The organism is Leuconostoc gasicomitatum LMG 18811, assembly GCF_000196855.1.
Classification (GTDB): domain Bacteria; phylum Bacillota; class Bacilli; order Lactobacillales; family Lactobacillaceae; genus Leuconostoc; species Leuconostoc gasicomitatum.
Window position 1 is genome coordinate 1,555,875 of record NC_014319.1, and the last position, 114,529, is coordinate 1,670,403.

Here is a 114,529-nt window from a genome sequence, read left to right on the forward strand (position 1 = left end):
TCAAACTTGGTAATAGGTTTAATACCCATTTTTTCATTAAAAATACCATTCAAAAATGTTTCTGTATCATTACCAAGCGGTGTAACCGCACCAAGACCTGTAATTACTACTCGTGACATGTGTTTCTCCTTTAATTAAATATATAGCCCGCCATCAATACTGAGCGTCTGTCCTGTAATATAAGTGCTGCCAGCCAAGAATAATGCTGCCTCAGCAATTTCATTAGCTTCACCAAATCGAGATAATGGGATGTTTTCTAAAATCTTTGCCTGTGTCTCTTCTGATAATACACTGGTCATATCTGACACAATCATACCAGGCGCAATAGCGTTAACACGAATGCCTCGACGAGCACCTTCTTTAGCCAGACTCTTAGTCAAACCAATAATACCAGCTTTTGAAGCTGCATAATTAATCTGTCCCATATTTCCCATTAATCCAACAACTGAGCTTAAGTTAATAATTGCGCCATGCTTTTGGCGAATCATTTTTTTGAATATTGGCTGTGTCACATTAAAAGTACCATTCAAATTAACATTGACAACTTCTGCAAAATCATTAGGTGCCATAGCCATGGCCAACTGATCTTTCGTAATGCCAGCATTGTTAACTAACACATCAACACCAGCGAAATCATCTTGCTTGTAAAGTGCCTTCAAACTTGCTTCTGCTGCTTCTGAATCTGCAATATCAAATTGTAGAATTTGAGGCTTTTGTTTAAAATCCGCGTAAATATTTGGTTTTATTTCTGAACGTGCATGTAAAATGACATGCGCACCGGCTGCATCAAACGCTTTAGCAATCGCTAAACCAATACCACGCGAAGAACCAGTTATTAATACAGTTTGGTTTGTAAAGTCCATCATCATTAAACATTTTCTCCTTCTGCTACCAACATCTCTTTGACTGCATTAAAGCTTTCTAAATCAGTAATCGCATATCGCTTCACATCTTTTGGTGCGATTTTCTTAGCAAATTTGATCAAGGTATCAGATGGTCCTACTTCTAAGAATGTGTCAACGCCCAGGTCTAACATATTTTGCATAGCTTGCGCAAAATATGTTGGTGAAATAATTTGTTTAGTTAAAGTATTAAATAACATTTCTTTGGTAAATTGTTTCCCTGTTGTATTTGAATACACGGGATATTGCATATCTCTGAACGTTTCACCAGACAAACGTTCTGTCAATTGTGTTGCTGCATCAGTCAACAATGGCGTATGGAATGCACCAGATACTGGTAACTCTACCATTCGCTGTATCCCTGCTTCCGATAATGCAGTCATTGCAACATCAACATCTCTTGGTACGCCACCAATAACCAATTGAGCAAAGGTATTATAATTAGCTGGATAGACATGTTTGCCATCAGCTTGTAACGTTGTTAGAACATCGGCAACAAGTTTTTGGTTATCTCCCATGACAGCAACCATTTTGCCAGGATTTGCATCACCAACAGTTTGCATATACATACCACGGTCTTTAATAATAGCAACGGCTTGATCAAAATCTAACGCACCGCTAGCTGACAGCGCAGAATACTCACCCAAGCTTAAGCCAAGTCCGGCTACTGGCGTTGGTAATGCGTCACCTAATGCATTGATTATTGCATTACTCATTGTTAAAATAGCAGGTTGTGCATATGCTGTTTGTTTAATTTTTGCGTCATCATTTGCTACTTCTTGTAAATCATAACCTAAAATACTAGACGCTTGATCAACTGTTGCTTGATATGCAGGTATGTTTTGATATAAATCAAGACCCATACCAGCTTTTTGTGCCCCTTGACCACTAAATAAAATTCCCAGTTTCATACTACTAAACCTCACATATTATCGAATTGTAATCAACCATCAATCATTGGTTGACATTACAATGTTGTATTGTCAATCCCCATCAAATCAGTTGCTTGTGCCCAAATATCTGACAAAATATCTGCTGCTGGCTTTTCATCTTTAATCAATCCTGATATTTGACCAGCCATAAATGCCCCACCATCTTTGTCACCTTCTTGAACTGCACGACGTAATGTACCAGACTCAAGTTTTTCCATTGCGGCTGCATCAGGTTTTTCTTTTTGTAACTCGTTCACTTCATTTTTAACGAAATTTTTCGCCATTTTATTTTTCAAAACTCGGGCACGATTTCCAAGGATATTACCAGTCACAATCGTATCAATATCTTTTGCCTTGATAATTTTAGCTTTAAAGTTTGGGTGGATTTCAGATTCAGTAGCTGTTAGGAATCGCGTTCCCATTTGCGCACCAGCTGCACCCAACATGAAGGCTGCGGCAACGCCACGGCCATCACCAATACCACCAGCAGCAATAACTGGAATGTTCACAGCATCAACAACTTGTGGAACCAATGTCATCGTAGTTAACATGCCAATGTGTCCACCAGACTCCATACCCTCAGCAATGACAGCATCAACCCCTTTTTTCTCCATCATTTGTGCTAATGACACCGAAGGTACAACGGGCATAACAATAATTCCCGCTGCGTGTAATTCTGCCAAAAAGGGTGAGGGATCACCAGCACCAGTTGCAACAACAGCAACGCCTTCTTCAATAATAACATCAAAAACTTCGCGAATATGACGACTCAAAAGCATCACATTTACACCAAAAGGTTTGTCTGTTAATGATTTAACACGTTTGATTTCTCGACGAACATCTTCACCATGCCAGTAACCTGTACCAATGAATCCTAAACCGCCAGCCTCGGAAATTGCCGCTGCTAAAGCGCCAGTTCCTGCCCATGTCATACCGCCTTCAACGATTGGATATTTCATCCCTAATTTTTTAAAAAGTGGGTTATTTACAATTACTGCCATTATATTTTCCTTTAAATTAACTATGTACGTGACCATTGACTGATCACTTGTAACATTTATGCTGCTAATTGCGCCTTAACCTTGTCAACCAAATCCTGTGTTGTCTTTATATCTTCGGCAACAGCCAACTTAATATCAAAGTCGTCTTCAACGCGGTTCAAAACTTCAAATAAGTCCAATGAATCAGCGTCAATATCGTTTGTCAAGTCTGTTGTCAAACTCACTTCATTTTCTTCTAAATCAAATTGATCTACTAATATTTCCTTAACTTTGTCAAAAATCTCTGTGTCTGTCATAATTCTATTCTCCTGATATCTGTCTTATGTATTTTCGTTAGATTTTTACGGTGCAGCCGTCTACACCGATTTATTTAAATTTTCCAAATTTGAGCGCCAACGGTTAGACCACCACCAAAACCAACAAAGGCAATTGTCTGACCAGCATGAACCTTGCCAGATACAACTAGTTCATTCAACAATAAGCCGATACTTGCTGCACTGGTATTACCATTTTGGGCCATGTTGGTGGGAAACTTATCCGTAGGTTGTCCAAAGCGTTTAGCAATTGATGTGACAATTCTTGCATTAGCTTGATGCAATAAATAATAATCCACATCATCAGCTGAAACTTCTGCCTCTTCCAAAGCAGCTTGTAATACCTCAGGTACTTCACGAGTAGCAAAGTTGTAGACTTCACGACCATTTTGATGAAAATATGGATCGACTGGACTAATTTCACCAGCAAAAGGATTTTTATTAGCAAATTGCCCTGCTAATAAATTATCTCCTTTGTTTCCATACGTACGCAACTGTTCGCCAAGTAATCCAATATTTTCTGTCGTTGTCTCAACAAGAACACCGGCTGCGCCATCACCAAACAGCACTGCTGTTGTACGATCTTGCCAATCTACTAACTTTGATAACACTTCTGACCCAATAACAAGCCCGCGTCGATACCGTGTTGACAATAGACTAGTAGCAACACTTAAACCATAGACAAACCCTGAGCATGCAGCACTTAGATCAAAAGCAAAAGCAGAAGTAGCGCCAATTGCCCCTTGAACTATTGCTGCAGTACTGGGTGACAAACTGTCAGGTGACATTGTGCTAACAATAATAAAATCTAAACTATCTGCTGTCATACCTGACTTGTCTAATAATTGTTTAGCCACCGATGTAGCCAAATCACTCGTATTTTCTGTTGTCACAATGTGACGTTGGTGAATACCTGTTCGACTAAATATCCAGTCATCGTTCGTATCCATAATGTGACTTAATTCTTGATTGGTTACTTGGTGTTCTGGCAGTTGCTGTGCTGAGGCTACAATCTTTAAATGTTCCATGGCTCCCCTTTAATGTTTCGTACGTTTCTGAGATAACTCACCAAATTATGAATGGCACGCCTCACCGTTTCGACTTCACTCCCTGGCATATCTTTTAATAAGTTATGCGTTAAGTCCCGATGAAACTCTTGATGGGCACGATAAACAACACGGCCTTTGTGTGTCAAACCTAAACGCACAACGCGTCGATCCTTATCTGAACGTCTTCTCTCAATGTATCCCTTATCGACAAGCCTATCAATAGCGGTTGTCATTGCGCTAGGCGTTAAATGAATCATTTTAGCAACTTGTGATGCACTTTTTTCGGAATACATCGAAATGGCGTCAATTGTATGCATATCTTTTAATGTAATATCAGAAAAATAACTCTGCTTTAAAGCAGCTTCTTCAATCCACATCACATTATTAAACACGACAACAAGCTCATCATTTAACTCTTCAAAATACGGTGTTGGTGTGTCATTCATCTGTTTTATCTGGAGAAACGACAAACATCAACTCAGCGGATGTCGCTGTCTTTCCATCAACTTTAGCTTCAACAATTACGCTCCCCATATTTGCACGTAATTTACCAAAGGTAACATGTAACTTCAATACATCACCAGGGACAACCATTTTTTTGAATTTAGCATCATCAATGCCAGTCATATAGGCTGTTTTACCTTTAAATTGTGGTGATGATAGAATTAAGATTGAAGCTGCCTGTGCCAATGATTCAATAATCAAAACACCAGGCATCACAGGATTCCCTGGAAAATGACCTTGAAAGAATTGTTCGTTGATTGTTACATTTTTTACCGCGACGATTGATTCATCGGGAACCATCTCTTCAACATAGTCCATGTAAAGAATGGGATAACGATTTGGGATAAGATCCATAATTTCTGTTGTTGTTAGAACTGGCATGATTTGTAAGCGTGAGTTAGTGATTTTATCATGAGATAATTATAAATCACAACACACATTTCCTTTCGTCTAATACTTCGACTATCGAAATATATAATAACAAAATTATCTCATGATTTATTTCGATAGTCAAACTAAATATTGTAAAATAAAAAGATACTGTCGCCAGTATCTTAAAAATCCAATAGAATAAGATGATTTTGCCACTCTGTTATAAAATCATCACTACGCCACTCATGCACGCGTGCTGTGTTATAACCCACTGCAGCATTGTAATATATGTTGTTGCCAACTTTTAATGGCGCAGGGTGTAAGTGTAGATGTCCAGTAATTGTCGCAATAGTATAAGAATTATCTAAAATTTCACCGACTTTGTTACTACCTAACAGTGCATTAGCCATATCCAGACGTGATGCACCATTTGGAAACCGCTTAATATAATCATTACGTGGGACAAAGTGTGACACAACCACAGTTTGCTTATGATCAGCCACGTCTAATTGGTGTTGTAGCTGTGACATATTACGATTAAAACGTTCTTTATCTGAAATAGGTTGCTTAATTCGTCGATCATACCAAAATGAATTTTTAAACTGCTGAATTTGTTTTTCAGTATAATCGTTACCAACAAAGTCGTAGTTATACCAACCATTATTACCAATCAATCTCACGGTAGGCGTTAAATCAATAAATTTGTTATGAAAATAAAGTGGATCAATATCGCTTTCTAACTCATCATAGGTCACACCATTACCCATGTCATGATTGCCAGCAATAAATCGAATTAATATTTTATCACCCAATGCGTCCTGCATATCACGTGCAAATGACAATGTTCTTTGAAAATCATTAAATAAATCACCAGCAATAACATAAACATCAACAGATTGGTTCAATAAATAAAGCGCCTGTACATGCATGGCACGCTTAACATCAATCTTATTTAAGTCAAAATGATTATCTGATGAAAACGCAACTTTCACTGTTGAAACCTCTTTCGTATAGCTGAATAAAGTATAGCATATTTTGTTAAAAAAGGGTTCCACTAAAAAAACCTGCTTTGGCAGGTTTTTTTAGTATTGCTTTATATTTTTTATAATGTAGCGAAGTGCAACAATGTACGGATCATGTTTGAAGTGAAACCGTATTCGTTGTCATACCAAGCAGAGATTTTAACCAATTGAGAACCGTTACCAGTAGTGATTTCAGTTTGTGTTGGATCAAATACTGTACCATGTGTGTCACCAATGATGTCAACTGATACTAGACCATCACCATTGTAACCAAATGACTCTGATTCGTACTTCTTCATTGCTGCATTAACTTCATCAACAGTTACTTCTTTTTCCAAAGTAGCTGTCAATTCAGTTACTGAACCATCGATAACAGGTACACGGAATGCATGTCCTTGCAAACGACCATCCAATTCAGGGATAACCAAGCCAATAGCCTTAGCAGCACCTGATGAATGTGGCAAAGTTGTGTTTGCAGCAGCACGGTTTTGTTGGCGCTTAGCAAAGCCTGACTTAGGTGCATCTTGCAAAGCTTGAGAAGCTGTGTAAGCATGAACTGTTGTCATTGTTCCGGCCTTAACACCGAATTCTTTGTTCAATGCATTAGCCATTGGTGCTAATGATTGCGTTGTGCATGAACCAGCAGAAACAATTGTGTCATTGGCAGTCAAGATGTCTTGGTTAACACCGTAGACAACTGTAGGAACAGCACCAGCTGGAGCTGAGACCAATACTTTTTTAGCACCAGCATCCAAATGGGCTTGTGACTTTTCGGCTGATGTGTAGAAACCAGTTGCTTCCAATACATAGTCAACACCATCGTTAGCAACCCATTTCAAGTCAGCAGCATTACGTTCTGCATAAACTGAGTAGTGCTTACCATTAACGATAATACCAGTATCATCTGATGAAACTTCAGCGTTCAAAGTACCGTGAATTGAGTCATACTTCAACAAGTATGCCAACATATCAGGGCTAGTCAAATCGTTGATTGCAACAACTTCAATATCTGAAGCCTTGTCTGATAATTCAAGAATACGACGGAAGGCCAAACGGCCAATACGTCCAAATCCGTTAATACCAATCTTAACAGTCATGTGTATAGATCCTCCAAAGATTTTGTTTTTGACTTTTGTCAACAACCATATTATAGCACAAAGTTAATGCTTGAGCGAACGCAAGTGATTGCTTTTTTTCAAAAATGCACTTGACAATTTACAGTAAACACGCCTAATCAATCAGCGTTTTTGTTACATACTAATCATTGAAGAACCTATATGACGCTACGAAAATAAAATCATCCTTGTGATGGTTTTAACATCATTTTGTGGCCTTTTCATACCACATATTGTCGTCCTCAAAAGTTACATAGATTTATTCAATACCTGACCCAGGCACAATTGAATCCGGTAAAATAGTCACTGTTACAATATCATTTTTTTCAGCTGATAAAATCATGCCCTCTGATAGTTCACCAGCCATTTTACGTGGTTTCATGTTTGCGACAATAGCTACCGTCTTGCCAACTAAGACAGCAGGATCAGCATACCATTTACGAATACCTGACAAAATTTGTCGTGACTTACCTGAACCATCATCAAGAGTGAACTTAAGCAACTTTTCTGATTTTTCAACAATTTCACCTGCTATGATTTTAGCAGCTAAAATCTCAACTTTAGCAAAATCATCATACGTAATGAGTTCACGTGTTGGTTCATCTGTAACAGCAGTTTTCTTAGCTTCTTCTTTAACTGCACGACCTTTACCCTTTGTATCTTTTGACACGAGACTCGAAATAAAACGCACTTCTTCTTCAACGTCTTGGCGTGGAAAAATAGGTTCACCTTTCTTAACGACTGTCCCACCAGTTGGCAACTTACCAAATGTTAGCCCAGCAATACGCACACCATTTTCTGGATACTCAAAACCAAGCTGTTCGTAAATTTTCTTAGGTGCTTTAGTCAAAACAGGTTGCAATAGGACAGCGACCACACGTAATGCACCAGCCAAATGTGCCATGACATTTGATAACACTGCTTTTTGCGTGTCATCTTTGGCCAAAACCCATGGTTGCGTTTCATCGATATATTTATTGGCGCGTCGAATAATTGTCCATATATTTTCCAATGCATCTGCGGTTCGCATATCTTGAAAATTTTTATGATAATCAGTAATAGCGTCCTCAGAGGTGCGAACTAAAGCTTCATCAAAATCAGTCTTGCCAGTCCGCAATTCAGGGATCACACCGTTTTCATATTTATTAATCATGGCCACTGTACGGTTCAGTAAATTACCCAGATCGTTAGCTAAATCAAAATTAACTCGTGCTACAAAGTCTTCGGGTGTAAATACCCCATCATTGCCAAATGGCATGGCTCTTAATAAGTAGTATCTTACGGCGTCTAACCCATAACGTTCCTCAAGTACTTCAGGATAAATAACATTGCCCTTAGACTTTGACATTTTGCCATCTTTCATCACTAGCCAACCATGGCCAATAACTGATTTTGGTAATTCAATGCCCAGCGCATGTAACATGATAGGCCAATAAATTGTGTGAAAGCGTACAATTTCCTTACCAACTAATTGGACATTGGCTGGCCAAAACTTTTCAAACAAATCTGTATTTTCGGAATCATAACCTAACGCGGTAATATAATTAGATAATGCATCAATCCAAACATAGATAACATGTTTTTCGTCTCCAGGAACTGAGATTCCCCAATCTACAGCTGTACGCGTAACTGCCAAATCTTCCAATCCAGGCGCAATAAAGTTATTAATCATTTCATTCATGCGTGCTTCAGGTTGAATAAATTCTGGATGGGTTTTGTAATAATCAAGCAGCCAGTCTGCATATTTACTCATTTTGAAGAAGTACGCTTCTTCTTTAACTAACTCGACATCATGCCCAGAAGGCGCCTTACCGCCAATCATTTTATCATCTGCATCGCGATAAACTTCTGCCAACTGTGATTCAGTAAAATACTCTTCATCTGAAACAGAATACCAACCTTCATATTCTCCCTTATAAATATCACCATTTTCAAGTAATGTCGTGAATATTTTTTGAACAGCCTTTTCATGACGTTCTTCAGTTGTACGAATAAAGTCATCGTATGAAATATCCATCAGTTGCCAGAGATCTTTAATGCCTTTCGCCATACCATCCAAGTAATTGATTTCAGGTATGCCCTCAGCTTTTGCTTTTTGTTGAATTTTAAGTCCATGCTCGTCAGTTCCAGTCAAAAAATAAACATCTTCCCCTAACAAACGGTGATAGCGCGCAGCCGCATCAGCAAGCACCGTTGTATAGGTATTACCAAGCTGCAACTTTCCTGAAGGATAATAAATGGGTGTTGTAATATAGAAAGTTTTATCCTTCTGAACAGAAAACTGTTGTTCTGATTTTGAAAACTTATCGTAGATAACCGCTGAATCAGTGAGATTAGCAGTATTAAAAAGGACATTATTTGGTTCTGACATATGAGTCTCTCTTTCTGTCACGTGCTGAAATCACAACACATGTTCTTTGCCATATGAGGCGTGCTTTATAAGATAATTATAACGAATTTTAAACTATTTTCATAGTTTTTCTAAAGATATTAAAAATGTCACAAGCTGTTTTAGATACGATTAATCCTTTCACAACGACCTCAAAACTGATACAGTTAATCATGCATCTATAAATAATCAAAGGAGATTAATGACATGACACAACTCACAGAAATCACTAATTACATGCAACATGTACTCGCTAAAGACAACACGGGCCATAGTGTTGATCATATTAATCGTGTCGTTGCATTAGCCAATCAAATCTTGATTCACGAACCAAGTGCTAATCCATTTATTGTTCGTGCCGCTGCACTGTTGCACGATGTCTATGATGACAAGCTATTTACCACTGAAGCAGAAGCGTTAGCAGCAAAAAAAAACTTAATAACTTTTTTGCAAGCTATTCAAGTTTCGCATGTAGAAATTACGGCAATAATTCAAATTATTGATAATATGTCATGGTCTAAATCAATTGAAGGAAATGCCGAACCACTCGATGTTAACGGTCAAATCGTGCAAGATGCCGACCGTTTGGAAGCCATGGGTGCCATTGCCATGACACGAGCGATTACTTATGGTGCGGTAAAAAATCGTGTCCTCTATGATCCCACTATTATGCCACGTACACCCAAAAGCAAAGCACAATACCGACAAGATGACAGTACGACCATTAATCATTTTTATGAAAAACTACTATTAATAAAAGATCATCTAAATACTGAAACCGCACGTCAAATTGCAATAAGTCGACACCAGTTCATGTTAGACTTTTTGGCACAGTTCAAAGCAGAATGGGACTTATTGAAGTAATGTCATTAACCAAGTTAGTAGGCGTGAATTCATGCATACTTGTTTTTATTTTTCGTTAAAAATGGTATGATTTTAAAAGATTTTAATGGAGAATAATATGGCAAGCAAACGTACTTACAAACGCAAAAAACAACCACAAAATAAAATTTTATCTTTGTTAATCTTAGTTGCTGTATTTGGTTTTTATTTTTGGCAAAGTCAACAAAATCAGCAAAAAAAATCTGAACCAACTTCAAAATATACCCAAGCAATCGCTGCTGATAATCAAGCGCTTTTAGATTTAAAATGGGATGGGACACTTAATGGCGATATTGTACATATCAACAATAATCAAGCTACTTTCACCGAATCTGAATTAAAGCAAACTTTCCCATCGCAAGCTTCAAAATGGCGGCCAGTTGATGGCCTCAGTTTGTCACCTTTAGATAACCAAGGACGATCACAGCAGGGTAATTTTATTGCTAGCAAAGCTAGTATTGACAAAGTGACTACCCGTCCTGATCGTATATCATACGATGTGCGCCCCTCTGGTTGGTTTATCAACGATAGATTCGATGGCACAAAATGGGTTGGTGGTTATCATGACAACCCCAATGTCAAATTAGGTAATGGCAAACAAGCACTTTGGAATAAATCTCATATTGTTGGTTATCAATTTTTCGGTATGCCAACCATGGTGACCGAAAACATGACAACTGGCACACGCGTACAAAATGCGTACCCTGGCCAGCTGGTGCCAGAAGATGATATTCGAAACGCGATCAGTAAACATCCAAACATTTCAATCAGAGGTCAAGTCACACCTCTTTATATTGACGATGATCGTCTCTCACGCGGTGTACATTATATGGCAAAATCTATTCAAGACAACGGGAAAACATTAAATCTAAACTATTGGATTTTCAACGTCCAACCAGGCATTCAAATTGACTATAAAACAGCAAAATTCAAAGTGTTAAATTCGGCTAAATAAAAATCTGACTGAAACTAATGTGTCCCCCGAAAGTTAAAGTAACTTTCGGACACATCAAGCATATCAGTCAGATTTTTTTATTGTTTAAAAGTCGTTGAACTTTATTTATTGATTATTCTTGAACTCATTTCTTTCAAACAAACAAATTGTACTTTAAAACGCGCTAGCTACACCAGCAATTAAAGTTACCAATATGATTAGTAGAATGAAGTCTAAGAAAGAAATAATTAAACCAGCGATCGCTGTTCCCTTAGGATTACGGAATAAGCCACCAATAGAAAGTGCTAAACCGACAAGCCAAACAATCCATCCCAATACAGGAATCCATGACAAGAAAAAGCCAACAATGGCGACGATTAAGCCAGCTAAACCAATACTATTTTTTTCCACGACAACATTATTAATCACAACATGACTTGCACCATTTTGATTATTTTCAGACATTTTTATACACTCTCTTTTCATTATTACTTAACATTATTATCTTCTGATATTTTCTTTTGATCGGAATCAATTGACTCAACCTGCCATGCTTTATTGCGTTTGTCATAAACCATATGTGCAGTTAGTTCAAACGTTTGCGTTAAATCACCATATGAGTCGTTATCCTCATCAGTCGTATAGCGAAAATCAGTTTTTACTTGATAAACAGCATCTGCTGTTGTCAAACTTGTTTGTTTAACTGACTTAACATTTGGTGATTTAAACGAAACAGACTCTGCATTACGTTTGGCATCATGAAGATTGTGACGTATCATTTTTTTATAGTCTTGGTAAGCATTGTTATTAGCACCATTTTTAAACATAGCCAAGTTATCTGGATCCTGTTCTTGTGAAGCATATGACCCCAAAGCATCATACATTGAAGAAATTGTACTGTTGGCATCATCTTCTGTCAATAAATCATCTGCATTTAAATTGATACTTTCGCCATCATATAAATCCTTCAAACTTGTTTTACTTGTTCTAATGGTTTGGTCTCCAAAATTAGCTTGTACATAGGCTTTGGCACCTTTACTAACTGGCATATTTTTCACTGACAACAAGCCATCTTTTAGTGTGCCAACCTTTGTCTCGCCAATGTACAAATCACCTGAACTTAAATTTGAATTGACATCAAAACTAATCATTTCAATTGCCAAGTTAACATCTGTTGAACTATCAATTTTCCTTTCGTCACTGGTTGCGACATCTTGACCACTGATTTTACCAGTCGCATTAAATTGATATAATCCGCTAACTTGGTGCTTAAATGCCTTAGAATAACGATTAGAATTTGATTTTCCAATCGTTGTGCCATTCATTTTGAGCGTCATGCCTTTATTATTCGTTGACACATTAAAATCAACTGGCTTGACAGTTAATTGATATTTAGGGAAGACTAGGAAAGCATTCCCCGTACGTTTGAAAATAAAACCATCATCATTTTGTCCTGATAACATGAGGTTATAAATGTCTTTTTCTCGTTGATTGGACCATTTAGCACTGGCTATATTGTTAACAAAAGGAGATAAGGCGTCTTGATCGATTTTCTTCTTTGTATCTGACCAGACAAAATTCTTTGCGTATTGTGCTGCACTTTCAGACTTTAGCACTTTCAAAGTACGTTGCGCCGTTGCTGCTTTAGCATAATACTTAGTTCCCCAAGTCACCAAGGCAATTCCAATAGCAATAACCACTACACCAGTTGTTATTGCTATTTTTTTACCTTGAGACATTTTTTGTCTTGGGACTCTAGGAACAGGATTTGGTTCATTTTCGGTCTGCTTTATTGCTAATGGTGTGACACTGTTAAAGCCAGCACTTTTAGCTTGACGAACCTCTTCGAGGTTAGGTAAGCGACCATTAACTAATTCAAACTTATCACGCCATTTTTCCGCCAACGTGATTACAGGTTTTGCTGTTACTCGTTCTTCTTCACTCTGGTTAAATACTGAACTGCCTACCAAGACGAATCCATTCTTACTAGCTTCAGTAACTTCTTCTATTGTCGGGTTACGGTGATTTTTTGCTTTGAAATCAGCTAACCATTCTTTTTTCTGATCCATAATATACGCCTCACCAATTTCCTAAGGATTGCGTTAGATTTTGAAGTAGTGGCACGACAACAACACGTAATTCAATGAAAATCATAACGACACTTATAAACCACTGGAGCAAAAGTACCCATGCGGCATCAAACTTTCCTTGATTCAAATGCACTTCTGAGATTAAAAACTGTTGCGCTGCAACTAGTAAGGCCGCCCCAAAAATCAAAATAAAGCCAATGACAGTAAAAGAAGTAAAAAAAGTATTAAAAATCGCGGATACGTTTTCCAACGATGAAGCTGATATAGAAGGAATTGGCACAACAAATGATAATATAGCACCAATAATATTAATCAAAGATAATGGTGCAAACCACTTTAAATACTTACATACCATTTGATTCATAGTAAAGTAGCGACGGTTAAGCAACAGCAAACCAGGTAATGCTGCTAGATAAAATACGGCAAAAATGATAGCAACGTAGAAAAATAGTTGCCAATTTAAAACACTTAACTGACTACGAATCTTGGTCAAATCTGTGCCATACGACGAATAACTATTTAGTGCAGCATTCATACCACGACGAATAACGTTTGAAAATGAAAATGCTCCAGTTAATGATGCGATAGCAAACGATACCCACAGAAATATATTACCAGATACATCATTTAACCGACTTGGCTGTGCAATAATTGGCTTAACCCAAGTCCAATAATTTCCAGCGTGTTGCTTGGCATTTGTGTAGACACGATTAGCATCTTCGGTAATAGCTACCTTAGATGTGTTATGTTCTTGTTTCTCTAATGTCACTTCTCCATTTTCAATTGCTGCCAATACCTCATCTGCTGTTGGTTGACGATCATTGATTAGTGCAAAATATTCTTGCCACTCTTTCTTTGTAGCCATGCATACTCTCCCTATTATATTTTTTCAGTAAAAATCCACTAATTTAAAAATTATAATATAAAAACAGTCTTTTTACTTAAATGTCCCTATGTCGGGGTACTTTTGATTAATAATTAAAAAGGACTTCAAAAATGCATATTTTGAAGTCCTTTGTTAATTTTTTTATATTATGCATTAAACCGTTTATTTCTCAAATGTTTTGGTACATACAGCGACATACCTAGTAAACTAAATAAACTGATTAATAGTGCTTGATTGTTATGTTGCTGATTCTTTGCAGTTTGTGGCAGTAAACTAGCCTGTGTAGTAATGACTGGGTTAACTTGTTTTACTGGTACAAGTGTATTAATCTTGGGATGAAATGTAACATTCGTATATTGATTTTCAAATGACACACGATTCAATGCCTGTGTATTCGCATCATAAATGAAGTTATCATCGTGAGATGAGACGTTAGTCTTTTGAGATGTTGCATTACTATTAGAATTAGTAACGTGAGAGCTGTTTTTAGCTGTTTGAGATGAGTCCGTCCCTGTTGGTGTGTTATGACCAGTTTGATGACTTGGGGCTGAAGGCTTACCTGTATTGCCAGAATTAGGCTTTGAATGGTCTGGTGTTGATGGCTTAGCGTTGGCTGGGTTAATGGCATTTAAGTAAGCTTGACTGTCAGCTTGAGCCTTGGCATAGCTTTTAACGTTTGACGTCTTCAAATTGGCTAAAGCTTTGGCATTGGCTGAAACTAATTGGTTGTAAGCGTCAGTATTTTGAATCTCTAGTTGCTTGAGATTCTTGGCACCTTGGGCAGTCTTTGTTGCTAAATCAGCATCTAATTGCGCCTTTAAGTTTGCTAAAGCTGTATCCAAGTTTGTTGCAAAAGTTTTTGCATCTTGTGCCTGTTGTGCCTCAAAAGTAGCTAATTCAGTTGCTTGAACTTTGTCAAAGGCTGCCTTTTCAGTAGCTTTCTTATTCGCTAATTCTTCAGGTGACATATCCTTGATGCTTGAAATCTTGGCATCGTAGTTGTCTTTCAAATTAGCTAAGGTTTCAGCTAATTTTGTTGCGTTGGTATCATGCTTTGCTGTGGCGTCAGCCTTGATTTGAGCAATGGTATTCCCATAAATGGTTGCATTTTGAGAAATAGTTTTATCATGAGTTGATTTGATTTGAACAATAGCATCAGCAAAAGCTTGATTAATGCTGTCAATCGCTTTTTGATTCTTTGATTGTAAGTTTGATAATTGGGTTGCATTGTCAAACTTAACTTGGCTCAAGTTAGCTTGAGCGTCGGCTAGGGCTTGTTTGTTAGCCTGTGTATTACCGCCACGAGCAGCTTCAATTGTTTGTGTTGAAGTCGTTGCCATATCTGTTAATGGACCGGCATTGCCTGTCATGGATGCATTTTGGAAAATAACGACATATGGCCAATCACCAGTATTATCTTTTTGCATAGCAAAGCCCATGATTTGGTCATCCATCATGAAGTTCTGTAAATGACCGTTGCCGTGAGCGCCATCTTGATAAATCATAGCTGTAATGACATTCAAGATATTAACTTTGGCTGATAACATTGTTAAGTCTGAGAATGCAGATACGCCAATATTTTCTCCGGCAAACCATAATCCTTGAGCAGCATAGGCATTATCTGTTTTTGTTGTAACGTCACTACCTAAATAGGCAGTATGCTTGAAGCCAGCATTGGCTTCTTCACGAGCCTTGGCTGAAGCAATAACGGCTTTTTGGTTTTGTTCGGTCCAACGAACAGGAGGCATACCATGAGTAGTACGATATGAATTAACAAGAGTGACTGCATAATCAGCTAATTCAGTTTGTTGGGCATCTGTTGGTGCTCCCTTGATTTGAGCAGTGTTGTCATTTTCACCAAAATAATTATAGTAATCATAGTATCCAGCATCGTTAACATGACTGGCTGGAATCTTTGGGTCAGAAATTGAGGTTGGTAAATTGCCGACACTATTAATACTAGATGGTGCTTGAGAATTGTCTCGGTCATAGTTAGTATCATATGGATTGGCCGGAGTTGCAGCCTTGGCTGATGATTTATTAACATTAGCTTGTGCTGTATCAACATTCTTTTGAGCAGAAGCTTCTGTTGAAGCATTAGCTTGTTTTTGAGCTGATTCAGTCTTTGTATTGTCAGCTGTTTGTTTGGTAGAAGCTGAAGTTTGTTGTGTCTTAGCATCAGTTGTGCTTTGAGCCTGAATAGCATCGACAGTTTGATTGGCTGTTGTTTGGTCAGTCGTAGCCTTATCCGTTGCTTTTTGAGCATCCGAATCAATGGCTTTGTCTGCTGTGGCCGCATCATCTTGTGTTGCTTTGGTATCAGAATTATATTGATTTGTCGCAGTATCACGTTGTGCTTGGGCAGAACCAGATTCTTGAGCTTGTTGATTGGCGAAATCAGTTGCTGCTTGCTGTTGCTTGGCAACTTCAGCATCGTGAGCGACTTGAGTCGCTTGTGCTTGTTGTGCCTTGGCTGATTCATCAGCAGCTTGTTGGTCAGCTAACTTTTGAGCTGCAGCTTGCGCATCAGCTTGGTCTTTTGCAACTTGAGCAGCTTGAGCGTCAGCTAAAGCCTTGGCATTTGCTTGTTCAGTAGCAGCCTGTGCATCCGCATTAGCTTGAGCCTTGGCTTGTTCATCAGCTTTTTGTTGTGCTTGTAAATCAGCTAATTTTTGAGTTTCAGAATCCTTGGCCTTGTCAAAATCTGATTTTGGCGCTGTAACACCAGATTGAGATACAACGTCCGGTTGCTGATTGTCCTTAATTTCATCGGCACTAGCATTGATAGTAACTGATGAAATTGTTGCCGTAACTATTGTTGCTGTTGTTAAAGCAACTATCTGCTTATGTGATTTAACAGCATATCGCTCACTACGCGTTGTTGCACCATTATTATATTGACTCATTTAAATACTCTCCCTGTAGTATGTTACTTTTAGATATAACCATTCTTAAATCTCTAAATGTGCTACCTTGCTTTAGTAATACTTGACTGAACACCAATACTCTTTAAATATTTAACAACTTCTCTTGCTGTGTCATTATCCAATTCTTTAATATACACAACAGGTGTAGCTGTCACATACTTTAATGTTTGATCCTTCGTCATATTAAATAATTCACTAGAGACACTGACTAATTCTTCTTCAGATGTTTCTGGTACATATTCCAATTTGACACCAAATATATTCTGTGCATTCTCACGCTTTTTAATCTGATTAATTCTAATTAAATCACGAGCAAAACCGCTAGAATCAGCTAAATTTTGAATTGTTTGATGCTTAACATAATTACCAAAAAACTTAAATATTCCCATTGATATACGACCTTTTATCGATTTTTAATTGCATTAATATCACTGCCAATGGATGTAGTAGTTTTATTAATATTGTCAATTTGTGCAATTTGCGTAGCAATCATCGCATTTTGCGCTCCAATAGAGGTAGTTACTCTATTAAGTAAAATATTATTTTGCTCAGCATTCATCATTTGTTGCTTTTGATTATTAATGATTTCTTGTTGATTCTGTTCTTGGCGGAATCTATGTATTTCCGTATCATATTTGTTAATAGCTTCTTTCCAATTATCAGCTCGGCCACTATTTAGAATGTTATATAAAGCTGCTACAGCATATATATCTTTCATTTCAGGTAATAAAAAATCAAGACTGTCTATAAATGCATCACTTGATTGATAAATTTCTAATTCATTTTTCGCTTTAGATGCCAATTGACGATACTGTGCTACCTTCTCTTTAGCCAATGCTTTATCTTTTTTACCTGAACTATAATTGTAGGCATAATACGCCGCAAACCCACCACTGATAATACCCACGCCAATACCTAAAACAGAATATACTATGACATGAACTATCAAAAAGGCAGCAGCAGGTATTCCCCATTTCAAAACACCTTGAAATCCAACCGGCTTATTTAGCGTTTGATGCACACGACGATTAATTGTTGCTATTTGATCTTCTCGTTCTTTTTTATCCGACAACACTTGATAAGCTTGTGCTAGTAAGCCCATCAAATCAGTTTTAGAAAGTTCTGAATATTCCATAGGATATTTCTCCATTATTATAGTTTTGCTAGTCAAATTCTCTTACTCTAAAAATAATCAAGTAGAATAAGATACCTTTGTCATTATATTATTTAAATCGCGTTCATTCACAAAAGTCCCAAATTCGGGGCTTTTTTTCTAACACAATATACTAAAATGAATATTAAATATATCATTAAAAACTAGGGATTAGTAAATGACCAAATCAAATCAAGCCAAGCCAAGCCAAGCCAAGCCAAGCCAAGCCAAGCCAAGCCAAGCCAAGCCAAGCCAAGCCAAGCCAAGCCAAGCCAAGCCAAGCCAAGCCAAGCCAAGCCAATTGGATACCATTTAAATGAAATACGCAAGAACAAGGGGATTAAATTATCATTACTTTTAGATTACATAAATACTTCTAATTCATCTTGGTATCGATATGTTAAGGGAGAAACGGACATTACAACGTTGCAGTTTCTTCATACAGTGCGTTACTTACGTACAACATTTTCTGAAGTTTCTCACATGAAAAGTATGGCGGATGATCATCTAAAGCTTTACGATACCCCATCATATTTGCCTGCCAAAATTAATTATCAAATACCTCTGCGCGAGTTCTATATAACGTATAATATTGAACGCCTAAAAATGGCTGTCAAACTCTATCGCCTAACATCGTCTTCATCATTTAATAACGATTTACCATTGGATTTAAAAAAAGCCCTCAAAAGTGTGCTACTTGAGGGTGAGTATGGCTTAGAAGAAATTAATTTACTAGTACTATTAAAGTTAGAATTTAATAATGTCCTATTTCACGAATATGAATTCATTAATATTTTGCACAATCCCATCGCTACAATCAAGCGCAGTATTGATATCACAACATCAATTGGTGATTTATCTGCCGCGCAACAAAATGTCATTTTCTTTAACCAATCACTTGGCTTACGTTTTGCTTTTAGCGCCTTGACCAGTATTACTTCAGAACATAAAGCATCACAATATGCACCTCTATTATTTCAAGTGATTCAACTCAATGATCAAGTAGAATATCCATCATGGTCTCTATATAATTTTGCTTCGAAAAAACTCCTTGCGATTAGTGAACTCTATCTACTTGATAAACCAACCTATTCATCTGAAATTAATGCTTTTCGGCAAGCGCTCATAACACTTTATCCTAGCAAAACACATGCCGACTTGGAGAGTGTAAATTATGATCTATTGAAAAATAATATTTTTGAAACGACCGTTTCTACCGAAATGAAAAAAGCTTATCAACAGTATGTTGATAAGCTTGAAAATTAATTTTAGTTTTTAATTAGCTTAGATGACCATTTTTTATAATCATAGAACTAGAATGACCTGGGCCACCACGTTTAGAATCAAATAAATTAACTGCGGCATTAATAGCAGTTGGTGCTTCTCCTAAGCCAACTGCTATTAAATCTGCTTTCCCAATGTAGTGACTCGCATCCCCAATTGCAAATACACCATCAATACTCGTTTGCAGTTGCTGATTGACTGCAAAAACCTGATTATCTTGTACTGGTTTAATGTCCCAAGACGCAACGGTTTGGTTCTTTGATATGAAACCATAATTAATAATTAAATCATCAACAGAAATGACAGTTTCATCATACGGATCCTTAACCGGCGCCAAAGTAACAGCCAATTTACCATTCTTTTGTTTATTAATTGCCACAATTTTTTTTGGTGTTTCCTTAATAACTGTACTGCTATTTAATGCGTTAACGCTTTGCTCCATCGCTCTAAACGTGTCCCGTCGATGAATAATTCGAGTTGATGCTGTCACGTCGTTCAACATCGTGGCCATATCAACAGCCGAATCACCACCACCAGCTATAGCAACATCATGATGCATAAAGTCTTGCTTGTTGGTCACAAAATAATGAACCCCCTGACCGACAAGTGAATCAGCACCATCTACTTGTATTTTGCGTGGTTCAAAAGATCCTTTCCCAGTTGTAAAAATCACCGTTTTAGCTTGAAAAGACGTACCATTGTCCGTCGTAATTGTGAATAACTCATTTTGTTTTTGCACGTTAGTCACAGTTGTATTCGTTTTAATCTCGACTGGAAATAACTGCAATTGTTGATATAATGAATCAATTAATTCTGAACCCTTAATACCCACAAATCCTGCAACATCTAGGATTACCTTTTCAGGATACAAGGCAGTCACTTGACCACCTAATGTGGGCAAACTTTCCACTAACACAGCTTTTGTATCACGTAGACCAGCATAAAAGGCAGCAAACATGCCTACCGGTCCGCCACCAATAATGGCTATATCATATAATTCCATAATGTTGTTGTATCAATGTCCAGTCCTCATCAGATGGGCACCTATACGTTTCCTTTCAGTCATAATTTTTTTACTTTAATTATTATACCTTTTTAACCCTAAGTATGTTGCTAATCGGTATAATAGAATTATCATACTTAATGGAGGAAACGTGTTGTTCAGCGCTAAAGTTTACAAAGTGATAGCGCGCTACACACTGATTTGAATAATATGGCTCAGAAAAAAATGATTCTTGACCTAGACACCGGTATTGATGATGCACTTGCACTTGCCTATGCTGTCGGGGATCCAAATGTTGACCTCATTGGAATTATATCAAGTTATGGCAACACATTGATTGAAACAGCAGCTCAAAACTCATTGAATTTGTTGCACTTGCTTGGTGCTAACAACGTGCCAGTTTTTATTGGTGAAAGTCATTCATCAACCACCGATCATTTTGATGTCATGCCTATTTCACAACTCATTCATGGCAAAAATGGTATTGGTGAAGTCGTATTAGAAACTGCACCACGTCATGTTGAAACACAATCTGGTGTTGATTTTCTGATTGCCGCTGCTCATCAATACGCAGATGATTTAATCTTTATTCCTACCGGCCCACTCACTAATTTGGCAACTGCCATCAAAAAAGATCCTGCAGTCGCAACACTAATTGGCAACACAACCTTGATGGGCGGTGCACTGACAGTTCCTGGCAACGTGACACCATTCACCGAAGCTAATATTCACCAAGACCCAGAAGACGCTGACTACGCCTTTACACGTCAAAAAAACTTAACGATGGTTGGTTTAGATGTCACATTGCGCACACTTTTAACTAAAAAAGAAACAGCAGCTTGGCGTGCCTTAAATACAACAGCTGCTACTAAATTTGCTGAATTAATGGATTTCTACATTGATGCTTATGCCAATCTTGGTATTGATAAAAAAGGCGCTGCATTACACGATCCTCTAGCCGTTGCTGTGGGTATCGACGCCAGTTACGTTACCACTTTACCTCTAGCGATGCATGTCACATATGACCAAAAAAGCGGTGATTATGGTCGCACAATCGGTGACAAAGACAAGCTACTTGTACCAACGACAACACAAGTAGCCGTCTTAGTGGATACCGACCGTTTTGTCTCTGATTTTCAAACAATGATGCTCTCTGTTTTGAATAATTGATTAATAAGTACCAGCAAAAATGCAGCCAAACGTAGTATTTCAATACGTTTGGCTGCATTTTATGATTGTTCTTCAAAAAATTGTTGTCACGTCATTAAAATTATCAACACTAAAACTACCATCTTTATCAAGGTTAAATACTGCTACTGCACCATTTTTTGGTCGATTAGCTGTTTTTAAATGGCCATATTGTTGTGCCAAATTCCAAATTAATTGTCCATGTGTGACTAATAGAACAGTCGCATTCTCATCATAATTTTGTTGTAAATTTGCCAAGGATTGTCGCATTCTCTGCCAAAAATCAGTTGCATTTTCGCCAAGATGATCCGGATCAACAGCATAAATTGTATCCATAATTTTAGTCATATCAGCCTGACGTGCCAGGTCATCTGGTGTTTGTGAGTCAATACCCAACGCATTAGACGCTGCGCCCCACATGACTGTATTTTCTCCACCTTCAAAACTACCAAAAAAGAATTCACGCCAATCCGGAGTATAAGTCAACTGTGGTCTTTTGTGATTGTTTTCAGCCAAAATAAACTCCGCAGTATGGATTGCCCGTGATGTGTCTGATGATAGCGCGACATCAAAAGGAATATTTTTTAAACGTTTCCCAGCTGCCACACCGTCTTGTTCCCCTTTTTTAGTTAACGGGGTATCTGCCCAACCTTGAACCTTATCAAGCATATTAAAAATTGTTTGTCCGTGACGAACTGCATAAATTTTCATGGCTTCTTCTCCCATATTTTAAACAATTGTAACACAATCTGATCATAATTTTTTAAACTTGCAAAACTTCGACTAACTACCTAGTGCATGATGCGATTGCTTTCAATACAGTGACTTCACTCGTAAAATCACCTTTTTGCAATGTGTCATATAGTCCAATGTTCATGAGTTCATCACCATAAAAGACATCACCAGTTGCGACATCCTCATATTTTTTTTCTGGATCTAAATTAGCCAACTGTGTCGTCGTAAATTCAGGTTGTGCTTCTGCTAGGCCGGCATACCGAAATAACATGACATCATTTTTATCTGCTGAGGTAAACTGCCACGCTGTTAAGTTACCTTCATACGGGCTCTTCAACCGTGTGAAATCACCATATTGTAGCAATTGACGATGTGCTTTATAAAATTTAATTTGATCAGACACGATTGCTTTTTCGTTATCGGTCATTTCAGTTAAGTTCAACTCATAACCGAACACACCAGCCATGGCAACATCGCCACGCATTTTCAAGCTCGTTGAACGACCAGTTTGATGATTAGGTGCTGCAGAAACATGCGCTGTCATACTTGAAATTGGAAATGCCAAACTTGTGCCATATTGAATCTTCAATCGTGCATAAGCATCTGTGTTATCAGAGGTCCATGATTGTGGCATATAGTACAAAATACCAGCATCAAATCGACCACCACCACCTGAACAACCTTCAAATAAAATTTCTGGATAGCGCATTGTCAAACGATTCATTAAATTATATAATCCCAAAATATAACGATGCGAAATTTCACCTTGCTGGGCAGCTGGATAAGCAGCTGAATAAATTTCGGTCATATTACGATTCATGTCCCATTTGATATAGTCCACATCAACTTTATCTAAAATCCTCACCATTTGATCGTAAACATTATCGACTATTTCTTCACGACTAAAGTCGAGTACAAATTGATTTCGTGATGGTGTCTTGCCACGGTTTGGTACTTGCAACGCATAATCAGGATGTTGACGATACAAATCTGAATCTTCTGAGATCATTTCCGGTTCAAACCACAAACCAAATTGCATCTTATTATTATGCACACGATTAGCCAAATCATGTAGCCCGCCTTTTAGCTTATTAGCATATTCAAACCAATCACCTAGACTTGAATTATCATCGTCTCGATGACCAAACCAACCATCATCAAGAACAAACATTTCTACGCCAAGTGGTGCTGCACTATCAATAATTGTTTGAATTTTATTTTCATCAAATTCGAAATATGTTGCCTCCCAATTGTTAATCACAATTGGCCGTTGTGAATATTGATGTTGACCACGCGCAACACGTTCGCGTAATAATTTCGCAAATGTTTCAGACATACCGTTCAAACCATTACTTGAATAAACCATCAAAACTTCTGGTGTTTCAAAAGCTTTTTGTGGCTGTAACTGCCAATCGAAATTATACTCATTAATGCCGATAACCACACGTGTTTGATCTTGATAATCACGTTCCAGTGTAAATTGGTGATTACCAGAATAAACCAATTGTAAGCCAATTGCATTACCCTGAAACTCTGTCGTGTGCTTATTAACTAAAGCAATAAACGGATTCATAAAATGTGAACTTGAACCACGGCGACTTTCAAATTGTGTTACACCATGTGCGACGTTTTGACGCTCAATTTGACGTTCACGAACATGAGCTCCTGGTAAACTAATCACTTCAAGATCTTGTTTCGGTAGATCCATTTGCATAGAGGCTAACTTTTCGATATTAAAAATGGTTTCTGAGCGATTCACAATACGTGAATGACGAGCAATAACCGAACGGTCTCTATAAATTGTATATGATAATTCAATTTCAGCATTGAGTGTTTCATCAGCCAACGTAATAATTAATGTTTGTGATTCATCATCATCTAATACATACGCATGTGGAAAATTGTCATCTGCGGGTTTGCCCGCAACAATTTTATAATCCACATATCGAAAATCTGTTGTGCGTGCACCATTTTCAGATTTCAGGATAACTGCTGGCACACGGTAATCACCTGTGTTATTCCCAGAAAATTCTTGTGGCAGCGTATCTTTAGAGTACTCACGATCCAACGACCCAGGTAAATTACCTGAAAAACCACGATCTAAACGAGGATATTTAAAATAACCAGTATAATTTTTTACTCGCTTACCAAAATACACATGACTTAAGATTTTACCCTCTTCAATTGCCAAAACATATGATATGTCCTTGTTTTTCAGATGAAATGACTGTGTGGTTTCATCAAATGTAATGAGCTTCTCTGCCATGATTTCTCCTCTAGTAAAATAATATAAGTAAACTATAAATTAAGTTTACTTTTTTATTTTAAAAATTGCAAGCGCTTTCATTAATAGACGACATCGTTGTTATGTGTCATATGTCGTGATACTGACATAAAAAGTCAATCCCGGCATAACCTACCGATAATTGACTATTTTTGGTTCCTGTTATTTAAATTTACAACTCACTCAATCAAATTTTGCCTTACTTAACAAACGTCTCTCTGTAAACAATATAGCTAGGGATAACTAACCATGTTGGCCAATTTCGTGTATTTGTTGAACGTTCTACAGCTTGTACTAACGCTGTTTGTCCGATTTCTTCTGCTGGAATGTGAACGGTTGTCAGAGATGGTGTCAAGTATTTCCCAATTTCAACATCATTAAAACTAGCAACCGCAATGTGATGCTCATTTTCTGACAATACTTTCAATACACCAACAGCTAAAGGATCACTGGCAACCAAAATAGAATCTATCTTTTCTTTTGAGTTTAACAATTCATTAGTTGCAGTAACCGCATCTGCTGTCTGCCACCCTGCCAAAACAGCACGTGGCACTAAATGCTTAGATTGCATCCAACTCTTATAAGCCGCATAACGTGTGTCGTCATCAACTGATACATAATGACCACTCAAATCCATCGATTCACGTTTGCCACCGACAAATGCGATGTCCCGATAGCCCGATGTCCAAAAAGCATTTAATAATTCAAACACTTTTTCTTTTAAATCAGTGGTTACGGCATCCACACCGTCAACATGAACAAGTCGATCATCAATTAAAACTAAGTTTGGATTTTTTAAGTAGAGTTCATGGATAGCATATTTTTCGATTGCACCAACAAAAATAACAGCCGCAAATTTAGAGACATCCAACGGTTCAGACAAATTTTGTAATCGAAAAATGTGACTTACTTTGACACCCTTTTTTTCAGATGCTTCATAAATACCACGCCAAATTTTACGATAATACTCGTCTACTTGCTCTTGTTCTGCCGATAACGTGGTTACTACTGCAATTGACTTTGTCCACTTGCGATTGGTTTGCAATTTTTCGGCGTTATATGCTAATTCATCAGCAATTTGCACAACACGTTGTCGAGTGGTAACTGCTACAGATAGTGTATTATCCTCATTCAATATGCGGGAAACTGTGCCCGCTGAAACACCAGCTTTTTGGGCAATTTCTCTAATAGTCGTCATATCTCATCTCCCAATTTTATATTAAAAACTGGCACCCTGATATCTGTGTTTTAATGTACCTGTCAAGATTATCATGATCTGATTTGACCGTCACCAAAAACTTCATACTTAATGGTAGTCAACGCTGGTAATCCCATTGGTCCACGTGCATGTAATTTTTGTGTTGAAATACCAATTTCAGCCCCAAATCCAAATTCAAAACCATCTGTAAAACGACTAGATGCATTTTGATATACAACCGCCGCATCAACGTCATTCATAAATTTAACAACATTTTCAGTTGTCTCACTAATAATTGTCTCAGAATGATGTGTGGTATGCGTATTAATCCAATCAATTGCCGCGTCAGTATCTGCAACTATTTTGATACTCATGATGAGATCATTATATTCTGTATCCCAATCCAGATCTTCAGCTGGTAAAATACGTGATTCAATTTGACGACTGGCCTCATCACCACGCAGTTCAACATGAGAAGCCATTAATTTTGCTCCAATTTTGGGTAAAAATTCTACAGCAATACTTTCATGGATCAGTAGTTTTTCAGCTGAGTTACATACTGAAGGTTTTTGCGTCTTCGCATTATGAATAATACGGATAGCTTCCTCTTGATCAGCAGATGCATCAACAAAAATATGTGTATTTCCTGCACCAGTTTCAATCACTGGTACTGTCGCGTTAGCCACAACAAAATCAATAAATTTAGCTGAACCACGTGGAATCAAAACATCAATAAACGCTCTCATGTGCAACAACGTATTAACTGATTCATGGGAAGTATCCGTTATCAGTTGAATAATATCAGGATTGAGCTGATTATTAGTTAAAACTTGTCGTAAAATTTTTGCCAAAATGGCATTACTATGACTTGCTTCTTTGCCACCACGTAAAATAACCGCATTACCTGATTTTAATGTCAGTGCTGCCGCATCAACTGTCACATTTGGACGCGCTTCAAATACCATTGCTACAACACCAAGTGGTACAATTTTTTTAATAATTTTCAAATCTACATGCGTACGCCACTCATCATAAGGTCCAGCTAGTGGATCAGGCAGTTCAGCTACCGCCCGCAAGGAGTTTGCAATTTCTTGAATGGCAGCTGCATTCAATTTTAAACGTTTTTGCATTGGACCACTCAACGTTTGTTCATGTTCTGACAAATCCTTTTGATTAGCTATTATAATATCTTTTTGTTGGTTCAATAATGCCTGTGCCATTTCTTGCAATAGTGCATTACGCTTTTCAAGTGATAGCATTGCCACTTGATTCGTGACGTTTTTTGCGCGTTGACCCATTTCTTGTACACTTAATACCATATTACACTCCTTTAAATAAAGTACCCATTTTTTTGCCAGCTACAACATCTAAAATCGTAGCAGGATTTTTACCATTAATTAATATCATTTGGCGTTGCTTTGAAATCAAATATTCAGCAGCATAAAGTTTTGTCGCCATGCCACCGGTTCCTAAATCTGATGAGCCACTAGCACTAGCCATTAATTCTGGCGTTACTTGCGTGACAAGTGGTATTTTTTTAGCAGTTGGATTGACATAAGGGTTGTCAGTATATAACGCGTCGATATCACTTAATACAATGAGACCATCAGCGTTTGTTTCATGTGTGACAATAGCTGCTAAGCGATCATTATCACCAAATGAATGTTGATGATCTAACTCGTCAACGGCAATAACATCATTTTCGTTAATAATTGGAATCACATGTTGTGCTAGCATAGCTTCAATCGCGTCAATTGTATGCTGTAGCATCTGCTTATTATTAAAAACATCATAAGTTAATAATACTTGTCCAACATGCTGTTGATAGAAAGCAAAACTTTGATTATAGATAGCCATCAAATAACTTTGACCAATAGCTGCCAATGCTTGTTGCGCCGGTATATCTGTTGGTCTTTTCACCATTTTCATCTGTTGCAACGCGACACCAATCGCCCCTGAAGTAACAAGAATAATGTCATATCCTGATTTTTGTAATTGTGTCAGTGTTTGTGACAAACGATTAATCACTGGATATTTAATCTCACCTGATGCATCAACAATCGTGCTAGTACCGACCTTAATCACTATACGGCGCCAATCATTGGCAGCACTACTTTTTTCTGACACTACCTGCATAATTTTTTCTTCCAAATTCTCTATGACATTAATGTCAATTCATTATTAAAAAAACGTGACATAAACTGGTGTTTAATGATTCCCTCATTTAATATCCATTATTATATCATGAAAAGTACGCCTATAAACAAGAGACAATTTCATTTAAATCATTCCTTTTATTACAATTATTTATCATATTGGTTCAAAAAAGATTGGATTTTATAACGGTATTCAATGGGGTGATCGTGGAAAGTTTGCACATGTTCTGATCCCGCACCAATCCATAACTGTTTTGGTGCGTTTAGGGCATGATATAAAGAATAGACCATTTTAGTCGGCACGAAAGTATCCGCACTACCATGTATAAAAAATGTTGGTCGCGAACTTTTAGCCACTTGTTTTAACGGACTTGCTTCCCCATAAAAATAGCCTGCACGGACTTTTGAAATGCCTGAAGTAATATTAACAAGTGGGAACCAAGGTAAATTATACATATTACCCGCTTCATGTTTTGTTTCTTCTAATAGACTTGTATATGACGAGTCAGCAATAATTGCCTTAACTTGTGACGGCAAATCTGATTCCCCCGAAACTGATAAGACAGTCGCAGCACCCATGCTCATACCATACATGATAATATCTGAATTTTTGCCATTAGTCTCAATAATTTGGTTTAACCATTGACTATAATCACGTCGATCAAGCCAACCATAACCGATGATGTTTCCTTGTGAATCACCATGTGCACGATTATCTGGGATGAGAACATTATAGCCAAGATCATGAAAAAGTTCACCATAAATAGCCATAGTTGTTTTATTATTATGCCAACCATGTGCCAAAATGGCCGTTTTATTTGTTTTTTTGTCTGCGGCCACATACCATGCGTCTAACTTTAACCCATCTTTGGTTGTTTCATGCCATGTTTGTTTGTCTCGTGCTAAAAATTTATGCTCATATTGGTAGAGCGGATTAGTTTTTGTGCGCAAGACGTCTGGTTGATTGGCTTTTGGATCACGTACTTGAGCAACATGAAAAAAATACATGCCTGCCACAAGTAAAATCATAGCAATGATTATAATAACGCAAATCACCCATTTGACTAAGTTGTGCATATTCGTTTACCCCTTAAAATAATAATTTTACACCACCTCAAGAATTGTAGCAACAAAACCGACTGCCGACTATCATTATAAAAATTTCATTTCATTGCAATTGTCAAACCATAAATAATGGTATACTTAAAAGAAAAATAAAAAAGGATAACTTATGACTTATTCACAAAACTGGGATTTGGATAGTATTTACCCTGGCGGTATCAATTCACCTCAACTAGCACAAAAATATCAATTGGTTGGCGACCAGATTAAAAATTTTGACCAACAAGTTATGTCATCTGAACCAACATCAGAAAAAATTGCTGATCTGGCTGATTTAGCACAAACTATTGGCTCAGGTTTAGGTACTATCAGTATTTTTATCAACGGTTTAGCATCTGTCGACTATGGTAACAGCGTCTATGGCCCACAGTTTAATAAACTCGGTAAACTATTTGTTGACTTCTCAGTACCCTTGAATAAATTTCAAAAATTACTCTTATCCTTAGATGAGTCGTCATTCGCACAAGCGCTCACATCACCTCGTCTTGAACAAATTGCTTTTTACCTCACAGAATTACGAACTGATGCCAAACGACTACTCGATGATGCAACTGAAGCTTTAATTAATCAATTTGACTTAGACGGTCAACAAGCTTGGTCACAGCATTACGATACTATTTCTGCCTCTCTATCAATGAACTACACTGATTCTGAAGACAGTAAAACCCGTCATATTTCCGCTGGACAAGCCCTAAACATGTTGGATGGTGAACCCAATAACGACACGCGTGCTAATATCATGAGCAACTATGAAAAAATGTGGGGAAATGCTGAAAATTTAACGGCCGACACACTCAATCATTTAGCTGGTTTTCGTTTAACAAATCAAAATGCCCATGGTCGGCAATCCCATTTGGAACAACCGCTTGAAATGAATCGTATGTCTCAAGCCACTTTAGACACAATGTGGCGTGTTGTTGACGCTAACAAATCTATGTTTAAACCTTACTTTGACCGTAAGAAACAGTTACTTGGTTTAAAAGAAATGGGTTGGCAAGATCAGGTTGCTCCGTTAACACATATTGGTGATTATCAGCCAAAAGAAGTATCATACGATGATGCTGCAGCCTTCATCATTGAACAATTTGGCAAGTTTTCACCAAAAATGGCCAAATTTGCTAGAAAGGCCTTTGAAAATAACTGGATTGAATCAGAAAATCGACCAGGTAAGCAGCCTGGAGGCTATATGGAATCTGTCCCTGATTTACATGAATCTCGTATTTTCTTAACTTACACAGGTTCTGTTAATGATGCTGCGACTATTGCTCATGAACTTGGTCATGCTTTCCATTCAGCACAATTAACTGATTTACCGTTATGGCGAGACGCTTATGCAATGAACGTTGCGGAAACTGCTTCAACGTTTGCTGAACTCATTGTCAATGATGCTAATGTTTCCGGTGCTAAATCTGACGCCGAAAAATTAGTATTACTTGATGCCAAAATGACAAATCCGATTGCCATGTTTTTAAATATACACGCACGTTTTTTGTTTGAAGATGCTTTTTACACTGAACGCAAAAATGGTGTTGTAACACCACAACGATTGAACGAACTCATGAACGAAGCACAAAAAAATGCGTTTGATGGTATTCTTGATGTGCGCCATCCACATTTTTGGTCCTCTAAACTTCACTTTTTCATTGATTCTGTGCCTTTTTATAACTTTCCATACACATTTGGTTATTTATTTTCAGCGGGCATATATGCCCAAGCACAAAAAGATGGTGCTGGCTTTGAAGATAAATATATTGCTTTGCTTCGTGATACAGCAAATATGACATCTGAGGCACTGGCTCAAAAGCATCTCAATGTTGACCTCACGCAACCTGACTTTTGGCAGGCCGGTGCTGATCTCATTCAATCAGATATTAATGAATTTTTAAGCTTATCCGAACAATTTATTTAATTTTCAAACCGTAACCTAAAACGAGCTGCACAGGACACAATCACTATATTGTGTGTTGCACAGCTCGTTTTTTAAAGGTTATTTTTTATTTATACTTTTGTTCTAAATGACTCATCCAATAACCTAACCATACACCAATTGCAAACAAAAAAGTACTAATCAGCATACTCACAACTGTAAAACCTGAATAGTCAGCCACTGGTGGGATAACAATCAATAGTGTTGACACAACAACAATACCGAGAATAAAATGGTAAACTTTCGCATGAAAATTTTGTAGTAAATAATGCATAATTTTTGAAAAAAGCACGAGCGTTATTAAGCCACCTATCGCCATTGATATAAAAACACTAAGATCAACACTTTTAAATCCTTTAATCATCGGATCAAATAATCCCAGATAAAGTAATAAATTCGATGGACTCAACCCAGGCACGATAATACCTAACGCAATTAAGCCACCCGCCAATAACCACGAGAAAAAATTCACTGGCATCTCACCAAAAATTGCTGTCATATTATACAAAAATAAACCACCAAAAACTATCGTACCAACAAAAATGTACCAATCGGATCGTTGACGCCCTTCTTTAGCACTCTCTCTAAATAATGACGGTAATGTACCGACAATTGCACCTGCAAATCCCCACAAAATAATCGCTTTATAGGTTGTTAATAGATATTCTAATGGATTACTTAATAAAATAATACCTACAATGCCGCCTAGTCCTACTGGTACGAAATACCAGAAGTCGCGTTTAAAATTTTGACGCATATGTGCCATAAAATCAAGCATACGTTCATAAAGACCAAGTATGGCCGCCAAAACACCACCAGATACACCGGGTAAAATAAATCCTAAAGCAATAAAAATACCCTTGATAAAGCGTGTTAACCAATTTTTAATACTATCATTTTTCATAATTTCCTACATTCCAATTAGTTCAGGAACCCAACAGAATTTCTATATAATTAGAAATTAATTCTAGCCAAGTTCCAAAATTTTAATGCTTAAGCTACTTTTATGCATCCTTAACTGTTGTCCGCGCTTAAGGTTTAGTCACCGATAACTTTTAATTTTTTGATTATAACAGATAGTCATTTCGATATTATTTAATTTTAATATCGCCATTTTGATTCTGAATAGCCAGAGCAATATCTTCCCGTTGTTTCCTTGTTAAATTCGATGATATTTCAACATCACCATTATTATTGTGCGTCAAAAATGTGGGTAACTCTGTTGTTTCTATGACAATATCACCATTTTGATTGCGTATGTGCCCGCCAGTTTCAATTTTGCTATGTTCAACATCTACATCGCCATTTTTCAAATCAGCTTCAAGTATTTTCACCGAACTACCAGTCAACTTGAAATCATCATTATTTGACTGGACCCTTAACTTGTTAATGGTTACATTGTGTAGATTAGCCGCTGCATTTTTCACGTCAACCATTGCGTTTTGTGCTGTCACGCGAACGAGATTCACATCATCATTATTTGACCTGACATTAATTGTATTAGCATTAACATCCGACACTGTCACCTCAGAGTTTTCTTGTGTAATGCCAATTGCATTAAGATGTACATGACTGGGTACGGTAATCGTCAATCTTGGCGAATTGTCATGATACAATTCACGCCAGTCAAAGTTGAAAATAGAATGATCACCTGTTGGCTTTTCTATTTTCAACTCACCATTTGAAAAACTAATTTTTGCTTTATTTTCACTTTCAGCTTGCGTCTCTGTTACCGAAAACGTTTCTCCTCGCTGAACATAGATGTCCGTATCTGTAGCGTCTATCGCAATTTTTTGAATATCTTGTGTATTTCTAGGTAACTGCTGAGATAAATCATAATCTTTAACAGATTCTCTTTTTTGATAAGAGAATCCATTATGCCAAATAACCCTTCCCGGTTTTTCAATCAACATTGTTGAAGTTGCCATGGCAACCCCAACTACCAATAAGGACCAACCAATAATCGTTTTACGCTTCATAATTTGCTCCTTTTTTTATAAATCGCCGACCAATGGCTTTAATTAAGTTGATTAGGCCATTAAAGCACGCACGCATAAATGATACCATCAGTGGTCCAATTAATAATAGAACCCCAATTGCAGCGATTCCGACACCAATGAAGAAAATACCACCACTCAGTGAGTTAAACACAATTGCAACACCGGTAATAATACTAACTATCGCTGTTATGAGTATTGCCACGACAATTGAAATTATCGTCAATACCATACCAAATACAGTGGCTAATGCTGAAACTAATAATGCTACCATTATCAAGGCGACCGGTAATATAACTGGTGATGCCAACAACCCCAAAATAACCACCCAAATCATACGCAATTGTTGTTTTGGCTTAATCTCTGATTCATCATCAGCATCCATATAAAAATCAGCAATTAAACGACGTGCAAATTGTTTTGGTGTCCCAAATTGTTTACGTGCAGCTGAATTACTTAAATTAGCCTCAGTAAAGTATTCATCATAGTATGCCATCGTTTCGTCACGTTCATCACGTGGCAATGCATGTAAGTGCGCCTCTAATTCATTTAAGTAACTCATATTTATTCTCCTAAAATTGCGTTAATACCTGCGGAAAAATCTTGCCAAGCATTTTTAATTTCTCTCAAATGTTCACGACCATTATCAGTTAATTGATAATATTTTCGCGTGCGTCCTTCAAAAGGTTCACTGTAGGTGGTTAGCTCGCCACCCTTTTCCAACCGACGTAAAACAGGATACATCGTTGATTCTGAAACAATCACATGTTGTTTTACTTTTTTAGTCAGTGCATAACCGTATAAGTCTTGCTTATCTAAAATAGCCAAAACCGTGCCATCAAGTAACACTGTTGGTGTTTGTATCATCATATTATAACCTCTTGTATACTATTTTCAATATAGTATATATTATACGCAAAATAGTATTGTTTTTCAACAAAAAAAACAGCAATTATAATTGCTGCCAATACTTTAATACATTCTCAATATTCGAACTGTCACTAATCATACTAATCACTGCAGCACCATCAACATCTGTTGCTAACACTGTCGCTAAATTATCCTGACTAATACCACCAATCGCAACCGTTGGCCAGCGACTTTGTTCGACTAATCTCTCAAGCGCTATCAAACCAATTGCTGGTTTAGCATCTGCTTTACTTTTAGTTTCAAATACTGGTCCAATACCAATATTATCAATACCAGAAAGTAATGAAATACGTTCATACTCTGCTTGAGTAGATACTGACACACCAACAAACATGCCATGACTTGCTACAATGTTAGCCGCAATATTACCATCTCCCTGCCCAAAGTGCACCCCATCTGCGTGCACAATATGCGCTAAAACAATATCATCATCTATAACAAAGGGCACGTGATAGGCTGAGGTAAGCTCTCGCACTCGTTGTGCTACACGTAATTTATTAGCGCCAACCAAGGACCCAAAACCTTTTTCACGGTATTGAAACAAGGTAATACCGTTGCTCAACGCCTCCTCCAGTACTTTGTAAAACATGCGTTCATCTGTCACATTTTGCGTGCCTAGTATAAAGTATCGTGCTAACATTGCGCGATTAAATATCATTTATAACCTCCGGTTGATTTTCTGTTGTAATAACTGCCAGATGATTTAATGGGCCATGGCCATGGCCCACTTGTATCCCATCTCGAATAGTTGCATCAACATAAGCTTTGCTTTTTATAACAGCAGTTTTCATATCCAATCCGAGCGTCAATTGTGCTGTGATAGCAGCCGAAAGTGTGTCACCTGTTCCATGGGTTCTTTCAGTGTCAACTCGCTGACTTTTCAACCAAAAATGACGCCCATCAGCAAGTAACACAAAATCATACACCGCTAGTTCACTACCATGACCACCCTTGAGTAGGACATTTTTAGCACCCAATAATTGTAATTTATATGCTGCTATTTTGACATCTTCATGTGTTTGAATTGTCATTTCTGTTAGCACTTCAGCCTCTGGTATATTTGGTGTCACCATAGTCGCAAGTGGTAATAATTGCGTTTTTAATGCCAAAATTGCCTCATCACGCAATAGCTTTGCTCCGCCTTTGGCGACCATAACAGGATCTAAAATATAGCTGCCAAAATTATAGGTTTGTAGCGCTTTTGCAACAGTGTTCACAGTTTGAGCGTCACCTAACATACCCGTTTTGACTGCAGAAATAGACAAATCATCAGCAATTGACTGTATCTGTTGTGTAATGACTGTAGGTGGTATCATTTGAACTTCTTGAACACCACGCGTATTCTGTGCAGTAACGGATACAATGACATTACCGCCATAGACACCTTGTGCCATAAATGTTTTCAAATCAGCCGAAACGCCAGCACCACCGCTAGAATCCGTCCCAGCAATTGTCAAAGCTTGCGGTGTGTCATTAATCATGAATCCCACCACCATTAATAAATGCATCAAGTTCGTTTTCTGATAACAAGTAGAGTTCATCTAATAACTGATTAACAAAATAACCAGGTGTTTTTACTTTTTTACTTGCTTTTACGCCAGCTAATTTCATTGTTGCCATCGCTCTCATTGTATTCTCAATTGAGATACCATCACCATTATAGGTACCAATTAAAGCAGAAAGTGCATCACCTGTCCCAACATTTGTTGCCAAAAGGGGCACATCAACGTCAATCGTTAGCGTTGTGTGGCCATCACTAATAACATCTTGTTTACCACTTAAAGCAATAATTGCACCTGTCTTTTCGGCTGCCAATAATGCAATTTTTCTAACATCCCCATTACCAGTTGCATCAATCCCTTGACTGGAAAAATCAACACCAGCAAACCAAGCAATTTCAGCTGCATTGCCGCGAATAATATCAATTTGTGCATCTGCCATAAGTGCTACCACTGGCAAGCTTCGTGAGGGTATACCCACTGCCACTGGATCCAAAACGACAACTTTACCGGCTTGATTTGCTAATTGCGCTAGCTTAATGGTTTCAAGTAATTCCGAACGCCGCCATGTACCGCTGTTGATAACCACAGCATCACTTGCAGCAACTAAATCTGGAAATTCCTCTAACTCACGTGCCATAATAGGTGATCCACCAATGACATTGACAACATTAGCAACAAATTGTGGTGTCACATAGTTTGCATAATTGAATACGAGCGGCTTTTTATCTTTTATTTCTGATAACTTCATAAATTTTCTCCCTGTCATGTCTGGTTTTACAATATTAAGGCAATAGAAAAACCGTTGCTTGAATTCACAAAAGGAAATCAATCAACGGCTACAAAAATAGGCACAAAATGCTTAAAATTAGTATTCGAAAATGTATCTCCCTTCGCACGCATTACCGTGATCAGGTTCAATGGGTGTTTCTCAGCCAAATGGCACCCCAGACATATCTATTTAGTTTATGAGTTCATTGTAGCTTAGAATAACCAATTATGCAAGATACGAGTTATCCCCACCATGTTTTGTCATCAAAATCACGCATTTGATGTGTCAATGATAACTGTTGCGCAGAGTTAACATGAATATAACTGGTTGTGTAAGGATTTTTCATGAGTTTTTTCATTTGATTAAATTTATCACTATTTAAAAAAGATCCTAACGCCTTGTGATCAGGCCAAAAACTCCACAACATATAGTCTGATTTGCCATTACTGTTTTGTGCAAGAATGGCATTTTCAGGTACAAGTTGTGCGATTAGTTCATCATTTCTATCCTTAGTTTGAAATGCAATTTGATGAATAACATCACCACTTAAATGACCGACTGTCACTATGCTATTAAATAACATCGGCCGTTTAAAATGGTTCACCATGTCAGGCGCACCAATAATTAATACATTCGTCCCTGCTAATTGTGATTCTTTACCCAAATAGAAGAATTTATCTGGATTTAAAGTCTGTAATGCTAACAATTCTGCAGGTGCTTGTTCAGGTGCTAATATTAAATTAATTTTCATAAGAAAGGCTCCTCTAATAATTTCACAACATCCGGTGATAACCGAGATGAATTATTTCTAATAAATTTTTTGACACCGGCAAACGTTACCAAATCAATCGTTGTTGGTACCGCTTTTACTTGATTTAAGTGTCTTGCAAAAGTAATGTCGGATAACGTCATCATGTTGACACCCCAACCTTCAGGTAATAATAATGATTCCCATTCATCCTTAAGCACTGCTTCTGCACGTTTGAAACGCATATCTTTATTAATAAAACTACGTAGATCATTTGGTTGTAATTTATCATTCATAGCAAAATTAATTAACGTACTCCTTTCTAAAGCACTATACAACCACAACCTTACCAAATGGTTGGCTAATACTCAATTTTTTACCTTGTGGTAACAACCAATAAACTTGTTTAAATGCCGTTTGTACCTCATCTTCTTCCCCATCACCATCTGTTAAAATGACCACAATTGTTTGTTTTGGATTAAATTTTTGATCAATTAATGCACTGAAAATACTTTTAAAAGTTGTTCCACCACCAGTATGACGCACCCAATCTTTGATTTTTTTTATAGCATACACTTGTGTATCAAAAGAAAAAACATGCACCTCAGCATCAAACTGTCTCGTTAACGCTATAACATTTGCCACCATCAGACCAGCTTGTTGATCAGAAATTGATGCTGAATTATCAATAAAAACAACCAGTTGCGCATTAAAAACACTTATTTCGCCAGTTAGGTCTAATCGATAGGCCTGTCTTCGGTTAAACCTAGCACGTGATTCACGTCTTTTATTTGGCTGTTGGCTTAATCCAGTGCGTATAATCGCACGCCAATTTCGATGGGGCGCGATGACTTCATCAATATGCTTACGAACTGCAAGTGATAGTTGTCCGCGACCTGAATGCTTGGCATCCTCAGTTGCTTTTTTAAGAATCATATCAAGCGCTGCTTTAGCTTCATCTAAAGCCCCGTTAACACTAGACCAACCACTATGACTGTCCAACTGATTATCGCCACGCGACGGCACTTGATCTAAAAATTCTGCCAAGCGCGCAATGTACACTGCTGAATCCTCTTGATCTGGTAACATTTTGCCATACATCTCAAAAATTGTTTGCAACGTCATGGCACCAGGTAATTCACCTAACTGATCTGGCAAATACTGATTGACAGCAAGGTCTGTTCCTAAATCAATCAGTGGCTCATGTTGTTTGGCATAACGTAATGGATGTTGCCAAATGACATGGAGAGCTTCATGCGCCAAAGCCAACGCAATTTGATTATGATTAGTAAACAGATGCGTTAATATATTTGGGTTGATCACTAAAAACCAGCGGTGGTTGTGCCACTTAAGTGCCAAAGCATGGTCTAAGTTCAGGTCCTTTTCACGATCTAAATTCATCACAATGCTGCCATATAATGGTGATTCATCCAACAACGTCTTAATCCCATCAACAATTAAATTGTTTTTTTCATTGTCATTCATCGTGTAGCAATGTCCATAATTTGTTGATACAAAACATTAGCATAATGCGCATCAGAAACGTATAAATCATCTAAAATGGGTGCGCTAGTCATTTGCTTTACAAGCGCATACTGACCATCTGGTGCCAGCAAATTTAATAACTGACTAAATCGACTAGCATGATTATCCAAGACAATATCAGCCGTTAAAAGTAAAGTTTTCATCACCGTTAATTTTTGAATTTCAGGCATGTCTTGAAATTTTTGGCGGATTTCATTTGGTAATCTTGGCCCATCAGGATGTGTTTCAAACACATCGACTGCTGTCAAACTCGCCGTTTGTTGCTGCACGTAACTCATGAATTGTGTCGCAACCAGTTGTCCTAAATCACCAGCCACTAGGTCAAATAGCAAGTCATTTTGATCCTTAACCGGTAATAACTCCAATTCAAATAAATTATCTGATACGCGTTGCCAAGCACGAGGGGTGGGATTCAAGTCTGCCCCGCGCGTGTCTGGATAGAGTAATTCAGCATTTTCAGCAATAAACTGACGTACTATTGTGTGAATATTTTGACGTTTATTATCACTTTGACCCGCCCATGTTAACCAACCACTGACTGATACAGACATCACTAAGCGTGTGGTACGATCTTTGATTGCCGCATCCGATGTTTGCACAGCATAATCTGAATTCTCAAATCCAGACATCGAATCATCTGGATTTTCGGCTAAAATAAGATTCACATTATCTGGTAAAGTTAAATCATTAATTTGACGCTGCAACACTAAATTCATGAGTTCGCCTTGAACTGCTTGTGAGCCCCGATTAAATTCATCTAAAAACCAAATAATCGGTTGTTTCGGTGCTAATTCTGCTTGTTGAATAATTTGAATCAATGTATGTGTATAACCAAACTTCACATCGGCTAATCGACCATAATTTTTCGTCATCAAAAAAGCTGATTCTGTTAGAGGTGGTATTGGAATAGCCAAATCACCCTTTTCTGACAAAGATACCACCGTTGTAAATAACTTGGCATGTAATTTTTTTGCAACATCACATACCAAAGCTGATTTTCCTATGCCTGCTTCACCAACAATAGTTGGTACATTTCCGCCACGTAAAACTAATGGTACGGCAGTTAATAATTGTTGATATGATAATGACATTTATACCCTCTCTTTTTCTTATATCAATTTTACCGCTTCTCAGCGTTTCATGCTAAAATAAAAGTATGACAAAACTACTAATTCTCGGTGCTAACGGTCAGATCGCAAAACTTGTTGTCCCTATGCTAGCTAATACCGATACAGAAATTAAATTAACTTCACTTCATGCGCGTCCCGAAAAAGGCATTAAGGGTCTTGATGCCGTTGACGAAGACGCCATGATTGCAGCACTTAAAGACGTCGATATTGTTTACGCAAATATTGGTGCGGAGGGTCGTCAAAAAGCAGCGGCCAATAGTGTTGTCAACGCTATGCATCATGTGGGTGTAAAACGATTAATCTGGGTTGCTACCATTGGCGTTCACAATGAGCTACCTGCTGATAAACGCAGTTTATGGGTCAATATTCTTGGCACAATCGACAATGAAAATACGTATATGGGCGACCAAGCTGCCGCCGTTAAACGTATTGAACAATCCGCACTAGATTATACTATTGTGCGTCCTAATGAATTAATTGATGATAATGTCATGCAATCACTCCAGATTCAAATAGCACGTGATGCAGAAATTATTGGTAGACCAATTACACGAACAAGTGTCGCAGCGTTCATAACACAAATTATTTTACATCCAGAATCCTACATTGGTGACTCTGTTGCCATTTCAGAAAAATTGACTCAATAAAAAAATTCAAACAGTCGTTTGAATTTTTTTATTTTGAATTCGGTTTTGCTTCCACATATTGCCAATAAGCATCAATAATTTTAGCAGATATTTTCCCATTGGTGCCATCTAAATAGTTATTCATACCTGGTATAGCCATGGCTATCGCAAATGGTTGACCAGGTGTATAAGCAACCATTGATTCTGTATACGTTTGGTTCCCATTAGTAACAGTTTCTGCAGTTCCTGTCTTAGCGTGCACTTTTGGTATGAGCTTGTGCATATCTGCGCCACCCGTGTTCCAAGCATCAGATCCATTAGCGACACGATTCATACCATTCTCAATGGTATCCCACTCACCAGCATCTAATTTAACTTGTCCTTGTACCTTTGGTGTTGCAGTCCAAACAGTTTTTTGTTTATCACTATTAGGCTGCCCTTGTGTCAGCGCGCCAACAATATGAGGTGCTACAAGATAGCCACCATTAGCAATTACCGATACATAGCGTGCTAATTGCAACGTCGTATATGAATCATATTGTCCAAAAGTTTCATATAGATACTTACCTTGTGCTTCACCAGTTGTTGCACCCCGGTAACCAGCTGTTTCACCATCAATATCAACACCAGTTTTTGTACCTAAGCCAAATTGACCTAATCCGTTTCGTAAGGTCTGGAAAGCATCCGGACGTAACCCTAATGCCGATCCAGGACTATAAGTTTGTCCACCAATCTTCATACCTAATTGTACAAAGTACGTGTTTGACGATCGTTCCAACGCTGTTTCCGCGTCGATTGGTGTTGGTGTGCCAGCTTGGTTCCAATAAGATGTAATTGCTGGCGTACCCTGAATTTTGATTGCCTGATCATTTAACACTGTATTATTTTGTGAAATAACACCTTTTTGAAAACCGGTTGCCAATACCGCCGGCTTGATAACTGATCCCATAACAATGGCATGGTTAATGTTACCTAATGGATCAGCAGTCTTTTGTCCAGTTTCATGATTACGATCGACACCAGCCATCGCATAAATACCGCCCGTGTACGGATTAATGACAGTAGCGTATGCTCCCTCAACATCGCCGCCTGGCAAATTATCTTCAAGTATCTTTTGAACAGCACTTTGAAAACGCGCGTTGATCGTTAACTTAACATTATCCCCAGCCTGTCCATTATATTTAATTTGAGAAGATTTAATTTGACCGCCACTGCCTGTTGTAACAAGTGTTTGCGAAGCTGATCCTTTCAAAATGGATTCATAATCTTTTTCCAGACTTGAATTACCAACCGGCTCATTTTGTGAATAACCTTGCGCAAGCAACGTATGCAACCGATCTTCTGGCAGCCCGGTGGCCTCATTAGTCACAGTGCCAACAAGCGTTTTAAATTCATTCCCTTCTGGATACTGTCGTGACCAACTCGTACCAAGTTTAATGCCTGGAAATTCACTTAACCGCTCACCGATTTCAGCCAACTCAGTATTTGTCACGTCTGACTCTTTAATAAATGTTGTGGATAATGTGTACGCGCCACTCATACGTTGAAATATCATAGCAGCATTTTGATCGACATTCTTTGCTAAATCATGCTTTTGTACATACCTAACTTCATACATATTAATTTGTTCGGTGGTTAATGATAATTTATCATTTTTATATTTTTTTGTAATAATTTTAGTTATTTTTTCATTATTTGACTTATTTGCTAAGTAGAAATCAACTTTCGAACGTTCACTGAGCCGTTTAGTATCAATTGTCATAAACTTACTTAATTTAGTAGCTATTCCACGCATAGTTGATGACGTCACTGACGTACCACGTGTAAACGTCACTGCCGCTTGCGCCTTGTTACCAACAATAACACGCCCAGTCGCATCATAAAACATACCGCGCGGCGTGTTACCTTTTTCAATTGTTTCATCATTACGATTAACTTCGCTCTGATAATAGGCACCTTGCTTGATCGTCAAAAAAGCTAATTGAACAATAAGTGCAATCATTAATGTCAATGCAATACCAAGCAGGATATTTAAACGCGCAGGCAGATTGGCGCTCGCGTTATTTTTTTTGTCACGATCTTCTAAGTAAGGATTACGTTGCATGTTTGACCCCATTTTCATCAATAAACTACTTATCTAGATTACCACAAATCTCATTTTATCGCTAAAAATACCCCGAAAATTTGTTATATTAGTAATATGAATAAAAAAAATATTTTCATATCACCATTAGCACTAAGTTTTTGGTTACCATTATTAGTCATGCTCAGTTATTTCATATATCGTGGTATGTCCCCATTTGGCACAAGTTCTGTTCTCACAGTCGATTTAGGTCAACAATATATTGACCAATTTGCTGCTTTCAAACACACTTTGATATCACATCCGAGTAGTTTTTTTTACTCTTTTAGTAATGCGTTAGGCGGTGATATGATCAGTGAATGGGCATATTATTTAATGAGCCCATTTAATTTAATTTATTTATTTGTGCCACTCATGCAACTACCAGCAGCTATTTTAATAGTCACTGTTTTAAAATTTGGAACTGCTGGTTTATCAATGGCCTATCTTTTAAAAAGTTTAAAACTACAAAAAAATTATTATGTTTCATTATTCGCAATTAATTATGCTCTTTCGGGCTGGTTTATTGCTAATGATCTGAATTTACTATGGCTCGACGCAGCAATTTTGTTGCCCCTTCTTATTTTGCAACTTGAACAACTTTTTAATCGTCCCACTTATTGGCGCTATGCGCTTATTCTTGGTTTAACCATTATTAGTAACTATTACATTGCCTACATGATCGTTATTTTTATAACAATTTATTTTATATGGCGTATAACATGGCCAAATCAAATACAACCGCGTTGGCAAACTTTAAAACACTTTGTAGTTGGCAGCTTTATTGGTGGTGCCTTGAGCGCCTGGCTAATATTACCAACTTACTATCAACTCAAACTAGGTAAGGCACAGTACAGTTCCGATTGGTCATTAAAATTTGATAATAATCCACTGAAACTCCTATTCAAACTTGTTCCTGGTAGTTTTGATTTTAACCAAATGCAAACAGGTCAAGCAAATTTCTATGTTTCTGCATTTATATTAATTGCATTACTAACTTTTTTTACCACCAAAACATTACATTGGACAGTTAAATTAGGTGGTGCTACTATTCTTGTCTTGTTATTTTTGGCTACAACGTGGGCACCGTTAACTTTAATATTCCATGGTTTTCAATATCCTGTTTGGTATCCTTACCGATTCAGTTTTATTATCAGTTTTTTCATGATTTACTTGGCTGCGCTCTCTTGGCAGCCCAATTGGCGCCCAAATTTAAGTACCATTATCATCATTTTATTAATCTTAGTTGCCTTTACCGCTTATGCACTCACAATGACTCATAAAATTGCATATATTAGTCAACAAAGTGTGGCTATTTTTGTTAGTCTTTTTCTGCTGACATTATCAATGCTGCTGTTTAAACAGCAGCAACGATTATGGCTCCCAATTCTCATTTTTATAACAACAATATCTTTGGCTTCAAACGTTATATTATCTCTCAATCGTTTCTCTTATCTCACAAATACAGAATACCAAAACAGCATCAAATCTCTTAATATAGCTGATGAGACTCTTAAAAAAGATAAATCATGGTATCGTGTGGCGCAAACATTTCAACGAACACGTGGAGATGCCATGATGCTTGATTATTATAGCGGCTCACACTTTAGTTCTGCTCTACCAAAAACAACCCCCAATTTTTTTGGCAATTTTGGTCAACCTGATGGGGATAATTACGTTGTTTATAGCAATGGCAGCATTTTGTCAGATGCCTTACTCGGAATGAAATATGTCCTTACACCAAATAACCACGACCGTGGACGCGCTGGTGAACCTAGCACGCATCTCATTGGATATCGGCCAGACACAATCAAATATGCCTTACAGTCAAATAAGGGTACAAGTAACGTTCTAAACAACCCCTATGCATTACCTATTGCTTTTTCGGCTAATTCAAAAGCTCTAAAGACCCCTATGTTATATAATAATCCCCTACAAAATCAAGGTAATCTTTGGCAAGATTTGTCTGGCGATGCAACATCCCCTATTCATGTTGAAAATTTTCAGCAAGCCATCGGACATAATGTTAACGCACCGACTGGTATTACAGGGGCTATATTAACAAAAGAAAACAAAGCACAACCTGCCCAATTAAATTTACAGTTTACCCCAGCAACAAATGATAGTTACTATCTCACACTTGGTTCAGGATTGCCCATCAAGGAATTTGACCTGTTAATCAATAATAAAGTCATTACGCAATTTAGTTCCTATCGTCACACTGTTCTAGTTAATTTAGTCACAAAGGCAAAAAATAAGCCTCAAACAGTTACCATTCGTTTTAAAAATACACAATCACTTGTTTTAAATAATTTTACCCTTTATCGTGTTGATAATAATCAGTTCCAGAGAAACAATCAACAGTTAAAGCAACATCCAATTAAAATCACTAAACGAAATGAACGTTTGATAGCAGGTGAAATTACCACAACTAAACAGCAACAATTAATTATAACAACAATTCCTGATGCACCGGGTTGGCATATTACTTTGGACGGCAAATCAGCATCACCAAGTAAAGTCGCAAATTATTTTATTGCTGTTCATACAACTCCTGGTAAACATACGATCCAGTTTAAATATACGCCACCACTGTTCTGGGCAGGGTTATTTATATCACTATTGGCTGTTTTGGCTTTAATACTCAGTCTGATACTTAAAAAAACACTTGCAAGAAAACGTTCCACATGATATGCTCTTTTTGCTTATTATTTGCAATAAAATTGCAAACTTGAAAGGAATTTGTTTTATGTCAGAAGAAAAAGTATTTCCAATGACAGCTGAGGGACGCAACAAACTACAAGCTGAATTGGAAGATCTCATTACAAACCAACGCCCAGAAATTACTAAAAGAATTCAAATTGCACGTTCATATGGTGATTTATCAGAAAACTCAGAGTATCAATCTGCAAAAGATGAACAAGCTTTCGTTGAAGGCCGCATTCAAACTTTGAAAAAAATGATTGAAAATGCTGAAATTATTGATCCAAATGCAACAGCAGCTGATGAAGTTTCACTTGGTAAAACTGTAACTTTTAAAGAATTACCAAATGAAGATGCTGAAACATATGCTATTGTTGGATCAACTGAATCTGATCCTGTAGCAGGTAAAATTTCAAACGAATCAGCAATGGCTGTTGCTCTGCTCGGTAAAAAAGTTGGTGACAAAGTCAACGTACCATTACCTAGTGGAGATAACATTAGTGTTGAGATTTTAAAAGTTGAAAAATAGTATCAAAAAAGACTTACATGAGCAGGAAGTTAGTATCTTTAGAAAAATAAATTCTAAGATATTAGCTTCCTGCATAGTTGTAAGTCTTTTTTGATGTTTTATTCTATTAATTAAAATATCATAACAGTATGTTTACCGATAAAAATCAAGTCTATCACATTATACAAATTTATTGATATTCCCAATAATAATAGCGCCAATCACCACTAAAATTGTTCCAACAATGATTAGCTTCATTTGATAGTTAGATTTCTTTTCACCTAACAAATAAATACCACCAAATGTCGCTACAATAATACCAAGTTGTGAAAATGTTGTGGCGATAGTTTGACCAACAGCGGGATTTGCGGCTGAAATAAACATAAAAATATTTCCAATCGCCCAAACCAACCCTGTCACAATATTTTTCCAAGTTGGCTTGCCAAACATCTTATCTGCTTCTTTTAACACGAAAATAACAATCAAGAATGCACCGATAACTTGTCCAATAGCTTGCGGACCAACAATAGCGGTCATATAATCGACGCCATTACTTTTATTCTTAATATCATCTGAAATATAATTAATTTTATTCAAAAAATTTGGTAACACAAAGTAAATCATAAATCCTGCAGTTGAAATGACTAAATATAATAACCCTTTAGTCATGCTTTTGGCTTTTACTTGATCACTAATCCCAGAATTTAGTGCCCTATCACGCGCAGAAATCAAGGTTGCACCAATCACCACAGCAATAATTGAAATGATTCCAATAAGCCACATTTTCCCAGTTTTCCAATCACCCAAAACAACAGCGGCCATCAAAGCATTTGTAACTATTTGACCAGCGGTTGATAATGGAATAGCAAGTGACACACCGAGATCTTTAATTGCCAAAAACTGACCAGCTGTTCCTATGGCCCAAACTAGCCCTGAAGCAATACCAACAATCCATATTTCTGGACCTAAATATGCATGATTTGGTATAACATATAAAAGCATTGTCCCTAGACCAAATATCAATGCCCCAAATGTCATTCCCAAAGTTTGCTGACCAGCTGTCCCACCCATTTTTGTATTAACGAGTCCCACAGACCCCCACGCTAATGCTGGAACCAATGCCAGAAGAATTGCTACGTTCATTATTTTACGACTCCTTATCCTGATCATGCTATTTTACATGATTTATTAACAAGACTATTGTACCTGAATGAAAACGTTTACACAATCTTTTCTAAGAAATTGTAAACGTTTTCATTAATTGTGATAAATAACCTAACTTAAAACATAATTCAGCATAGCTAAACATAGAAAAAACTATCAAGAAATTTACTTTCTCGATAGTTTTCTCTGTTAAGACAATTAGTTATTTATCATAGCGTTGCATGTTCCAAGTTTCAATAACATTAACTAATAACTTCGTATAATTAACATCAGTGGCATAATGATTATCATAGAGTGCTTTAGCTGCTTGCTTGTAGTTTTTTGCAGCAATAACATCTTTAAATTGATTTGGATTCCACGTATTCCCATTTACAATGGTTTCAGCGTGTTCACGCATACTGTCTTTCCAACTGTCATATACTGCAAAACGTGCTTGTTGTGTTTCTGGCTTACCATCAACATATTCCGTTGTATCTAATACAACAGATTTACCCGGCGTTTCATCTTGCGTTTTGACACCATAGAAATTATTATACTTTGAAGATAATTTAGAATTATCCCAATTCGATTCGTGTGCTGCTTGCGCAATAGATACTGACGCTAATAAGCCATACTTTTTCGATAATTCTTGCGCATAAGGGGCCACTTTGCGTACAAATGCTAGGCGCCTCTCAAATTCAGATTTTCCAGAAGTTGCTAGTAAGGCCATAATATTTGGTGTTGGCAAACCATTTTCTTTAAGCGTACCATAGTATGGTTGCATCGTTTTATTAGATACTTCCAGCAAGTTAGCAATAACTGCATGCGCTGTTTTATCTTTACTCAAATCAAATGCTTGCGGATAAATATAATCTAATAATTTACCTGTTTTCGTATTTGACTGATCCACGCCACGCAATAAATCAGGATATTTTTTTTGCATTTGATTAATTAACGATTTACTATCTAATGCTGTCAGAATGTCCTGTTCAGATACACCTGAAACTTCATCAGCAATGTGTTGCGCAACTTGATCAGCTGTTTGACCAACAGAAACTAACACATAACCCTTAGGTAACTTTGGTGCAGCACCTGGTCCACTCGTCATCTGTTCAAAAATTAACTGTGTTGTTTGTGAAGGTGACAGTTGGTAAGTGCCTGCTTGTAATTTTTCAGCCCCTTGAGACATGGCATATTTGTAAAAGTTTTTACTATTTTTGATTATTTTTTTATTTTGTAACGTTTGCCCCATTTGTGAAGCTGTTGAACCAGTTGGTATATTAACAGTTTTAAAAGTTGTATCCTGTGGATTCAATGCTGCATTCTTATCTGTCAATAATGTTTTTGCCATAAATACAATGCCTACAATGACAAAAATTGCTAAAATCACTCCAATTATACGATTTCGTGTACCATGTATTTTTCTTCGTTTACCATTAGATAATTTATTTTGTGCTGCGTCTAGCGATTCGGCAGCTTTAATTTCATGTTGATGTCTTTTTTTTCTAGATTCCATAATTTACCTTCTAAAATTGCGTTATATAGTAAAGCGACTAGCATATTTCATACTAGCCGCCTTGTTACATTTTATCATATTTATTAACGCAAAAGATTAAAAAATTTTACTTCAATGATTCTACATCACGGGCAATCATTAATTCTTCATTTGTTGGAATTAATAAGGCTTTTACACGTGATGATTTCGTCGAAATTTCTACTTCTTTTCCACGAATCTTGTTAGCTTCAATATCTAATGACACATTAAAATACTCTAATTTATCAATAATTGCTTGTCTAACTGGTATCGAATTTTCCCCAATACCTGCTGTAAATACAATTGCATCAACACCACCCATTTCGGCGATGTATTGACCAATATATTTTATAATACGATTAATAAAAATTTTAACTGCTAATCTAGCATGATCATTTGTATCTTGCACATCCAATAAATCACGCATATCTGAAGAAATAGTTGATAAACCAAGTAAGCCTGATTTCTTGTTCAATATGTTTAGCATGTCATCATTAGATAGACCTTCGCGCTCTTGAATATAGTATACAAGCGAGGGGTCAACATCACCCGAACGTGTAGCCATTGTGACACCTGCTAGTGGCGAAAATCCCATTGATGTATCAAGTGACTTGCCATCCTTAATAGCTGTAATTGAGGCACCTGCACCTAAATGGAGTGTAATTAATTTCAATGATTTCAAGTCTTTGCCAAGCATTTCTGCTGCCCGCATCGCAACGTAACGATGTGACGTCCCATGAGCACCATATTTACGTGCACCATATCGCGTGTAGTATTCATATGGTAACGAATAAAGATAGTTTTCTTCAGGCATAGATTGGTGGAAAGACGTATCAAATACGGCAACCGACAAAGCATCTGGCAATAATTTTTGGAAAGCGCGGATTCCCATGGCATTGGCAGGATTATGTAATGGTGCATAGTCTGCTAACCGATCAATTTTTTCTAGAACTGAATCATTCACAACAACCGAATGATTAAACCATTCACCACCAGCGACAACACGATGTCCAACACCTGTAATTTCATTAAAATCTTCGATAATGCCAAGATCTGTTAATTTTTGTAACATAAAATTAATGGCTTGTTGATGGTCTTTAATTGCAAGCACATTTTCATATTTTTTGTCCTTGCCATTTTTAGAAAGGGTGATATGATCCTCATCTTCGGAGTCATCAATCAAGCGTTCCACTTCAGAATCATACTTGATTGTTACAATAGCATCATCCATACCTATTCGTTCAATAACACCCTGCGCAATTACTTGTTCTGCTGGCATTTCCAATAATTGGAATTTTAATGATGAACTCCCCGCATTAACAGCCATTGTCTTAGCCATGATTTGATTTTTACCTGTCTTTCTTGAATGTGTTCTGATCTATTACATTTTAATACATAGGATTCTGCCATAAAAAATATTGTTTAGCACTTTATATTTTATGACATACTATATACTATCCTGTTCTTTATCAAGTTTAACCCAAGCAGCAATTTCTTGCAAAAATTTTTTCAAAGCAGCAATATCTTTTAAAGTTGGATACTGCCCCATTAACACCTCTGTTTTTGTTCCAACATCTTTTTTTTGCAGTACAAGTATAGCTTTAGCTGCGCGTTGATCCTTAAAGAATTCATTTGGTAATTGCAAGAAAGCCTTAAGTTGTGCTTTATTAGCCACAAGTTTTAATAAGTTTTTAGCATTGTCTCCGTTTAAAATATTGGCTGGCACAATTAAGTAGACCCAACCATCTTCAGTTACAAATTCCAAACTTTTTTCAATCAACAAGTGATGCACAAATGATCGGCCCTCTGTCGCACGCGTATCGTAATCATCCCCTGGTTGTATTGGGTAGTAACCTACTGGCAGATCTGCAATAACTGCTTTAGATTTAGGAACATCTTTTGTTGAAATTACATCTTCTTGGTAAAATTCGGTTGTGCCTTGGTTAAGTAACTCATCAACAGCTGATGCTAACGCTAATTGCGTGTCGTCGTTATCAATACCTATTCGTTTGATTTTCACATTGTTCATTATTAATACATCGTTAATTGTATTAAGTAAATTACCCGTTCCCACTGTAATATCTATGATCGTGTCACCATCTGATAAATTTGCGGTTTGTGACAAAAAATCTGCCAACAAATAACCGATTCCATCTGGTGTTAATTGATAATTAGTAGGCGTTTTATCGTCTCGATTAGCTTTCAAAATAACTAACTGCAATACTTTTCTTAAGTCTGCTTGTGTCATATGTTGCCAATCAAAATCAGTGATTAAATTTTGTATTTTGTCAGTTGTCTCCGCTGTTGGCATATCTAATTCATGTTGAATATTACCAGCATGAATATCTTCTAGTACCTCAATTAACGCATCAATCATGCTAATATCTGCATCTTGTGCTAATGCTTGTGTGCTAGTTGTTAGTGCCTCAAAATATGTTGCGATTTTTTCTTGTGTCATAGACTTATTTTAGCTTTTTTTCATATTATTTTCAAGATGTTTACACAAGTAACTCTCGCGTGTAAGTCTTATTTCCTAGCTCAATGACAATATGGTTTTTCACCACAGTTGTTTTAACATGACCGAATTTGTCATTTTGATGGTGACTTTTATGATACGCTAAACTTGCCTGTAACTGTATTTGATCAAGTTTTGTTAAAATAATCATTTGAGATCTTGATTTTAACTGCGCATTAAAAGTTATATTTTGTAAAACCATAACACCACCAAGTAAACCCAAGAGTATTAATGAGGACACTAAAATTGATGCTTGCCTTTTTTTAAACACGATTTCCCCCTTTTTTAAGATAAAGTAAGCCACTTGCTTTTTGACCTTGACAATTAACTACTTCCAGCTCTAAATAAGTTGTTCGGTCAAAAACAGTTAACTGACTAATATTTTGTGCCATAATAACTTGACCAGCACCTACAGCCGATATTTGTAACCTATTTTTGTAAACGGTTAACTTCATTAATTTTTCTTCATTATTTTTTAAAATTACATGGTCTGTATGTGCCGATACCAAAGTATATTTTTGAACCTCGATTTGGTGTGTCACAGCACGCAATGTTATGTCTAATGGTGTTTGTGTCTGCGGTTTTAACAAAGAGAGACTAAATTGTATTGTCATGAACACCAATCCCGTAATTATTACCGCGATTAGTGACTCCAATAAGGTAAATGCAGCACTACTATTTTTCAACATAATCATGCCATGACTTTATTGCGGTAGCTCGTTGTGCCGAAACATGTTGATATTCTATTTTTAAACGTGCATCTTGTTGTTTAAAATTTCTAACCTGTTCATATTCAAACGTTATTGCAGTACTTATCAGTAAGAGAGATATTAAAGCTTCTGCCAACACAAAGCCTGATTTACGTCTTTTCAACACGATATTCGCCCCCTCCTAAACTAAAAATAATTTTAATTGTCTGTTTACCAGTTGTTAACACAATTGTTGTCGGCGCAACGTAGCCCGTTTTCAATATTTTTATCTGTGTGCATACATGATTGCTATAACCTTTTGGATACTTAAAACTATCAGGACCAAACATCACCACATCTCTATCAAATGTCACAGTAACATTTTTTTGTGTTTGCTGTGCAGTCAATCTAGTCTGATGCCATTGAGATTTAAACGCTGGCTCCCATTGTGCCATTTGTTGATAATGTGGTTTTATTGTACAACTAATCAATAACATGCTCGCCACGATACTAAGTACAATTAAAGATTCTAATAAAGTGAATCCGCTATTTGTGCGCTTCATTATTTGCAACTGTAATATTTAAATCTTTGACTTTTTGAGCCTGCTTTGCCGTTAAATAGCCTTCTGCCACCAAATTATTCATCGTTATTGAACCGTTTTCAGGATGTTCATTTGCATACAAATCTATTTGTGTTTGTACAGTAGACACCATTGCCGTTGCATGTGTTTCAACTGCTTTTTGACGCTGTGAGCCGAGATTAGGCAAAATAAGGAGCATCAATAAACTAATAATGAAAAGCACAATTGCTGCTTCAATCAAGTATAATAAATATATTTTTCTTCCTATTAAATATGTTAAATTTGAACAAATAAAAACCACGTAATTTAATACGTGGTTAGTCCATTTTTTTAGGTATAGGCAAATTACCAGCTTCAACATTTTCTTTCATTGTTTTAAAAGTTTCGATCATATTATCAATGACTTGAAGCACATCATCTTCATCTCCTGAAATGTGGCCACTTTCTATTTCATTCTCAAATCTGTTGAATGATACATTAGTGACATCAATATCATGTTTTTTGAAATAAAGCATGTAATCTAGTAACTCGGTCACACGTTCCTTGTCGTGAACGTGGTGTTTGCCTAAGAAGTTAAATACCGTGTTATCATCAGCTGTGATTTCGTCATACACCTGTCCGCCAGTCTTACCTAACACTAACCCTATGGCACGATAAAAACGCCCAGATAAGTTATTGACATCCCTATTACGTATACTTTTAAATGATGTTTCTGGTATGCCGGATATTTTAGCAACTTCATATCTCGTGGTGTTGTTTAATTTTAAATAGTCATCTAATTTCATGATTTACCCTTTGCTAACTAAATACATATACATCATGTCGCTGCGGAAGCATAATCTTTCATGCGCATCCAGTGGATCACCAGATTGATGACCGTCTGAATAAAAACTCTTGTCAATTCCGTTTCCGCGATAGTTTCGAGCATTAAAATGCTTGTTAACGTATGCCTTAGCTTCTTTGTAGTTTTCTTCGCCAAATCGTTCGATAAAATAGTTCATGATATTTTCCTCTTTTTTGTCTTATCCAAAATAAGCAATAACTTGTTGTTTGTTCATTACTTGCTTAACTGCTTGTTTACCAACTGATATTACTCCGTGCTGTCCACGAACAATGTTTGAACCGTTTTCTAAAATAACGGTTGCTGTCTTCTGCTTGTCATTCAATAAGTTTGCAACCTTATGGCTGTTTAAATTGTTTATTTTTGATGCCTTTTCGATAATCGATACGAAATTGTTTGATTCTTCTTGAGTTTCTTCAAACATTTCAGCTAACATGTTACGGCCATCGGTTGTGACGATGACGGCACCCTTGAGTTCGCCCTCGATGATGATGTTTGAGTTGTTGATATTCTTAAATGTTGTCATGTCGTTTACCTCTTCCTTAACCTTGAATTAAGTATACCGCTTAATTAAGCAGTGTGCAATAGATTAATGTTACGATTGTGTTACAGAAATATATAATTGCAAATAACATTAAGAGTCCATCTTGTTTAATACGTACTATTATTTTAGAGGGAAAATAATATGAATAAAGAACAAACAATACGTGTGATTTTGAGAATCATGCCGCCGCGCACAATTAACAAGAAGACTGGAATAGATATCTACTTACTTGATGCACACCAGAAGTATGGTGACCCTATTGGAGAGTTAAGTGGCGAACAGAAAACTGCATTGGATAAATGGTGTGATTCACTACAATAAAAAAAGACCAACTGAATTAAAATTCTGGTTGGTCTTTTTAGCATGAAAAACTTGTTGTGGTTTAGTAAAAATAGTCTATCTTTAGCAGATAACCTAAGATATTATGCAATCTTTTGACCTTGCATGAAATCTCCGTTAGAAATTCCGCTAAACATTCCACTGCCTTTCATCTGTCCAAATAAATCTGCTAAGCGGACTTTTTCATTTCCTTTGTATCCTAATTCATTGCTGATTACTGAGCCGCCTACAGAATCCAAGAATGCTTTTCGTTCAGCTGGTTTAGCCAAGAGTATTGTTCTTATAATCACAGCAAACATTGCTGTATCTCTTTCGAAGTTAGCCATCGACATGACGGCCCAATGAATTTCAGACTTAATTTTTTTGTATGGTTTCTTCTGATCTGTTTCGTATTTTTTGCTGACAGAATAACCAACTTTAAACATTAGACAAGGTCCAACAATATACTTACCAAATTTAGCCTTCACACCATAAGCTCTAAATTTTCCTGCGTATGAAGCTACTAAAAGAGTGTAAAACAATACAACGCCTATCAAGAAAATTACTAATGCACTCATAGATATCACTTACCCTTTCTAATACGTGTCTTCGACTTCGGATGATGATTTCTTTTATCTTCCGCTGTTTCCGCTTTTTCTCTTAGCTTTTTTTGAGACTTTTCACTTCTTTCACTATTGCTATCTATTCTGGCTTCCTTCAAATTCTTTTTCGCCATCTTTTCTACTTCAATTGTATCACTCTTCTCTTGATTATTCTTTTTTTGTGGCTCAATCAAGAATGCTATATAATATAGCGAGTAAATTGATAGTGCAACGACGATGCTCCTACCTATTATGTTTGCAAAAAAGTAGACATGCGGTAAAGATATAACATAAAAGATTAATCCTTTAAAATTTGGGATTAATATAGCAATTAACGTGAACACTGAACTGACCATGACTATTTGAAATTTCATAAAACGTTTTTTTAACATTTCATTTTCAGCAACAGAATCAATGGCTAAAAACGTTTGTGATGAAAGATATATAATTCCTAGAAAAACTATTGTGTCGTAATCCTTACTAGAACAAACGTTGTAGGTTAACGTTAATAATAAAATAACTCTATACATATGTTTAATCGCCAAATAAATTCCCATGAAAACTATCATATCACAAGTTGTTATAGATTACTCTAATAAAAGCAAAAAGTCCAACTAGAATTTAATCTTGTTGGACTTTTTAATCTATTTAATTTGTAAATCTTGTTCCAAAATATTCCAGAACACAACTCCATTTGGATACCAGAAAGCAACCCGGTATGCAAAGTTGGAATTAGACTTGTGGAGTTCAAACGGATTACCATCAATACGTCCCCATGTCGATTTAGTACCCTTATCAATTGGCGTGTTATAAGCAGAAGCGCTTGCTTTGTCAATTAAACGAATATAGTCATTTTCTTTAAACTTTGGTTTAGGCATAGGTTTCTCCTCATCTAGTCCATTAAGAACATCCTTTTTAAGTTGGTCATAACTAATACCCCACTTTTGTAGGAATGGTAGTGGGTCAACATGATCTGATCCATGTCCTGTTCGTGATGCATAATTATGAGTTTTGATGCCAATAATATCATCATCGTCTAAGACGTAGTCAGCTCCACACTCATCGGCCAGCTTTCGTGTTAACCAAATATAAGCACGATAAGACTTGTCAAAATCTGCCTGTGAAGTTACTCGTTCAGCGAACTCAATTGCGGCATACGTTTCATGATTCCAGTCTCCACCTACATCCCATGCGCCACCATTGGTATCAGCTACTTGAATAATACGGCCACCCTCACCAACTAAATGGGTATAGTAACCATTAGGCCAGTTATTCTTTAAATAGGCTACTTCATTGTCCATTGTTGCTGAAGTGTTAGCTGTGGAATGCATATGAACTTGTCCGAATGGAGGCACTGCAAAACCATTTTCCTTGTCGGGTTGTCCAGGTACGACGATGTTGCGTTCAATATTATATCCCATGTTTATTTCTCACTTTCTTTCATTGGATTGAATGCGTAATGATTCAATACTTCGTTTAGTCCGGTGGCAGCGAATCCTGAAATAAAGCCAAAAGCTGCCCCCAGCCATATATCTGTTGCGTAAATGTAACTAGCGGCTACAAAGCCAACTAGCGTGCCAACCACAATTGACACCAGTGGCAACCAGTGATTATCAATTTTAGTTTGCTTAATTGCTTGCACCGCTACCCAAGTGAATAGTGTGATAAATCCGTATACGGTTGCTGTTAAGCTGTTAAAAAAAGTGATTAAATCCATTATTTTTCTCCTTAAAATAAAAAAGACGGCTTAGACCGTCTTCATCAGTTCATCGATTTTTTCAGTTAATTTATTGACTTCACTACGTAAGGCTTCATTTTCTTGTGTCAAATTTTTATTATCGCTGCGTAATGAAGCAATTTCTTGGCTTAATTGTGATACCTGCGATGATAATTCCTTGACTAACGCGCCTTGTGTGGCAAACATTTCACTAACTGTGTCATCGTGTTTCTGGGTAGTGTCTTCCCGCTTACCGCGCCATGCGAAATAACCTGTGGCAATGGTACCAAATGCACCGAATATGAATGCTAACTGTTCAATGGTACTCACCACCTTTCAATTTATAGCGTGGCTCTTCCCAAGCACTAAATAACACATTGGCTGTGATTACCGCAAATATAAATGGCACAATTGTCACGCTGCTGCGGTAAATGTCGTTCATTGCATAGCTAACAGTTAGTAGTGTCCACATGCCACCAGACAAGGCAATAAGCACTAATCTAATATAGTGCCAGTAAAAGTCCCACAGCGAGTTAACTAGCAATGTAGCGCCAATTAATAAGTAGGCAATACCAACCGGCGCATCGTCTAATAAACCGAGAGCCGGTGGTAAACGTAAATCTAGTTGCTGATAATGCAGCATGATGATGATACCGATGATAATTTCTTCAGTAGCGATCGTCACCCACTGGCGATTTTTCCAAAAGTGTTTTTTCATGCTTAAACGCTCGCTTGTTCATCTTCAACTGCATATACTGCATTATCAAAATCAGCCTTATCCTTACGAACTTGTGCCTTATTAGCATCATATAATGCTTGATTTTGAATGTTCATATTATTTGTCGTTCCTGTATCAGATACATTGGCATTGAAATAAGCAATGACGGTTGGTGCCGCACCATCTGTTTCTACGGTAGTTGAAGTTGCATTAATTGCTACTGATTTTGTGACGATCATATTATTTTTCCTCTTCTTTTTCTGGATATGTTTGTTGATATTGTTCAACCAACGTTTGTAGCTGAACAATAGCTAACGATTGTGAAGCATTTTGCTGAATAAGTTTCTCAATTACCTTATCTTTATTTAAATTCACGATTAAGCTCCTTTGTTCCTAAAATTTTATCTGATATAACATCAGCAATTTTATCAAGTTTATTTTTACCATTCATGTTTAACCAGTCTGAACGACTAATAACGATTGCGCCGTCACTGATTGCTGTTCCATCGTCAAAAGTCACACTAAACACTAATTTTACTGTGTCATTATTGTTATCTGGAATTTCATTTTTCATCTGTATATTATTCATTTTAATTGTTCCTTTAATCTTTCAAGTGCGATATTTTGTTCGATTATTCGATTTCGTAATTCTCTAACAATTGGTATTAAAGCAACACCAATTTTAGAATATTCAACACCTTCAACATCACCTGTTTCTGGGCTACGCTGTACTAGATAATCTAAACCCGCCTTAACTAAATCTTCAGCAATTACTCCATAGTAACGGCGTTTATTCATATCTATTGAACGTTCTGTATCAACACCGGTTTTGTGAAATTTAGCTATTTGTTCACTCTCAAATTTGTCGTGCCAAGTAGCTGGGTCTAGTGTTAGTAACTTGTTAGCTGTATCTGGTTCTTTTTCGTATTCGATATCTAATTTATATTTAGATGATGATGATGAGCGGACAACGGCACCATCTGATGCTATGAACATGTTCGCAGAGCTAGATGTTGTTGTTGCCCACTGAAGAGATAAATATAAATATTTTGCATATAGAGATATTCTGTCACCACCTGTACCATTTACTGTATTTGAACTTGTTGTTCCAAGATTTATGAAAGGAGATCCAGCACTGTTTCCAATATCAGCCCCACCAGTTATCATGACACCTTTTGAATAACCAGCTAAAAAAAGTTTCTTATCTTCAGAAACAATGATTCCGTTATAATTTTCTGTGCCGATGTAGTTTGGCACAGAATGTGGAAGCGTTGCAATACCTACCGATTTTGTTCCGTATATTAGTGCTCCACCTGTTCCAAAACCACTAGTATCATTTTTTACGCCAAAATAAGGTGAATTACCAGAATCTGTAAGCGAATATTGCGATAAATATAAACCACCATCTTTTAATGTCGAATAGCCTAATGAACTCCTTGTGGCTATATATCGTTTGTCGATATTGATATCAACACCAATGCCATCTTGATCATCAATACTTTGACTATAGATCCTTCCGTTTTGAAAATATACTTGGCCTGTGTTTAAGTTAATGCTTAAATTAGCTCCAGATATGGTACCTGCTACAATATTGTTCGCATTGATATTAGTAACGTTAACTTGGTTACCATTCAACGTACCAACCGTCATGTTTGAAGCGTTCAGGTTCTTGAAATTACCGCCAAGTGCGTAAAAATCACCCGTAACGGTCGTATTACCATCAAGCGTAATGTTCTTGCTGATCAATGACATTTGAGTAGGCGTACCAACAATACCCGACACGATACCTTGGATATTGTCCTTGATACCAATGCTCCAGTTGTCCTTGAATAATGTTAAATTAGCTGACATATCATCGTTAGGCGTGTAAGTTTGGTGCACATCCGTTGCAGTTATAGTTGTCTGGGTGAATGTTGCTTTTTGTCCCGCTCCTGCATTATTAACAATTAGTGAAGCTTGCATGTATGATGCGTTAATCGGAGCAGTAATACCGTCAAAGTATAGATCAATCCAGTAGGGTGAATCTATCTGCGGTGTTTGAACTTTCCACGATCCACCAGTCCCACCATTAATTCGTGCACCAGAACTATCAACATACCAAACATCAAGTAAAGCTCGACCATTAGTTAACCCACCATTTGTATAATGTACCCGTGTTGCCCCGCTATATTTCTGACCACCTATTACTGGTATGTTATTAGCCCAGTATCCTTGGTAACCAGCCGCTGTTGAAACGATGGTAATTACGCCACTAATCTTATTATCAATATTCTGATTTTGCCTAATTTCAATGGTGCCCGATTTAGAAAGATAACCGTAATCAGCAGTAAACTCTGAGTTAGGAAATAAGTTACTTGCACCAAGGTTAGCAATAATAGCACTAGCTGTTTGAGTGATTGTTGAATTAAGTCCACTGGTTGCAGATGAAACTTGTAATTGGGTATATGTGGCTGCTGAATTAAGGGTATTACTATCCCCATTATTACGGTCTGAAATCTCCTGGCTTACTTGTCCAGCTAATGTCGTTTGCTTAGTTTCCACACCAGACACACGGTTAGTTGTACTTGTTAACGTACCCTCAGCTGTTGTTACACGGCTAGTCACGCTGTTGATAGCACCAGTATTGGCTGATACGGTTTGGGTAATGCCGTCAATTGTAGTCTGTTGAGTGGCAAACTTAGTAGTTGTATCCTTGCTAAGCTGTGCAACCGTGGTAGTGACACTATCAGCCTTTACATTAACTGCTCCAATACTAGTATTTAGAGTATTAGTAGCACTGTTTAAGTCCTGTTTAGTAGCGGTTAAGGCTATGGCGTCTTTATTTGATTTGATATTTGTTTCAGCAGTCGAAACACGCCCATCATTTGACTTTTGGTAGTTTCCAATTGTTGTTGTTGCTTGATCGGCTGTTAATTGAGCCGTACCAACTTTGGAAGTTAAATCTTTGGTTTTGGCATCATAATCTGATTTACTGACTGTAGCTTTTAAGCCATCTAATGCTTGTTGAGCTGTAGATTGAGCAACAGATATGCCATTATTTGCATCAGTTTTATTTTGGATGATTGTGGTACCGATACTGGTAGCTGTGTCATCAATTTTCTTGTTGACAATGCCGTCTGCTGACTTATAAGCCGCTTCAATTTGTGCCTGAGCTTGGTCTAAATTAGCATTTGCAGTAGCTAATGTTTGTTGCGCTACCGTTTGCGTGTTTACCTTAGCATCAACCACCCCTTGATTAACCATTGATTGAGCATTGGCATCAAAATTGCGCTTATCAATCTCATTATTAGCCTGCTGTTTAGATACTGTGTTAATTGTCTGATTGATTAGCACATTGTTATCATCTATTGCCTTATCACTGTTAGATTTTGCAGTTAATACCGCCTCTTCAACACCCGCCGCTATTTGTTCGCCCATTTCTGGGTCGATACGTTTTTCCCAATATAATGAACCATCAGGTTTTTTGATGTAAATGTAAAGCACACGGCCATCGCCTGTTTGTACCCATCCTAAATCACCCTCGTTAGCCGTTTTTGGCAATATGTCAAAACTATCAACGTAATATGATGTGTTCTTACCATTAGCAGCTATCAATGCGACATTAGCATCAGTCACGGCTTGGTTGGCTGCATCCATTGCGTTATTTACTTGTGTTGCGAGCGAGGCGTTAGAGTCTTGATATTTCTGAACGATACCAACGTTACCAGCGGTTACGGTGTAACTAATACGCGTTCCTTCAGCTGAAAATTCATCATCAATACTGATAATGCGAATGCGTTGTTTGAAGTCCAGTCTTTCATCAATCGCCATTAACCAATCGCCAACATTAGCCATTTTGTAAGGGTATCCAGCAGCGGTTAAATCGTAAAGAGACAGTTTTATTGATACGGAAAAACTACCATCAACCTCATCCTTAACAGCATTTAGCAAATTACTCTGAATGGTAAATCGTTGGTCATCTACGGGTTCAGCTTGTAACTTACCATATACACTAGCTAATGGGCTAGTATAGGTTACATGCAATCTGTCGCCTCTTTGATTTTGTTGATCAGCATATGCGCCAAAGCCTTCACCATAAGTTACAAAACCAACAGCATCATTTTCAACTGACATATCAGACAAATTGAATCCGTAGCGCACAATCGTCGATAAATCTGTCCCAACTTTTTCAAAAATGGATACTAAAGTACCATTGATCTCAAACTCACCACCAATACTTGAAATAATGTCATTAAAAAGTGATAACTTGGTTTTCATTCCCCAATTATCTTTTCCAATCGCAGTTGGTGCGTAGTTCAAGGCATACGTATATCCTGTATTAGAAAATATTTGATCTAAATACCATTTAATGGTGTGACTACCGCTTGTTGATGTGTACAACACACTTTTAGCTGTGTTCCAAAAGAAACGATGTATGGCATCAAATGATACAGTATTATCATTATCATTACGTTCAAAATAAGTAATTACATAAGGCTCATCATCAAATTCAAGCGACCAACCTTTGTCAATTTTATTGAGCACGTCATCACCATCATATATAGTACCCGTTAATGATTTTTCGCCATTCAAGGCACTTTTTCTTTGAATGGTTCCAACTGCAAGGAATGATTGACCTGCAACATTTTTAAATTTAATCATAGGTACAGCTCCTTGTAATCGTGAATTTCTATCGTTGCCGTAATTGATGAATTAACAGCAATTTGACCGCTGATAGATGGTTCTAATACGAAATATTCAAAGTTAGTGTTGTCGTTAATAGACAAGCTATTTTTTAAGTTGTACATACCACCAATCTTGAAAACATCCCCAACAGCTACCGTGCCAGAATATGTCCACGTTTTAGCACCAATTTTCAACGAAATCACACTCGCTGTTTGATTGGCAGTTAACTTGACGTAAAAAGGTACTTCTAATTGAGATGCCGTGACTGTTCCAGTGTATACAATTTGATTCGTTATTGTTGCTGTTTTTGGTTTACTTTCACCAAAAGGCAATACTGCTGTTTCGAATTTAAGCTCAATTTTATATAGTTGCTTGCCATCGACACTCCCAACGAATCGTGGTGCAAACGTGTCCTCTAGTGTTACCAAAAAACGTTTATTACTCTCTAAACCATTACTTTGACCTAATTTATTACCAGTGAATTGACCTGGTATTTCGTAGTTAAATTGTGGATCACTTGAAAACAATGGCGTAATGTAATACGGATTTGATCCGGCCAAAATTTGGTACAACCAGTTACGCTTGGATTCATAATCAAACTGATTAATCGCGGTTAAATAACCCGTATACGTTAATTTTTTGGCATCATAATCACCACCGAAATTTATCTTTCCATTGCGTCCTGAAAACGACTTAGTATTCAAATGTAAGCTAGGGGTACTCTCATCAAAATCGGTGGCAATAATGCCTTTATCGCTTAGCTTAACGCTTGATGCGCCATTTGTAATTAGTAAATCCATTATGCCCCTCCTCCCATGATTTTAACCGTTGCTTGTCTACGTGCATTCTTACTGTTAACTGTTGTTGTGATCTTGTCACCAACAATTTCATTAAATACTTGGAATACAGGTGATTGTGTTTGTTGTTCAGCAACTTTGTCACTTAAAGCAGACAAACCACCGTTTATTTGACCGGCAACACCAGTACTACTAGTTGTGAGCTGTGCGCTAGATGTGTACTGCTGTTGTCCGAACTCATCAGCAATTTGACCAGCATATGATGATACTGATTTTTTGACAGTTTCAAAGTTGGCATTCAAAGAACTGCCAAAACCACTCATAATTGCTTGACCCGCAGGAATAAGCAATTTACGATCGTAACTGATTGGACCTTTGTGCGCCCTTATCCAAGACGCAATACCACCGACAAACGATGTAATGGCTCCCCAAACTGAACGTAACCCGTTCAAGAAACTGTTCATAATTGCTTGACCGGCACCCCACAAATCAAAGTTCATTGCTGCGTAAATAGCGCTCTTAACACCATTCCATATACCAGACACCCAACCAACCGCACCACTCCAAGCACCAACTACTCCGTTCCAAGCGCTACGAGCTAGATTTGATACGGTTGATGAAATCGCATTCCATACTGACGATATAACGTTTCTGACACCATTCCAAAGACTGGAAACCCAACCAGGAATGGCATTCCAAATGCTTTTAATGCCATTCCATAAACGATTACCAAATGACACCGCGCTATTAACAAACACGTTCCAAATTCCTGTTACTGTTGAAACAGCCCTGTTCCACAATCCTGACAGGAAACCAGGTATAGCGTTCCAAACGTTAACAATGCTAGTCCATAAATCAGTTGCAAATTTAGTTGCAGCGGTTGTGAAACTATTCCATATACCGACTACTGTTGAAACGATACTGTTCCAAATTGATACAGCAAAAGCAGAAATAGTTGTCCAGATAACATTAATAGTATTAGCAATAATTCCGAAAATGGTTGTCGCTATCATAACTATTCCGTTCCAAATTTGCCCCAAACTAGTCACGATATTTGTCCATATATTTTGCGCATCTATTCCAAGATTAGTGAAGTCTCCAATTATTAAATCAAGCAACAATAATATTGGACCCATAATCACGTCTTTAAGCAGGTTCCATACACCTGTTGCAATACTTACTAAGCCATTCCAAATTGTAGATAGGTTAGTTACAACGGAATTCCACCCTTGTATTATTAGGTCAAACACGGGTTGTAATGTTTGAATAACACTATCCCAAACATTTGAGAAGAAAGTTGCAACCGAATTCCATCCAGATTTAAGAGCGTTAACAGAGTCACTACCAGCTTTTTGGTTTGCTTGAACAAAAATATCAGTACCTTTTGAAACGTTAGCCCATAAGTTTGAAAAGAATGTCTTCGTTCCTGACCAAGCATTTTCTACTGATTTTTTGCTACTACTCCATGCATCAGATACTGCCTTACCAGCTCCTATTACACCTTGTTTTATCCCTCCCCAAACGCCTGACAGAAATTTGACAAAGTTAGACCATATTTCTTGTCCTGTTTGGGTTTGCGTAAAGAAATATGCTAGTGCCGCAACTACTGCAGTTATGGCAATAACTAACAATACAATAGGGTTAGCCGACATGACTACATTAAAAGCCGCCATTACACCTTGTCCGATCTTTACGGCATTGCTGAACATAGTCATAGCAACTTGCCCTGTTTTTACAGCTAAAGAAACAACCTTAAATGCAATAACCACAGAACCTACAGCAACAACCACTGAAGTAAATACATCGTTAAAACCTTCTATTTTTGTTAAATTATCGATAAATCTAGTTACTGCGTAAACAGCATTTGATATTACAGTTACAAGTGATCCAATAATTGCTCCTAAAGTCTCAAACGCCGATTCAGATGATCCAACCTGACTAAAACTACTTAGTAGTTTACCTGAAGAAATAATAACTGTTCCTATTACATCTTTTAAAAGATTAAATGTAGACACCAATGCTAACCATACAGACTGAACAGCATTAGCTTTTATAAAGCCTTTAATAAAATCAGCAACCGCATTGCGAGCGATTGTCATAACATTCATGACTTGTGATATAAATCCTATTAAAGATGAACCAATAGATGAAAAATTAATACTTTTAGCTATGCTTGTTCCTAAATTAGCAACTTGTTGAATAATTCCTTGAAATGCAGATGCTGTACCTTGCAAGAATAGTCCGAATGATTTTTTTGCAAAGTCTATCGCCGGTGCCAATGCCTTAGAGAATGTTCCCGCCAACTGATTTACCGTATTTCTAAATTGTTCAGATTTGTTATACGCAATAGCAAATGCTGCTACAAGCGCAGCTATAGCAATAACAGCAATTCCCAAAGGGCTTATTAACATAGCTCGCATTGCTGTTCCAAGCGTGCGCATTACACCACCAATCTTAGTGGCAGCTGTTAGAAATGAACCTGTTGCCAGTGTAGCGGCACCAATAATTGGTGTCAAACCAAGAAATGTACGTATACCGCTTCCGATTGCACTATTAGAAGTTGTCGCCCATTGTAAAGTGCTACTGATCATATCAGCGATACTACCCATCACGCCTGAACTTCCAGCCATTGATGAATTACGTAGTGATTCCCAGTTACCACCAACTTGTTCAATTTTAGAACCAACGTTTTTTTGCATTTCACTAGCTTGGCTAGCAAGAAATTTAGTAGCAACTTGAGTGCTTGACGAAGCCTTATTCATTTCTCCAGTAAACGCTGACCAACTCGTAGTCGTATTGTCTGTGGTATCTTTAACCGATTTCATCAATGGTAAGATAGCAGCCATTCCAGCTGAACCAAACATTGTTTTTAACGCTGCTGCTTTTTCTGAACTGGTCATGTTTGCCGTGGCGTCACCAATTTCATTCAAAATTTGTGGTAGTGGCTTCATGTTTCCTTGTGCATCACTGAAGCTAACACCCAAGGATGCAGCCATTTCAGCACCTTTCTTACTTGGTGCCTGCATTAGCAATAAGGCATGGTTTAAGTCTTGCGAAGCTTGTGCCGCACTAAATCCACGGTTAGTCAACAAACCAAGGGCAGTTGATACGGTTTGCATATCAATGCCCGCATTATTTGCCGTGCCGCCAATCGTTGCCAATGCTTGCTGCATATCTTCAATAGAAGCGTTCGACAAGTTAGCTGTTTGCGTTAAAATAGCCGCTGACTGTTGCGGACTTTTCAATGAGTCGCCCCAGATGTTCATTGACTGTTGCACAACGCTCGCCGTTGTTTGTAAGTCAGCACCGGCAGCTGTAGCAGCTTGCGCAATCGCCGGAAATTCTTTCTTAATTGTACCAATTGAAGCACCATCACGAGCCATCGCAACCATAGCATCAGCTGCATCTTTAGCACTCAAAGGCAAATCAGCACCCATCTTGTTAGCAACATCAGACAACCCTTGAATGTCTTTTGATGTTCCGCCAGCTATAACCGCAGCCTTATTTAATGAAGCTTGAAAGCTACCAAATCCGGTTAAACTTTTAATGCCTACCGCAGTTATTGCTGCTCCTGTAATTGCTAATGTTTTACCGATACTAGAAAACGCTTGATTAGCACTAGATAGTGCATTTTGAGTAGCGCCCGCAACGTTTTTCATTGCTGACTGATAATCAGATATATCAGCGCCAATATGAGCCGTAACATTTCCGCCGTTATAATTTGCCATATTAACTCCTTTCCCCGAATACAGTCAGTGCCTTTCTGTATAGCTCCAAGCGTTCCTGTTCGGTTTTTTCTTTCTTATGCGGATCGTAGGTACCTTCTAACGACGCTTCAAGTTCATCACGGTTAAATATATCCTTAAATTTAGGTTTTTCGGCGTTCACAAAGTAACCAATTTGTGTTGCTAGTACGGCCAACTTCTCACGTTCATCAATTTGTGCAAGTTGTCTACCTTTGATAACAGCGTCCAATTCCCATTTGTACAACGAAAAAGCCCACTCGGTATCGTAAATACCAAAGCGAGCCAATAACTCAATTAGAGATTTTCGTTCAGCAATTTCAGAATACGTTCGATCGCCGTCACTTGTTGCTTGATTTCGTCTGTTTGTTCCTTTGATTTCACCATTGGTAGCGCTTCTGCTACCGCGTCCCGTTGCGCTGTGATTGACTTCAAGAAAAAACCGCTATTTTTCAACTCGTCCTTTAATTCTGCTAGTACTTCATCAATCTTTGCACCATCTTCTGTAATTTCATCAACGGCATCAAATAAATCATCATCTGATATTTTTCCAAAGCCACCTGCAACCTTGATAATGTCAATGATTACAGCTGTATCGCCAGTTAAAATACGTGTAAATAAATTGGTAGCACCGTCGCCCATATTATTGTTGTTGGCATCGTAGGTGCTGTAGTCTTTATTTGCATTGAACAATGCCTTATAGTTGAACTTTAGTGTGTCTGTCTTCTTACCTACTGTTACTTCCATGAGTTATCTCCTTTTTATGTAGAGAGCCGAAGCTCTTATTGTTCGTCTGTACCGAAGTTACCTGTTTTTTCGCCAGGGTTTTCGTACTCATAAATTGCGTCTAATGTTGCAATTTCATCATCAGTTAATTCAAATTGACCTTCTTTCAACTTGTCAATGATATTCAACTTGTACTTAGCAGTGATCAACTTGTCACCGTCATCTAATGAAACGCTGTCAACGACCGCGTAACCAAACATTGCAGGGAATACTTGCTTGCTATTCGGCTCTGTTCCAGTTTTCTTAGCATATCGCTTGTCAACAACAACACGCCACACCTTAACTTGATCACCCTTGTGCTTAGCTTGTGTAATAATATCAACTGCTTTATCCTCAGGTACGACGTATGTCGTCAGTTCGATTGAGTCTTCGTTTGAGGAAGGCATGACAATACGACCAAACTTTGTTTGTTCGTCAATTGAGTCTCCCTCAATACTTACTGACCCTTCTGTTTGCATAGCTGGTAATACCGCTGAACTACCAACCGCTGCTGACGTTGATTGAATAAAATACCATACCTTTTTGGCAAGTGTTGCCGTGCCCTTAACCATATCTACTGTCATAATTTCTCCTAAATATATGCTGTCACAGAAAAAATCACATGGTATACATCTCTTCCAATTGAGTTATCAACCAATATTTGAGATGTTACACGTGTGATTCTGTCTGTGGTTTGTGTAATTGCGCTTTTGATTGAATAAGTATCATTTTCAAGTGCTAGTCTGTCATTGATCGAATAAAACAAATCAATCTGCAATTCTGTCGTAACTGTTTCCCATCCGTTACGTGCTGTTAGCTGGTCATCATCCATGTGAGAACCTAACACGAGGAATGGCTCTGGGGTATCAGACTCGGGTAACAGATTATACACAGGTATAGTGCCTGATTTTAGTTTGCTGAAAATATCAATCAACAGTTGTGCCATTGGTGAGTTATCGCTCATCTAAGCCCTCCCTTCAACAAATTCTGCAATTTTTGATAGAAAAATAATTCTTCTTGTTTCATCGCTGGGTTCATGAATGGGTGTGGTGACATTCTGCGTGTTCCCATTTCTAGAAAAATAGAATAGCTAGCACTTGAATCAATATCTGCACTCATATCACCCGTTTTTTGTGCTGCGATGTGTTGTTTCAAATAACCGGTATCAACAGGTGCCATTGTCTTTGCTCGCGTCTCAACTCTCAAAGCTGTGTTCATAACAATATTGTCAGCTTCACGTCTGATTTTTTCTGGTTGACTATTGAATTGTTTGATTAGATCATCTGCACCATCGAATTGGATTGTCATTCTAGACATGCTACACCCCTTGAATGATAACTACCGTGTTCCCACGTGTGTTTGGTATCGCTTGTGGTTTACGCTGCACACCATTTATCAAAACATAGTCAATCTTGCCAACTTTGTTTTTAAAATGAATGGCCACCGCAGTTGAGTCATACTTTCCAAAAACATTCATGTTAGTGTACTGATTTACGCCAGTAATACGACATGGCAACCAATCAGACAATACTTGTTTTTTGACTGGACCCAATGGCCCGTTAGTTTCAACGGTCGTCATAATTTTAACGCGATCACTGTATCTCATATGAACCTCGTAATACCGTTACCACCTTTTTTGGCACGATATTTTCTCAAGTAATCTGCATAATCATCAACATCGTCATCACTCCACGTTGCAGACACATCACTCTCGCTAGATGACCTCTTACCCTCATCCCCGATGCGATTAAAACGCCGAACTGTAATCTCACGTAATAACCAAGATATTTCAGTGGGATAACTAACCAGATTATTGCCATCTTGATTAATGTAACTCAACAATCGCGCTTGGTTATCTTCCAACAACAGATTTAACAGATCGTCTTGCTTTACGTCACTTATTGACAACAAGACTTTAATTTTATTTAAGTTTTCATCTGCCATAGATCCTCCTAACAGGCTTCACACCCCGTTCGAGTGGTTACGCCACTGTTCGTTGCGGTTATTGTCCACCAGCACCCTTAATTGAAACAGAAACGCCATCTTTCTTGTTCTTCTTGATGAATAAATCATGATACAAACGATTTTGATACAAATACCCGTCACCCTCTGTGTGTTCACCGGGTTGGAACAAATAAACTGAGTTTTCCTTGACAACCGGTATCGTCGCTTGTGTAGCCACCAAGATAAAGTTAATATCATTTGCACCAGCTTTTGACTTGAAACCGTCTGAGAAGTCGAACGCGTCTTTGAAACGGGCATCGTCCCATACCTCAATCAGTGTCACGCCGTCAATAGATGTCACACGTGATTCCAACGCTGTCATGCCAACATTTTGGTTAGTGATTGAACGCGTGAATTCTTTTGATCGTTCCAAGAAGTCCATTACTTCTGATGACACGAATCCGATAATGTTTTGTGCCCCGTATTTACGAATTGGAAGCAAAGCCGCCTTTATTTGCGAGTAAACATTATCAACTGTTAATGTTTCAGTAGTTGATTGTCCTGCCCCTTTTGCTAGTGTAGCGAAACGGTAGGCATCAATTTCTGGTTGCACGTTTTCTTCAATGAACACCTTAGTGATATTTCCAGCAGCCAAATCTTGGTTTGTTTCATCAACATCTTGACTGTCTACAAAAAATTCAATATCACGGTCTTGACCCATAGTGTAAACTGTCTTATCGTTTGAAACTGATCCAGTATTGTAACCTTTACCACGTCCGTGTGGTTTCAATCCTGATGTTGAGATACTTGTCAACGTAAACGATTTTCCACCGTTGACTAACGTCACATCTGGTACACCCAATGCTGATGTAATCAAACCTTGTGTAATTTTTTGGTCGAATACTCCCGCATCCTTTGTTACATAGTTATATGCCATAATTTATATTCTCCTATTTAATTCCGAGTGCCTGTGCCATTGCACTACCAACACCTGCATTTTGTCCTGATTTTGGTTCACTGCCCTTCAAACGTTCATTAACTGTTGCTTCAACATGCTTGTTAACGAGGTCATTCAGCGTATTGATGTTGTTCTTGGTTATTTCAGCATTATCAGACAAGACCATGTCAACCATTGTGTCCGGCAAGCCTACTTCTTCGAGTTGATGTTTTGCTTCATAACGGTATTCACGCATATTAAGCTCTTGTTCACGCTTATTAAACGCTTCAGTTTTTGCCTTATCTTCCGCTTCCTTACGATCCGCAGCACTCATTTTAGCGAGTTGCTCTGCCTTAGTGATAGCTTCCTGTTTCTCTTCATCCCACTTAGACTTTGCTGTTTCCAACGCTTTAGCCGACCGCTTGTCAATCAACGAATCTAGTTCGCTTTGCGTAAACATCAACTTTTCATCTTGCGTTTCCACCTCTTGGTCTTGTACTTCTGTTTCTACTTCATCAGCCATAATTTATCCTTTCTTAGCCCATACACAACTTGTATCGTATAATTTTGCCCCATGCACGATTAAAACCCACACACGGCATGATATAGTCCCATATACACATGCCTAGTTTATTGACTTGCGACAGGTCAAAATAAAAACACCAATATGCTAATATCAGTGTTATTTTTATGATTCAACCAGCGCATAACCCGCAACGCTGGTGTTATTGAAGACCGCGTTTCGTGTTACACCCGTCATAACTCCAGTGTATGAAAAGTTAAATCCGGTTGTGGTATTTGTAAAATTCGTTACTTGCTTAAACATGAATGTTTGTCCGTTGTTTGTGAATACTACTAATTCCATTTGCTCTCCTTAATCCCAGCTTGGTAGATCATCTACCGTGTCCGGATCTAAATACTTATTAAATTTCGTCAGTTCATCATCAGACGGCACAATTGTACTACGGCAGTTCGGGTGCATTGACGGTGCGTTAGTCCCTGGTGAAAAGTCATTCATTTTGAATACTTCACCGTTTAGGCTGCGACAGATACTTGACGTGCGATTATCCATAACTGCCACGAACTCGTATGATTCAACACCATAACTCTCATACCGTTTAGCAGTTGTTGCATTAGCTACGTATGTACTTTCTGTGCGAACTAACCGTTCAGTGTTAGGTTTAGTTCCGCCAAATACGTCACGCAAATTCTTAGCGGTAACTCTTGGATTGCTTCCGTTAATTGCAGCCTTAACTAACACATCTTTCAATTTATTAGCCAGTACATCATTATCACGCCAGACACGTTCCGAATAATTGGCCCCACTCCACTCGAATGACAAGATACTATCAATTTCAGCGTTGTTTAACGTCTTAATTGCATTTCCAACTGCTAGTGCGCCGTAAATATAAGCACTCTCTTTGGCTAGATATTCAGTAAATGAACCGACTTGCTGACTGCTTGCCTGTAAAATACGGAAATCAATCTCCAGTTTTAACAACTCTAATCGACTTATTTTAGATGTCATGTACTGCGCATTCAAACGCTTTAACAACTCTGGATTGTCTTTGTTAGACATACGATAATTGTTTGCCCGTTTCACGTAGTCGCTTAAATCAGTCTTTCTAATGCGCTTGTGTGCATCAGCGTAAGACACTGTGTTATTGTCAGCATATCTCTCGTAGAATTCATCAATCTTAATCGCAACATCTTGTGAAGCAGATTGATATTCTTTGAGTACAGCGTCCGTTAAATTTTTATCTTTAACGTCCAATAAGTCCATGATGCCTTGCGTACGTTTCTGCCAATAATCACTCATCTGTCTTACCATCATCAGGTGCTAATGTTTGATATCCTGTTTGTGCTTGAAAATTATCAATACCAGCCTGCTTTTCATCAGCTAAGCGCTTCATTTCATCATCAGCATCAACTCCCGTAAATGTCGATAATAGCGTGAACAAAGTTTCGTCACTAACAACGCCAAACAAATTCTTTAATTCAGCCAACCGTTCTTCATCAGATGTCGGCATGTTAGGCGTGAAGTTAACTTGAATGTCGTTGATTGCATCATATAAGCCGTCTTGACGGTTGGTGGTTGACACACTACTCTTAATACCCCAAACGTTACCTAACAATCTTAGACGTCGCATGATACCACGTGATAGCAATCGCTCTTTCGTCTTACGCAAGTTATCGTTGCCCATGAGCTTGTATTTCATAGCCTCACCAGACTGTGTTCCGGCAAAGTTCTGGTCGTTTGTATCTGGCGTAAATGTGAAGCGTAGAATATCATCAACCAAACGCGTTTTGTATGCTTCCGCACCTGTCGTATCATATTCTTTAGTCAAATAAAACGCGTTAGGTTTCGGCCCGTCTGGATCATTGTTATTATCCATAATCAACATACGCGCTTTCAACATGTCATTGAATACATCGGTGCTAGAGTTTTCACTTGGTATTGGCTTACCATAATCATCAAGCACCAACTCACCGTCAGCATTTGTAGCATATTCAGGTTCAGCCGTACCGGTCACGGGGTTCCCAATCAGTACCAAGTAAGCATCATTCATATCTTGTTGGAAGTTGGCCAACTCTGATTGCGACAAATCATAAGCATCAATACTATCTAACACACTCTCAAAATCGCCAAGTCGTTCCTCGTTATTTTTGTATTCGTTAATAGGCACAGCACCATACTGATGTGTGGCTTCATTAACCAATTTCACGCCAATAAACAATGATGAATTTGATTGGTAATAATAAATTTTATCAGCCGTATAAATCTCGACATAACTACGCACATCAGTCTTGTTAAATCTGATTTGATAGAAGCGCACGCCAAACAATGAGTCAGCAGCAATCGTATCATCATAAACAACAAATGTTTGCTCAGGTTCTAATTTGGTCACACGTTCCTGTGCGTTAGAATTAGAATAAGCAAGCTCATAAGCACGTCCGTATATCGACAAATCAGTCTCAAGCAATCCGTCATGGTAATCAGCGCCGTTTTGCTGTGAGAACTCGGCAATTTTTTTAACTAGATTATCGTCACCCTCATATTGAATTGGGTTACCCAACATGTAACCTTGCATGAACACGGTAATGTACTTAGCCCAGTCACTCGCAATACGATTGTCAGCTCTGTTGCTATCTCGTCCCGTATCGCGGTATTTAATGTTGTTATCAGCTAAATAATATCGTTTTAATTCAGCCAACCGTGGCAGTTGTTGCGATTGAAACGTTGCAATAAAGTCATTCACTTTGTCAATAAACTGCGATGATCCCATATCTGCAATTTGTTCAAAATCCGTGGTTGGCATCTTGAACACGTTATTTGCTTCTGGTCCAAATCTTGTCTTGCTTAAAAAATCTACCATGTTACCTCCCTAATCCTAATTGTTTAAACGCTTCCATGCGATCTGTTGTACTCTTCTTGCTCATGATCAATGGTTCTGCTGCATATCTCATTGCATCCATCAAGTGGTTGTTTTTATCAACGGCCTTGCCAACCCAACCACCTTCCTTATCCATATCGTAAACATAGGCGTTTAGTTCTTCGATTGTATGTTCAAGTGTAGGCAATACATGTATTTTGTAGTCCTGTAAATAAGTAACACCAAACATGATTTCATACTTATGAGCACGTTTCATACCTCTGATCCCTTTGTTTCTCAACTCTTGAATCATGCGGTCACCACCATTTGCGTAATCCGCTCTAATATCGCCTTGTTGATAACCATGTACATACAACCACTTAAAGATTTCATCTGTGAGCATGTGCTGTTTGTACATCTCTTTTAGAATGTAAATATCTTTAGTCTTGGTGTTAATTGCGTACTCTATAAATGTTGTTGGATCAGGTCCATAACCCCAGTCCATACCACGAACAATGTGCGAACCTTTTAGCACTTCTCTAATATCAAATTTCTCAACAATAGTATTCTCGTATATTAAGCCTTCAGCAACGCCCCACTCACCATCAACGGCAACTCTCGCACGTCTTGGGTTACGTTTCTTCATTTCTAAAAGTCGATTAACATAGTCGACATCTAAAAAAGGATTGTCTTTGTATGTTGTCGTAATCGCTAATGAATTGTTGACGCGTGTATCTTCGTCAAAGAAACGCTTTTTTAGCCAATGGCGTTCATTCCAAGGATTAAACGTTAACACCGTTTGATAAAAACCGTCTGGATCATCAATCACACCACGCATAGATTCATCAACCGTTTCAAATGATTCTTCCAATTCCATTTGATAGGCTTCTTCTACCCATAAGCGACATAAATTACCAGTCTCAACAGATATTGACGTGATTGACAATGGTTTATCAGCGCCACGGAACAATATCTTTTGTCCTGTTGGCTTAAATGTTATTTCAGGTAGCGAACCATTGAATTGAAAAAGGCTACCAACGCCCATGCGATTAGCAACCTTTTGTAATAATGTGAATGTTGATTGTCTGTTAGTATTTGCGTAGCGTCTCAACACAAGCCAGTTAACGTATGGTTTGGTCACAATATCAAGAATAACCTTAGTGGCTACTCCCTCACTCTTACCACTACCACGACTACCTTTATAGGCAATATAGCGTGCTTTACTATTAAACATCGGCGCATAAGACTTACTGACCATTTTAGGTAGATTCCAATTGATTACTGGCATTAGCTGTCCTCCTCAAATGGATTGATGTTGATTGATATTGCACTATTTCTGTCCGACTTCAACATATCTATCAGTTTGTCACGAGCTTTGTTTCGGTCATACAGTTCCACCATCGGACCATCTTTCCCCATTTTTATTGATTTGATAGGTCGTGTATCAACCTTTTCTTTATCTTTAAATTGCACCCAAGACTTTCTATATATTTCAGGATTATCTTCGGTATCAAGCTTCACATCACCTTCCGCATCAACGTGCAGCATATCGTATTTACCAAAGTCTATGTAATCACCAATATCAGCTCGTGCTTCAATAACCATATCTTCCATCAAATCAAAAGAGTCCACGCCAAGCTCTTGCAATTTGGCTTTGCGCAGAATCTTTATTTCGTTTTTAATGTTATCATTTGTCAACATGCGAGAACCACTAACTCTTGCAGTGCTATATGGTACATCATAAACATTTATGTACGCTTGCGTGGCATTCGAAATACGAAGATAGTCGATAACAAAGGCCTTTTGCTTGTCTGTTAATGTACTGTCGCTTAACTCATCAATAGCTTTTTCAGTCGGTTTTGGTTTTGCAACCTTTGCAACCTTTGCAACCTTTTTATCTTTGGTTGCAACCTTATCTGAATTCCAATATCGTGACTTCCAAGACTTAACCGTGCTTATAGACACGCCATACTTATCAGCAATATCTTTATACTTCAAACCAGACAAATAATCTTGCTCGGCTTCTTCATATTTTTTCATGTCATTTACGGCACCTCCTTTCAATGTTTTAGTGCAAAATAAAAAGCGCTTATGCGCTTAGTTTTTCACGTATTTCCACAAATTCTTTTCTGATGCTATCAATAATAACGTATACCTGATTATAACTAATTTCTTTATTTTCATCCAAGATCGAGTCCAAGCTATCTTTATTAACTTTAAACTCTTCACAATACAACCGCAATGAGACATCTTCTTGAATTTCTTTACAAAAATCTCTAAGCCGTGTTTCATTTATAACGTTACACATCTCAGTCTCTTCATTTTTAAAAACTCTTTCTCTGAACTCTCGGTGCATTATAAGCGATCTTTTTCCGTAGTTTTCGCATATTTTTTTAAATTCTTTTAGTCTCATATTTTTTTCTTTTTTCCGGAAAACTAAATAATTTATAACACTTGATAATATAGTTGCTACTACCGAACTACTAACAAATAAACTCATCAAATTATTTTCAAAATATTCAATCACAGTTATATACCTCCAATAGCAATAATTATACTACTAGAGCGTGTTATTTTATTTAAAATTTAAAATGATAGCGAACAGCTTTTTGTTTCCAATCTGTATTATTCAACAATCCTGATTTATTTAGATCAATTATAATATTGGCAGCTCTTACAAGTCCGATACGATGCCTACGTTGAATCGCATTAACCGTTTTAATAAAATCCATATCCGTTTTTAAATCACCATCATTGATCATTTGTATAGTTTGTTTGATTAATTTATCTTTTTCCATATTTATCTCCTCAACATAACTTGTGTCAAAACTTTCAATGTAAAGTGTAACCTTAATTAAAAAACGTTCCAAAGCATCACTAATGGCGTTAAAAATGCTCCTAATTATTTTAAACAAGCTCATCTCCTTAACCACATCATGTGGCTCTTGTAATCAATGTTGCGGTTATCCATCACTTCCGCCCTAATCTGCACACGCGCTCTTGCATGCCGTGCTACACTCTCACGCTTGATCTCGTCTGCATGTTGCATATTAATATCTGTTGCATCACGTATATGTCTGTTGCGTTGCCGTTGCTCTCTTATTAATTCTTCATCATTCATAATTAACTCCAATAAAAAAACACCCGTTAAGGTGTTGTGATGTGGTATGTACGAGTGTTTCCACTCATTAACAGAATTAGACTGCTAGACCGTCTTCCTTGGCTAGCAATGTGGGTGGCAGGAATCGAACCTGCTTATCCTCTACGTCACATTGACATCTGGCACTATTTATCCAGACGACACCCACAACCGCATTCCAAACCCACAAACAGAATGCCGGCAAAGCCGTTTTTATAGCTCGAAGCTAAAGTCAAGACAGGGCAAGGATTTGCACCTTGCATGATGAGTTCTCAATGTTTCTAACAGCTGCGACATTTAACACCAAATCGCGACATCATCTCTTTATTGTCTTTGAGCGTATACCTATTCCGCCACCTGCCATGATAGATATTCCAACCTATCTATTTAACCCGAACACCACTTGTTCCTGCAAGATGTGCTCTTCGTAATTCTTCGATACTACCATTATTGCACTGTTTTTAGGTCAATTCGCGACATAAAAGCGACGTCATTTCAGCACCATTAGTTATCCACAGCTTTAAGTCTGCTTTTGATGAGCGACGTTATTTCAGCTAAATCATCTATGGTCGCCTCTTTTTTGATAAAATTTGTAGTTTGCTCCTTACCCTTGTCATACCAGAAAATATTACCAACTTCTCTTTTGAACCAGTTGACATAACGTTGACCTTGGCGTGTGCCGATTCCAGTTAATGATTCAATCGCCAACCAGTCTTGACCTAATCGTTTATCAAAATGAAATTTAACGACATTGCGTACATCTGGATCGAACGAATCTTCAATTCTTCTTACCAATCTAGTTGCATAGTTTAAGTCAGCACGACATTTATTAAGCACAACATCTTGCTCTTTCCTGATAATCATATCGTCAACAGGTCTAGAATGTTTGTTTTGCGCACGGCCACCGCCGATATTCTCATCATTATTAGTCGACGTTTCGATTTCTTTTATTCTGTCATTAACATTATTATGTAGCCGGCCTGAATAATAATCAGACAACAATCTGTCAATTCTATCTGCCATGTCACTCCTTTAATTATTCAATAAATTCATATTCCAACGCCACAAAATGTTCTTTTTCTACATAATCAATTATTATTTTAGCCACGGAGGGAAGATTTACGGAACCCAATACAGTTTCAGTGCCATGTTGGTTAATCTCATATGGCAACCTCTTCTTATGCTTTAAATTTTCTGAAAGCGATAGTTCATATCCTTTCTTTGCTAAAACCTCCTGACAATCGTAAAGAAACATTTCGTTTGTAGAGAAAGCAATTGGTTTGTCGTCGTTGTTATCATCTAATAAATATGTCATTTTTATTCATCTCCTACTGGCAACAATACAGCTTCTGTTAGTGGATTAGTCCATTCTTCTGCCTGCTCTTTGGTATCAAATGGGTAGGCTATATTTCTCGGATTTTTAACATCTTCTTTATCGCGACTATATCCCCAGTCATCTGGTTTCTCAATTCCATTTAAAAATGCCCAATCTTCATCACCGTCTGTTTCTTTACTTCTGACAAACCACTTCTTTTCTGGAATAATTTCAATCGTTTTTTGCGGTTCAAATTCTTCGAAATTCGCCCATAAAACAGCAAATTCATTTTGTTTACTCTTATAATCAACGGATCCGAATAATCTGTCATATAAATTAGGACACAAATTTGTATCTCCAATTTCAGATATTGCAGAGTATAAATCATATTCTTGTTCGACTAATTTTTGGAACTCATCAAATTCTGCCTGTGTCATCTTCACCCGTGATTGAAGTTGTTCCTTGGTGTATAATGGAAAAACTCTTTTATCATCTAATCCTAATGGTTTTTCGTCAGTCACATATTGAACAGATGATAATGGTTCTTGACTAACTAGCCATGCTACTGGTTTCATTTCTTCACTCATGATTTTTCTCCCATCCTAATTGATAACCGTACAAGTAATCTTCTAAATCTTTCACTTCTTCGTAATAAACGTTTGAAACTGTTAGATGATAAATACTACTACTAGAGTTGGTTATCAGAACTGTAGATAAAAACATTGACTGGTTATTTTTAAATATATCCCCAAGCGCTCTGTAAAAATCTGATTTTATTTGATAACTTTCTACTAGTACATCTATTTCGCCTATAATCACTTTACTAAATGCGCTCATTTTGTTTTTTCTCCTCCTGCACGATCAAATCTCCTTTTGCAGTTCAGCTAATAGCTCATCTGCTGTGCAAACTATTACGGTATTTTCCCATCGCATACCACCAGTTATAGCGTCTGGATAGGCACGTTTATGTTCATCTCCATCGTTCCAACGTATCCACGCCACTGGTCGCTTAGGCAATTCGTTATTTTCGATCACGTGCTGTACTTCTTCGATTGAATACAGAGCGTGATATTTAGCTCCGTCTTTTAGAATAAGACCTGTTCTTTTGTCTTTTTCAACCATAAGAATTCTGGGATTATACCTATCTGCAGGCTTTAAATACGCCCATGCGTATACTTTTTTATCTGCCATTATTTATTCTCCTCAATATCAATTGAAATTTTTACACGCACATCACTATTGTCGCTATCATCAACTAATTTAAATTCAGATTCTGCATTAACAGAACAGTGTTCTTTCATTTCAGACAACATCATTTCTAACGCCTTATGAAATGCAACATATGATTTTGTTTTATATTTTTCAGCCATTATTCCGTCTTCCTTTCAAAAATTCATGCAAATCATCTATAAATTTCTTGTGCCAATCAGTCATATTCACTCCTTTTTCAGCGTAATGCTGTAACTTTCGCCATCAATAATCACTTTCTGAACGACGGTGTTAGCTAGGCTGGTATTGTCATTAATGCGATTAAACGATTTAAGCAGATATTTTCCTAGTATCAACTGCATATAAACGCTATTTTCTTCGTTCATGTTTCAACCTCCTGACTAAAATTTATTATTGTTAATCACTTGCACATCTACGATCACTCTGGGTTGCAGACCATAAACCTTGCTGTTAATGCCTTGCACGATTGCATTGTCGTCTTCCCACAATATGCCGTTCAGCGCATCTTCGGCGCTTTTGACAAAGTTGCTCAAGTCTGGTTTCTTGCGTGGCAACAGTTCGCCGTCAATCGCCATCTGTCTCTGCTTAGCAGTAAATGACTTAGGTATTGACCTGACAAACGTCATACTAACCGACAGGGCTCCATGTGGCATTTCATACCCACGCTTTTTGGTTTCCGAACGCGCTATCAGTCCGAGCGTCTCTTTGTATAATTTCGTCTTTTTTGGATCGTACATTCTCACGCCATTGCCAAATCTGACTGCTCTGGGTCGCTCCTGTTGTTGCGGTTCGATGAAAAACTTGAATATCATAATAACGCTCTCTCGTCCTTTCTAAGACGTTTTAAACTTCAAACGTCTATTTTATACCAAACAACTATTTAATCACGTTTATGATATGTTAAATTGAGTTTAAACTAACATCAGCGTAAGATGCCTGTTTTATTTTCGCACCGAGGCGTTTGGCGACTGATAGTGCTGTTAAATTATCACTGAATAATTTGGCTCGTCTTCCGTCTCCGTCGTGGTGCCACATGTAAACTTTTGTGCCGTCTTTTTTAACCAAAATATTTGATAATATGCCGTATTCTTCATGCTTGACAATATGTGTGAGATTTATTTTTTGTGGCTTATTTTCAAATTTGCGTTTAGCACCGCGTTCGAATGATAAGATTTTAACTTCATGACCTTTATTGAACAGCTGTGCGACTGTTCTGTTAGCTGTCACCCTGTCTTTGTAGCTTGCTTCAAACTGTCCGTCGACATACAATTCATAATAGCGTTTACTCTCTAACCGTCCCAAATCTTCGTCCTCTGCTTTCTAACTCTCTTATTATTTCAGGTGTGACCAACACACCATTAATGTGATATTTGCTTTTAAATTCTGGTAAGCCAATGCGATGCAACTCCATGTGGTGCGCGTGGCTTAAACTAAATACCGTGTTGCCAACATTGCTAATGGTGTTTCTATCGCGCCCCATACCTACTGCGTGTTCGCCATGAGCCAACTCAACTGGCTTTGAGCCGTCAATGACATCGAAACCATTAATCAGCGCCATATACTCCCAATGCTTAATATCATCTGGTTCAAGCGCATCTAGTGGCTTAAATTTCAATGGCACATCATGTTCAGCCACAAAGTCCAACATGAATGTGATGAGTTCAGCAGCCACTGACTTCTCAACATCTCTTAACGAGAACTCATCAATATCTTTCCACTCTTCAAACCACATCTTGAATAATTGCTTGACGTATTCAGGCATATCACCAGACCAGTTAGAGATGTCGCGGAACAAGGCGTATATAAACTTTCGTTGTTGCGCGCTAATCTCACGGTCATCTCGCACTTGTATTTCAATCAATGTCTGTTTAAATAGCTGATAAGTTGCCATGAATTTATTTGCTGATTCATCATCTTCAAACCTGAATATTATTTCATTGCCTGATTTTTTAGTTGGATAGGCTTGGAAGATTTTCATTACTTCTCCTCATGGGCTTCACACCCCATTTGATCGTTTACGATGTTTTGATTTTTTTAATAAATTACCGGAACTTTTCCGTCAATTATTGTTTCAAGATGTTCGCCAATATTATTGATTGCGCTTTGTTTCCAAAAACCGCCATCTGCTTCATGCAATGAAAAACTATCTATGTTGTTCATACGAAATATGAATGCGCTTTCTGGCTGATCGACTTCTGTGAATGTCCGGAACGGCTTTAATATCACTGGATTAGGAACTTTAACATTAGCCAAACTTGCTGGTCCGGTTGATGCCTTAGCAATTTGTGTCGTTCCGTCATCTGTGAATGACGACTCATTACTATCTTTCACATTTGAAATAAATTTTAATAAGATATCGCGATCTGGTGTTTTTGAAAAAAGTGCTTGCAAAGCAACAATCATCTCTTCACGTTTGTGAGAATGATCAAAATCAAAACTTTCAAATCTGAGTTTCGTTTCTGCCAGCACTTCACGATTTCCAAATTCATTAATTTTTCCGTATATTACAACGTCTTCTGGGCTATTAACATTAACCGAAACAGCTGATCTCCCAAGTATATGAGATTCTATTGCTTTATTTATTCCGCCTAATGTAGTTATTGATATCGGAATTTTAGCGTTATTATTTGGGCGGAATTCCGTTACGCCATCAGATGAAACAAGAAATGTACTATCATTTACTTCTTGAATTGCTTCACCTGCTGCTTGAATAGCTTGGTTAGATACGAATTCTAATTCTTTTGATTCTGTCATTTTAGTTAGCCTCCTTGGCTGTTTGCATATCAATTACTACTGCCTGCTCTGCAACCGGCAATCCGGTGTCAACCAACATTTCTCCAGTATCCACGTCAACCATCATTTGACCAGGTGCTGCTGACTTCAATTCGCTTAACTCTACTTCTCCGTTAGCATTGAGACCGCCAAGCAATGTACTGCCTGTCTTTGCTGATGGTGCCATTTTCGATGTTACTTGAGCCACTAGTTGAATTGTTTTTAAGTCATCAGCAGAATTCATTGTTAATTTCAGTGTGACAATTCTCTTTGCTTTTGGATCGGTATTGGGATCAAAAATATTATTTGCAACATTTTGAACTTCTTCCATCAATTTGCTTTCAATAGCGCCATCATTTAAACTACCGAGCGAGAAATGTATTGTATTTTTATTTTCGGGCATGTTTTTATCCTCTTGTTTTTATTGGGCTTCACACCCATCTGCATGGTCACGCCATGTCGTGCGGACGCAGGAAATTCTGACAAACCTCTTCCACTGTTTTTATCAGTTTAACGACGATGATTTGGTCGTATGTTATTGCGCTGCATTTTTCATAAATGTGACAATTGTTTGTTTTTGGTTGTCACTCAATTTTACGAAATCCATGAATTCATTAACTTGCAATCCGAACTGACCAGATATGATTGAGTAAACTTGCTTTTCGTCGATATTGTTTTTCGACTCAATTTTCTTGGCCAACTTACCAAATTCTGAATGCAATGGATTTTTTTGCTTAATGCTAGAGTTATTTGTTCCTTTAGCTTGCTGTGCGTTGTTATTAGCTCGCGTTTGTGTCGCTTGCTCATCGGTATCGGCATCCTTCGTATCATCAATAGCGAACAAACCATTAAGCGCATATTTTCGAGCATATGAAGACGCACTACCAGTTATCTGCTCATCGCTCATGCCTTTTTTAGTTTCAGCCTCACGTGAAAACCCGGTTGTTACTTCAGATTCTCCAGAACTATTTGTTATTTTTGCTGTCGATTTGATATAAAACCTATTACCGAGCATTACTATCTCATCGCTTAATGTGACGGTTGCCTTTTGCTCATCAGCTAACGGCTTAATGGCTTTCAAAATGTCTTCCGCACTGCGATAGCTATATTTTCCAAAACTGTTATATTGACCTTTAGGGGCTTCTAACTTGCTTTGTATCAACTGCAACTCTTTCATTTGACACCTCTAAACTCGATTCCGTTATCTTTCATGTATTGCGCTAGACCATTTAACTGTGGCAAGGTTGCATTAATAATATTTAGTGTGCGGTTATATGTTTTTTCGATAGCTGGTTCTGGCTTTTCAATAACTTCGCCATTTTCATCAACTAGCTTGTCACCGACTACTTTTGCATTGGCTTCGCGTTCTTTAGCTGCTGCTTCAGCCTCTTCTTGAACGCGTTTAGCCTCCGCTAACCTTGCTGCCTTGATTTCAATATCGCGTTTCATCTGCGCCTTAATGTCTACTAGATCACGTAAGCCAAGCATTGAAATATAAGGGTCGGCATCTATCTTCAAGCCACTTGCTTCAACTTCAATTTGGTTAATTTGTAATGCTTTTAGCTCATCGTCTTTATGGATTTGCAATATTTGCGCATCAATCTCACTTATCATGTCATTACGGCCGTAAGTCTTATTAAGCCATTTCTCATTGAATTGAATGCGCGCCCAATCTACGCCCTGCTCATTTGCTATTGCAGTGACATCGTTCATGATAACGACACGGCGACGTTCCTTGCGCTCATTCTCAACTGGCACCATCTGTTGTTTCATCAAATCAGATGCCGACTTACCAGCTTTTTCAATAGCCATCATCTTTGGTTTGATTTCAGACCAATTACCAATAATCTTTTTTTCAATACTTTTTCGTTGATCAGAAATTTCTTTGATAGTATTATTTAGCAATGCCCGCTGATCTCTAGCCTGTTCATAATTTTCTTCAACGACTGGAAACTCTTTGTATTTTGCCAACATTTTATCGGTATTCGCTACCAAATCATCTAAGTTAGGTGCTTCAACATGTGCTGGTGTTAATGCTGTAATTTCTAAATTGATTGTTGCTACTTCGTTTGCCATACTAATCTCCTGTCTAATTAATGCTCAATTTCAATTGGCTAAGTTCTTCGTCAATCTCGTGAATGCGTTCTTGAGCGTAATCTCTTTCATCAATTTTCTTGCTGCGCTCAGACTCCAAATACTCAATGCGCGACTGCATGCGCTCCCAATTTCGATCTGGTTTATCTGGGTTGTAAAAACTCATTGCGTCCTGCACCATTTGACTACCTCCATATTTCCTGATATTCTTGAGGTATAAATTATCGTTCAAAATATTTATACCTCACGTCTAACAGCTCTAACTGTTAGGCGTTTTTTTCTGCTCTCATTTCCTGAAATGTCTCTATTGCTACTGGTGAAGACTCAAATACTGAATTGATACTAAACTCTGCATGCGTTGCGATATAGTTCATCATCTCTCTAAGTCCGCCATTTGCTTTAAGACGTGCGCCAAGTTCTTCAACATCTTCTTGCTTAAATTTATAGCCGCTCTTATCATGCTTGTTAGATACTAAGCTAAGTATTTTAACGGTTACTGCTGTTTTAACGAACTCACTAACCCATTTATCCATTTGTTAGTCCTTTATTCTTCAAGAAGCCCGGAACAACGCCCTCTCTTTTAGCTCTGCCATAGGTTTGCTTAACCTCTGGTGTGAAATCATACTCATCTTCCCAACCAGCTTGATGAAACCATGTTGAGCCTTGCTTGATATATTGCCCCGGTGTTTGTTTGATTTCTATCTGTTTCAAATATTCTTGTAACTTTGATTTGATTAATTCAGAATCAACACCAGCTTTAATTGCTTTATCAAAATCTTTCTTCGCGTTTGATTTACCTGATTTTTTGGGATATAGTTTCCAAATTTCTTCAAACATAGCATCACGTTCTGATTTTTCAATATGCAATCTGTCTGGTTCGTCAGAATCGGACAATATATCTTTACTAACCTTACCTAACCTATCCTTACCTAACCTAACCTGTGTCAACGTTTCGTCTACGTCTCGTGGACGTTCTGTATACAAAATATTATTTTGTTTTTCATATTGACCCGAATTATTGATTTGTAGCTGTTCTAACTCATTTGGATACATCGTTTTGTTATATGTGTCCTTACGAATATAGTTGTGCACTCGCCAATCTTTGATCACAACGACACCATTTTCGAATGGCAGTAAAAATTGTTTCGCTATTAATAATTTTCTGTCATCTTCACTGGATCCTATCATTCTCTGAATAGTCCTCGTGTTGTCGATGAATCCATCATCGTCTGCGTGCATATTTAAGTGAAAATACAGTGCCTGTGTTGACAGCGGCATGTCTAAGAAAGTATCTGTATCAGTAACTTTCTTGCTGAACATTCTTCTCTGTGCCATGACTACCTCTCTTTCTCTGTTCTAAATTCATCTAAACTGACATCTAGTGCATCAGCTATTTTTTCCATGGTGGAAAAATCTGTACCTGCACTTTCATCATTTTTAATACGATAAATCGTGCTCATATCAACTCCAGAATGTTTGCCAAGCCAATACCATGACCTATCTTTGTCATATAGTAAATTCTTCAGTTTTTTATTGATTTCCATGTACAAATATTGTCCTTTCGATTGGTTTATACGTTTTGTTGTTCTTTTTTTCTGCTATAATAATATATACAAACAGATGTTTCATTCATCAGGAATAAACACGAATATATGTTTGCAAATTTGAGAGCAGCCGTTTATCCAAAACGCTGCAGAAAGAAGAAATAATATGGGACTAAGTCCAAAGAAAGATTTAAAAAGTCGTAATCAAACTTGGATTGACATTGACGACCGACTTCAATCGGTTATAAATTTTGTTGGAGATAGCGCAACCATCAAGCTGTCAGAATACCCAACATTAAGCAAAGCAGAAATAATTTCTGAAGCAGAGAAGAACAACTACACGGTTCTGGACAAAAATGACGGATATCTAGTATTTAGTTAACTTCTGTTCTAACGCGATTATTTTTGAATTGGTGTAGTTTTTGCTGTCTTCTGAAGCGTATTTAAACGCATTGACAACTTTTTTTAAAGAAGTCACCTCACTCTTTAGTGATGTGATTTCTTTTTTTAATTCCAAAATTTCTTTTTCCATTTTCCTACTCCTCTACTGCGCCATTTACTAAGAATGCCGCTTCCTCTGGTGTGCAACCGTTTTCGATGTGCCTATAATAATCACGTCTACCCTCGCGCTCATCAAACTTGCGTTCGTCATGCGTGAACCAGACAATGCCGCCAACGATGATGACGATCCATACTGCTGCTGTTATCATGCACTTTGCTCCTTATCTCTTGTTAACATCGCAGCCTTAGCAATAGCTCGATAAATTTTCTTCGTGTCGTCACGATAAGGAATGACATATCCTTTCATACTGTCCATTCTCGTACCGTCCTTTAATACGTGTGTGACTTTCATTTTGTTTTCTCCTATGCTGTTTTCAAAAACTTGTTGATGAAATATTGTTGACCCTTACCAGTTACCTTTGATGTTTTAGTCGTGACGTTTACGCCATTGGAATTGATGTGGTTATGTTCCTTAATTTCAAACAAACCCAGCTCCATACTTTTTTGTGTCGGCATATTGTAATCTGTGCCATTACGTCTGATTAGGTAACCGTTTTCACGTAACCATACGAACAATCGGTTTGCGCCAATATTAACCTTGTTCTGTTTTAGCAATTTAGCTAACTCGCCAACTAAGATACTTGTTTGACTTGCGCTAACTGCATCAGCAAACAATGCTTTAGGTTTCATTTCAGCAATAAGTTGGTCTTTATGTTCCAACTTAACCTTGCTGATTTGTAACGCTCTAGCCATGATTTGATCAGGACTGTTCCACGCCTTTTCAACTTGAATGAAATACATGCGAACTTCGCGGCCTTTTTCAGTGCCAGACATTAATGCCATTTGTTTAGCAGCATCAACCGTCAGTGAATAATCTTGAAGTTGTTGAATAGCCCCATTATTTACAGCCGTGCTTGAAAGCACACCTGTAAAATCTTCTCCTTCAATTAATTGTTTTGAATTTGTATCAAACCAACGGGAGAAACGCGTATTTTTAGATACTTCCAAAGCCTGATACAATTCACGAGCGCTAACCCGTGCTTCGCCTTGCTCGTTTTGATTGATTTTAATAATTTCTTGCATGCTTTTGCCTTTCTAATGTTTTAATGTGATGTTGAACAATTTTAAGATTGTTTCGCGAATTCGATCGTACCTATCACCATCATTTCCACGAATAGCTCGGCTAGTCTCGTCCTCTCTTTCTCCCATGATATTGGCTAGTTCTACTTGTGTCATGTCGCGATCATCTAAGGCGTTGCGTATAGCTTGCCTTATTTTTTTTGTATCATCAGCCGGTACATTTGCCAACATAAGATTACCTCCTCTGTGTTATTATTAATCAAGTTCTTGACTTATTTTTACACAAAGTGTAAAATTAGTGCATACGAAATAAGCGAAAAAATAATCATCTACCAACCAATCAGACCGCCAAGTTAGATTTAAAGGTATTTGTTTTTTCAATCAATTACTTGATGTATTTATTATTACACACAGTGTTATTATATGCAAGCCTTTTGTGTGTTTTTGTGTAAATTAATTACATCGAAAAAGAAAAGGTGTTGATATGACTACGTTTGAAAGAATAAAAGATACTGCTAAAAAAAGAGGAATGAATTTAAAACAGGTTGCAATTGCCTCGGGATTTAGTGAAAATGCAATTTATAGATATAATCAAGGCGTTGAACCAAGTGGACCAGCATTAAAAGCTATTGCTGATACTCTTAATGTTACAGTTAACTATTTGCTTAATAATTCAGAAGAAGAACCAACTGTTAAAAATAGACTGACTAATATAGATGACTCTGACATACTACTTTCATTTGATGGCAAAGAAATAGATGCAGACGACAAACAAGCGATAATTGAGTTACTAAAGTTTAGAAGATTTCAAAAACGTAACGAGGACAATTAATGGACGAATATAAAGACACAATAACTGATGAATTATTGCGATTAGCAAAGCGGAATTTTGTTTCTGTGTATCATCTCAATATGAAATCTGAAACACCTGATGTTGCTAGTCCTTTAGATAGCACGGTTATCATGAACCCAAATTTTAAAATTAACGTTAGTTTTAATTACAGATTAGCTCACGAATTAAGTCATATTTTATATGGTGAATTGCAATATCAATCAGTATATCAGTTCAGCGAGTTTGGTAAACGTGGTGAAGAATTATTAGCACATCGAAATGCCATACGTATGCTGATGTCGATCGAAATGCCAAGTAGTCCGCTTACATTCATGAGTTACTATCGTGTTCCATCATGGCTAGAAAATGACGTGTTGCGCACCTATAATGAACTTAATATTGTAGAATGAATACATGTGCCAAACAATCACATTAAAAGGTTTTGGGAGATAATATAATGGCAAAAAAGATTGTAGATGAAAATGGAAACACCTATGTTCAAAAGAAACCATTCTATAAACGTGTTTGGTTTTGGATATTAGCGATTATTGTAATTTTTATAATTATAGGTAGTTCAAGTAGCAGTAAGGATACGAAGTCATCCGAAAATTCTGCTTCTTCATCTAAAACAAATAAACAAACAAAAGAAAGTTCAAGCATAGAATCAAAACCTAAAGTATCTGCTGAATATACTGCAGCATTGAACAAAGCTAACACTTATGCAAGTGTGATGAGCATGTCAAAAGCAGCTATTTATCAACAGCTAACATCGGATGCTGGAGAAAAATTCCCAGTAGATGCAGCTCAATATGCAATTGATAATGTTAAAGCAGATTACAATAAGAATGCTTTATCAAAGGCTAAAACTTATCAAAAGCAGATGAGCATGTCAACAGATGCTATCAAAGAACAGTTGATATCAGATTCTGGAGAAAAATTTACGCAAGAAGAAGCAGATTATGCTATTCAACATTTAAACAATTAATCAATGCCCGTTTGGGTGTACATAATAAACGCTGAACAACCACACTAAAAAATTTTGGGAGAGTTTAAAAATAGAAATGGAAAAAAGAGATAAAATTTTAGCAAGTGTGACCATTGTTGTGACATTAGTATTCATATTGTTTTTTGGATTAACAGCTAAAAAAGACAACAGTCGAAATAATTATGAAGACTCATCAAAAATTTCGGTTGAAAAAAATTCAGAAGACGATTCGGATAACGGTTATAGTAAATCTGAATCAATGATGAGTTCAGTCAGCTCATCAGAAGTAAGTTCATCAAGCACCGATTCAATAAGTTATGAGGAAAAAGTTAACAAATTAAGTTATGGTACAGTTCAATCTGCAAAATATAATAAAGATACAAATACATTAACATACACAGGATTCGAAGTCTGGTCAGATTATAGCAACGATGATCTTCAACATGCTATGGATATACTAGAAACTATAGCAAACAAGCAAGCTGTTCATTACGGAATGCATAATCCCGCGATCGATGTTGTACTACCAAATGGCAAATTAATTGCATCGAGCAACGGTAAAGATGATATAGAATTTGTAGAATAATAGCACATGCCCTAATGGGCGTAAACATATTAGACAATGAAGTCTTTAAAATAAGCAAATAAAAAAGCACACCCTATCCGCCAAGATAATCAGGTGTGCTAAACAGTAAAAACATAAACGCACGGGGCGTTCTAGTTAATTATAACAGATATAAGCCCCTTTTTTAAGGAGGCTTTTTATTATGAACAAAAAAGTAGCAATCTACGTTAGAGTGTCAACTTTAGAACAAGCTGAGAGTGGTTACTCTATTGGCGAACAAATAGACAAATTAAAAAAATTTGCTGACATCAAAGAATGGCAAGTATATGATGTATACGAGGACGGTGGTTTCTCAGGAAGCAATACCACTCGACCTGCTTTGGAACGCATGATAAACGATGCGAAGCGTAAATTATTTGATACTGTACTCGTGTACAAGCTTGATAGATTAAGCCGCTCGCAAAAAGACACGCTGTTCTTAATTGAAGATGTTTTCAAAGTTAATAACATTGATTTTGTCTCATTGAATGAAAATTTCGACACGTCAACAGCATTTGGAACAGCAATGATTGGAATTTTAAGTGTTTTTGCACAATTAGAGCGCGAACAAATAAGAGAACGCATGAAATTGGGACTAGTTGGACGTGCAAAATCTGGAAAAGCAATGGGCTGGCACATGACACCATTCGGTTACACCTATGACAAAAAAAGTGGAAATTTTATCATTGATGAAGTAGCGGCTGGCGTTGTCAAAATGATATTTGATGATTATTTATCCGGAATTTCAATCACTAAGTTGCGGGATAAACTAAATTCAGATGGTCATATTGGTAAAGATAGAAATTGGTCGTATCGTACGCTCAGGCAAACTTTAGATAATCCTACATATACAGGCTTGGTTAAGTATGATGGGAAAACTTTTCCGGGTAATCATGAACCCATACTCAATAATGAAACATTTCAATCTGTTCAATATGAATTGGACATACGTCAAAAACAAGCATACCTGAAAAATAATAATTCTCGTCCGTTTCAATCAAAATATATTCTTTCTGGTATGGCGAAATGTGGATATTGTGGTGCACCTTTAGTTTCAATATTAGGCAATAAGAGAAAAGATGGCACTAGGCTATTAAAATATCAATGTGCCAATAGAATTATTAGAAAATCTAATCCTGTGACAACGTATAATAATAACAAACAATGTGATTCTGGATTCTACATGATGCAGAATATCGAGGCATATGTCATTAACTCAATATCTGAATTACAAACAAACCCTCAAAAAATACAAGAAATTATTAAACTTGATAATGGCCAACCTGCTATTGATACAATCTATCTTGAAAGCGAACTCGCAAAGATTTCGTCACGGTTAAAAAAACTAAGTGATCTATACATGAACGATTTGATGACATTAGATGATTTGAAAAATCGAACTGAAGAATTAAAACAAACAAGAAAAAATATAGAAGCCAAGATATTCTCTGAAGAAAATAAACACGGTCATGCTAAGTCTGATATATTTAGATCAAGAATAGATGGCAACGATATCACAGAATTAGACTATGATCAACAATCCATGCTAGCTAAATCATTGATACGTAAGGTTTCTGTTACTAGTGAAACAATCGAAATATCTTGGGATTTTTAGCGCATATAACAAACATACCGACTATATACCGTTTCAATTAGAGTAAATGCTTGTCGACTTTTTTTAAAAATTTTCATTGATATAACCCCCCAATAGAGTTGTACATAGGTAACAACATCGACATGTATAATATAACAATTGCCACACCAATTACACCAAAAAATAAGGGTTGCAGTGTGCCAATTAAACGATCTGTTTGTTGCATCAGTAATTGAAATTGTGTTTTAGCATAATAAGATAGATAATCAGCCAACACTTTTGGCTCATGTCCTCGAGAGAAATAACCTGCTAGCGAACGATTAAAATAAGGTTGCTTTAAAATGTAACTTTCAATTGTATACCCTTTTTGAAAATGTTGACGTGCATGATTTGCCAAAATGATCGTCATACGATTGCTTTTTTCGTCACCTTGACTAATCTCATCTAAAATTTCTGGTATGGTTAAGCCGCTTGAGAGAAGTGTTGATAACTGTTGTGTTACCTGATAAGTGAAAATAGTTTTGACAATAACACCAACAATTGGCATATATGATAATAAAATAAGCTTTTGACGTGGATTTTTTCTATGGCAAAAGGCAATTATTACTAGCGAAAATAAAATAATCATACCAACAATGAAGTATAAGTAATTGTGACTTTCCTTAGTCCCTATTGTCGATGTATCTTGCCATTGATTTAAAATAGGATACAAAAAATATTTTAACCCAACAAACATCATGCCAAGAAGTCCGAATAAAATGATTGGATAACGCATGACTTGTGTCACTTTATTTTGCTGCTGCTGAAGTTTTGCCAAATTCTCGCCAATTGCTACCAAAGTCTCGGTTAAATTACCATGTTGATCTGCCAATTTTAACTGCAATAATATTTGATTACTCACATCTTTTCTCAAAATAACATGTAATGCGAATCCTTGATTTAACTCTTTTATGACACGTCTGAGCCAGTGTTGCCATTTCGTATGTGCACTGGCTAATATATCTAAACTTTGTGAAATACTATAACCAGATTGTAATAGTTCTCCTAGTTCTTGAAAAAACAATACTTGTTCACTTGTTTTAAAGTGCTTGACACGTTTCTTTTGAAATTTTGTTAGTTCTAATCGCATGGTGCAAAACCTCCTGCCAGTTTTTTGAGAACTGTGGCACTTGTTCTCCGTCTAATACATGCTTGATTTCCGTAGCCTGTAACATATCTATAATCGCTGCTTGTTGATTATCACATGTGGATAATAAGCGCTGATAAACAACCCCAGACAACGCGACAGCCAATTTATCCTTCTCCACACCAAGATCTTGCAATCTCAAAATAACATCACGTGCCGACATTGCATGCACCGTACTCAATACTAAATGCCCACTTAAAGCTGCCTGTACTGCAGCCTTTGCTGTTGTGCCGTCTCTAATTTCACCAACTAATAAAACTTCTGGTCGATGTCGTAAGGCCACTTTAATTAAATCGTCGTAGTAAATACTCGCATCTTCATTAACTTGAAGCTGTACAAATTTAGGTTGTTGTATTTCTACTGGATCCTCTATTGTCAACACTAATTTATCATCTGATACCTTATCTAACAATCGATATAAAGTGGTTGTTTTCCCTGATCCTGTTGGTCCAGAAATCACAAACAAACCTGAATTTGGCAAGGCGGCCTCTATTTGTTGAAATTGCTGAAAATCTAACCATTGCTGTTTTTGTTGTTGTTGGTATATCATACGTAACACAACTGTTTCACGGTTTAAGAAATCGCCAACTGTGGACACTCTAATCCAAATATTATCAAATTGAAATCGCCCTAATTGCGGTCGACGTCGTTCCGAAATGTTCATTTTTGCACGATATTTAATTGCAGACACCATCAGTTGCGCCTCTTCTTCACTGATGTCTTTAAATGCGTAAGATTGACCATCCACATGAAACTTAATCACATATTTTGCATTGTCAATTGGCAATATATAAATATCATTTGCTTGTTGCGTTATTGCTTCCTCTAAAATTCCATTCATATTGGCACCTTTCTGAATCACATAACATCATACGACCGTGATAGTTTTTTCTCACAAAAAAAACCCAGATTTCTCTGAGCATTCTTTCAATATATGTCTAATCTATGTTCACTTATCTAAACGTGCACGAAATGCTTTAGTTGCTTCTTCATATCCAGGCTTGCCTAATAAAGCAAACATCGCTGTTTTATAGGCTTCAACTCCTGGTTGGTTGAACGGATTAATACCAAATGTATAACCAGAGGCACCAACAGCCATTTCAAAGAAATAAATCAAATAACCCAATGAATAGGCATCTTGTGCTGGCATGTGCACTGCTAAGTTAGGCACACCACCATCAATATGTGCTAATGTTACACCTTGAGATGCTTTTGTGTTAACTTCATCAATCGTGATACCTTCTAAATACTTCAATCCGTCATTATTACCGGCTTCATGTGGTAAGTCCAAATTTGATACCGGATTATCAAGCTTAACAACTGTTTCAAACAAATCACGACGTCCTTCTTGAATATATTGACCAAGTGAATGTAAATCTGTTGAAAAGTTAGCTGATGAAGGATAAATACCTTTTTGGTTTTTTCCTTCAGATTCACCCATTAATTGTTTCCACCATTCGGACAAATATTGCATTGATGGTTCCCAATTAATCAGTAATTCTGTTGTATAACCCTTATCGTACAATATACGACGAGCTGCAGCATATTTATAAGCTTCATTTTTGGTAATATCGTCGTCTGAATATTCAATCTGTGCATCTTTTGCACCTGTCATTAATGCTTGAATGTCAGCACCTGATGCAGCAATTGGTAGCAAGCCAACAGCTGTTAAGACTGAGAAACGTCCACCGACACCATCAGGTATTGCAAACGTTTCATATCCTGCTGAAGCAGCTTCATCATGCAATGCACCACGGTTAGCATCTGTTGTTGCAAAGATACGCTTTTTAGCCGCATCTGCGCCATATTTTTTTTCAAGTAATTGTTTGAAAACACGGAAAGCAATTGAAGGTTCTGTCGTTGTTCCAGACTTTGAAATGACGTTTACTGAAAAGTCTTGATCGCCAATGACACGTACTAAATCATTCAAATATGATGCAGAAGTTGAATTTCCAGCAAAATAAATTTTGACTCCTTGACGTTGGTCATCAGACAATTCATTATTAAACACTGGGTTTAGAAAATCAACGGCCATTTTAGCACCGAGATATGATCCGCCGATACCAATAACAACCAAAATTTTTGAATTAGATTGAATCTTTTTAGCTGCCAATTGTATGCGACTAAATTCTTCTTGATCATAGTCTGTTGGTAATGTTACCCAATCAGAATACTCTGCCCCAGCCCCTGTACGATTTCGCAGTTGTTGATCCGCCATTGTAATTAATGGTTGCATTTCAGAAAATTCGTGATCAGCCACGAAATTTTCAATGTTCTTTGTATCAAATGTGATGTGTGCCATAGTATTACCCGCAATTCACCTGTGTAAGTTTCACAAGTGAATGCTTTCCTCCTTAATATATGTTAAGCGCTTACAAGATTATTTTATCACAATTTTGTTGCCGCTGCTTCATCAATAATAATTGTCACATTTTTATGATTCTGTAAAATGGAAGCTGGCACTTTCTCTGTTACAGGACCATTGACCATAGCTGCAATTGCATCTGCTTTACCAGCGCCATAGGCCATTAATAAAATTTCTTTTGCAGACATAACCGAGGCAATCCCCATAGAAATTGCCTGAGTTGGTACATCAGCCGAATTATCGAAAAAGCGTGCATTAGCATCAATTGTTGATTGTGTTAAATCAACAATATGTGTTGTTGAATCAAATGCCGTTCCAGGTTCGTTAAACCCAATATGCCCATTTAAGCCAATGCCTAATAATTGCAAATCAATAGGATGCTCTGAAATGATCTTATCATATTGTTTAGCTGCTGCTTTGTGATCCTCACTCATGCCATCAGGAACATATGACTTTTTGAAGGGCTTCTTATTAAAAAGATGTTGATTCATAAAATAGCGATAGCTTTGCTCATTATTGCCATCTAAACCGAGATATTCATCCAAATTAATCGATGTTACATTTGAAAAATCTAAAACACTATCTGTCAACTCTTTATATAAGGCAATCGGTGTTGATCCAGTTGCTAAGCCAAGTACTTTAACCCCACTACTTAATGCTGATTGATATATATCAAAAGCTTTTCGAGCACCCTCAGCTGGATTTTTAACTTTAATAATTTTCATAATTTTCTCCATTTTAATCGGTCTATACCAATTTGGTCTATACCAATATAATAACACAGTTTAATCATTTTGAAAAGTTAAAAAAAACAACTTTTTAAAGTTGTCAAAAAATACTTTTAGCGCATCATTGCCCGCCATGCACGAACGATAAAATTAGCTTGTCTTGTTTTTTGTGTAGCAACCAACTGCACTGATTTATCCGAATCATCACTGGTTGGCAAATATTGTGCACCACTTAAATTAAACTTAATATCTCCAATTTTCTGGCCTTTTTGCACTAATTTGCCCTTGACATCAAGCGCCGTCATTTTTGGAGACAAATCAGATGACTTATTGATCCAAATTGTCCTTGTCTGCGCAACCACCACTGGCATATGATACAGTTTCATACGCGATAAATTAACCTCTTTAGCATATGGCAGCACATGCCCTTTTTTAAAAGTCGTGGCTTTTTGAGCCTCTAAGACTTCATTAACAATATTCAACGTTTTCTGATACCTTTGTACTTCATCCATGTAACTTGCTGCGCCATTAACAACAGTTATAAACTCATGTCCGCTACTATCTTTAATAATGCCAGTAAAAGCTGCGCCTGATTCTGGCGTAGATCCTGTTTTTAATCCTTCAATAGTGAGATGATTTGGATTGATTAAGTATGGCCAATTTTTTGTCATTTCAGTTGGCTCATTGACAATATAATTATTTCTTAGATGGTATGAAACATGAGTATTTGTGGCTAGTTCACGAATATTTGGATCTAACTGCACTATTTCTCTTGCAATGATTGCAACATGTTTTGGACTCGCCAAATTTACCGCATTATCTGGTGCATTTTTAACTTTATTCTCAAACGCATCTTGGTTAATTTGCCCAGCAGAATTATACCATGTTGATTGGGTCAACTTTAGTTCCTTAGCCCACAACTGTAATGCCTTTGCAGTCGTCATGTTTTTTGGTGTCATATATTCTGCAAGTGCAAATGCGGCATCGTTGGCTGACAATGTAATCATGGTATTATACAATTCACGTACAGTTAATCGATCCCCAGCTTTAACAGCCAAATGAGAAAACAGATGACTATCTTGTTTAGATAAATCAGCTTTTTTAGAAATAGTGACTTTATCTGACCATTTTATTTTCCCTGAATTAATTGCCTTAAGGACAGCATAAGCTGTTAACAATTTAGATTGTGATGCGATGGGCCCCAATTTATCGGCATTTTTTACTGCTAATATCTGCCCAGTACTAGCATCAATAACAATAGCTGAACTAACATCCTGCTTTATCTCTAGTGGTTTAGCTATCGCATTTGCAGAAACCGCTGTTGTCATCAAAAAAAGCATGGCAACTATCGCCCCAATAATTTTAATGTGTCTCATTATCTCTCTTCTCCCTAATGTTGCTTTAGCGGTATTGTCACGATAAATGATGTTAATTCATCATCTGATGACGCAGATACTGACCCCTGATGTTGCTCAATAATTCCCTTCACAATTGCCAGTCCCAATCCCGTACCACCTGTTTTACTATTACGTGAGCTTTCAACACGATAAAATCGCCCAAAAATATCGACAATGTCTTTATTTGGAATTTTAACACCGTCATTAATAACACGAATTTCAACATCTGTTTTCTTGACTTGTGCAGTCAACTTTATAAAAGTCTCTCTTTTACCATATTTCATTGCATTGGTAATTAAATTCATTAAAACTCTAGCTAATTTATCTGAGTCAGCTTCCAACATAATTATTTCTGGATTCGTAATTTGTGTTAGTTCAATGTGCTTTTCTTGTGCCTCAATTTCATAACTTGCAATTAACTGAGCAAATAAATCACCGAGACTTAATGTTGAGATATTAAGCACTGCATCATGTGCCTGTGTTTGCGAGAAGGCAAATAAATCTTCGACTAAAACCTTCATTTGATTAGATCTATCATATGCTGTATGAATATATTTCGCTTTTTCTGCTGAACTTAATGTATCAGCATTCATTTCAACTAATCCAAGGTAACCAATAATAGCAGTTAAAGGCGTTCTTAGATCATGGGAAATATTAGTAATCATTTCATCTTTTGATCGTTCACTTTCACGTTCTTCTTCACGAATTTGGCGCGTATTTTTAGCAATTTGATTTGACGCGTCAATTAAAGCTTGCGTTTTAGGTGCATATGAAGCATGCCATTCAATCATACTATCAGAATTTTCACGTGCTATACGCTTCATATCATGAATGAAATGGTTTAAACTTTCCGCTTGTCGCCATCGAACATACTGCCAAATGAGAATCGTTGTACTGCCAACGATAAACAGTAGTATCAACAGCCATTGACTCATGATCGGCGTTAATTGGCGATATAATTGTAACTCAGTGATTCCTGCTATGATAGACCAACTAAAAAGCAGTAGTAACAAAAATGTCACTACCGCATAATAAATTTTTGTGCGATTGTGCTTAAGAAACAACGCAAAATTTTTCATTAGTTGACTTCAATCTTGTAACCAACGCCCCAAACAGTTTGAATCACTTGATTACCATTTGTTGCTTCTTCAATTTTATCACGCAAATGAGAAACATGAACCATCACTGTTTTAGCTGATACAACTGATTCTTGCTGCCAAACACGTTCAAAAATATCATCAGCTGAAAAAACACGATTAGGATGAGAAGCCAGTAAGTAAAAAATACCAAATTCTAAAGCTGTTAAATTAACTAAATCGCCATCAGCTGTTTTAACTTCATGGCTATCCTTATTAATAACCAACGAACCGATGTCCAAAACATCTGGCGTCTGATCCTGAACTGAATTTTCTGCACGTCGTAATAGTGACCGAACACGTGCCATCACTTCGAGTGGGTTAAAAGGTTTGGTAACATAATCATCTGCACCAGTTATTAGGCCTTGAATTTTATCCATATCACCAGATTTTGCTGACAACATTAATATCGGGATACGACTATCTTTTCGAACAATTTTAACAACTTCTAAGCCATTCATATTTGGCATCATGACATCCAAAACCATAAGCGCAATATCTGGATTTGTATTTAACTTAGAAATGGCTTCTTTTCCATCACTTGCCATAACAGGCTCATAGCCTTCATTTTTAAGATAAATCTCAAGTAACTCAGCAATTTCAATATCATCGTCGACAACTAAAATTTTCATTTTCAGCTCCTTTTACTTTTTGGCCTGTGCTGCTTCCAAACGTGCTTGTTGTGATAATTGACTAATGGCTAAAAATCCACCTTTCAAACCAGAATATTGGCGATTCCATCGAAACGCACCATAAGCGACAACGGCTAAAATAATATAAGCTACTGGTGGCAAAGTTGGATTAATGACTTTTGGCAATAATCCAAGAACAATGAAACCAATAATCCATGCGGCGATGGCACCAATTAAATATAACCACCGATAATTTTTTTGCTTGGCATTTTTTATTTTCTTTGGGTCAGGTGTTAGTTTCAAAATCACCGCTGTATAAATCGAACCACCAAGAGCTGCAATCAAAAATAGAGAAACAATGCCAGCACCTTGATTATTAGTATTTTTTGAAAAGAATAGAGACAAGCCAAATACGGCACAAAATAACATTAAAATTGCTAATGATGTATCCGCTGCTAAGTTCCAAAATTTATAATCATGCAATTTTTTTGCCAATTTTTTAGGATCTAAAAATTGCTGTACAGCTTGAGTTGGTGTGCCATACAATTGTGCTGCTGTTTGACCCGTTCCTTGAGCTTCAATGAGTTTTTGCTCAACTTCATTTGTGACTTCCATTATTTTATCAGTAGATAATTGACTATTTTGAAGCAATAATTTTTTAAAACGAAAGATAAAATCTTCATTTTTTTTCGTTAATTGCTCTTTTTTTTCTGACATGGTGATCCCTCCAAATTTATGTACACAGAGTCTAAGTCTGCTTAACTATTTTTTAACATATCACTATTTATTTCTAATTAACAAGTAATCTACACATTAAATCTGAATTCAATGATGTCACCGTCATTAACAACATACTCTTTTCCTTCTGAACGCAATTTTCCAGCCTCTTTAACTGCTTTAACGGATCCAAATGTATTCAAATCATCAAAAGCAATCGTTTCCGCACGAATGAACCCACGTTCGAAATCAGAATGAATCACACCAGCTGTTTGTGGCGCTTTCATACCAGATTTAAAGGTCCAAGCACGTGTTTCTTTCCCACCAGCCGTAAAAAAGGTTCTTAAATCAAGTAAATGGTATGCCGCGCGAATTAATTTGTTTAAGCCTGGTTCTGTTACACCAGCCATTTCCAAAAATTCTGCTTTATCTTCTTCTGCCAACTGGGCAATATCTTCCTCAGCACTAGCAGACAAACCAATGACATCTGCTTTTTCAGTTGCAGCAAAAGCCTTTATGTCATTAAAATATCGTGATGATTCAGGATCAGCCATGTCATCTTCTGCCAAATTAGCAACATAAAGCACTGGCTTACTCGTTAACAAAAATAATCCCTTAACTAATTTTTCTTCTTCATCAGTGAAACTAATCGAGCGAACAGATTGGCCTGCTTCTAGTGTCGGTTTTATTTTATCTAATACGAGTAATTCTGCTTTAGCTAACTTATCTGAACCTCTAGCCGCACGTACTACTTTCGCGTATCGTTTATCCACTGTCTCAAGATCAGCTAAGATCAATTCAGTATTAATCGTGTCAATGTCATCTAATGGATCCACAACGCCATTAACATGAATAATATCATCCCCATCAAAAGCACGCACAACATGGATAATAGCGTTTACTTGGCGAATATTTTCCAAAAACTTATTGCCAAGTCCCTCGCCTTGTGAGGCACCTTTTACAATACCAGCAATATCAGTAAATTCAAATGTCGTTGGTATAATTTTGTCTGCAGGCTCTATTTCTTGAATACGTGCTAAACGATCGTCTGGTACCTCCACCATGCCAACGTTAGGTTCAATTGTGGCAAACGGGTAATTAGCCATTTCTGCGCCTGCTTTAGTTATTGCATTAAATAATGTTGACTTGCCAACGTTTGGCAAGCCGACAATTCCAGCTGTAAGTGCCATATTTCAAATTATGTGACAAATGGTTTTCAATTCGAAACTTATTTTTTTACAGAACATTTTATGATCAAAAAGAAGTTTACGACATCAATACGATTTAAATCACGTTTCCTTTCCTAGTTAAAAGAGATTATTCAGCCTCAGCTGATACTAAAATTTTTTTTAATCGTTTATTGAAATCAAAACGTGACATCATAATGCCACGCCCGCACTGCGTGCAAATCAATTTAATATCTGCACCGACACGTGTTACCTGCCATGCATTAGTGCCGCAAGCATGAGGCTTTTTCATCTCTACAATGTCATTTAATTTGTAATTTAATGGTTCTATCATACTAATCAACCTCAATATCAAGCAAATTTAAAATACGACTCAAATCATCATTTGACATATAGTTAATCTCTATTTTACCATTGCCCTTGCTACCAGCATTAACTTTGACTTTTGTGCCAAATTTTTCTTCAAGTTGAGTTGCTACTGACATAGCAAATGGTGAGACTGTTTTAACTGTCTTGTCTGTCGAGCCATCATTCATATTTCTAACCAGTGATTCAACTTGACGGACATTCAAACCTTGCATAACAATCGATTGTGCTATTTTTTCTATTTGTGTTTTATCTTTTAAACCCAATAATGCACGGGCGTGTCCCATTGAAAGATCATCAGTTTCTACTAACGTTTGTACAGTTTGTGGTAGTTTTAAAAGACGCAAGGCATTTGTTACAGTCGTACGATCTTTCCCAATTTTTTCAGCTACTTGTGTTTGTGTCAATTGCAACTGTTTCATTAAGCCATCATAAGCTTGTGCCTCTTCAATGGCATCTAAATCATCACGTTGCAAATTTTCAATTAAAGCAACAGCAGCCATCGTGTCATCATCAACATCTCGTATAATAGCGCTAATGTGTACTAAATCGGCTAACTTTGACGCACGCACGCGACGTTCACCAGCAATGATTTGATATTTTTTGTTGTAACGGCGTACAATGATTGGTGTCAGCACACCATTTTCTTTGATAGACTGTGCTAATTCTTGCAGCTTGTCGTCATTAAAATGATGACGTGGCTGAAATGGATTAACTTCAATATCAGGCAGCTCAATCAGCACAATACTTTCACCGTCTGTCACTTTTTTTGTAACTGATTTTGTATGTGCTAAGGCTTCTTCAGTCACATTATTTGCATTAAACAACCCGCCTAAGCCTTTGCCAAGGCCACCTTTTTTAATTGCCATATTGTTTTAAGACCTCCTGTGCAAGCTCACTATAGACTTTTGACCCAATTGAACGTGGATCAAAATCAATAATTGCCTGTCCGTATGAGGGGGCTTCGCTCAAACGTACAGAACGAGGAATAACGGTCGTGTAAACCTTGTCGCCGAAATAATTACGTACTTCCTCAGAAACTTGTTTGGCCAAATTTGTGCGACCGTCATACATGGTCAGTAAAATACCTGAAATATCTAGATCAGCATTAAACTGTTGACGAACTAGTTCAATCGTATTTAGCAACTGTCCTAGTCCTTCTAACGCATAGAATTCGGTTTGAACAGGAATAAGAATCGCATCAGACGCTGTAAAAGCATTAACAGTCAATAAGCCTAGAGCCGGTGGATTATCTATCAAAATAAAATCGTAATCATCATTGACCTCTGATAACGCTTTTTTTAAGCGATATTCACGTTTTTCTTGACCTGCCAACTCAATTTCTGCCCCGGACAACTGAATTGTAGCCGGTACTAAATCGTAATTATCTGTTGGCACAATAACTTCTCTTATGGGTACAAGATCAACCATAACATCATAGCTATCACGCGCCAATTCAGACTTATCGACACCAGAGCCACTTGTAGCATTTCCTTGCGCGTCTATATCTACCAGTAACACACGTTTACCAGCTTGTGCCAATGCTGCACCTAAGTTAACGCTTGTCGTTGTTTTTCCGACGCCACCTTTTTGGTTGGCTAATGCAATTATTTGTGCCATGTGATTTTGACGTCCTTTCTATCAACATGTTCACTCATCATGTACATGTTTGTTATCCGATTGGTTTTTTACTAGGCGTTCCAGCCTGTCTCGGATATTGTTTTGGTGTTTTTTTATTTTTATTTACAATTTGAATATACCGCACATCACCATTAGGCAACGAAAATTCAAATTCATCGTGCAACACCCCGCCTAGTGTGGCTAAGGCCTGTTTCCCATCTGCTAATTCTTGCTGTGCAGCGGCACCCTTCATAACGATAAACTTGCCACCTTTTTTAACAAACGGTAATGTATACTCAGCTAATACACTTGTCCGGGCTACAGCACGTGCCGTAGCATAATCAAATGCTTCACGATACCTTAAGTTTTGACCAATGTCTTCAGCACGGCCATGAATGATTTCAACACCAGATAAATCAAGGGTAGTCACTACTTCTTGTAAAAAATTGATGCGCTTTTGAAGTGAATCAACCATTGTTATCTTTAACTGTGGGAAAACAATTTTTAGTGGTAAGGACGGAAAACCTGCGCCTGTTCCAATATCAATTAGCGTTTTTTCAGCTGTCTGAAGATCTTGTTCATAAAATGAAACCGTTAGTGAATCATAAAAATGTTTCAAATAAACATCATTTTTTTCGGTAATAGCCGTTAAATTAACATGTTCATTAGTGGCGATTAACATGTCAAAATAATCTTCAAACTGCTGAATTTGATGTTTTGTTAAAGTAATACCAGCGTTTTTAACTGCTAAAATAAACTCTTCGACTGTCAATTTTTTTGCTCCGTTTCAAGTTTGTTCAGCACAAAAAGCGCCAATTACAACTAATACTAGAATACCTGAAAAAAGCCTAATTTTCAAGCTTCAACGCTTTAATTATATCATTATTTGTTTTGATAATTATTCTAAAAACATAGTCTGGGTGTCATTTCCCCCTTAAGGCTATTTTTTTCACGTTATTGTCAAAATTAGTCAGTACTTAATTTAAAATTTCAAATTCAGACATTTAAATATCCCTAATTGTTTAGAAACATATATATTGATTTTTAACATTTGTGGTTATATAATGTAACTAATCTAGGAAAGGGGGTCATAACTTTTGAATTATTCTATTGAATCAAATTCGATCGTTTTGGCCGCTTAACGGAAAAGCGGTCATTGCGATTGCATCGGCCACGATACAAATCGTATCGTGGTTTTTCATATTTGATTTTTAACAACAAGTGGTTCATAAAACAACATGTCACTTAATTTACTATTGTTTATATATAACGAAATATTGCCACCTGATATTTTTATGCCCCTACTATTATTAAACAGTTTATTTTAAACCCATTTATCTCTCATCAAAAAATAATATACCTTTTTAAATATTACACTGATTATTTTTTGATAAGACTGTTCCATAGCTATTTCATTCTCAATCAACTGAACCACGTATTATAATTTATTTTACAAACACTCATTTTTTATTTTTAGATAACTAATATATATGCGAATATTGAATTATGTGTTATATTATATATCTAACTAAAATTTTATCATTGAAGGTAGATAATTATCATGAACGGATTAGAATATAATATTATTTCAGAATGGCGTCGTGAAGTATACGGCCAAACTACTGGTGATATAGAACTTACACATGTTCCTAAACGTGTACAACAGTTATGGGATGATTTCCAGACCGCTCATCAATTGGATAATGACATGAAAATCCAAGAATTTGATCGTATTTTAACCGATTTCCAAGCCCACGGTTGGTTAGCTTAATTAACCTACTATTTTAAAAAATACACTTACAAAGTAGGCGTGTTTTTCTTACAACTAATTGATAGACGTTAATCAGTTAGTTGTGCACTTATTTACCTTCGACCATTTTTTAATATATCATTATTTCTAATCAATAAAAAACACTGTGAATTCAGTTCTTAAACTGAGTTCACAGTGTTTTTAAATTAATGCCGTCGGTGGGAGTCGAACCCACACGGTGTTGCCACCACTGGATTTTGAGTCCAGCGCGTCTGCCAATTCCGCCACAACGGCAAATAATCACCTGTTGCTTTATTATTTTAAACAACTACATAAGAATACCAAAAATATGAAACAGCGTCAACCTTTTTATTTTCTAATTGTCTTCGTGTTGAAAAGCGTGTGCCACATGCTTTAATGCGTTATCTAATAATATCAAGATATGAGAGTCACTTAAACAATACAAAATTTCACGTCCTCTTCTGGTCGTCTGAACAAGTTTTGCCTCACGTAATACTTTTAATTGATGTGAAACGGCAGATTGTTCCATGCCTAAACGCAAAATGATTTCCGATACAGTATAAGGGCGATCTCGTAATAATTCGAGAATTATTAAACGCTGTTTATTACCTAACACTTTAAAAATTTGTTCTAATTCAATGATTATTTCTTTTTTCATAGCTCTATTATAACAGTTAGAGAACTGAATATAGCGTATCCATTTTCAAATCGTTATTTGTTATATTTTATACTAATTTAATCTTTGAGGGTTATATTAATGACAACAATAAAACAAGTCATCTCAAACAACGACAAGTTTTAGAAAGGCAGGTACTAATCTATGATTCTTATTTGCAGATGAAGCAGTTCTGCACACGAAACCCAATGGGTAACATTTCTCTTTTTAAATATTTAAAACTCCCTCCTAAACTCTCACTAAAAATACCCTGATGGTTCAATATAACCATCAGGGTTTCGTGTTTTCATATAAAAAAGTCGTCAACAGACGACTTTTAATAAATTACCAATATATTATTTACTGCTACGAGCAACCATCGATGAAATCTTAGCATGACGTGCAATATATGCTGCTTGTGATCCCAATGAATCCCAGAAACCATCACGTGAATGTGCGCCAACAATGATTAAATCAGCATCAACTTTTGGGACAACTTCTTGTAATAATGCTTCACCCGCCTTGGCACCATCAGCAAAAATTGTTGTAACATTTGTAATACCTTTTGACTCTGCGTAAGCCTTGTATTTAGCCAGATTGGCTTCAACTTCAGCACGCTTTTCTTTAATAACATCTAAATGTAAGGCATCAATTGTAGATAAATCTCCCATTTCCAAAACAGAAGCAATGATTAGCTTTGCATCGTCTTCATGTGCTTGATGTATCGCGTTTGCCAAAGCAAAGTATCCTTGTTGCGATTCGTCCACACCAACAACAATATTCTTAAATTGCATTGGTTCAATGTTTAAATTCAATTCACTCATGATTAATCTCCTTTAATAAAATATGTTATGCACCTGTTAATTGTTGATAAATGCTCAAAAGGTTTAACGCAGTCAAAATAATAAACGAAATCCAGCCAAGTGCTGCTACCCATTTTGGATTAGCAAATTCACCCATAATCTTTTTAGAAGACGTGAAGTAGACCAAAGGTGCCATACTAAATGGTAATGCTATAGCTAAAAACACTTGAGAACTGACCATCAAATCATCTAGCTTCGCCTCAGCTCCACCATACATTAACGTAATTATGATAACTGGCGCCAATGCTATACCTCGCGTAATAACACGACGAAGCCACATTGGGATACGTAAATGTAAGAAACCTTCCATGACAATTTCACCAGTTAATGTACCAGTAATAGTTGAATTTTGACCAGATGCTAACAATGCAACGGCAAACAATGTTGAAAGAACTGGTGACGCAACTGCTCCAGCAATATCACTATTTCCCAAAGCACGGTACATATCTCCAAAAGCACCAACAGAATCAGCATGTCCAAAGAACAATGCTGCACCCAAAATTAACAATAATGAATTAATAACAAATGCCAATGTTAATTGAATGTTTGAATCCCATGTCATAAAACGTACAGCTTCTTTAATGGCTGCTTTATCTTGACGATCGACTTTACGCGTTTGAGAAATCGATGAATGTAGATACAAGTTATGGGGCATAACCGTAGCACCAATAATTCCAAGTGTTAACGTCAATTGTGAAGATGATCCACCAACTGGTGTATGCGGATTCAATGTTTGTAATTGTGGTAAGTACCCACCAAACATCGAAACTAGTTCAGGCTTTGATAGAACTACTAGGTAAGCAAAGATAACCAGAATTGTAATGATTAATGTCATCACAATCGCTTCAATCTTACGGAATCCGAACTTCATTAATAATAGTAATAGAATAACATCAAAAGCAGTTGTCAAAACTGATGCAATCATTGACCAGCCAAACAACAAATGCAAAGCAATGGCTCCACCAATAACTTCAGCAATATCAGTGGCAATCAAAGCTAATTCTGTCATGATCCACAATACAAATCCACTAACTTTATTAGTTCGATCACGGGTGGCTTGAGCTAAATCTTCTTGCTTAACAATACCCAATTTCCCAGCCATATATTGTAGTAACATAGCCATCAAACTTGAGATAAGCACGATTGATAAAAGTACATATCTATATTGTGCACCACCAGCTACAGATGTCACCCAGTTACCTGGATCCATATACCCAACAGCAACTAAAGCGCCAGGGCCCGAAAAAGCCAATAATTTACGCCAGAAAGAGCCATCCTTTGGCGTTTCAATTGAGCTGTTAACATCGCTCAAACTTAAAGTATCACTCGCATCTTGAACAATGTGATGATCTTGTGTTTTTTTAGAATTATCCATTCTAAGTCTCCTTTAGATTTCTCCTCAAGACAAAAACAAACGAATTTTGACTAAAATACGCATTTAAATATCACTTTTAAGCTACTTAACGGTGAGCTAAACACGTATTAAAGTGCTAAATAATTTTCATAAAGAATTTCATTCAACTTAGTTGTTGAAAGCTTATGAAAGGTATCTAACTCGGCTATCTCTGCCCTAATACATAATACATATTACACTTTTAAAAAAATTCGTCAACAACAAATATGTTAGTCAATCGTTATTTTATTATAATGATTGCTCTTTTTATTATTAAATGGCAAAAAAAATTGTTTTATCAGTGTTTGTAAGCCCTTTCATGAAAATATTACATTTTCATTACATGTTAAATTAAATTACATGGTTGTGAGGAAATAGATGTTTCAATTTGAATGGTAACATGGTTGATATTAAAATTTTGACGTAATACTTGTGATACATCATCAAGTATTTTTTGTGTTTCAACACCCTCTATAACAGATAAATGAACCGTTAAAGCTGCTTCTGTCGTTGACAGTGGCCAAATATGTAAATCATGCAATTGCACAATATTTTTATTAGTGTTTAAATACTCTAAAATACCATCCGCATCAACTTTATCTGGTACACCATTAATTGCCAAATTAAATGTCGATGCCATAACTGACCAAGAGGTAACGATAATAATAACCCCAATAATCATGGAAATAATTGCATCAATCATTGGCCATTTAGTGAGCTGAATTAATAGACCACCGGCAATAACACCAACAGACACTCCTGCATCTGCTAATAAATGAATATATGCTGTTTTAGAATTAAGATCTTGTTCATGATGATGACCATGTTCATCTGGTGCCCCACTTGCTTTAAAAAGCATAGCAGTAAAAAAATTAATTCCGATACCAATAGCAGCAACAATCATCACAGTCTTACCATTTGTAGCTACTGTTGGCGGATCAATTAAGTCAGAAATACCTTCATAAAAAATAATAAGCACGGCGCCTATCAATAGAAATGTGTTAAAAAGGCTAGCTAGTATTGATAAGTTATGCCAACCGTAAGTATGTTTTTTGGTGGCTTTTAGACCAAATACAACAACAGCTAACCAAGCAATAACAAGTGCTAATACATCACTCAAATTATGAAATGCATCAGCAAATAAAGCTGTCGAATGCGCCAACTGCGAAAATAACAACTCCGTCAGCACAAAAATTAAGTTTAAAGAGATACCAATAATATATGGTGTTTGTTTCATTTTCATTTGCGTCATAATATTCCTCACAATATTTTATAGCTATATTTAATATACCACTTTTAAATGAAATATGTTTCATATATAAATATAAATAAAAAATCATCATACATTTGACGATTTTTTTGTTTTTATTTTACTCACTTTTCAGCAATTTAATCCAAATTCCATTTGATCAATATCATAGTATGTATACTCTCAGAACTTTTTTATGCAAGTACTGTTGGTTGCTACACGTAAGCAATATTTTCTGTTTTTGCTTAATGTTTTAGCATTCAAAAACGTTGCATTTAAAATCCACAATCAAAATAAGTGCATCATAATTTTAAAATTAAAAAAAACCAGCGCAAGCTGGTTAAATTTTTAACTCATCGAAAAAATCTGTCGCATCCCCAATAATTTGATCAACATTAAAAGATGTCTCTATGTGCTCAAGATTAATTGACATTATCGTTGCCTTTGTATTGGCATAATTTAATAGTCCTGCAAATGGATAAACACGAAAACTTGTGCCGACAACAACAATTAAATCTGCTGATTGAACCCACATTACGGATTTATCAACATCAAATGGCATTTCTTCATAAAAAGTTATGTTTGGACGTAAGACAGCACCGTCTAAACGTGTCATTGACTTTAAGTATGCCATCACATCCGTTTTTTCACCATCAATTGGTGCATAGATATCATATAAAGAACCATGAAAACGTACTAAATTATCTGGTTTGCTGTTAGCTTTAACATGTAAGTCATCCACGTTTTGTGTAATAATCTTAGCTTTGTTATGCTGAGTTAATTCAGCCATTTTATCATGAATGATATTAGGCTTTGCCATCGGAAAATACATATTATCAATCATAAATTGATACTGCTTTTCTGGTTCGTTACGAAAAGCTGTTTTAGATAATAAATATTCTGGTCGTAAGTCGACACCATTATAAATACCATTCTTAGATCGATAATCCGGAATACCTGAGGCGGTTGATACACCTGCACCCGTCATAAAAACAATCTGTTTTGCTGAATCAAAGCGTTCTTGGATTTTTGGTGTGACTAACATATTTTCCTTCTAATCTATTTTCTATTAATATATGGCAATGCTAATTGTTTAAACAGATCACCAACTTTCATCTTATAAAGTGCCTTAAAAAAATCTGCTGAATCTTGATTATCTGGTTTTGTAATCACAAAACTATTTTGAGAATCTACTTGATTTAAACCAACATAAGCTGTTTTTTTCGTTTGAAAATCAGTCATCTCAGAATGGAAAATTGTAAATACTTGACTCACTGGCAACTCTAATTGGCGCTGTGATAGTACGCTTGTTACTGTCACATACTCTTTTGCATTAACTGTAGGTTTCCCCCATTCCGTCAACGTGTTATCAACACTAGCAAACAGCTGTGTGATTTGTCGACGAATATGACGAGATTGCTTGAGATCAGCTGTTAGAATTGGTAACACAAGTTTTGTTGCTGCTGTGTAAGCTAAGGGGTACATGTCGGCTAGTTCAGAGAAATCTGCCCCACTCGCATCAGCAAATACTAGCGCATCTAATAACGTCAATAAACGCCAAAGGCTCTCATCGTCTAACTCGCCATTTTCAACCGTTAATTCTGACTGTACGCCCGCTAAATAGGATACTGCCGTTTCAGTAGTTAAAACGCCTTGCTTTTTAAGTTCACGATATGTAATTGTATGAACAACAGTACGGTGCATACGCGTTGCAATTTGAATTAATTGTTGATCAAGTGTGTCATCTTGAAAAGTTAGCGCAAAAAATATTTGCGGTATCACACCATTTAAAGTGAGTAACATTTTCAATAACTCATTACCAAATAAAAAATCAGATTGTGTGCCTTCTGCTAATTCTATTAATAATCTGTCACCTAATATTTCTTGGCTCACACGATCAATATGTAACTCGTCTGTTTTTTCACCGGACACACGTGTCATGACTTTCCCTGGATATATTTCATTCACTGCATTTAATAATGTTTCAATTTTAGGACTCATCTTCTCATCTCCATTAATATTTCAGTGGCTCTGGCTGCATCTACTTGTGGCAACGAAGTTAATTTTGACACTAGTATTGGCACTTCTTGTGGCAACGCACCTACCTGTACAGCCAGTGCTCGATATTGCATTCGCATATGACCTCGTTGTATACCGCCGTCTGCAATGGCTTTTAAAGCCGCAAGATTCTGTGCTAACCCAACGGCTAAAATAATACCGCGTAATTCATCTGCTGATTTTGTATGAATAATGTCAAGTACGTTTTTTGCCTGATTCATGGCTGTTATCACGCCACCGACTGTACCCACTGATATTGGCAGCGTCAATTCACCATGTAATTGTTCATCGACAATTGTCCAATGTGTTAGTGATCGATAATGCCCATCTTGACTAGCATAAGCATGTCCACTGGCCTCTACAGCACGCCAATCATTGCCAGTTGCCAATACAACGGCACCTATTCCGTTAAATAATCCTTTATTCTCAGTCACCGCACGATATGAATCATTCTTAGAAAATCGATTCAATGCCACAATTTTTTCAGCTATGTCTCGACCACCTATTGCTTCGAAAGTAACATTCCCGATGACTGTTACCAATTGTGCCATCGCATAATTAGTGAGAATTGCGCCTAGAATATGTTTGTCAAATTCTGAAAACAAACTGACTTCTGCTTCTAGTATTGTATTAACAATGTTTGCACCCATAGCATCTTTTGTATCAATTTTGAAATCAACACTCATTTCATCATCAGAAATTTGGCGTGTGTTAACTGTCACTAAACCACCACCACGCTTATAAATAGAGGGTTTCGCACGTTTAGCTATGTCGAATATTTCTTCTTGATGTGTTGTCACAAACTGATGAAGTGTATGAAAATTAACACCATAAAATAATATTTGCCCAATCATTGCCGTACGTTCTGGTAGCTTGACAGCAACACCACCACCACTATTTAAAAGTTTAGCCCCATTATTTGCTGCTGCAATGACACTTGGTTCTTCGATTGCCATAGGTACATTAACTAGATGTGTATCAATGATAATATCTTTTAACAAACCCATAGGCACACGAAAATCACTCATATAATTTTCAACAATTTGTGCGTTATTGTCACTTTGATTAGCTTGTAACTCTGCTTTCACATGCTCATTTAAATTCAAAAAAGCCAAACGTTCATTCGGCGTCAATTCATAATATTTTTTAGCCATTATTTTTTATTGTTTCGGCAATTAAGCCTTCACGTACGCCACTTTCTGAAAAAATCACTCTTGGTGCATTAATAGTATACATCAAATTCAATAATGGTAACAAACCGCTAACAATAATATCAGCCCTTGCGATTTCCAGACCCGCAATATGCTCCCGTTGAGATCTTGTCATGTATCGAATTTCTTCAAAAATGGTTGTTACTTGCTCAACTGTCATACTAAATCCATGAAAATTATTCACCGACATGGTACCTAGGGCAATGCGCCCCATACGGGCTAACGAACGATTGGCTCCGCCTAATAAAATTACCGGTTTCTGCTGATTGTTAGATAACCACGGCAATGTTTTATATTGTTTTAAGATGCTATCACAAGCTAATTGAATGTCAGACTGATTAATATCATTTGCTAAATTAAATTGTTCCGACAAAGAAACTGCACCAAAAGGCAAACTCACATCAGCTATATTTTTACCATCTGTCACAGCAATTATTTCTACTGATGCGCCTCCGGTATCTAATATAACAGCTTCATCAACTGTTAAGGTAGACATCACGCCCAGATAATCATAATGCGCCTCCTCTTCGCCAGTTAACACTTGAAATTCAATACCCGTTTCCAATTTTACACGTGCCAAAAATTCGGCCTGATTCACAGCCATTCTGACCGCGGCCGTTGTAATTGCTCGCACTTCTGGTTTAAAGCTAGCATACTTCGTTTGAAAATATTTCAATGCCGAAATTGTGCGAGCAATAGGTAATTCTTTTAAAATGAGATCATGTCCCATATTTTGCGCAATACGTGTATCCTGTTTTTCACGGATTAATTCCGTGTATGTGCCGTCATCATGTAGTTCTTCAACTACCATACGAGCTGAATTACTCCCAAGATCGACAATTGCTAAATAGCTCATATTGGCATCCTAGATCTTATTTATTACTTACTAGTATATCAAAAAAGACGTCAACACGGGGATTTAAACATGTTACAATATGATTATGAAAATAATTTATATTGGCCTCGGCATCATTAGCTTTGCAATTGGCACCATTGCAATTTGGATCCCAGGTTTACCGACCACAGGTTTTTATGTTTTAACTGCCATTTTATGGTCCAAATCTTCACCACGTTTGGAAACTTGGTTGCACAATAACCGTTACTATATTAAGTATGTCGATGAAGCTGTTTTTGGCCGTAAATTACCCTTAAAGGGTCGCATTATTATTTATCTCATTACTGCTTCGATGATGGCTATCCCATTTTTTACTACTGATATGTTATGGTTAAAATTTGTTCTGCCACTTACCTCACTCACACAAATAACTTCTATGGAAAGTTATTACCGTGGTTACTTGTGGCGCAAGGGGATTCCTTTTACACAAAACATGAAACGAGCGTACTCAGAAAAATGAGTACGCTCGCTTTTTCAATATTTATAATGACATGTCGTGATTTTCTACGAAATGTGCACCTATTAACCTACTAGCAGCAAATATTAACAAACCAACTAGTATACTTGACACTGTCACGTCACTCAACCAATGTGCACCTATTCTCACACGACTCATAGCCGTCAAAATACCCATTGCTAAGCCAAAAATGACCATTTTTCGTTGCATAGATATATTATCACGTGGTACAAAAAAAGCTAAATATAAGAATAACCAACCTGACATCGTATGACCTGAAGGAAAAGAGTTATGCCCATTTATACCATTCATATGATACCAAGGTGTAAACTCGCTCATTGTTTGCCCTGAAACTGTTGTCATTTCATAAGGTCTAAACCGACCCCACAAGGTCTTCATATCCCCTATCATTGTTTGCGCAATAAAGACTACTGCAATACCAACTACTGCAACAATGATAAGATATTTCAGATCGACATCTGATTTTTTATTTAACCAATTAGCAAATAACCACGATAAAATAAGCCATGAGATAATTGCGAGTGACCAACGTAATATTTCCGGATAATTTTGAACAGCTGCTGTATTATTTGCTACGCCCATGGGAACACCATGAGCTATATTATTTAACATTGAAAATGTATAACTTAACGCATCTTGTAACAATGCTAGTAGTTGGTTTAATGCTAGTAGCAGCATGCCCCCAGTCATAATGTATTTAATCAAATGTTCATTCAATCGACGCCAAATATACCAGGCAATAACTTCTGCCGATACAAACGTCACAACTTGTGCACCCTGATCAGCGTAATTCTGAAAAATATTACCAAAAATTGAATTTTGATTCATGACTGCTTGCGTAACATTTCTATCAAAAAATGTTGCAATCACTAATGACAGTATTCCTATTCCTAATAAGGTTAGGACAACTTGTTTTTCACGATCAGTTGTCCTAAAATCATTGTTCTCATTTTCAATCCCAATGTTATATTTTTTTTGGCGAACCTCGTTGTTTGTTAATTGCATAATCACTGCACCATTTCCCTTCCAATAATACCATTTTATCGATAAAATATTTAAATTGTGTCAATATGTTATCTAGATCACGTAAAAAAAATCGATTACCTTGTAATCGATTTTTTAATCTATCAAAACTTATTTTTGTGAATCTAGTGTCTCATTAATTGTATTCAAATTTGTTTCGGCTACGCCATAAGATAGCGGTGGCACTGTACTACCAAATTGTGTGCCTGTCTTTTTTTCAGGCAAGGATAACGACTGACGTAATTTATTTGTTACACGCTGCTTTTCTGACTCTGGTACCATTTGATAACTGACACCATCATACATATCACCGACACCATGTAAGTAGTCAGAAACTTGATTTTTTGTGGCAGGCATATACTTCTTTACAGCATTCAACATTTCATTATAGTTCATATCTGTCTCAACATTTTTTGAGATAGAAGCCATAAACTTTGAATTGAACAACGTTGAAGGGCTAGCAGACTTTTTTAGCATCGCTTTCAAGACTAATCTTTGACGTAACTGTCGACCATAATCACCCTGTGGATCAT

At 37.1% G+C, this 114,529-nt stretch carries 141 protein-coding genes, 1 tRNA gene and 1 riboswitch (2 of these 143 only partly in view); of the genes, 17 read left to right on the forward strand and 125 right to left on the reverse strand.

Translation table 11 applies throughout. The features are described 5' to 3' along the window. The 11 genes from fabF to metG all read right to left on the reverse strand — a co-directional run. Positions 1-119 carry the 5' end (the start) of a beta-ketoacyl-ACP synthase II gene (fabF, locus tag LEGAS_RS07505; protein WP_010386672.1) on the reverse strand. Its footprint begins 1,144 nt before the window's first position, so 119 of the gene's 1,263 nt are visible here — the first part of the coding sequence; its start codon is at positions 117-119; its stop codon lies off the left edge, out of view. 15 nt (positions 120-134) lie between these two features. After that, complete coding sequence (fabG, locus tag LEGAS_RS07510) at positions 135-866, reverse strand: 3-oxoacyl-ACP reductase FabG (protein WP_029510817.1); 732 nt, start codon at positions 864-866, stop codon at positions 135-137. A gap of 2 nt (positions 867-868) precedes the next feature. Then, complete coding sequence (locus LEGAS_RS07515; RefSeq protein WP_010386674.1) at positions 869-1,813, reverse strand: ACP S-malonyltransferase; 945 nt, start codon at positions 1,811-1,813, stop codon at positions 869-871. Between the two features lie 56 nt (positions 1,814-1,869). Then, on the reverse strand, positions 1,870-2,835 hold the full coding sequence (locus LEGAS_RS07520) for a nitronate monooxygenase (protein WP_013231861.1): 966 nt from the start codon (positions 2,833-2,835) through the stop codon (positions 1,870-1,872). A 56-nt stretch (positions 2,836-2,891) separates the two neighbouring features. Further along, a complete protein-coding gene (locus tag LEGAS_RS07525) occupies positions 2,892-3,131 on the reverse strand; it encodes an acyl carrier protein (RefSeq protein ID WP_010015422.1) in 240 nt (79 codons plus the stop codon). Positions 3,132-3,205: 74 nt separating this feature from the next. After that, entirely contained in the window at positions 3,206-4,177 is a 972-nt protein-coding gene (locus LEGAS_RS07530; protein ID WP_010386675.1) for a beta-ketoacyl-ACP synthase III, read from the reverse strand. Next, positions 4,165-4,644 carry a MarR family winged helix-turn-helix transcriptional regulator gene (locus LEGAS_RS07535; protein WP_010386685.1) on the reverse strand — a complete coding sequence of 160 codons (480 nt, stop codon included), beginning with the start codon at positions 4,642-4,644 and terminating at the stop codon, positions 4,165-4,167. Before LEGAS_RS07535 ends, LEGAS_RS07530 begins: the two co-directional genes overlap by 13 nt. After that, complete coding sequence (gene fabZ, locus LEGAS_RS07540; RefSeq protein ID WP_010386687.1) at positions 4,637-5,083, reverse strand: 3-hydroxyacyl-ACP dehydratase FabZ; 447 nt, start codon at positions 5,081-5,083, stop codon at positions 4,637-4,639. Before fabZ ends, LEGAS_RS07535 begins: the two co-directional genes overlap by 8 nt. 173 nt (positions 5,084-5,256) lie before the next feature. Then, the gene (locus LEGAS_RS07545; RefSeq protein WP_013231862.1) at positions 5,257-6,066 is read right to left on the reverse strand and encodes a metallophosphoesterase; all 810 of its coding nucleotides are present in this window, start codon (positions 6,064-6,066) and stop codon (positions 5,257-5,259) included. A gap of 110 nt (positions 6,067-6,176) precedes the next feature. Further along, positions 6,177-7,193: a type I glyceraldehyde-3-phosphate dehydrogenase gene (gene gap / locus LEGAS_RS07550; protein WP_010386900.1), complete on the reverse strand. Its 1,017-nt coding sequence runs from the start codon at positions 7,191-7,193 to the stop codon at positions 6,177-6,179. A 277-nt stretch (positions 7,194-7,470) separates the two neighbouring features. Continuing rightward, positions 7,471-9,582, reverse strand: a complete 2,112-nt coding sequence (metG, locus tag LEGAS_RS07555; protein ID WP_013231863.1) for a methionine--tRNA ligase — start codon at positions 9,580-9,582, stop codon at positions 7,471-7,473. 225 nt (positions 9,583-9,807) lie between these two features. On the opposite strand from metG, the gene LEGAS_RS07560 reads away from it, so the two are divergent. Together LEGAS_RS07560 and LEGAS_RS07565 are read left to right on the forward strand one after the other, a co-directional pair. Continuing rightward, on the forward strand, positions 9,808-10,464 hold the full coding sequence (locus LEGAS_RS07560) for an HD domain-containing protein (RefSeq protein ID WP_013231864.1): 657 nt from the start codon (positions 9,808-9,810) through the stop codon (positions 10,462-10,464). 97 nt (positions 10,465-10,561) lie between these two features. Continuing rightward, the gene (locus LEGAS_RS07565; protein WP_013231865.1) at positions 10,562-11,437 is read left to right on the forward strand and encodes a DNA/RNA non-specific endonuclease; all 876 of its coding nucleotides are present in this window, start codon (positions 10,562-10,564) and stop codon (positions 11,435-11,437) included. Positions 11,438-11,590: 153 nt separating this feature from the next. On the opposite strand, the gene LEGAS_RS07570 is transcribed toward LEGAS_RS07565, so the two are convergent. The 7 genes from LEGAS_RS07570 to LEGAS_RS10135 form a co-directional block, all read right to left on the reverse strand. Next, entirely contained in the window at positions 11,591-11,881 is a 291-nt protein-coding gene (locus LEGAS_RS07570; protein ID WP_013231866.1) for a hypothetical protein, read from the reverse strand. A 23-nt stretch (positions 11,882-11,904) separates the two neighbouring features. Beyond that, positions 11,905-13,485, reverse strand: coding sequence for a zinc ribbon domain-containing protein (locus LEGAS_RS07575; RefSeq protein WP_010386852.1), 1,581 nt, complete (start codon positions 13,483-13,485; stop codon positions 11,905-11,907). Positions 13,486-13,495: 10 nt separating this feature from the next. Next, positions 13,496-14,371, reverse strand: a complete 876-nt coding sequence (locus LEGAS_RS07580) for a hypothetical protein (RefSeq protein ID WP_013231867.1) — start codon at positions 14,369-14,371, stop codon at positions 13,496-13,498. Between the two features lie 167 nt (positions 14,372-14,538). Beyond that, complete coding sequence (locus LEGAS_RS07585) at positions 14,539-17,298, reverse strand: SEC10/PgrA surface exclusion domain-containing protein (RefSeq protein ID WP_010386857.1); 2,760 nt, start codon at positions 17,296-17,298, stop codon at positions 14,539-14,541. Between the two features lie 62 nt (positions 17,299-17,360). Then, positions 17,361-17,708 (reverse strand): hypothetical protein, encoded by a 348-nt coding sequence (locus LEGAS_RS07590; RefSeq protein WP_010386860.1) that lies wholly within the window; start codon positions 17,706-17,708, stop codon positions 17,361-17,363. Between the two features lie 14 nt (positions 17,709-17,722). Further along, positions 17,723-18,454 (reverse strand): hypothetical protein, encoded by a 732-nt coding sequence (locus tag LEGAS_RS07595; protein ID WP_010386863.1) that lies wholly within the window; start codon positions 18,452-18,454, stop codon positions 17,723-17,725. Between the two features lie 182 nt (positions 18,455-18,636). Then, entirely contained in the window at positions 18,637-18,807 is a 171-nt protein-coding gene (locus LEGAS_RS10135) for a hypothetical protein (RefSeq protein WP_207635563.1), read from the reverse strand. A gap of 148 nt (positions 18,808-18,955) precedes the next feature. On the opposite strand from LEGAS_RS10135, the gene LEGAS_RS07600 reads away from it, so the two are divergent. Next, the gene (locus LEGAS_RS07600; protein ID WP_041771849.1) at positions 18,956-19,738 is read left to right on the forward strand and encodes a hypothetical protein; all 783 of its coding nucleotides are present in this window, start codon (positions 18,956-18,958) and stop codon (positions 19,736-19,738) included. 13 nt (positions 19,739-19,751) lie between these two features. On the opposite strand, the gene LEGAS_RS07605 is transcribed toward LEGAS_RS07600, so the two are convergent. Further along, a complete protein-coding gene (locus tag LEGAS_RS07605) occupies positions 19,752-20,762 on the reverse strand; it encodes an NAD(P)/FAD-dependent oxidoreductase (RefSeq protein ID WP_180384635.1) in 1,011 nt (336 codons plus the stop codon). Between the two features lie 207 nt (positions 20,763-20,969). Between LEGAS_RS07605 and LEGAS_RS07610 the strand changes: the two genes are divergently transcribed. Further along, entirely contained in the window at positions 20,970-21,929 is a 960-nt protein-coding gene (locus LEGAS_RS07610) for a nucleoside hydrolase (RefSeq protein ID WP_010017258.1), read from the forward strand. Positions 21,930-22,001: 72 nt separating this feature from the next. On the opposite strand, the gene LEGAS_RS07615 is transcribed toward LEGAS_RS07610, so the two are convergent. The 6 genes from LEGAS_RS07615 to LEGAS_RS07640 all read right to left on the reverse strand — a co-directional run bounded on the left by LEGAS_RS07615 (position 22,002) and on the right by LEGAS_RS07640 (position 29,397). Beyond that, positions 22,002-22,658 (reverse strand): histidine phosphatase family protein, encoded by a 657-nt coding sequence (locus LEGAS_RS07615; RefSeq protein WP_013231871.1) that lies wholly within the window; start codon positions 22,656-22,658, stop codon positions 22,002-22,004. Between the two features lie 76 nt (positions 22,659-22,734). Next, entirely contained in the window at positions 22,735-24,948 is a 2,214-nt protein-coding gene (locus tag LEGAS_RS07620) for an alpha-galactosidase (protein WP_013231872.1), read from the reverse strand. 217 nt (positions 24,949-25,165) lie between these two features. Further along, entirely contained in the window at positions 25,166-26,164 is a 999-nt protein-coding gene (locus tag LEGAS_RS07625; protein WP_010386871.1) for a LacI family DNA-binding transcriptional regulator, read from the reverse strand. Between the two features lie 71 nt (positions 26,165-26,235). Next, positions 26,236-27,483, reverse strand: a complete 1,248-nt coding sequence (locus tag LEGAS_RS07630; RefSeq protein ID WP_013231873.1) for a glutamate-5-semialdehyde dehydrogenase — start codon at positions 27,481-27,483, stop codon at positions 26,236-26,238. 1 nt (position 27,484) lies between these two features. Continuing rightward, a complete protein-coding gene (gene proB, locus LEGAS_RS07635; RefSeq protein WP_013231874.1) occupies positions 27,485-28,300 on the reverse strand; it encodes a glutamate 5-kinase in 816 nt (271 codons plus the stop codon). Between the two features lie 167 nt (positions 28,301-28,467). After that, positions 28,468-29,397, reverse strand: a complete 930-nt coding sequence (locus LEGAS_RS07640) for an alpha/beta hydrolase (RefSeq protein WP_013231875.1) — start codon at positions 29,395-29,397, stop codon at positions 28,468-28,470. Between the two features lie 154 nt (positions 29,398-29,551). Between LEGAS_RS07640 and LEGAS_RS07645 the strand changes: the two genes are divergently transcribed. Then, positions 29,552-31,351 (forward strand): M3 family oligoendopeptidase, encoded by a 1,800-nt coding sequence (locus tag LEGAS_RS07645; RefSeq protein WP_013231876.1) that lies wholly within the window; start codon positions 29,552-29,554, stop codon positions 31,349-31,351. Between the two features lie 85 nt (positions 31,352-31,436). Here LEGAS_RS07645 and LEGAS_RS07650 read toward each other — a convergent pair whose 3' ends face one another. The 11 genes from LEGAS_RS07650 to LEGAS_RS07700 form a co-directional block, all read right to left on the reverse strand. After that, positions 31,437-32,273 carry a DUF368 domain-containing protein gene (locus tag LEGAS_RS07650; protein ID WP_010386882.1) on the reverse strand — a complete coding sequence of 279 codons (837 nt, stop codon included), beginning with the start codon at positions 32,271-32,273 and terminating at the stop codon, positions 31,437-31,439. 187 nt (positions 32,274-32,460) lie between these two features. Next, entirely contained in the window at positions 32,461-33,348 is an 888-nt protein-coding gene (locus LEGAS_RS07655) for a DUF4097 family beta strand repeat-containing protein (protein ID WP_013231877.1), read from the reverse strand. Continuing rightward, positions 33,338-33,928, reverse strand: a complete 591-nt coding sequence (locus LEGAS_RS07660) for a DUF1700 domain-containing protein (protein ID WP_013231878.1) — start codon at positions 33,926-33,928, stop codon at positions 33,338-33,340. The genes LEGAS_RS07655 and LEGAS_RS07660 overlap by 11 nt, the downstream gene beginning before the upstream one ends. A 2-nt stretch (positions 33,929-33,930) precedes the next feature. After that, positions 33,931-34,236 carry a PadR family transcriptional regulator gene (locus tag LEGAS_RS07665; protein ID WP_010386886.1) on the reverse strand — a complete coding sequence of 102 codons (306 nt, stop codon included), beginning with the start codon at positions 34,234-34,236 and terminating at the stop codon, positions 33,931-33,933. A gap of 82 nt (positions 34,237-34,318) precedes the next feature. Beyond that, positions 34,319-34,954 (reverse strand): thiamine phosphate synthase, encoded by a 636-nt coding sequence (gene thiE / locus LEGAS_RS07670; protein ID WP_010386887.1) that lies wholly within the window; start codon positions 34,952-34,954, stop codon positions 34,319-34,321. Continuing rightward, entirely contained in the window at positions 34,944-35,777 is an 834-nt protein-coding gene (gene thiD, locus LEGAS_RS07675) for a bifunctional hydroxymethylpyrimidine kinase/phosphomethylpyrimidine kinase (protein ID WP_010386889.1), read from the reverse strand. The genes thiE and thiD overlap by 11 nt, the downstream gene beginning before the upstream one ends. Further along, positions 35,770-36,546 carry a hydroxyethylthiazole kinase gene (thiM, locus tag LEGAS_RS07680; protein ID WP_013231879.1) on the reverse strand — a complete coding sequence of 259 codons (777 nt, stop codon included), beginning with the start codon at positions 36,544-36,546 and terminating at the stop codon, positions 35,770-35,772. Before thiM ends, thiD begins: the two co-directional genes overlap by 8 nt. A gap of 120 nt (positions 36,547-36,666) precedes the next feature. Next, positions 36,667-36,755: riboswitch (TPP riboswitch) on the reverse strand. Positions 36,756-36,808: 53 nt separating this feature from the next. After that, positions 36,809-37,318 (reverse strand): hypothetical protein, encoded by a 510-nt coding sequence (locus LEGAS_RS07685; protein WP_013231880.1) that lies wholly within the window; start codon positions 37,316-37,318, stop codon positions 36,809-36,811. Further along, a complete protein-coding gene (locus LEGAS_RS07690) occupies positions 37,315-37,611 on the reverse strand; it encodes a hypothetical protein (protein ID WP_010387097.1) in 297 nt (98 codons plus the stop codon). The genes LEGAS_RS07685 and LEGAS_RS07690 overlap by 4 nt, the downstream gene beginning before the upstream one ends. A gap of 34 nt (positions 37,612-37,645) precedes the next feature. Next, the gene (locus LEGAS_RS07695; RefSeq protein ID WP_013231881.1) at positions 37,646-38,800 is read right to left on the reverse strand and encodes a vWA domain-containing protein; all 1,155 of its coding nucleotides are present in this window, start codon (positions 38,798-38,800) and stop codon (positions 37,646-37,648) included. Beyond that, complete coding sequence (locus LEGAS_RS07700; protein WP_010387096.1) at positions 38,797-39,951, reverse strand: ATP-binding protein; 1,155 nt, start codon at positions 39,949-39,951, stop codon at positions 38,797-38,799. Before LEGAS_RS07700 ends, LEGAS_RS07695 begins: the two co-directional genes overlap by 4 nt. 65 nt (positions 39,952-40,016) lie before the next feature. Between LEGAS_RS07700 and LEGAS_RS07705 the strand changes: the two genes are divergently transcribed. Beyond that, positions 40,017-40,637 (forward strand): NAD(P)H-binding protein, encoded by a 621-nt coding sequence (locus tag LEGAS_RS07705; RefSeq protein ID WP_010387095.1) that lies wholly within the window; start codon positions 40,017-40,019, stop codon positions 40,635-40,637. Between the two features lie 28 nt (positions 40,638-40,665). Here LEGAS_RS07705 and LEGAS_RS07710 read toward each other — a convergent pair whose 3' ends face one another. Beyond that, positions 40,666-42,720: a penicillin-binding transpeptidase domain-containing protein gene (locus LEGAS_RS07710; protein ID WP_013231882.1), complete on the reverse strand. Its 2,055-nt coding sequence runs from the start codon at positions 42,718-42,720 to the stop codon at positions 40,666-40,668. 96 nt (positions 42,721-42,816) lie between these two features. Here LEGAS_RS07710 and LEGAS_RS07715 point away from each other — a divergent pair, with 96 nt between their 5' ends. Together LEGAS_RS07715 and greA are read left to right on the forward strand one after the other, a co-directional pair. Then, positions 42,817-45,429 (forward strand): YfhO family protein, encoded by a 2,613-nt coding sequence (locus LEGAS_RS07715; RefSeq protein WP_013231883.1) that lies wholly within the window; start codon positions 42,817-42,819, stop codon positions 45,427-45,429. 58 nt (positions 45,430-45,487) lie between these two features. Then, positions 45,488-45,970, forward strand: coding sequence for a transcription elongation factor GreA (gene greA, locus LEGAS_RS07720; protein WP_013231884.1), 483 nt, complete (start codon positions 45,488-45,490; stop codon positions 45,968-45,970). Positions 45,971-46,129: 159 nt separating this feature from the next. Here the strand turns inward: greA and LEGAS_RS07725 are convergent, their stop codons facing one another. The 12 genes from LEGAS_RS07725 to LEGAS_RS07780 all read right to left on the reverse strand — a co-directional run bounded on the left by LEGAS_RS07725 (position 46,130) and on the right by LEGAS_RS07780 (position 53,778). Further along, complete coding sequence (locus LEGAS_RS07725; protein WP_010390406.1) at positions 46,130-47,092, reverse strand: GRP family sugar transporter; 963 nt, start codon at positions 47,090-47,092, stop codon at positions 46,130-46,132. A 223-nt stretch (positions 47,093-47,315) separates the two neighbouring features. After that, positions 47,316-48,608, reverse strand: coding sequence for an endolytic transglycosylase MltG (locus LEGAS_RS07730; protein WP_013231885.1), 1,293 nt, complete (start codon positions 48,606-48,608; stop codon positions 47,316-47,318). Between the two features lie 106 nt (positions 48,609-48,714). Further along, positions 48,715-49,965, reverse strand: a complete 1,251-nt coding sequence (locus LEGAS_RS07735; protein ID WP_010390407.1) for an acetate/propionate family kinase — start codon at positions 49,963-49,965, stop codon at positions 48,715-48,717. Between the two features lie 108 nt (positions 49,966-50,073). Beyond that, entirely contained in the window at positions 50,074-51,084 is a 1,011-nt protein-coding gene (locus LEGAS_RS07740) for a class I SAM-dependent methyltransferase (protein ID WP_013231886.1), read from the reverse strand. Between the two features lie 40 nt (positions 51,085-51,124). Further along, positions 51,125-51,412, reverse strand: a complete 288-nt coding sequence (locus LEGAS_RS07745) for a hypothetical protein (RefSeq protein WP_010390412.1) — start codon at positions 51,410-51,412, stop codon at positions 51,125-51,127. Further along, positions 51,405-51,755, reverse strand: a complete 351-nt coding sequence (locus LEGAS_RS07750; RefSeq protein WP_013231887.1) for a hypothetical protein — start codon at positions 51,753-51,755, stop codon at positions 51,405-51,407. The genes LEGAS_RS07745 and LEGAS_RS07750 overlap by 8 nt, the downstream gene beginning before the upstream one ends. A 61-nt stretch (positions 51,756-51,816) precedes the next feature. Next, a complete protein-coding gene (locus LEGAS_RS07755; RefSeq protein ID WP_013231888.1) occupies positions 51,817-52,017 on the reverse strand; it encodes a hypothetical protein in 201 nt (66 codons plus the stop codon). Continuing rightward, positions 52,001-52,393: a prepilin-type N-terminal cleavage/methylation domain-containing protein gene (locus tag LEGAS_RS07760; RefSeq protein ID WP_010390418.1), complete on the reverse strand. Its 393-nt coding sequence runs from the start codon at positions 52,391-52,393 to the stop codon at positions 52,001-52,003. Before LEGAS_RS07760 ends, LEGAS_RS07755 begins: the two co-directional genes overlap by 17 nt. Continuing rightward, positions 52,377-52,610 carry a competence protein ComGC gene (locus LEGAS_RS07765; RefSeq protein WP_224155246.1) on the reverse strand — a complete coding sequence of 78 codons (234 nt, stop codon included), beginning with the start codon at positions 52,608-52,610 and terminating at the stop codon, positions 52,377-52,379. Before LEGAS_RS07765 ends, LEGAS_RS07760 begins: the two co-directional genes overlap by 17 nt. A gap of 118 nt (positions 52,611-52,728) precedes the next feature. Then, complete coding sequence (locus LEGAS_RS10090) at positions 52,729-53,196, reverse strand: hypothetical protein (protein ID WP_013231891.1); 468 nt, start codon at positions 53,194-53,196, stop codon at positions 52,729-52,731. 3 nt (positions 53,197-53,199) lie between these two features. Then, entirely contained in the window at positions 53,200-53,412 is a 213-nt protein-coding gene (locus tag LEGAS_RS07775; protein WP_041771760.1) for a hypothetical protein, read from the reverse strand. A 21-nt stretch (positions 53,413-53,433) separates the two neighbouring features. Then, the gene (locus LEGAS_RS07780; protein WP_013231892.1) at positions 53,434-53,778 is read right to left on the reverse strand and encodes a hypothetical protein; all 345 of its coding nucleotides are present in this window, start codon (positions 53,776-53,778) and stop codon (positions 53,434-53,436) included. A gap of 159 nt (positions 53,779-53,937) precedes the next feature. On the opposite strand from LEGAS_RS07780, the gene LEGAS_RS07785 reads away from it, so the two are divergent. After that, entirely contained in the window at positions 53,938-54,117 is a 180-nt protein-coding gene (locus LEGAS_RS07785; RefSeq protein ID WP_041771762.1) for a hypothetical protein, read from the forward strand. Between the two features lie 101 nt (positions 54,118-54,218). Here LEGAS_RS07785 and LEGAS_RS07790 read toward each other — a convergent pair whose 3' ends face one another. The 47 genes from LEGAS_RS07790 to LEGAS_RS08005 form a co-directional block, all read right to left on the reverse strand. Continuing rightward, positions 54,219-54,692 carry a hypothetical protein gene (locus LEGAS_RS07790; RefSeq protein WP_013231893.1) on the reverse strand — a complete coding sequence of 158 codons (474 nt, stop codon included), beginning with the start codon at positions 54,690-54,692 and terminating at the stop codon, positions 54,219-54,221. Positions 54,693-54,697: 5 nt separating this feature from the next. Then, positions 54,698-55,273, reverse strand: coding sequence for a hypothetical protein (locus tag LEGAS_RS07795; RefSeq protein ID WP_041771765.1), 576 nt, complete (start codon positions 55,271-55,273; stop codon positions 54,698-54,700). A gap of 87 nt (positions 55,274-55,360) precedes the next feature. Beyond that, on the reverse strand, positions 55,361-56,137 hold the full coding sequence (locus LEGAS_RS07800; RefSeq protein ID WP_013231895.1) for a peptidoglycan recognition protein family protein: 777 nt from the start codon (positions 56,135-56,137) through the stop codon (positions 55,361-55,363). Between the two features lie 2 nt (positions 56,138-56,139). Next, complete coding sequence (locus LEGAS_RS07805; protein ID WP_013231896.1) at positions 56,140-56,433, reverse strand: holin; 294 nt, start codon at positions 56,431-56,433, stop codon at positions 56,140-56,142. A gap of 30 nt (positions 56,434-56,463) precedes the next feature. Continuing rightward, positions 56,464-56,763, reverse strand: a complete 300-nt coding sequence (locus LEGAS_RS07810) for a 26S proteasome regulatory subunit family protein (RefSeq protein WP_013231897.1) — start codon at positions 56,761-56,763, stop codon at positions 56,464-56,466. Further along, positions 56,750-57,151: a hypothetical protein gene (locus LEGAS_RS07815; RefSeq protein WP_010016216.1), complete on the reverse strand. Its 402-nt coding sequence runs from the start codon at positions 57,149-57,151 to the stop codon at positions 56,750-56,752. Before LEGAS_RS07815 ends, LEGAS_RS07810 begins: the two co-directional genes overlap by 14 nt. Before the next feature lie 2 nt (positions 57,152-57,153). Continuing rightward, entirely contained in the window at positions 57,154-57,390 is a 237-nt protein-coding gene (locus LEGAS_RS07820; RefSeq protein ID WP_013231898.1) for a hypothetical protein, read from the reverse strand. Position 57,391: 1 nt separating this feature from the next. Continuing rightward, positions 57,392-57,526 carry a hypothetical protein gene (locus LEGAS_RS10275; RefSeq protein ID WP_013231899.1) on the reverse strand — a complete coding sequence of 45 codons (135 nt, stop codon included), beginning with the start codon at positions 57,524-57,526 and terminating at the stop codon, positions 57,392-57,394. Beyond that, entirely contained in the window at positions 57,513-57,740 is a 228-nt protein-coding gene (locus LEGAS_RS07825) for a hypothetical protein (protein WP_013231900.1), read from the reverse strand. Before LEGAS_RS07825 ends, LEGAS_RS10275 begins: the two co-directional genes overlap by 14 nt. Next, on the reverse strand, positions 57,737-61,792 hold the full coding sequence (locus LEGAS_RS09770) for a phage tail protein (RefSeq protein WP_013231901.1): 4,056 nt from the start codon (positions 61,790-61,792) through the stop codon (positions 57,737-57,739). Before LEGAS_RS09770 ends, LEGAS_RS07825 begins: the two co-directional genes overlap by 4 nt. Continuing rightward, a complete protein-coding gene (locus LEGAS_RS07835) occupies positions 61,789-62,616 on the reverse strand; it encodes a phage tail domain-containing protein (RefSeq protein ID WP_013231902.1) in 828 nt (275 codons plus the stop codon). Before LEGAS_RS07835 ends, LEGAS_RS09770 begins: the two co-directional genes overlap by 4 nt. Continuing rightward, on the reverse strand, positions 62,616-66,341 hold the full coding sequence (locus tag LEGAS_RS09775; RefSeq protein WP_013231903.1) for a phage tail tape measure protein: 3,726 nt from the start codon (positions 66,339-66,341) through the stop codon (positions 62,616-62,618). Before LEGAS_RS09775 ends, LEGAS_RS07835 begins: the two co-directional genes overlap by 1 nt. 1 nt (position 66,342) lies before the next feature. Continuing rightward, positions 66,343-66,603: a hypothetical protein gene (locus LEGAS_RS09780; protein ID WP_207635564.1), complete on the reverse strand. Its 261-nt coding sequence runs from the start codon at positions 66,601-66,603 to the stop codon at positions 66,343-66,345. 50 nt (positions 66,604-66,653) lie between these two features. Next, a complete protein-coding gene (locus LEGAS_RS07850; RefSeq protein ID WP_013231905.1) occupies positions 66,654-67,103 on the reverse strand; it encodes a tail assembly chaperone in 450 nt (149 codons plus the stop codon). Positions 67,104-67,138: 35 nt separating this feature from the next. Further along, positions 67,139-67,705, reverse strand: a complete 567-nt coding sequence (locus LEGAS_RS07855) for a phage major tail protein, TP901-1 family (RefSeq protein ID WP_013231906.1) — start codon at positions 67,703-67,705, stop codon at positions 67,139-67,141. 8 nt (positions 67,706-67,713) lie between these two features. Continuing rightward, the gene (locus LEGAS_RS07860; RefSeq protein WP_013231907.1) at positions 67,714-68,085 is read right to left on the reverse strand and encodes a hypothetical protein; all 372 of its coding nucleotides are present in this window, start codon (positions 68,083-68,085) and stop codon (positions 67,714-67,716) included. Next, positions 68,082-68,438, reverse strand: a complete 357-nt coding sequence (locus LEGAS_RS07865) for an HK97-gp10 family putative phage morphogenesis protein (protein ID WP_013231908.1) — start codon at positions 68,436-68,438, stop codon at positions 68,082-68,084. The genes LEGAS_RS07860 and LEGAS_RS07865 overlap by 4 nt, the downstream gene beginning before the upstream one ends. A 1-nt stretch (position 68,439) precedes the next feature. Beyond that, positions 68,440-68,727, reverse strand: a complete 288-nt coding sequence (locus LEGAS_RS07870) for a hypothetical protein (RefSeq protein WP_013231909.1) — start codon at positions 68,725-68,727, stop codon at positions 68,440-68,442. After that, entirely contained in the window at positions 68,724-69,065 is a 342-nt protein-coding gene (locus LEGAS_RS07875; protein ID WP_013231910.1) for a phage head-tail connector protein, read from the reverse strand. Before LEGAS_RS07875 ends, LEGAS_RS07870 begins: the two co-directional genes overlap by 4 nt. Before the next feature lie 58 nt (positions 69,066-69,123). Further along, a complete protein-coding gene (locus tag LEGAS_RS07880) occupies positions 69,124-70,002 on the reverse strand; it encodes a hypothetical protein (protein ID WP_013231911.1) in 879 nt (292 codons plus the stop codon). Between the two features lie 13 nt (positions 70,003-70,015). After that, entirely contained in the window at positions 70,016-70,525 is a 510-nt protein-coding gene (locus LEGAS_RS09785) for a DUF4355 domain-containing protein (RefSeq protein ID WP_013231912.1), read from the reverse strand. 165 nt (positions 70,526-70,690) lie between these two features. Then, on the reverse strand, positions 70,691-70,867 hold the full coding sequence (locus LEGAS_RS10095; RefSeq protein WP_198451486.1) for a hypothetical protein: 177 nt from the start codon (positions 70,865-70,867) through the stop codon (positions 70,691-70,693). Positions 70,868-70,876: 9 nt separating this feature from the next. Further along, positions 70,877-71,821 carry a phage head morphogenesis protein gene (locus tag LEGAS_RS07890; RefSeq protein WP_013231913.1) on the reverse strand — a complete coding sequence of 315 codons (945 nt, stop codon included), beginning with the start codon at positions 71,819-71,821 and terminating at the stop codon, positions 70,877-70,879. Beyond that, complete coding sequence (locus LEGAS_RS07895; protein WP_013231914.1) at positions 71,814-73,379, reverse strand: phage portal protein; 1,566 nt, start codon at positions 73,377-73,379, stop codon at positions 71,814-71,816. Before LEGAS_RS07895 ends, LEGAS_RS07890 begins: the two co-directional genes overlap by 8 nt. Before the next feature lies 1 nt (position 73,380). Beyond that, a complete protein-coding gene (locus tag LEGAS_RS07900; protein ID WP_013231915.1) occupies positions 73,381-74,664 on the reverse strand; it encodes a PBSX family phage terminase large subunit in 1,284 nt (427 codons plus the stop codon). Further along, positions 74,664-75,416 (reverse strand): terminase small subunit, encoded by a 753-nt coding sequence (locus tag LEGAS_RS07905; RefSeq protein ID WP_013231916.1) that lies wholly within the window; start codon positions 75,414-75,416, stop codon positions 74,664-74,666. The genes LEGAS_RS07900 and LEGAS_RS07905 overlap by 1 nt, the downstream gene beginning before the upstream one ends. A gap of 49 nt (positions 75,417-75,465) precedes the next feature. Next, complete coding sequence (locus tag LEGAS_RS07910) at positions 75,466-75,903, reverse strand: hypothetical protein (RefSeq protein WP_041771768.1); 438 nt, start codon at positions 75,901-75,903, stop codon at positions 75,466-75,468. Between the two features lie 52 nt (positions 75,904-75,955). Beyond that, a complete protein-coding gene (locus tag LEGAS_RS07915; protein ID WP_041771770.1) occupies positions 75,956-76,291 on the reverse strand; it encodes a hypothetical protein in 336 nt (111 codons plus the stop codon). 2 nt (positions 76,292-76,293) lie between these two features. Beyond that, positions 76,294-76,497 carry a hypothetical protein gene (locus LEGAS_RS07920; protein WP_041771772.1) on the reverse strand — a complete coding sequence of 68 codons (204 nt, stop codon included), beginning with the start codon at positions 76,495-76,497 and terminating at the stop codon, positions 76,294-76,296. A 522-nt stretch (positions 76,498-77,019) separates the two neighbouring features. Further along, positions 77,020-77,538, reverse strand: coding sequence for a DUF722 domain-containing protein (locus tag LEGAS_RS09790; protein ID WP_013231919.1), 519 nt, complete (start codon positions 77,536-77,538; stop codon positions 77,020-77,022). A gap of 13 nt (positions 77,539-77,551) precedes the next feature. After that, a complete protein-coding gene (locus LEGAS_RS07930; RefSeq protein ID WP_013231920.1) occupies positions 77,552-77,830 on the reverse strand; it encodes a hypothetical protein in 279 nt (92 codons plus the stop codon). A 2-nt stretch (positions 77,831-77,832) separates the two neighbouring features. Continuing rightward, the gene (locus LEGAS_RS09795) at positions 77,833-78,417 is read right to left on the reverse strand and encodes a hypothetical protein (RefSeq protein WP_013231921.1); all 585 of its coding nucleotides are present in this window, start codon (positions 78,415-78,417) and stop codon (positions 77,833-77,835) included. Further along, entirely contained in the window at positions 78,410-78,667 is a 258-nt protein-coding gene (locus LEGAS_RS07940; RefSeq protein ID WP_041771774.1) for a hypothetical protein, read from the reverse strand. Before LEGAS_RS07940 ends, LEGAS_RS09795 begins: the two co-directional genes overlap by 8 nt. Before the next feature lie 24 nt (positions 78,668-78,691). Further along, the gene (locus tag LEGAS_RS07945; RefSeq protein WP_013231922.1) at positions 78,692-79,021 is read right to left on the reverse strand and encodes a hypothetical protein; all 330 of its coding nucleotides are present in this window, start codon (positions 79,019-79,021) and stop codon (positions 78,692-78,694) included. Then, positions 79,021-79,200, reverse strand: a complete 180-nt coding sequence (locus LEGAS_RS07950; RefSeq protein WP_013231923.1) for a hypothetical protein — start codon at positions 79,198-79,200, stop codon at positions 79,021-79,023. The genes LEGAS_RS07945 and LEGAS_RS07950 overlap by 1 nt, the downstream gene beginning before the upstream one ends. 66 nt (positions 79,201-79,266) lie before the next feature. Beyond that, positions 79,267-79,425 carry a hypothetical protein gene (locus LEGAS_RS10100; protein ID WP_198451487.1) on the reverse strand — a complete coding sequence of 53 codons (159 nt, stop codon included), beginning with the start codon at positions 79,423-79,425 and terminating at the stop codon, positions 79,267-79,269. 15 nt (positions 79,426-79,440) lie between these two features. Further along, positions 79,441-79,872, reverse strand: a complete 432-nt coding sequence (locus tag LEGAS_RS07955; protein ID WP_013231924.1) for a RusA family crossover junction endodeoxyribonuclease — start codon at positions 79,870-79,872, stop codon at positions 79,441-79,443. Between the two features lie 88 nt (positions 79,873-79,960). Further along, entirely contained in the window at positions 79,961-80,362 is a 402-nt protein-coding gene (locus LEGAS_RS07960; RefSeq protein WP_013231925.1) for a hypothetical protein, read from the reverse strand. Next, positions 80,343-81,038 carry a putative HNHc nuclease gene (locus tag LEGAS_RS07965; RefSeq protein WP_013231926.1) on the reverse strand — a complete coding sequence of 232 codons (696 nt, stop codon included), beginning with the start codon at positions 81,036-81,038 and terminating at the stop codon, positions 80,343-80,345. The genes LEGAS_RS07960 and LEGAS_RS07965 overlap by 20 nt, the downstream gene beginning before the upstream one ends. A 56-nt stretch (positions 81,039-81,094) precedes the next feature. Then, positions 81,095-81,814: a hypothetical protein gene (locus LEGAS_RS07970; protein WP_013231927.1), complete on the reverse strand. Its 720-nt coding sequence runs from the start codon at positions 81,812-81,814 to the stop codon at positions 81,095-81,097. 1 nt (position 81,815) lies between these two features. Next, entirely contained in the window at positions 81,816-82,235 is a 420-nt protein-coding gene (locus LEGAS_RS07975; RefSeq protein ID WP_013231928.1) for a hypothetical protein, read from the reverse strand. A 132-nt stretch (positions 82,236-82,367) separates the two neighbouring features. Beyond that, positions 82,368-83,009, reverse strand: coding sequence for an ERF family protein (locus LEGAS_RS07980; protein WP_013231929.1), 642 nt, complete (start codon positions 83,007-83,009; stop codon positions 82,368-82,370). Next, a complete protein-coding gene (locus LEGAS_RS07985) occupies positions 83,006-83,908 on the reverse strand; it encodes a DUF1351 domain-containing protein (RefSeq protein ID WP_013231930.1) in 903 nt (300 codons plus the stop codon). Before LEGAS_RS07985 ends, LEGAS_RS07980 begins: the two co-directional genes overlap by 4 nt. 13 nt (positions 83,909-83,921) lie before the next feature. Further along, positions 83,922-84,107 carry a hypothetical protein gene (locus tag LEGAS_RS07990; protein ID WP_013231931.1) on the reverse strand — a complete coding sequence of 62 codons (186 nt, stop codon included), beginning with the start codon at positions 84,105-84,107 and terminating at the stop codon, positions 83,922-83,924. Between the two features lie 85 nt (positions 84,108-84,192). Continuing rightward, on the reverse strand, positions 84,193-84,459 hold the full coding sequence (locus tag LEGAS_RS07995; protein WP_013231932.1) for a hypothetical protein: 267 nt from the start codon (positions 84,457-84,459) through the stop codon (positions 84,193-84,195). Next, positions 84,452-85,261 carry a hypothetical protein gene (locus tag LEGAS_RS08000; protein WP_013231933.1) on the reverse strand — a complete coding sequence of 270 codons (810 nt, stop codon included), beginning with the start codon at positions 85,259-85,261 and terminating at the stop codon, positions 84,452-84,454. The genes LEGAS_RS07995 and LEGAS_RS08000 overlap by 8 nt, the downstream gene beginning before the upstream one ends. 2 nt (positions 85,262-85,263) lie before the next feature. Next, positions 85,264-85,470, reverse strand: a complete 207-nt coding sequence (locus LEGAS_RS08005; protein WP_041771777.1) for a helix-turn-helix domain-containing protein — start codon at positions 85,468-85,470, stop codon at positions 85,264-85,266. A 166-nt stretch (positions 85,471-85,636) separates the two neighbouring features. Here LEGAS_RS08005 and LEGAS_RS08010 point away from each other — a divergent pair, with 166 nt between their 5' ends. Further along, positions 85,637-85,852 carry a hypothetical protein gene (locus LEGAS_RS08010; protein WP_041771779.1) on the forward strand — a complete coding sequence of 72 codons (216 nt, stop codon included), beginning with the start codon at positions 85,637-85,639 and terminating at the stop codon, positions 85,850-85,852. Here the strand turns inward: LEGAS_RS08010 and LEGAS_RS10105 are convergent. The 5 genes from LEGAS_RS10105 to LEGAS_RS08020 are packed head-to-tail and all read right to left on the reverse strand — an operon-like array spanning position 85,838 to position 87,282. After that, the gene (locus tag LEGAS_RS10105) at positions 85,838-86,002 is read right to left on the reverse strand and encodes a hypothetical protein (RefSeq protein ID WP_013231935.1); all 165 of its coding nucleotides are present in this window, start codon (positions 86,000-86,002) and stop codon (positions 85,838-85,840) included. The genes LEGAS_RS08010 and LEGAS_RS10105 overlap by 15 nt on opposite strands. A 4-nt stretch (positions 86,003-86,006) precedes the next feature. Then, entirely contained in the window at positions 86,007-86,180 is a 174-nt protein-coding gene (locus tag LEGAS_RS10110; RefSeq protein WP_013231936.1) for a hypothetical protein, read from the reverse strand. After that, positions 86,177-86,323 carry a BOW99_gp33 family protein gene (locus LEGAS_RS10115; RefSeq protein ID WP_013231937.1) on the reverse strand — a complete coding sequence of 49 codons (147 nt, stop codon included), beginning with the start codon at positions 86,321-86,323 and terminating at the stop codon, positions 86,177-86,179. The genes LEGAS_RS10110 and LEGAS_RS10115 overlap by 4 nt, the downstream gene beginning before the upstream one ends. Positions 86,324-86,334: 11 nt before the next feature. Continuing rightward, positions 86,335-87,054 carry a phage antirepressor KilAC domain-containing protein gene (locus LEGAS_RS08015; protein WP_013231938.1) on the reverse strand — a complete coding sequence of 240 codons (720 nt, stop codon included), beginning with the start codon at positions 87,052-87,054 and terminating at the stop codon, positions 86,335-86,337. A 12-nt stretch (positions 87,055-87,066) separates the two neighbouring features. After that, positions 87,067-87,282, reverse strand: a complete 216-nt coding sequence (locus LEGAS_RS08020) for a hypothetical protein (RefSeq protein ID WP_013231939.1) — start codon at positions 87,280-87,282, stop codon at positions 87,067-87,069. Positions 87,283-87,535: 253 nt separating this feature from the next. Between LEGAS_RS08020 and LEGAS_RS08025 the strand changes: the two genes are divergently transcribed. The 5 genes from LEGAS_RS08025 to LEGAS_RS08045 all read left to right on the forward strand — a co-directional run bounded on the left by LEGAS_RS08025 (position 87,536) and on the right by LEGAS_RS08045 (position 91,087). Further along, the gene (locus tag LEGAS_RS08025; protein WP_013231940.1) at positions 87,536-87,883 is read left to right on the forward strand and encodes a helix-turn-helix domain-containing protein; all 348 of its coding nucleotides are present in this window, start codon (positions 87,536-87,538) and stop codon (positions 87,881-87,883) included. Continuing rightward, entirely contained in the window at positions 87,883-88,293 is a 411-nt protein-coding gene (locus tag LEGAS_RS08030; protein ID WP_013231941.1) for a hypothetical protein, read from the forward strand. Before LEGAS_RS08025 ends, LEGAS_RS08030 begins: the two co-directional genes overlap by 1 nt. 47 nt (positions 88,294-88,340) lie before the next feature. Next, the gene (locus tag LEGAS_RS08035) at positions 88,341-88,868 is read left to right on the forward strand and encodes an Ltp family lipoprotein (RefSeq protein ID WP_013231942.1); all 528 of its coding nucleotides are present in this window, start codon (positions 88,341-88,343) and stop codon (positions 88,866-88,868) included. A gap of 76 nt (positions 88,869-88,944) precedes the next feature. Next, the gene (locus tag LEGAS_RS08040; protein WP_013231943.1) at positions 88,945-89,454 is read left to right on the forward strand and encodes a hypothetical protein; all 510 of its coding nucleotides are present in this window, start codon (positions 88,945-88,947) and stop codon (positions 89,452-89,454) included. Positions 89,455-89,635: 181 nt separating this feature from the next. Continuing rightward, positions 89,636-91,087: a recombinase family protein gene (locus LEGAS_RS08045; RefSeq protein WP_013231944.1), complete on the forward strand. Its 1,452-nt coding sequence runs from the start codon at positions 89,636-89,638 to the stop codon at positions 91,085-91,087. Positions 91,088-91,160: 73 nt separating this feature from the next. On the opposite strand, the gene LEGAS_RS08050 is transcribed toward LEGAS_RS08045, so the two are convergent. The 13 genes from LEGAS_RS08050 to rsmG form a co-directional block, all read right to left on the reverse strand. After that, a complete protein-coding gene (locus LEGAS_RS08050; protein WP_013231945.1) occupies positions 91,161-92,195 on the reverse strand; it encodes a type II secretion system F family protein in 1,035 nt (344 codons plus the stop codon). Continuing rightward, a complete protein-coding gene (gene comGA, locus LEGAS_RS08055) occupies positions 92,146-93,093 on the reverse strand; it encodes a competence type IV pilus ATPase ComGA (RefSeq protein WP_013231946.1) in 948 nt (315 codons plus the stop codon). Before comGA ends, LEGAS_RS08050 begins: the two co-directional genes overlap by 50 nt. Positions 93,094-93,201: 108 nt before the next feature. Beyond that, positions 93,202-94,554: a glucose-6-phosphate isomerase gene (locus LEGAS_RS08060; protein WP_013231947.1), complete on the reverse strand. Its 1,353-nt coding sequence runs from the start codon at positions 94,552-94,554 to the stop codon at positions 93,202-93,204. Between the two features lie 86 nt (positions 94,555-94,640). After that, positions 94,641-95,342 carry a glucosamine-6-phosphate deaminase gene (locus LEGAS_RS08065; RefSeq protein ID WP_010390423.1) on the reverse strand — a complete coding sequence of 234 codons (702 nt, stop codon included), beginning with the start codon at positions 95,340-95,342 and terminating at the stop codon, positions 94,641-94,643. 116 nt (positions 95,343-95,458) lie between these two features. Then, positions 95,459-96,721, reverse strand: coding sequence for a D-alanyl-D-alanine carboxypeptidase family protein (locus LEGAS_RS08070; protein WP_010390425.1), 1,263 nt, complete (start codon positions 96,719-96,721; stop codon positions 95,459-95,461). A 14-nt stretch (positions 96,722-96,735) separates the two neighbouring features. After that, the gene (locus tag LEGAS_RS08075; RefSeq protein ID WP_013231948.1) at positions 96,736-97,821 is read right to left on the reverse strand and encodes a sensor histidine kinase; all 1,086 of its coding nucleotides are present in this window, start codon (positions 97,819-97,821) and stop codon (positions 96,736-96,738) included. Next, a complete protein-coding gene (locus LEGAS_RS08080; RefSeq protein ID WP_010389551.1) occupies positions 97,821-98,510 on the reverse strand; it encodes a response regulator transcription factor in 690 nt (229 codons plus the stop codon). The genes LEGAS_RS08075 and LEGAS_RS08080 overlap by 1 nt, the downstream gene beginning before the upstream one ends. A gap of 12 nt (positions 98,511-98,522) precedes the next feature. Then, a complete protein-coding gene (locus LEGAS_RS08085) occupies positions 98,523-99,227 on the reverse strand; it encodes a DUF1129 domain-containing protein (RefSeq protein ID WP_013231949.1) in 705 nt (234 codons plus the stop codon). A gap of 89 nt (positions 99,228-99,316) precedes the next feature. Next, positions 99,317-100,417 (reverse strand): redox-regulated ATPase YchF, encoded by a 1,101-nt coding sequence (ychF, locus tag LEGAS_RS08090; protein ID WP_010389552.1) that lies wholly within the window; start codon positions 100,415-100,417, stop codon positions 99,317-99,319. Positions 100,418-100,544: 127 nt separating this feature from the next. After that, positions 100,545-100,748 (reverse strand): DUF951 domain-containing protein, encoded by a 204-nt coding sequence (locus tag LEGAS_RS08095; RefSeq protein ID WP_013231950.1) that lies wholly within the window; start codon positions 100,746-100,748, stop codon positions 100,545-100,547. A 1-nt stretch (position 100,749) separates the two neighbouring features. Continuing rightward, positions 100,750-101,649, reverse strand: coding sequence for a ParB/RepB/Spo0J family partition protein (locus LEGAS_RS08100; protein WP_013231951.1), 900 nt, complete (start codon positions 101,647-101,649; stop codon positions 100,750-100,752). Beyond that, on the reverse strand, positions 101,639-102,400 hold the full coding sequence (locus tag LEGAS_RS08105; protein WP_010389555.1) for a ParA family protein: 762 nt from the start codon (positions 102,398-102,400) through the stop codon (positions 101,639-101,641). Before LEGAS_RS08105 ends, LEGAS_RS08100 begins: the two co-directional genes overlap by 11 nt. Positions 102,401-102,452: 52 nt before the next feature. Next, complete coding sequence (rsmG, locus tag LEGAS_RS08110; RefSeq protein ID WP_013231952.1) at positions 102,453-103,172, reverse strand: 16S rRNA (guanine(527)-N(7))-methyltransferase RsmG; 720 nt, start codon at positions 103,170-103,172, stop codon at positions 102,453-102,455. Between the two features lie 789 nt (positions 103,173-103,961). Between rsmG and LEGAS_RS08115 the strand changes: the two genes are divergently transcribed. Then, positions 103,962-104,171, forward strand: a complete 210-nt coding sequence (locus LEGAS_RS08115; RefSeq protein ID WP_010389557.1) for a hypothetical protein — start codon at positions 103,962-103,964, stop codon at positions 104,169-104,171. A 189-nt stretch (positions 104,172-104,360) separates the two neighbouring features. Here the strand turns inward: LEGAS_RS08115 and LEGAS_RS08120 are convergent. From LEGAS_RS08120 to LEGAS_RS08160, 9 genes are all read right to left on the reverse strand, one after another. Then, positions 104,361-104,444: transfer RNA gene (locus LEGAS_RS08120), tRNA-Leu, on the reverse strand. Between the two features lie 82 nt (positions 104,445-104,526). Beyond that, positions 104,527-104,829 (reverse strand): ArsR/SmtB family transcription factor, encoded by a 303-nt coding sequence (locus LEGAS_RS08125; protein WP_010389558.1) that lies wholly within the window; start codon positions 104,827-104,829, stop codon positions 104,527-104,529. 353 nt (positions 104,830-105,182) lie between these two features. Next, positions 105,183-105,650, reverse strand: a complete 468-nt coding sequence (locus LEGAS_RS08130; RefSeq protein WP_013231953.1) for a universal stress protein — start codon at positions 105,648-105,650, stop codon at positions 105,183-105,185. Positions 105,651-105,675: 25 nt separating this feature from the next. Next, a complete protein-coding gene (locus LEGAS_RS08135; protein ID WP_010388729.1) occupies positions 105,676-107,064 on the reverse strand; it encodes an Nramp family divalent metal transporter in 1,389 nt (462 codons plus the stop codon). A gap of 364 nt (positions 107,065-107,428) precedes the next feature. After that, entirely contained in the window at positions 107,429-108,334 is a 906-nt protein-coding gene (locus LEGAS_RS08140; protein WP_013231954.1) for a cation diffusion facilitator family transporter, read from the reverse strand. A 337-nt stretch (positions 108,335-108,671) separates the two neighbouring features. Further along, entirely contained in the window at positions 108,672-109,376 is a 705-nt protein-coding gene (locus LEGAS_RS08145; RefSeq protein ID WP_010388731.1) for an NAD-dependent protein deacylase, read from the reverse strand. A gap of 14 nt (positions 109,377-109,390) precedes the next feature. Beyond that, positions 109,391-110,332: a patatin-like phospholipase domain-containing protein gene (locus LEGAS_RS08150; RefSeq protein ID WP_013231955.1), complete on the reverse strand. Its 942-nt coding sequence runs from the start codon at positions 110,330-110,332 to the stop codon at positions 109,391-109,393. After that, positions 110,329-111,543, reverse strand: coding sequence for a hydroxymethylglutaryl-CoA reductase, degradative (locus LEGAS_RS08155; RefSeq protein WP_010388738.1), 1,215 nt, complete (start codon positions 111,541-111,543; stop codon positions 110,329-110,331). Before LEGAS_RS08155 ends, LEGAS_RS08150 begins: the two co-directional genes overlap by 4 nt. Next, positions 111,536-112,456 (reverse strand): Ppx/GppA phosphatase family protein, encoded by a 921-nt coding sequence (locus tag LEGAS_RS08160; RefSeq protein WP_010388740.1) that lies wholly within the window; start codon positions 112,454-112,456, stop codon positions 111,536-111,538. Before LEGAS_RS08160 ends, LEGAS_RS08155 begins: the two co-directional genes overlap by 8 nt. An 85-nt stretch (positions 112,457-112,541) precedes the next feature. On the opposite strand from LEGAS_RS08160, the gene LEGAS_RS08165 reads away from it, so the two are divergent. Then, positions 112,542-112,955 carry a YbaN family protein gene (locus LEGAS_RS08165; protein WP_013231956.1) on the forward strand — a complete coding sequence of 138 codons (414 nt, stop codon included), beginning with the start codon at positions 112,542-112,544 and terminating at the stop codon, positions 112,953-112,955. A gap of 21 nt (positions 112,956-112,976) precedes the next feature. On the opposite strand, the gene LEGAS_RS08170 is transcribed toward LEGAS_RS08165, so the two are convergent. Beyond that, positions 112,977-113,978, reverse strand: coding sequence for a phosphatase PAP2 family protein (locus tag LEGAS_RS08170; RefSeq protein WP_010388743.1), 1,002 nt, complete (start codon positions 113,976-113,978; stop codon positions 112,977-112,979). A 129-nt stretch (positions 113,979-114,107) separates the two neighbouring features. Further along, positions 114,108-114,529, reverse strand: the 3' portion of a protein-coding gene (locus tag LEGAS_RS08175) for an LCP family glycopolymer transferase (RefSeq protein WP_010388745.1). 763 nt of this gene lie beyond the right edge of the window; the window shows 422 of its 1,185 coding nt (coding positions 764-1,185); the start codon falls outside the window, past its right edge; the stop codon is at positions 114,108-114,110.

Bases quoted from the DNA above. Each gene is read 5' to 3' on its own strand.
- LEGAS_RS07930 (WP_013231920.1), bottom strand. From the start codon at position 77,830: ATGACATATTTATTAGATGATAACAACGACGACAAACCAATTGCTTTC.
- LEGAS_RS10105 (WP_013231935.1), bottom strand. From the start codon at position 86,002: ATGGAAAAAGAAATTTTGGAATTAAAAAAAGAAATCACATCACTAAAG.
- LEGAS_RS07640 (WP_013231875.1), bottom strand. From the start codon at position 29,397: ATGCACAACTTAGTCAAATGGGTGATTTGCGTTATTATAATCATTGCT.
- LEGAS_RS07820 (WP_013231898.1), bottom strand. From the start codon at position 57,390: ATGATCGTCACAAAATCAGTAGCAATTAATGCAACTTCAACTACCGTA.
- LEGAS_RS07655 (WP_013231877.1), bottom strand. From the start codon at position 33,348: ATGAAGCGTAAAACGATTATTGGTTGGTCCTTATTGGTAGTTGGGGTT.
- LEGAS_RS07515 (WP_010386674.1), bottom strand. From the start codon at position 1,813: ATGAAACTGGGAATTTTATTTAGTGGTCAAGGGGCACAAAAAGCTGGT.
- LEGAS_RS08050 (WP_013231945.1), bottom strand. From the start codon at position 92,195: ATGCGATTAGAACTAACAAAATTTCAAAAGAAACGTGTCAAGCACTTT.
- LEGAS_RS09795 (WP_013231921.1), bottom strand. From the start codon at position 78,417: ATGAGTGAAGAAATGAAACCAGTAGCATGGCTAGTTAGTCAAGAACCA.
- greA (WP_013231884.1), top strand. From the start codon at position 45,488: ATGTCAGAAGAAAAAGTATTTCCAATGACAGCTGAGGGACGCAACAAA.
- LEGAS_RS09790 (WP_013231919.1), bottom strand. From the start codon at position 77,538: ATGGCAGATAGAATTGACAGATTGTTGTCTGATTATTATTCAGGCCGG.
- LEGAS_RS07895 (WP_013231914.1), bottom strand. From the start codon at position 73,379: ATGGTAGATTTTTTAAGCAAGACAAGATTTGGACCAGAAGCAAATAAC.
- LEGAS_RS08165 (WP_013231956.1), top strand. From the start codon at position 112,542: ATGAAAATAATTTATATTGGCCTCGGCATCATTAGCTTTGCAATTGGC.
- LEGAS_RS07725 (WP_010390406.1), bottom strand. From the start codon at position 47,092: ATGAACGTAGCAATTCTTCTGGCATTGGTTCCAGCATTAGCGTGGGGG.
- ychF (WP_010389552.1), bottom strand. From the start codon at position 100,417: ATGGCACTTACAGCTGGAATTGTCGGCTTGCCAAACGTTGGCAAGTCA.
- fabG (WP_029510817.1), bottom strand. From the start codon at position 866: ATGATGGACTTTACAAACCAAACTGTATTAATAACTGGTTCTTCGCGT.
- LEGAS_RS08060 (WP_013231947.1), bottom strand. From the start codon at position 94,554: ATGGCACACATCACATTTGATACAAAGAACATTGAAAATTTCGTGGCT.
- LEGAS_RS08085 (WP_013231949.1), bottom strand. From the start codon at position 99,227: ATGTCAGAAAAAAAAGAGCAATTAACGAAAAAAAATGAAGATTTTATC.
- LEGAS_RS08155 (WP_010388738.1), bottom strand. From the start codon at position 111,543: ATGGCTAAAAAATATTATGAATTGACGCCGAATGAACGTTTGGCTTTT.
- LEGAS_RS07920 (WP_041771772.1), bottom strand. From the start codon at position 76,497: ATGAATGATGAAGAATTAATAAGAGAGCAACGGCAACGCAACAGACAT.
- LEGAS_RS09770 (WP_013231901.1), bottom strand. From the start codon at position 61,792: ATGATTAAATTTAAAAATGTTGCAGGTCAATCATTCCTTGCAGTTGGA.
- LEGAS_RS07870 (WP_013231909.1), bottom strand. From the start codon at position 68,727: ATGAGATACAGTGATCGCGTTAAAATTATGACGACCGTTGAAACTAAC.
- LEGAS_RS08030 (WP_013231941.1), top strand. From the start codon at position 87,883: ATGGACGAATATAAAGACACAATAACTGATGAATTATTGCGATTAGCA.
- LEGAS_RS07735 (WP_010390407.1), bottom strand. From the start codon at position 49,965: ATGGCTAAGACAATGGCTGTTAATGCGGGGAGTTCATCATTAAAATTC.
- LEGAS_RS07570 (WP_013231866.1), bottom strand. From the start codon at position 11,881: ATGTCTGAAAATAATCAAAATGGTGCAAGTCATGTTGTGATTAATAAT.
- LEGAS_RS07660 (WP_013231878.1), bottom strand. From the start codon at position 33,928: ATGAGTTACTTAAATGAATTAGAGGCGCACTTACATGCATTGCCACGT.
- LEGAS_RS07850 (WP_013231905.1), bottom strand. From the start codon at position 67,103: ATGGAAGTAACAGTAGGTAAGAAGACAGACACACTAAAGTTCAACTAT.
- LEGAS_RS07835 (WP_013231902.1), bottom strand. From the start codon at position 62,616: ATGGATTTACTAATTACAAATGGCGCATCAAGCGTTAAGCTAAGCGAT.
- LEGAS_RS07565 (WP_013231865.1), top strand. From the start codon at position 10,562: ATGGCAAGCAAACGTACTTACAAACGCAAAAAACAACCACAAAATAAA.
- LEGAS_RS08105 (WP_010389555.1), bottom strand. From the start codon at position 102,400: ATGGCACAAATAATTGCATTAGCCAACCAAAAAGGTGGCGTCGGAAAA.
- gap (WP_010386900.1), bottom strand. From the start codon at position 7,193: ATGACTGTTAAGATTGGTATTAACGGATTTGGACGTATTGGCCGTTTG.
- LEGAS_RS07800 (WP_013231895.1), bottom strand. From the start codon at position 56,137: ATGGGATATAATATTGAACGCAACATCGTCGTACCTGGACAACCCGAC.
- LEGAS_RS10110 (WP_013231936.1), bottom strand. From the start codon at position 86,180: ATGATAACAGCAGCAGTATGGATCGTCATCATCGTTGGCGGCATTGTC.
- LEGAS_RS07620 (WP_013231872.1), bottom strand. From the start codon at position 24,948: ATGGCAGAGAAGCTCATTACATTTGATGAAACCACACAGTCATTTCAT.
- LEGAS_RS08020 (WP_013231939.1), bottom strand. From the start codon at position 87,282: ATGTTGGCAAATGTACCGGCTGATGATACAAAAAAAATAAGGCAAGCT.
- LEGAS_RS07690 (WP_010387097.1), bottom strand. From the start codon at position 37,611: ATGAATGATAAATTACAACCAAATGATCTACGTAGTTTTATTAATAAA.
- LEGAS_RS07940 (WP_041771774.1), bottom strand. From the start codon at position 78,667: ATGAGCGCATTTAGTAAAGTGATTATAGGCGAAATAGATGTACTAGTA.
- thiE (WP_010386887.1), bottom strand. From the start codon at position 34,954: ATGATATTTAATCGCGCAATGTTAGCACGATACTTTATACTAGGCACG.
- LEGAS_RS07525 (WP_010015422.1), bottom strand. From the start codon at position 3,131: ATGACAGACACAGAGATTTTTGACAAAGTTAAGGAAATATTAGTAGAT.
- LEGAS_RS07595 (WP_010386863.1), bottom strand. From the start codon at position 18,454: ATGGAATATTCAGAACTTTCTAAAACTGATTTGATGGGCTTACTAGCA.
- LEGAS_RS10100 (WP_198451487.1), bottom strand. From the start codon at position 79,425: ATGAACGAAGAAAATAGCGTTTATATGCAGTTGATACTAGGAAAATAT.
- LEGAS_RS07535 (WP_010386685.1), bottom strand. From the start codon at position 4,644: ATGAATGACACACCAACACCGTATTTTGAAGAGTTAAATGATGAGCTT.
- LEGAS_RS10090 (WP_013231891.1), bottom strand. From the start codon at position 53,196: ATGAAATTAGATGACTATTTAAAATTAAACAACACCACGAGATATGAA.
- LEGAS_RS07880 (WP_013231911.1), bottom strand. From the start codon at position 70,002: ATGGCATATAACTATGTAACAAAGGATGCGGGAGTATTCGACCAAAAA.
- LEGAS_RS07965 (WP_013231926.1), bottom strand. From the start codon at position 81,038: ATGAAAATCTTCCAAGCCTATCCAACTAAAAAATCAGGCAATGAAATA.
- LEGAS_RS07650 (WP_010386882.1), bottom strand. From the start codon at position 32,273: ATGAAAAATGATAGTATTAAAAATTGGTTAACACGCTTTATCAAGGGT.
- LEGAS_RS07950 (WP_013231923.1), bottom strand. From the start codon at position 79,200: ATGGCTGAAAAATATAAAACAAAATCATATGTTGCATTTCATAAGGCG.
- proB (WP_013231874.1), bottom strand. From the start codon at position 28,300: ATGCAGGTAGTGTCAGAAAAAAGTAGTGCTGCCAATGATTGGCGCCGT.
- LEGAS_RS07560 (WP_013231864.1), top strand. From the start codon at position 9,808: ATGACACAACTCACAGAAATCACTAATTACATGCAACATGTACTCGCT.
- LEGAS_RS07575 (WP_010386852.1), bottom strand. From the start codon at position 13,485: ATGGATCAGAAAAAAGAATGGTTAGCTGATTTCAAAGCAAAAAATCAC.
- fabZ (WP_010386687.1), bottom strand. From the start codon at position 5,083: ATGCCAGTTCTAACAACAACAGAAATTATGGATCTTATCCCAAATCGT.
- LEGAS_RS07630 (WP_013231873.1), bottom strand. From the start codon at position 27,483: ATGGTATTAAGTGTACAAGAAATGGGTCAACGCGCAAAAAACGTCACG.
- LEGAS_RS07990 (WP_013231931.1), bottom strand. From the start codon at position 84,107: ATGGTGCAGGACGCAATGAGTTTTTACAACCCAGATAAACCAGATCGA.
- LEGAS_RS07645 (WP_013231876.1), top strand. From the start codon at position 29,552: ATGACTTATTCACAAAACTGGGATTTGGATAGTATTTACCCTGGCGGT.
- LEGAS_RS07705 (WP_010387095.1), top strand. From the start codon at position 40,017: ATGACAAAACTACTAATTCTCGGTGCTAACGGTCAGATCGCAAAACTT.
- LEGAS_RS07985 (WP_013231930.1), bottom strand. From the start codon at position 83,908: ATGGCAAACGAAGTAGCAACAATCAATTTAGAAATTACAGCATTAACA.
- LEGAS_RS07980 (WP_013231929.1), bottom strand. From the start codon at position 83,009: ATGAAAGAGTTGCAGTTGATACAAAGCAAGTTAGAAGCCCCTAAAGGT.
- LEGAS_RS07730 (WP_013231885.1), bottom strand. From the start codon at position 48,608: ATGGAATCTAGAAAAAAAAGACATCAACATGAAATTAAAGCTGCCGAA.
- LEGAS_RS07795 (WP_041771765.1), bottom strand. From the start codon at position 55,273: ATGGGAATTTATTTGGCGATTAAACATATGTATAGAGTTATTTTATTA.
- LEGAS_RS07975 (WP_013231928.1), bottom strand. From the start codon at position 82,235: ATGCCCGAAAATAAAAATACAATACATTTCTCGCTCGGTAGTTTAAAT.
- LEGAS_RS07855 (WP_013231906.1), bottom strand. From the start codon at position 67,705: ATGACAGTAGATATGGTTAAGGGCACGGCAACACTTGCCAAAAAGGTA.
- LEGAS_RS08005 (WP_041771777.1), bottom strand. From the start codon at position 85,470: ATGGAAATCAATAAAAAACTGAAGAATTTACTATATGACAAAGATAGG.
- LEGAS_RS07710 (WP_013231882.1), bottom strand. From the start codon at position 42,720: ATGCAACGTAATCCTTACTTAGAAGATCGTGACAAAAAAAATAACGCG.
- LEGAS_RS07790 (WP_013231893.1), bottom strand. From the start codon at position 54,692: ATGAGTGCATTAGTAATTTTCTTGATAGGCGTTGTATTGTTTTACACT.
- LEGAS_RS08010 (WP_041771779.1), top strand. From the start codon at position 85,637: ATGGGACTAAGTCCAAAGAAAGATTTAAAAAGTCGTAATCAAACTTGG.
- LEGAS_RS08035 (WP_013231942.1), top strand. From the start codon at position 88,341: ATGGCAAAAAAGATTGTAGATGAAAATGGAAACACCTATGTTCAAAAG.
- LEGAS_RS10095 (WP_198451486.1), bottom strand. From the start codon at position 70,867: ATGGAATTAGTAGTATTCACAAACAACGGACAAACATTCATGTTTAAG.
- LEGAS_RS07995 (WP_013231932.1), bottom strand. From the start codon at position 84,459: ATGGATAAATGGGTTAGTGAGTTCGTTAAAACAGCAGTAACCGTTAAA.
- LEGAS_RS08130 (WP_013231953.1), bottom strand. From the start codon at position 105,650: ATGAGTGAATTGAATTTAAACATTGAACCAATGCAATTTAAGAATATT.
- LEGAS_RS08135 (WP_010388729.1), bottom strand. From the start codon at position 107,064: ATGGATAATTCTAAAAAAACACAAGATCATCACATTGTTCAAGATGCG.
- LEGAS_RS07695 (WP_013231881.1), bottom strand. From the start codon at position 38,800: ATGAATGACAATGAAAAAAACAATTTAATTGTTGATGGGATTAAGACG.
- LEGAS_RS08045 (WP_013231944.1), top strand. From the start codon at position 89,636: ATGAACAAAAAAGTAGCAATCTACGTTAGAGTGTCAACTTTAGAACAA.
- LEGAS_RS07875 (WP_013231910.1), bottom strand. From the start codon at position 69,065: ATGGCAGATGAAAACTTAAATAAAATTAAAGTCTTGTTGTCAATAAGT.
- LEGAS_RS07905 (WP_013231916.1), bottom strand. From the start codon at position 75,416: ATGAAAAAATATGAAGAAGCCGAGCAAGATTATTTGTCTGGTTTGAAG.
- LEGAS_RS07945 (WP_013231922.1), bottom strand. From the start codon at position 79,021: ATGGCAGATAAAAAAGTATACGCATGGGCGTATTTAAAGCCTGCAGAT.
- LEGAS_RS07865 (WP_013231908.1), bottom strand. From the start codon at position 68,438: ATGTCTAGAATGACAATCCAATTCGATGGTGCAGATGATCTAATCAAA.
- LEGAS_RS07580 (WP_013231867.1), bottom strand. From the start codon at position 14,371: ATGGCTACAAAGAAAGAGTGGCAAGAATATTTTGCACTAATCAATGAT.
- LEGAS_RS07970 (WP_013231927.1), bottom strand. From the start codon at position 81,814: ATGACAGAATCAAAAGAATTAGAATTCGTATCTAACCAAGCTATTCAA.
- LEGAS_RS07715 (WP_013231883.1), top strand. From the start codon at position 42,817: ATGAATAAAAAAAATATTTTCATATCACCATTAGCACTAAGTTTTTGG.
- LEGAS_RS08125 (WP_010389558.1), bottom strand. From the start codon at position 104,829: ATGAAAAAAGAAATAATCATTGAATTAGAACAAATTTTTAAAGTGTTA.
- LEGAS_RS08160 (WP_010388740.1), bottom strand. From the start codon at position 112,456: ATGAGCTATTTAGCAATTGTCGATCTTGGGAGTAATTCAGCTCGTATG.
- LEGAS_RS10115 (WP_013231937.1), bottom strand. From the start codon at position 86,323: ATGAAAGTCACACACGTATTAAAGGACGGTACGAGAATGGACAGTATG.
- LEGAS_RS07765 (WP_224155246.1), bottom strand. From the start codon at position 52,610: ATGCTCCTTATTTTGCCTAATCTCGGCTCACAGCGTCAAAAAGCAGTT.
- LEGAS_RS08070 (WP_010390425.1), bottom strand. From the start codon at position 96,721: ATGAGACACATTAAAATTATTGGGGCGATAGTTGCCATGCTTTTTTTG.
- LEGAS_RS07825 (WP_013231900.1), bottom strand. From the start codon at position 57,740: ATGAATAATATACAGATGAAAAATGAAATTCCAGATAACAATAATGAC.
- LEGAS_RS08100 (WP_013231951.1), bottom strand. From the start codon at position 101,649: ATGGCAATTAAAAAAGGTGGCCTTGGCAAAGGCTTAGGCGGGTTGTTT.
- LEGAS_RS08080 (WP_010389551.1), bottom strand. From the start codon at position 98,510: ATGAAAATTTTAGTTGTCGACGATGATATTGAAATTGCTGAGTTACTT.
- LEGAS_RS07590 (WP_010386860.1), bottom strand. From the start codon at position 17,708: ATGGGAATATTTAAGTTTTTTGGTAATTATGTTAAGCATCAAACAATT.
- LEGAS_RS08075 (WP_013231948.1), bottom strand. From the start codon at position 97,821: ATGAAAAATTTTGCGTTGTTTCTTAAGCACAATCGCACAAAAATTTAT.
- LEGAS_RS07780 (WP_013231892.1), bottom strand. From the start codon at position 53,778: ATGACAACATTTAAGAATATCAACAACTCAAACATCATCATCGAGGGC.
- LEGAS_RS07520 (WP_013231861.1), bottom strand. From the start codon at position 2,835: ATGGCAGTAATTGTAAATAACCCACTTTTTAAAAAATTAGGGATGAAA.
- LEGAS_RS08040 (WP_013231943.1), top strand. From the start codon at position 88,945: ATGGAAAAAAGAGATAAAATTTTAGCAAGTGTGACCATTGTTGTGACA.
- LEGAS_RS07775 (WP_041771760.1), bottom strand. From the start codon at position 53,412: ATGAACTATTTTATCGAACGATTTGGCGAAGAAAACTACAAAGAAGCT.
- LEGAS_RS08140 (WP_013231954.1), bottom strand. From the start codon at position 108,334: ATGACGCAAATGAAAATGAAACAAACACCATATATTATTGGTATCTCT.
- LEGAS_RS08115 (WP_010389557.1), top strand. From the start codon at position 103,962: ATGAACGGATTAGAATATAATATTATTTCAGAATGGCGTCGTGAAGTA.
- metG (WP_013231863.1), bottom strand. From the start codon at position 9,582: ATGTCAGAACCAAATAATGTCCTTTTTAATACTGCTAATCTCACTGAT.
- LEGAS_RS07860 (WP_013231907.1), bottom strand. From the start codon at position 68,085: ATGAGCGATAACTCACCAATGGCACAACTGTTGATTGATATTTTCAGC.
- LEGAS_RS08095 (WP_013231950.1), bottom strand. From the start codon at position 100,748: ATGATAGAACCATTAAATTACAAATTAAATGACATTGTAGAGATGAAA.
- LEGAS_RS07815 (WP_010016216.1), bottom strand. From the start codon at position 57,151: ATGAAAAAACACTTTTGGAAAAATCGCCAGTGGGTGACGATCGCTACT.
- LEGAS_RS07625 (WP_010386871.1), bottom strand. From the start codon at position 26,164: ATGACGACTATTAGAGAAATTGCCCAAAAAGCTGGTGTTTCAGCGGGC.
- LEGAS_RS07615 (WP_013231871.1), bottom strand. From the start codon at position 22,658: ATGAAAATTTATGCAGTTCGTCACGGACAAACAATTTTTAATATGCTT.
- LEGAS_RS07610 (WP_010017258.1), top strand. From the start codon at position 20,970: ATGGCTCAGAAAAAAATGATTCTTGACCTAGACACCGGTATTGATGAT.
- LEGAS_RS08065 (WP_010390423.1), bottom strand. From the start codon at position 95,342: ATGAAAATTATTAAAGTTAAAAATCCAGCTGAGGGTGCTCGAAAAGCT.
- LEGAS_RS08025 (WP_013231940.1), top strand. From the start codon at position 87,536: ATGACTACGTTTGAAAGAATAAAAGATACTGCTAAAAAAAGAGGAATG.
- LEGAS_RS07530 (WP_010386675.1), bottom strand. From the start codon at position 4,177: ATGGAACATTTAAAGATTGTAGCCTCAGCACAGCAACTGCCAGAACAC.
- LEGAS_RS08000 (WP_013231933.1), bottom strand. From the start codon at position 85,261: ATGGCACAGAGAAGAATGTTCAGCAAGAAAGTTACTGATACAGATACT.
- LEGAS_RS09785 (WP_013231912.1), bottom strand. From the start codon at position 70,525: ATGGCTGATGAAGTAGAAACAGAAGTACAAGACCAAGAGGTGGAAACG.
- LEGAS_RS07685 (WP_013231880.1), bottom strand. From the start codon at position 37,318: ATGAAAATTAATTTAATATTAGCACCTGAACAAGCACCTGCAGAATTG.
- LEGAS_RS07600 (WP_041771849.1), top strand. From the start codon at position 18,956: ATGAAAAGTATGGCGGATGATCATCTAAAGCTTTACGATACCCCATCA.
- LEGAS_RS07585 (WP_010386857.1), bottom strand. From the start codon at position 17,298: ATGAGTCAATATAATAATGGTGCAACAACGCGTAGTGAGCGATATGCT.
- LEGAS_RS07740 (WP_013231886.1), bottom strand. From the start codon at position 51,084: ATGACACAAGAAAAAATCGCAACATATTTTGAGGCACTAACAACTAGC.
- LEGAS_RS07955 (WP_013231924.1), bottom strand. From the start codon at position 79,872: ATGATATTCAAGTTTTTCATCGAACCGCAACAACAGGAGCGACCCAGA.
- comGA (WP_013231946.1), bottom strand. From the start codon at position 93,093: ATGAATGGAATTTTAGAGGAAGCAATAACGCAACAAGCAAATGATATT.
- LEGAS_RS07805 (WP_013231896.1), bottom strand. From the start codon at position 56,433: ATGGATTTAATCACTTTTTTTAACAGCTTAACAGCAACCGTATACGGA.
- thiD (WP_010386889.1), bottom strand. From the start codon at position 35,777: ATGATTAATGACACACCGCAAGCTTTGACAATTGCTGGGACGGATTCT.
- LEGAS_RS08145 (WP_010388731.1), bottom strand. From the start codon at position 109,376: ATGTTAGTCACACCAAAAATCCAAGAACGCTTTGATTCAGCAAAACAG.
- LEGAS_RS09775 (WP_013231903.1), bottom strand. From the start codon at position 66,341: ATGGCAAATTATAACGGCGGAAATGTTACGGCTCATATTGGCGCTGAT.
- LEGAS_RS07700 (WP_010387096.1), bottom strand. From the start codon at position 39,951: ATGTCATTATCATATCAACAATTATTAACTGCCGTACCATTAGTTTTA.
- LEGAS_RS07665 (WP_010386886.1), bottom strand. From the start codon at position 34,236: ATGATGATACAAACACCAACAGTGTTACTTGATGGCACGGTTTTGGCT.
- LEGAS_RS08170 (WP_010388743.1), bottom strand. From the start codon at position 113,978: ATGCAATTAACAAACAACGAGGTTCGCCAAAAAAAATATAACATTGGG.
- LEGAS_RS07750 (WP_013231887.1), bottom strand. From the start codon at position 51,755: ATGACAATACAATTTAGTCTCTCTTTGTTAAAACCGCAGACACAAACA.
- LEGAS_RS07890 (WP_013231913.1), bottom strand. From the start codon at position 71,821: ATGAGTGATTATTGGCAGAAACGTACGCAAGGCATCATGGACTTATTG.
- thiM (WP_013231879.1), bottom strand. From the start codon at position 36,546: ATGAAGTTATCAGAAATAAAAGATAAAAAGCCGCTCGTATTCAATTAT.
- LEGAS_RS07760 (WP_010390418.1), bottom strand. From the start codon at position 52,393: ATGAAGCGCACAAATAGCGGATTCACTTTATTAGAATCTTTAATTGTA.
- LEGAS_RS07785 (WP_041771762.1), top strand. From the start codon at position 53,938: ATGAATAAAGAACAAACAATACGTGTGATTTTGAGAATCATGCCGCCG.
- LEGAS_RS08150 (WP_013231955.1), bottom strand. From the start codon at position 110,332: ATGAGTCCTAAAATTGAAACATTATTAAATGCAGTGAATGAAATATAT.
- LEGAS_RS08015 (WP_013231938.1), bottom strand. From the start codon at position 87,054: ATGCAAGAAATTATTAAAATCAATCAAAACGAGCAAGGCGAAGCACGG.
- LEGAS_RS07900 (WP_013231915.1), bottom strand. From the start codon at position 74,664: ATGCCAGTAATCAATTGGAATCTACCTAAAATGGTCAGTAAGTCTTAT.